General features: G+C 53.5%; 78 protein-coding genes, 5 tRNA genes and 1 pseudogene (2 of these 84 running past the window's edge). 36 read left to right on the top strand and 48 right to left on the bottom strand.

Going from position 1 to position 115,343, the window contains the following annotated elements; genetic code table 11:
• Positions 1-314: the 3' portion of a glutathione peroxidase gene (locus IPJ96_06725; GenBank protein ID MBK7910042.1), read on the top strand. The gene continues 205 nt to the left of window position 1, outside the view; the window shows 314 of its 519 coding nt (coding positions 206-519); its start codon lies beyond the left edge, outside the window; it ends in the stop codon at positions 312-314.
• A gap of 56 nt (positions 315-370) precedes the next feature.
• Positions 371-730 carry a hypothetical protein gene (locus IPJ96_06720; protein MBK7910041.1) on the top strand — a complete coding sequence of 120 codons (360 nt, stop codon included), beginning with the start codon at positions 371-373 and terminating at the stop codon, positions 728-730.
• Between the two features lie 5 nt (positions 731-735).
• Here IPJ96_06720 and IPJ96_06715 read toward each other — a convergent pair whose 3' ends face one another.
• The 18 genes from IPJ96_06715 to IPJ96_06630 all read right to left on the bottom strand — a co-directional run bounded on the left by IPJ96_06715 (position 736) and on the right by IPJ96_06630 (position 18,244).
• Entirely contained in the window at positions 736-1,041 is a 306-nt protein-coding gene (locus IPJ96_06715; GenBank protein MBK7910040.1) for a DUF3467 domain-containing protein, read from the bottom strand.
• A 108-nt stretch (positions 1,042-1,149) separates the two neighbouring features.
• A complete protein-coding gene (rpoC, locus tag IPJ96_06710) occupies positions 1,150-5,445 on the bottom strand; it encodes a DNA-directed RNA polymerase subunit beta' (GenBank protein ID MBK7910039.1) in 4,296 nt (1,431 codons plus the stop codon).
• A 32-nt stretch (positions 5,446-5,477) separates the two neighbouring features.
• On the bottom strand, positions 5,478-9,332 hold the full coding sequence (gene rpoB / locus IPJ96_06705) for a DNA-directed RNA polymerase subunit beta (protein MBK7910038.1): 3,855 nt from the start codon (positions 9,330-9,332) through the stop codon (positions 5,478-5,480).
• A 100-nt stretch (positions 9,333-9,432) separates the two neighbouring features.
• Positions 9,433-9,813, bottom strand: a complete 381-nt coding sequence (rplL, locus tag IPJ96_06700; protein ID MBK7910037.1) for a 50S ribosomal protein L7/L12 — start codon at positions 9,811-9,813, stop codon at positions 9,433-9,435.
• A 71-nt stretch (positions 9,814-9,884) separates the two neighbouring features.
• On the bottom strand, positions 9,885-10,409 hold the full coding sequence (locus tag IPJ96_06695) for a 50S ribosomal protein L10 (protein MBK7910036.1): 525 nt from the start codon (positions 10,407-10,409) through the stop codon (positions 9,885-9,887).
• A 36-nt stretch (positions 10,410-10,445) separates the two neighbouring features.
• Positions 10,446-11,138: a 50S ribosomal protein L1 gene (locus tag IPJ96_06690; protein MBK7910035.1), complete on the bottom strand. Its 693-nt coding sequence runs from the start codon at positions 11,136-11,138 to the stop codon at positions 10,446-10,448.
• Between the two features lie 107 nt (positions 11,139-11,245).
• On the bottom strand, positions 11,246-11,683 hold the full coding sequence (gene rplK / locus IPJ96_06685; protein ID MBK7910034.1) for a 50S ribosomal protein L11: 438 nt from the start codon (positions 11,681-11,683) through the stop codon (positions 11,246-11,248).
• Between the two features lie 76 nt (positions 11,684-11,759).
• Positions 11,760-12,344 carry a transcription termination/antitermination factor NusG gene (gene nusG / locus IPJ96_06680; GenBank protein ID MBK7910033.1) on the bottom strand — a complete coding sequence of 195 codons (585 nt, stop codon included), beginning with the start codon at positions 12,342-12,344 and terminating at the stop codon, positions 11,760-11,762.
• Between the two features lie 13 nt (positions 12,345-12,357).
• Entirely contained in the window at positions 12,358-12,552 is a 195-nt protein-coding gene (gene secE, locus IPJ96_06675; protein ID MBK7910032.1) for a preprotein translocase subunit SecE, read from the bottom strand.
• A gap of 51 nt (positions 12,553-12,603) precedes the next feature.
• Positions 12,604-12,676 (bottom strand) — tRNA-Trp (locus tag IPJ96_06670).
• Positions 12,677-13,143: 467 nt separating this feature from the next.
• A complete protein-coding gene (gene tuf, locus IPJ96_06665) occupies positions 13,144-14,331 on the bottom strand; it encodes an elongation factor Tu (GenBank protein ID MBK7910031.1) in 1,188 nt (395 codons plus the stop codon).
• A 99-nt stretch (positions 14,332-14,430) separates the two neighbouring features.
• A tRNA-Thr gene (locus IPJ96_06660) sits at positions 14,431-14,506 on the bottom strand.
• 44 nt (positions 14,507-14,550) lie between these two features.
• Positions 14,551-14,626: transfer RNA gene (locus IPJ96_06655), tRNA-Gly, on the bottom strand.
• Between the two features lie 79 nt (positions 14,627-14,705).
• Positions 14,706-14,788: transfer RNA gene (locus IPJ96_06650), tRNA-Tyr, on the bottom strand.
• Between the two features lie 27 nt (positions 14,789-14,815).
• Positions 14,816-14,888 (bottom strand) — tRNA-Thr (locus IPJ96_06645).
• A 691-nt stretch (positions 14,889-15,579) separates the two neighbouring features.
• Entirely contained in the window at positions 15,580-16,575 is a 996-nt protein-coding gene (gene gap, locus IPJ96_06640) for a type I glyceraldehyde-3-phosphate dehydrogenase (protein MBK7910030.1), read from the bottom strand.
• A 28-nt stretch (positions 16,576-16,603) separates the two neighbouring features.
• Positions 16,604-17,482, bottom strand: coding sequence for a lipoyl synthase (lipA, locus tag IPJ96_06635; GenBank protein MBK7910029.1), 879 nt, complete (start codon positions 17,480-17,482; stop codon positions 16,604-16,606).
• Between the two features lie 33 nt (positions 17,483-17,515).
• Complete coding sequence (locus IPJ96_06630; GenBank protein MBK7910028.1) at positions 17,516-18,244, bottom strand: hypothetical protein; 729 nt, start codon at positions 18,242-18,244, stop codon at positions 17,516-17,518.
• A 102-nt stretch (positions 18,245-18,346) separates the two neighbouring features.
• On the opposite strand from IPJ96_06630, the gene IPJ96_06625 reads away from it, so the two are divergent.
• The 7 genes from IPJ96_06625 to IPJ96_06595 all read left to right on the top strand — a co-directional run bounded on the left by IPJ96_06625 (position 18,347) and on the right by IPJ96_06595 (position 25,869).
• On the top strand, positions 18,347-18,754 hold the full coding sequence (locus IPJ96_06625) for an OsmC family protein (GenBank protein MBK7910027.1): 408 nt from the start codon (positions 18,347-18,349) through the stop codon (positions 18,752-18,754).
• 363 nt (positions 18,755-19,117) lie between these two features.
• Positions 19,118-19,801, top strand: a complete 684-nt coding sequence (gene ung / locus IPJ96_06620) for a uracil-DNA glycosylase (GenBank protein ID MBK7910026.1) — start codon at positions 19,118-19,120, stop codon at positions 19,799-19,801.
• 58 nt (positions 19,802-19,859) lie between these two features.
• Entirely contained in the window at positions 19,860-21,644 is a 1,785-nt protein-coding gene (locus IPJ96_06615; protein MBK7910025.1) for a BamA/TamA family outer membrane protein, read from the top strand.
• Between the two features lie 95 nt (positions 21,645-21,739).
• On the top strand, positions 21,740-22,771 hold the full coding sequence (gene hemE / locus IPJ96_06610; protein ID MBK7910024.1) for a uroporphyrinogen decarboxylase: 1,032 nt from the start codon (positions 21,740-21,742) through the stop codon (positions 22,769-22,771).
• An 11-nt stretch (positions 22,772-22,782) separates the two neighbouring features.
• Positions 22,783-23,760, top strand: coding sequence for a DUF3667 domain-containing protein (locus IPJ96_06605; protein ID MBK7910023.1), 978 nt, complete (start codon positions 22,783-22,785; stop codon positions 23,758-23,760).
• Between the two features lies 1 nt (position 23,761).
• Positions 23,762-25,084 carry an MFS transporter gene (locus IPJ96_06600; GenBank protein MBK7910022.1) on the top strand — a complete coding sequence of 441 codons (1,323 nt, stop codon included), beginning with the start codon at positions 23,762-23,764 and terminating at the stop codon, positions 25,082-25,084.
• A 65-nt stretch (positions 25,085-25,149) separates the two neighbouring features.
• Positions 25,150-25,869 carry a (Fe-S)-binding protein gene (locus IPJ96_06595; GenBank protein ID MBK7910021.1) on the top strand — a complete coding sequence of 240 codons (720 nt, stop codon included), beginning with the start codon at positions 25,150-25,152 and terminating at the stop codon, positions 25,867-25,869.
• Between the two features lie 183 nt (positions 25,870-26,052).
• Here the strand turns inward: IPJ96_06595 and IPJ96_06590 are convergent, their stop codons facing one another.
• Together IPJ96_06590 and purB are read right to left on the bottom strand one after the other, a co-directional pair.
• The gene (locus IPJ96_06590) at positions 26,053-26,925 is read right to left on the bottom strand and encodes a glycosyltransferase family 2 protein (GenBank protein ID MBK7910020.1); all 873 of its coding nucleotides are present in this window, start codon (positions 26,923-26,925) and stop codon (positions 26,053-26,055) included.
• 2 nt (positions 26,926-26,927) lie between these two features.
• Positions 26,928-28,271 carry an adenylosuccinate lyase gene (gene purB, locus IPJ96_06585; protein MBK7910019.1) on the bottom strand — a complete coding sequence of 448 codons (1,344 nt, stop codon included), beginning with the start codon at positions 28,269-28,271 and terminating at the stop codon, positions 26,928-26,930.
• A 228-nt stretch (positions 28,272-28,499) separates the two neighbouring features.
• On the opposite strand from purB, the gene IPJ96_06580 reads away from it, so the two are divergent.
• Genes IPJ96_06580 through IPJ96_06545 form a run of 8 tightly spaced genes read left to right on the top strand, consistent with a single transcriptional unit; the run spans position 28,500 to position 38,973 of the window.
• Positions 28,500-29,126: a TetR/AcrR family transcriptional regulator gene (locus IPJ96_06580; GenBank protein ID MBK7910018.1), complete on the top strand. Its 627-nt coding sequence runs from the start codon at positions 28,500-28,502 to the stop codon at positions 29,124-29,126.
• A 28-nt stretch (positions 29,127-29,154) separates the two neighbouring features.
• Positions 29,155-30,498: a TolC family protein gene (locus IPJ96_06575; protein ID MBK7910017.1), complete on the top strand. Its 1,344-nt coding sequence runs from the start codon at positions 29,155-29,157 to the stop codon at positions 30,496-30,498.
• 21 nt (positions 30,499-30,519) lie between these two features.
• On the top strand, positions 30,520-31,650 hold the full coding sequence (locus IPJ96_06570) for an efflux RND transporter periplasmic adaptor subunit (protein ID MBK7910016.1): 1,131 nt from the start codon (positions 30,520-30,522) through the stop codon (positions 31,648-31,650).
• Positions 31,651-31,695: 45 nt separating this feature from the next.
• Complete coding sequence (locus IPJ96_06565; GenBank protein MBK7910015.1) at positions 31,696-35,106, top strand: efflux RND transporter permease subunit; 3,411 nt, start codon at positions 31,696-31,698, stop codon at positions 35,104-35,106.
• 54 nt (positions 35,107-35,160) lie between these two features.
• Positions 35,161-36,243: an efflux RND transporter periplasmic adaptor subunit gene (locus IPJ96_06560; GenBank protein MBK7910014.1), complete on the top strand. Its 1,083-nt coding sequence runs from the start codon at positions 35,161-35,163 to the stop codon at positions 36,241-36,243.
• Between the two features lie 14 nt (positions 36,244-36,257).
• A complete protein-coding gene (locus IPJ96_06555; protein MBK7910013.1) occupies positions 36,258-37,517 on the top strand; it encodes an ABC transporter permease in 1,260 nt (419 codons plus the stop codon).
• Complete coding sequence (locus IPJ96_06550; protein MBK7910012.1) at positions 37,517-38,218, top strand: ABC transporter ATP-binding protein; 702 nt, start codon at positions 37,517-37,519, stop codon at positions 38,216-38,218. Before IPJ96_06555 ends, IPJ96_06550 begins: the two co-directional genes overlap by 1 nt.
• A complete protein-coding gene (locus IPJ96_06545) occupies positions 38,215-38,973 on the top strand; it encodes a menaquinone biosynthesis protein (protein MBK7910011.1) in 759 nt (252 codons plus the stop codon). Before IPJ96_06550 ends, IPJ96_06545 begins: the two co-directional genes overlap by 4 nt.
• 62 nt (positions 38,974-39,035) lie before the next feature.
• On the opposite strand, the gene IPJ96_06540 is transcribed toward IPJ96_06545, so the two are convergent.
• Together IPJ96_06540 and IPJ96_06535 are read right to left on the bottom strand one after the other, a co-directional pair.
• A complete protein-coding gene (locus tag IPJ96_06540) occupies positions 39,036-40,325 on the bottom strand; it encodes a T9SS type A sorting domain-containing protein (protein MBK7910010.1) in 1,290 nt (429 codons plus the stop codon).
• 84 nt (positions 40,326-40,409) lie between these two features.
• Positions 40,410-41,015, bottom strand: a complete 606-nt coding sequence (locus tag IPJ96_06535) for a pseudouridine synthase (GenBank protein ID MBK7910009.1) — start codon at positions 41,013-41,015, stop codon at positions 40,410-40,412.
• Between the two features lie 150 nt (positions 41,016-41,165).
• On the opposite strand from IPJ96_06535, the gene IPJ96_06530 reads away from it, so the two are divergent.
• The 3 genes from IPJ96_06530 to IPJ96_06520 are packed head-to-tail and all read left to right on the top strand — an operon-like array spanning position 41,166 to position 43,470.
• On the top strand, positions 41,166-41,582 hold the full coding sequence (locus IPJ96_06530; GenBank protein ID MBK7910008.1) for a hypothetical protein: 417 nt from the start codon (positions 41,166-41,168) through the stop codon (positions 41,580-41,582).
• Between the two features lie 9 nt (positions 41,583-41,591).
• A complete protein-coding gene (locus IPJ96_06525) occupies positions 41,592-41,990 on the top strand; it encodes a hypothetical protein (GenBank protein MBK7910007.1) in 399 nt (132 codons plus the stop codon).
• A gap of 34 nt (positions 41,991-42,024) precedes the next feature.
• Complete coding sequence (locus IPJ96_06520; GenBank protein ID MBK7910006.1) at positions 42,025-43,470, top strand: hypothetical protein; 1,446 nt, start codon at positions 42,025-42,027, stop codon at positions 43,468-43,470.
• A 5-nt stretch (positions 43,471-43,475) separates the two neighbouring features.
• Here IPJ96_06520 and IPJ96_06515 read toward each other — a convergent pair whose 3' ends face one another.
• Both IPJ96_06515 and mdh read right to left on the bottom strand, forming a co-directional pair.
• The gene (locus IPJ96_06515; protein ID MBK7910005.1) at positions 43,476-43,928 is read right to left on the bottom strand and encodes a clan AA aspartic protease; all 453 of its coding nucleotides are present in this window, start codon (positions 43,926-43,928) and stop codon (positions 43,476-43,478) included.
• Between the two features lie 77 nt (positions 43,929-44,005).
• Positions 44,006-44,950 carry a malate dehydrogenase gene (gene mdh / locus IPJ96_06510; GenBank protein ID MBK7910004.1) on the bottom strand — a complete coding sequence of 315 codons (945 nt, stop codon included), beginning with the start codon at positions 44,948-44,950 and terminating at the stop codon, positions 44,006-44,008.
• A gap of 410 nt (positions 44,951-45,360) precedes the next feature.
• On the opposite strand from mdh, the gene IPJ96_06505 reads away from it, so the two are divergent.
• Both IPJ96_06505 and IPJ96_06500 read left to right on the top strand, forming a co-directional pair.
• Positions 45,361-46,542 carry a CUB domain-containing protein gene (locus IPJ96_06505; GenBank protein ID MBK7910003.1) on the top strand — a complete coding sequence of 394 codons (1,182 nt, stop codon included), beginning with the start codon at positions 45,361-45,363 and terminating at the stop codon, positions 46,540-46,542.
• A 45-nt stretch (positions 46,543-46,587) separates the two neighbouring features.
• Positions 46,588-57,678 carry a gliding motility-associated C-terminal domain-containing protein gene (locus IPJ96_06500; GenBank protein ID MBK7910002.1) on the top strand — a complete coding sequence of 3,697 codons (11,091 nt, stop codon included), beginning with the start codon at positions 46,588-46,590 and terminating at the stop codon, positions 57,676-57,678.
• A 70-nt stretch (positions 57,679-57,748) separates the two neighbouring features.
• Here the strand turns inward: IPJ96_06500 and recQ are convergent, their stop codons facing one another.
• Positions 57,749-59,938, bottom strand: a complete 2,190-nt coding sequence (gene recQ / locus IPJ96_06495) for a DNA helicase RecQ (protein ID MBK7910001.1) — start codon at positions 59,936-59,938, stop codon at positions 57,749-57,751.
• 132 nt (positions 59,939-60,070) lie between these two features.
• On the opposite strand from recQ, the gene IPJ96_06490 reads away from it, so the two are divergent.
• From IPJ96_06490 to lptB, 5 genes are read left to right on the top strand one after another with little or no spacing between them, the layout of a single operon-like run.
• On the top strand, positions 60,071-61,036 hold the full coding sequence (locus IPJ96_06490; GenBank protein MBK7910000.1) for a KpsF/GutQ family sugar-phosphate isomerase: 966 nt from the start codon (positions 60,071-60,073) through the stop codon (positions 61,034-61,036).
• Positions 61,037-61,086: 50 nt separating this feature from the next.
• Positions 61,087-61,920, top strand: a complete 834-nt coding sequence (gene tatC, locus IPJ96_06485) for a twin-arginine translocase subunit TatC (GenBank protein MBK7909999.1) — start codon at positions 61,087-61,089, stop codon at positions 61,918-61,920.
• A gap of 6 nt (positions 61,921-61,926) precedes the next feature.
• Positions 61,927-62,271, top strand: a complete 345-nt coding sequence (locus IPJ96_06480; protein MBK7909998.1) for a carboxymuconolactone decarboxylase family protein — start codon at positions 61,927-61,929, stop codon at positions 62,269-62,271.
• Between the two features lie 26 nt (positions 62,272-62,297).
• Entirely contained in the window at positions 62,298-64,793 is a 2,496-nt protein-coding gene (locus tag IPJ96_06475; protein ID MBK7909997.1) for a carboxypeptidase-like regulatory domain-containing protein, read from the top strand.
• Between the two features lie 45 nt (positions 64,794-64,838).
• Complete coding sequence (lptB, locus tag IPJ96_06470; GenBank protein ID MBK7909996.1) at positions 64,839-65,564, top strand: LPS export ABC transporter ATP-binding protein; 726 nt, start codon at positions 64,839-64,841, stop codon at positions 65,562-65,564.
• Positions 65,565-65,594: 30 nt separating this feature from the next.
• On the opposite strand, the gene purS is transcribed toward lptB, so the two are convergent.
• Both purS and IPJ96_06460 read right to left on the bottom strand, forming a co-directional pair.
• Complete coding sequence (purS, locus tag IPJ96_06465; GenBank protein ID MBK7909995.1) at positions 65,595-65,849, bottom strand: phosphoribosylformylglycinamidine synthase subunit PurS; 255 nt, start codon at positions 65,847-65,849, stop codon at positions 65,595-65,597.
• Positions 65,846-66,631, bottom strand: coding sequence for a CDP-alcohol phosphatidyltransferase family protein (locus tag IPJ96_06460; protein ID MBK7909994.1), 786 nt, complete (start codon positions 66,629-66,631; stop codon positions 65,846-65,848). The genes purS and IPJ96_06460 overlap by 4 nt, the downstream gene beginning before the upstream one ends.
• Before the next feature lie 212 nt (positions 66,632-66,843).
• Here IPJ96_06460 and IPJ96_06455 point away from each other — a divergent pair, with 212 nt between their 5' ends.
• Positions 66,844-67,914, top strand: coding sequence for a PorV/PorQ family protein (locus IPJ96_06455; GenBank protein MBK7909993.1), 1,071 nt, complete (start codon positions 66,844-66,846; stop codon positions 67,912-67,914).
• 45 nt (positions 67,915-67,959) lie between these two features.
• Entirely contained in the window at positions 67,960-73,029 is a 5,070-nt protein-coding gene (locus IPJ96_06450; GenBank protein ID MBK7909992.1) for a hypothetical protein, read from the top strand.
• A 275-nt stretch (positions 73,030-73,304) separates the two neighbouring features.
• Here IPJ96_06450 and IPJ96_06445 read toward each other — a convergent pair.
• The 5 genes and pseudogenes from IPJ96_06445 to bstA all read right to left on the bottom strand — a co-directional run bounded on the left by IPJ96_06445 (position 73,305) and on the right by bstA (position 78,142).
• Positions 73,305-74,350: pseudogene (locus IPJ96_06445) on the bottom strand (IS481 family transposase).
• Positions 74,351-74,514: 164 nt separating this feature from the next.
• Positions 74,515-75,225, bottom strand: coding sequence for a YebC/PmpR family DNA-binding transcriptional regulator (locus tag IPJ96_06440; GenBank protein MBK7909991.1), 711 nt, complete (start codon positions 75,223-75,225; stop codon positions 74,515-74,517).
• 107 nt (positions 75,226-75,332) lie between these two features.
• Positions 75,333-77,096 (bottom strand): S41 family peptidase, encoded by a 1,764-nt coding sequence (locus tag IPJ96_06435; GenBank protein ID MBK7909990.1) that lies wholly within the window; start codon positions 77,094-77,096, stop codon positions 75,333-75,335.
• 99 nt (positions 77,097-77,195) lie between these two features.
• Entirely contained in the window at positions 77,196-77,612 is a 417-nt protein-coding gene (locus IPJ96_06430; GenBank protein ID MBK7909989.1) for a hypothetical protein, read from the bottom strand.
• A complete protein-coding gene (bstA, locus tag IPJ96_06425; protein MBK7909988.1) occupies positions 77,603-78,142 on the bottom strand; it encodes a bacillithiol transferase BstA in 540 nt (179 codons plus the stop codon). The genes IPJ96_06430 and bstA overlap by 10 nt, the downstream gene beginning before the upstream one ends.
• A 60-nt stretch (positions 78,143-78,202) precedes the next feature.
• Between bstA and IPJ96_06420 the strand changes: the two genes are divergently transcribed.
• Complete coding sequence (locus tag IPJ96_06420; protein MBK7909987.1) at positions 78,203-79,843, top strand: amidohydrolase; 1,641 nt, start codon at positions 78,203-78,205, stop codon at positions 79,841-79,843.
• On the opposite strand, the gene IPJ96_06415 is transcribed toward IPJ96_06420, so the two are convergent.
• The 9 genes from IPJ96_06415 to IPJ96_06375 form a co-directional block, all read right to left on the bottom strand.
• On the bottom strand, positions 79,844-80,194 hold the full coding sequence (locus tag IPJ96_06415; protein ID MBK7909986.1) for a heavy-metal-associated domain-containing protein: 351 nt from the start codon (positions 80,192-80,194) through the stop codon (positions 79,844-79,846). It lies immediately after the preceding gene.
• A 54-nt stretch (positions 80,195-80,248) separates the two neighbouring features.
• On the bottom strand, positions 80,249-82,510 hold the full coding sequence (locus tag IPJ96_06410) for a TonB-dependent receptor (protein MBK7909985.1): 2,262 nt from the start codon (positions 82,508-82,510) through the stop codon (positions 80,249-80,251).
• 68 nt (positions 82,511-82,578) lie between these two features.
• Positions 82,579-82,998: a hypothetical protein gene (locus IPJ96_06405; GenBank protein ID MBK7909984.1), complete on the bottom strand. Its 420-nt coding sequence runs from the start codon at positions 82,996-82,998 to the stop codon at positions 82,579-82,581.
• 49 nt (positions 82,999-83,047) lie between these two features.
• Positions 83,048-85,609, bottom strand: a complete 2,562-nt coding sequence (locus IPJ96_06400) for a hypothetical protein (protein ID MBK7909983.1) — start codon at positions 85,607-85,609, stop codon at positions 83,048-83,050.
• A 175-nt stretch (positions 85,610-85,784) separates the two neighbouring features.
• A complete protein-coding gene (locus IPJ96_06395; protein ID MBK7909982.1) occupies positions 85,785-87,575 on the bottom strand; it encodes an acyl-CoA dehydrogenase family protein in 1,791 nt (596 codons plus the stop codon).
• Between the two features lie 135 nt (positions 87,576-87,710).
• Positions 87,711-88,889, bottom strand: coding sequence for an acetyl-CoA C-acyltransferase (locus tag IPJ96_06390; GenBank protein ID MBK7909981.1), 1,179 nt, complete (start codon positions 88,887-88,889; stop codon positions 87,711-87,713).
• Positions 88,890-89,089: 200 nt separating this feature from the next.
• The gene (locus IPJ96_06385; protein MBK7909980.1) at positions 89,090-90,526 is read right to left on the bottom strand and encodes a hypothetical protein; all 1,437 of its coding nucleotides are present in this window, start codon (positions 90,524-90,526) and stop codon (positions 89,090-89,092) included.
• The gene (locus tag IPJ96_06380) at positions 90,523-91,113 is read right to left on the bottom strand and encodes an RNA polymerase sigma factor (protein ID MBK7909979.1); all 591 of its coding nucleotides are present in this window, start codon (positions 91,111-91,113) and stop codon (positions 90,523-90,525) included. Before IPJ96_06380 ends, IPJ96_06385 begins: the two co-directional genes overlap by 4 nt.
• Positions 91,114-91,178: 65 nt before the next feature.
• The gene (locus IPJ96_06375) at positions 91,179-93,773 is read right to left on the bottom strand and encodes a PKD domain-containing protein (GenBank protein MBK7909978.1); all 2,595 of its coding nucleotides are present in this window, start codon (positions 93,771-93,773) and stop codon (positions 91,179-91,181) included.
• 288 nt (positions 93,774-94,061) lie between these two features.
• Between IPJ96_06375 and IPJ96_06370 the strand changes: the two genes are divergently transcribed.
• Complete coding sequence (locus IPJ96_06370; protein MBK7909977.1) at positions 94,062-94,343, top strand: hypothetical protein; 282 nt, start codon at positions 94,062-94,064, stop codon at positions 94,341-94,343.
• A gap of 53 nt (positions 94,344-94,396) precedes the next feature.
• Here IPJ96_06370 and nudK read toward each other — a convergent pair whose 3' ends face one another.
• The 4 genes from nudK to IPJ96_06350 form a co-directional block, all read right to left on the bottom strand.
• Positions 94,397-94,975 (bottom strand): GDP-mannose pyrophosphatase NudK, encoded by a 579-nt coding sequence (nudK, locus tag IPJ96_06365; protein ID MBK7909976.1) that lies wholly within the window; start codon positions 94,973-94,975, stop codon positions 94,397-94,399.
• A 161-nt stretch (positions 94,976-95,136) separates the two neighbouring features.
• On the bottom strand, positions 95,137-95,799 hold the full coding sequence (locus IPJ96_06360) for a toxin-antitoxin system YwqK family antitoxin (protein ID MBK7909975.1): 663 nt from the start codon (positions 95,797-95,799) through the stop codon (positions 95,137-95,139).
• An 18-nt stretch (positions 95,800-95,817) separates the two neighbouring features.
• Complete coding sequence (locus IPJ96_06355; GenBank protein ID MBK7909974.1) at positions 95,818-98,223, bottom strand: enoyl-CoA hydratase/isomerase family protein; 2,406 nt, start codon at positions 98,221-98,223, stop codon at positions 95,818-95,820.
• 13 nt (positions 98,224-98,236) lie between these two features.
• Positions 98,237-100,006 (bottom strand): long-chain fatty acid--CoA ligase, encoded by a 1,770-nt coding sequence (locus tag IPJ96_06350; GenBank protein MBK7909973.1) that lies wholly within the window; start codon positions 100,004-100,006, stop codon positions 98,237-98,239.
• A 235-nt stretch (positions 100,007-100,241) separates the two neighbouring features.
• Here IPJ96_06350 and IPJ96_06345 point away from each other — a divergent pair, with 235 nt between their 5' ends.
• Positions 100,242-101,255, top strand: a complete 1,014-nt coding sequence (locus tag IPJ96_06345) for a nitronate monooxygenase (protein MBK7909972.1) — start codon at positions 100,242-100,244, stop codon at positions 101,253-101,255.
• Between the two features lie 3 nt (positions 101,256-101,258).
• Positions 101,259-101,768 carry a YiiD C-terminal domain-containing protein gene (locus IPJ96_06340; GenBank protein MBK7909971.1) on the top strand — a complete coding sequence of 170 codons (510 nt, stop codon included), beginning with the start codon at positions 101,259-101,261 and terminating at the stop codon, positions 101,766-101,768.
• 68 nt (positions 101,769-101,836) lie between these two features.
• Here the strand turns inward: IPJ96_06340 and IPJ96_06335 are convergent, their stop codons facing one another.
• Complete coding sequence (locus tag IPJ96_06335) at positions 101,837-105,433, bottom strand: S8 family serine peptidase (GenBank protein MBK7909970.1); 3,597 nt, start codon at positions 105,431-105,433, stop codon at positions 101,837-101,839.
• Positions 105,434-105,540: 107 nt separating this feature from the next.
• Here IPJ96_06335 and IPJ96_06330 point away from each other — a divergent pair, with 107 nt between their 5' ends.
• The 3 genes from IPJ96_06330 (at position 105,541) to IPJ96_06320 (ending at position 111,895) form a co-directional block, all read left to right on the top strand.
• On the top strand, positions 105,541-106,296 hold the full coding sequence (locus IPJ96_06330) for a 1-acyl-sn-glycerol-3-phosphate acyltransferase (protein ID MBK7909969.1): 756 nt from the start codon (positions 105,541-105,543) through the stop codon (positions 106,294-106,296).
• Positions 106,297-106,391: 95 nt separating this feature from the next.
• Positions 106,392-109,931 carry a T9SS type A sorting domain-containing protein gene (locus IPJ96_06325; protein MBK7909968.1) on the top strand — a complete coding sequence of 1,180 codons (3,540 nt, stop codon included), beginning with the start codon at positions 106,392-106,394 and terminating at the stop codon, positions 109,929-109,931.
• 59 nt (positions 109,932-109,990) lie between these two features.
• Complete coding sequence (locus tag IPJ96_06320; protein ID MBK7909967.1) at positions 109,991-111,895, top strand: menaquinone biosynthesis decarboxylase; 1,905 nt, start codon at positions 109,991-109,993, stop codon at positions 111,893-111,895.
• 8 nt (positions 111,896-111,903) lie between these two features.
• Here IPJ96_06320 and IPJ96_06315 read toward each other — a convergent pair whose 3' ends face one another.
• Together IPJ96_06315 and IPJ96_06310 are read right to left on the bottom strand one after the other, a co-directional pair.
• The gene (locus tag IPJ96_06315; GenBank protein MBK7909966.1) at positions 111,904-113,529 is read right to left on the bottom strand and encodes a formate--tetrahydrofolate ligase; all 1,626 of its coding nucleotides are present in this window, start codon (positions 113,527-113,529) and stop codon (positions 111,904-111,906) included.
• Between the two features lie 65 nt (positions 113,530-113,594).
• Positions 113,595-115,343, bottom strand: partial view of a glycosyltransferase family 39 protein gene (locus tag IPJ96_06310; GenBank protein MBK7909965.1) — the 3' portion only. The gene runs 162 nt beyond the window's last position; 1,749 of the gene's 1,911 nt are visible here — the last part of the coding sequence; its start codon lies off the right edge, out of view — the gene reads right to left on this strand; the stop codon is at positions 113,595-113,597.

The following is a 115,343-nucleotide window of genomic DNA, read 5'->3' as shown; positions in this document are numbered from 1 at the left end:
GTAAACTGGTCGTGATCGGCTTTCCGGCCAACGAGTTCGGCGCTCAGGAGCCCGGCAGCAATACGGAGATCCGGGATTTCTGCAGTAAAAACTACGGGGTCACTTTTCAAATGATGGAAAAGGTAGTGGTGAAAGGCGAATCCATTCATCCCTTGTTTCAATGGCTTACCACAGAGGCAAATCCGGATTTTACGGGTGATATCAACTGGAATTTCGAAAAGTTCCTCTTGGATGAACAGGGCAAATTGATTCACCGGTACCGCAGCAAGGTCAACCCGATGGGTGATGAAATACGTGCTGCATTAGGACAATAAAGCGAATAGTCCGATCATCCTCGAAAGTTAATCGAACAATCGATTAACTTTCGGACATGCACTCCAACGCCCAAATTCGTAAGTACGAGAATTTCCACATCTTCCTCTGGCTGATCAAAGACCTGTGTTGGGTTACCGTTTCCCGACTTGCGGGCATGTTCATGATCCTGCCGACCCTGAGTCTGGCGATCTATATTACCTGGAAAAATCGCGCGGAAAGAGCGGAGCTATTCCACAACCTGGCGGTTTGCTTTTGGATATCCGCCAATTCCATCTGGATGTATGGCGAGTTTTACCTGGATGACACAACCCGACATCCGGCGGTTATTTTCTTCGTCGCCGGATTGCTGTCGATGGGCTATTATTACCTGATCGAGATACTGGGGACTTCACGTAGCAAAGTCCGGAAAGAGTAAAGCACTTAAGCTTGCGCGGCCGGCCCACCGAAATTCATCGGCATCCCGAAGCCTTCCGTTTGTTTGATCGGGCCGTGAACAGCTTCATACTTGGCGATATTATCCTGCATGGCTGCCAGGAGTCGCTTGGCATGCTGCGGAGTCAGCAGAATACGCGATTTCACCTTTGCCTTAGGAACGCCCGGCATCACTTTTACAAAATCCAGAACGAATTCTGAATTGCTGTGCGTAATGATCGCGAGATTGGAATATATGCCTTCTGCGATCTCTTCCGATAACTCGATGTTGAGTTGGTTTTGCTGGTCTTCCATTGTATGGCGCTTGTACGTATGATACAAATATCCTAAAAAACCGTCGTTCCCCTTCAAAAAAAACGCCCCGGGTCTTCCGGGGCGTTTCGTTCAATTATTCGTCAGGAATCAGCGGGTACCGACTTCTTCCTCGTCCTTGGATGCCATGAGGAGATCATACTCCTCCTGGGAACCGACGATAAGTTTATCGTACTCGCGCAATCCGGTACCGGCCGGGATGAGGTGGCCGACGATCACGTTTTCCTTCAGGCCGAGCAGGTCATCGATCTTGCCGTTGACGGCAGCCTCGTTGAGCACCTTGGTGGTTTCCTGGAAGGAAGCCGCCGAGATCCAGCTCTTCGTATGTAAGGAAGCCTGGGTGATACCCTGCAGTACCGGTGAGGAGGTTGCCGGGATGGCGTCGCGGGCTTCTACCTGGCGCAAATCCTTACGCTTGAGGATCGAATTCTCCTCCCGCAGCTTGCGGAGCGTTGTGATCTGTCCTGCTTTGATTTCGGTAGAGTCGCCGGGCTCCAATACCACAACCTTGTCACGGATGGCTTCGTTCTCTTTCATGAAATCGATCCGGTCAACGTATTCACGCTCGAGGAACATGGTATCGCCCGGATCTTCGATGACGACTTTACGCATCATCTGACGGACGATCACTTCGAAGTGCTTGTCGTTGATCTTCACACCCTGCATACGGTATACTTCCTGTACCTCATTGACGAGATACTCCTGAACCTGCGAAGGTCCTTTGATCGAAAGGATATCGCCCGGGCTGATGCTGCCATCCGACAACGGATCGCCTGCACGAACGAAGTCATTATCCTGCACAAGGATGTGCTTGGACAGCGCTACGAGGTACTTCTTGACTTCCCCGTCACGCGAGGTGATGATGATCTCGCGATTACCGCGCTTGATGCCACCGTAAGAAACGACACCGTCGATCTCCGACACGGTTGCCGGGTTGCTGGGGTTACGCGCTTCGAAGAGTTCCGTAACGCGCGGCAGACCGCCGGTGATATCACCCATGCGTCCGGTTGAACGCGGAATCTTGACAAGGATCTCACCAGCCTGGATCTTCTGGCCTACGTTCACCATGATGTGAGCGCCTACCGGAATGTTGTACGACTTGATGCCTTCCTTCTTCTCGTCAAGGATCTTGATTGCCGGGTTTTTAGTCTTATCGCGGGTCTCGATGATCACTTTCTCACGATAGCCCGTTTGTTCGTCGGACTCTTCGCGGAAGGTGACGCCTTCCTCGATGTGTTCGAAGTCGATCTTACCGGGGAACTCCGAGAGAATGACAGCGTTGTACGGGTCCCAATCGCAGATGAGGGTGCCCTTCTCCGCTACCGTCTTGTCCTTGACATACAGTTTGGAACCGTACGGAATGTTATTCGTGGTAAGGACGGTGCCGGTATTGGTATCGACAATCCGTACTTCTCCGGAACGACCGATGACTACTTCGTAGCTCTTCGAACCATCCTTATAGGTAACGGTCTTGATGTCTTCGAATTCCAGTCGGCCTGCGTACTTGGCTTTCAATTCGGAATCGGAAGCACCCTTCTGAGCGACACCACCCACGTGGAAGGTACGCAGGGTGAGCTGGGTACCCGGTTCACCGATGGACTGCGCAGCGATAACGCCGACTGCTTCGCCTTTCTGTACCATGCGACCGGTGGCGAGGTTTCGGCCGTAACACTTGGCACAAACACCACGATCGGATTCGCAGGTAAGCACCGAACGGATCTCGACGGTCTCGACCGGCGATTCTTCGATGATGGCGGCGATCACTTCGTTGATCTCCGTACCGGCGGTCATGATCAGCTCGCCCGTATGCGGATGATACACGTCGTGAACCGATACGCGACCCAGGATTCGGTCATACAGCGACTCAACCACTTCCTCGTTATTCTTGAGGGCGGTCATCGGAAGTCCGCGGAGCGTACCGCAGTCTTCGTCGGTGATGATGACATCCTGCGCCACGTCAACCAGACGACGGGTCAGGTAGCCGGCGTCAGCGGTCTTCAACGCGGTATCGGCAAGACCCTTACGGGCACCGTGCGTGGAGATGAAGTACTCGAGAATCGACAGTCCTTCCTTGAAGTTGGAAAGAATCGGGTTCTCGATGATCTCTCCGCCGGTTGCGCCGCTTTTTTGCGGCTTGGCCATAAGACCGCGCATACCGCCGAGCTGACGGATCTGTTCTTTGGAACCGCGGGCTCCGGAATCGAGCATCATGTAGATCGAGTTGAAACCCTGACGATCGGTCGTCAATTGCTTCATCAACGTATCGGTGATGCGGGAGCTGGTGCGGGTCCAGATATCGATGATCTGATTGTATCGTTCGTTGTAGGTGATGAAACCCATGTTGTAGTTGTTCATCACCTCTTCCACTTCGGCGTGCGCCTTGTCGATCAGCGTATGCTTGACGTCCGGAATCTTGACGTCGGCCAGGTTGAAGGACAAACCGCCACGGAAGGCCATCTGGAATCCGAGGTCCTTCATATCATCGAGGAACTTCGCCGATTTGGCAGTTCCGCACACCTTCAGGATGTTTCCGATGATGTCGCGAAGCGCTTTCTTCGTGAGCAGTTGGTTGATGTAGCCCATTTCCTCGGGCACGACCTGGTTGAACAGGACACGACCGACCGTGGTTGGGGTCATTTCCATTGCCAGGGTATCATCCTCCTTGCGGACACGGACCTTCACATGGATCGAGGCATGGAGTTCCACTCGGCCTTCGTTATAGGCCATGATTACCTCTTCGGGCGAATAGAACTTCATTCCCTCCCCTTTCACGGTATAGCTGGCATCCGTCTTCCTTTCCTTGGTCGTATAATACAGACCAAGTACCATGTCCTGAGAAGGAACGGCGATAGGAGCTCCGTTCGCAGGGTTGAGGATGTTATGCGACGCCAGCATCAGCATCTGCGCTTCGAGGATGGCGGCATTTCCGAGCGGAACGTGCACGGCCATCTGGTCACCGTCGAAGTCAGCGTTGAAGGCGGTACAAACAAGCGGATGCAACTGGATAGCCTTTCCCTCGATCAGTTTCGGCTGGAAGGCCTGGATACCCAAGCGGTGCAGGGTAGGTGCGCGGTTGAGGAGCACCGGATGCCCTTTGAGGACGTTTTCCAGAATGTCCCATACCAACGGGTCCTTACGATCGACGATTTTCTTGGCCGACTTAACCGTCTTCACCACACCGCGCTCGATCATCTTACGGATGATGAACGGCTTGAAGAGTTCGGCAGCCATGTCTTTCGGAAGACCGCACTCGTGCAGCTTCATTTCAGGACCTACGACAATAACCGAACGGGCGGAATAATCGACGCGTTTACCGAGGAGATTCTGACGGAATCGGCCTTGTTTACCCTTGAGCGAGTCCGAAAGCGACTTGAGGGCGCGGTTCGATTCGGTCTTGACCGCATTCACCTTACGGGAATTGTCAAAGAGCGAGTCAACGGCCTCCTGCAGCATGCGTTTCTCGTTACGCAGGATCACGTCCGGAGCTTTGATCTCGATGAGGCGCTTCAGACGGTTGTTACGGATGATGACACGACGATAAAGGTCGTTGAGGTCAGAGGTGGCGAAACGACCACCGTCCAGCGGAACGAGTGGGCGCAATTCCGGAGGAATCACCGGCACGACTTTCACGATCATCCACTCGGGACGGTTCTCGATGTGATTGTTCGCTTCGCGGAACGCTTCCACCACATTCAGGCGCTTGAGAGCTTCGTTCTTCCGTTGCTGGGAAGTTTCGGTGCTGGCCTGGTGACGGAGCGAATACGAAAGGCCATCCAGATCGAGTCGGCTGAGCAGGTCGTACAAGGCTTCAGCGCCCATCTTGGCGATGAATTTGTTCGGATCCTTCTCGTCGAGGTGCTGATTCTCTTTCGGCAAGGTCTCCAGGTGCTGGAGGTATTCTTCTTCCGTGAGGAAGTCGAGATAATTCAATCCTTCCTGAGCCTTGACACCGGCCTGGATCACCACGTAACGTTCGTAGTAGATGATCATGTCGAGCTTCTTGGTCGGAAGCCCGAGCAGGTAACCGATTTTATTCGGCAGGGAACGGAAATACCAGATATGGGCAACCGGCACCGTGAGGGTGATGTGGCCCATGCGCTCGCGGCGCACTTTCTTTTCCGTAACCTCGACACCGCAGCGGTCGCAAACGATCCCCTTGTAGCGGATACGCTTGTACTTGCCGCAGTGACATTCCCAGTCCTTTACCGGACCGAAGATTCGCTCACAGAAGAGTCCGTCACGCTCCGGCTTGTAGGTCCGGTAGTTGATGGTCTCCGGCTTGAGCACCTCACCGCTCGACTGCTCCAGGATGTGTTCCGGAGAAGCAAGGCTGATGATGATCTTGCTGAAATTCGATTTGATCTTTATTTCTTTTCTGGTCGCCATGTTCGTTTCTTGAGAGGTTAATGACGGCCTGATCAGTCAAGTGTGACTTTCAGGCAAAGGCCGCGGAGTTCGTGCAACAATACGTTGAACGATTCCGGAATACCCGGCGTCGGGAGGTTGTCGCCCTTCACGATGGCTTCGTAGGTCTTCGCCCGGCCGATTACATCGTCGGACTTGACCGTCAGAATCTCCTGAAGGATGTTGGCCGCGCCGAAAGCTTCCAGCGCCCAAACTTCCATTTCCCCGAAACGCTGGCCACCGAACTGCGCCTTACCACCCAGCGGCTGCTGCGTGATGAGCGAGTACGGACCGATCGAGCGGGCGTGCATCTTGTCGTCGACCATGTGACCCAGCTTCATCATGTAGATGACGCCAACAGTCGCAGGCTGATCGAACTGTACGCCGGAGAGACCATCGATCAGGCGGGTACTTCCGAATTTCGGCAGGCCGGCTTTCGAAACGTACTCGTCGATCTGTTCGATCGTAGCACCGTCGAAGATCGGAGTACCGAACTTCATGCCCAGCTTCTCCCCTGCCCATCCGAGAATGGTTTCGTAGATCTGACCGAGGTTCATACGCGACGGTACGCCCAGCGGGTTGAGTACGATGTCGACCGGTGTTCCGTCTTCCAGGAACGGCATGTCTTCGTCGCGAACGATCTTGGCAACGATACCCTTGTTACCGTGACGTCCGGCCATCTTATCACCGACCTTCAGCTTACGCTTCTTGGCGATGTAAACTTTGGCCAACTGCACGATTCCGGGAGGCAATTCGTCACCGACCGTGAGCGCGAACTTCTTGCGCTTATACAGGCCGGTCACTTCATTGAACTTGATCTTAAAGTTGTGGAGCAACTGCTTGATCAGGTCGTTGCGGTCCTTATCGGTGGTCCACTTATCCGGATCAACCGTATCGTAGTTGATCTCGGACAACATCTTCTGGGTGAACTTGGCGCCTTTCGGAATCACGACTTCTTTGAAGATGTCGGTCACACCCTGGGCGGTCTTTCCGCTCACCAGCACGAAGAGCTTGTCAACAAGCTTTTCCTGCAATTCGGCGATCTGCTGGTTGTATTCCTTGTCGAGTTTCTCGACCTGGACTTTCTCGTCGTTCTTAGCGGCCTTGTCCTTCGTGATCACACGGGAGAACAAACGCTTGTCAATGACGACACCTTTGACAGACGGCGGAACTTTCAGTGAAGCATCCTTCACATCACCGGCCTTATCGCCGAAGATTGCGCGCAGGAGTTTCTCTTCCGGAGACGGATCCGTCTCCCCTTTCGGTGTGATTTTACCGATGAGAATATCCCCTTCGTTCACCTCCGCGCCGATGCGGATGATACCGTTTTCGTCGAGCTCGCGGGTGGCTTCTTCACTCACGTTCGGGATATCGGCTGTGAGTTCTTCCATACCGCGCTTGGTGTCGCGGACTTCCAGGCTATACTCGTCGATGTGCAAGGAGGTAAAGATGTCCTCGCGGATGACGCGCTCGGAGATCACGATGGCATCCTCGAAGTTGTAACCTTTCCACGGCATGAACGCCACTTTCAGGTTACGACCCAGGCCGAGTTCACCATTCTGGGTAGCATATCCCTCACACAGGACCTGACCCTTCTTCACCTTCTGTCCTTTGAGGACGATCGGCTTCAGGTTGATACAGGTGCTCTGGTTGGTCTTCATGAACTTGGTGAGCTTGTAGGACTTCACATCGTCTTCGAAGCTGACCATTTTCTCATGCTCTTTCCGCGTGTAGCGAATGACAATCTCGTTCGCATCCACATACTCGACGGTACCGTCGCCTTCGGCGTTGATCAGTACGCGCGAGTCGCGTGCCACCAGTCCTTCGAGGCCGGTACCCACGACCGGAGCTTCCGGACGCAGCAGCGGCACAGCCTGACGTTGCATGTTCGATCCCATGAGCGCGCGGTTCGCGTCATCGTGTTCGAGGAACGGGATCAGCGAAGCGGCAATGGAAGCGATCTGGTTCGGCGCGATATCGATCAGGTCGAGGCGCTCTTTCTCGAGAACGGGGAAGTCACCCTGGTAACGCGCTTTGATACGGGTTTCCAGGAAGTCGCCTTTCTCGTCGATCTCGGTGTTCGCGTTTGCGATCACTTTATCGTCCTCTTCCTCGGCGGTGAGGTAGAGTACCGGTTTCTCGACATCTACCTTACCACTGGAAACAGTGCGATACGGAGTTTCGATGAAACCGAGGTTATTGATTTTTGCGTGTACGCAGAGCGAGGAGATAAGACCGATGTTCGGTCCTTCCGGCGTCTCGATCGTACAGAGGCGTCCATAGTGCGTATAGTGTACGTCACGGACCTCGAAACCGGCACGCTCACGCGACAGACCGCCGGGTCCGAGTGCGGACAGGCGTCGTTTGTGCGTGATTTCGGCCAGCGGATTTGTCTGGTCCATGAACTGCGAAAGCTGGTTCGTACCGAAGAACGAATTGATCACCGAAGAGAGTGTCTTCGCATTGATCAGGTCGGCAGGTGTGAACACTTCGTTGTCGCGTACGTTCATCCGCTCGCGGATGGTACGGGCCATACGGGCCAGACCTACTCCGAACTGGGAATACAACTGTTCGCCAACGGTCCGGACACGGCGGTTCGAAAGGTGATCGATATCGTCGACTTCCGCCTTCGAGTTGATCAGCTGGATAAGGTGCTTGATGATCTCGATGATATCGGCCTTGGTCAGCACCTTCGTGTCCTCGGGGATCTCCAGCCCGAGTTTCTTGTTGATCCGGTAACGGCCGACGTCTCCCAGGTCGTAGCGTTTGTCGGAGAAGAAGAGTTTATCGATGATGCCGCGTGCCGTTTCCTCATCGGGTGGCTCCGCGTTCCGAAGCTGGCGGTAGATGTGTTCCACCGCTTCCTTCTCGGAATTGGAGGTATCTTTTTGCAGGGTATTGTAGATGATCGAATAGTCGTTCGCGTTCGAATCCTCCTTATGGAGAATAATCGACTTCACGCCGGACTCGATGATCTGATCGAGGTGGTGTTCTTCGAGAACCGTTTCGCGCTCGATGATCACTTCGTTCCGCTCGATGGACACCACTTCACCGGTATCCTCGTCGACGAAGTCTTCCACCCAGGACTTTAGTACCCGGGCAGCCAGACGGCGGTTGAGGACACTCTTGATGCCAGATTTGGTCACCTTGAATTCGTCGGCCAGGCCGAAGATCTCGAGGATTTCCTTATCAGTCTGGTACCCGATCGCACGCAACAGGGTGGTAACCGGGAATTTCTTCTTCCGGTCGATGTAGGCGTACATCACGTTGTTGATGTCCGTGGCGAATTCGATCCACGAACCCTTGAACGGAATAACGCGTGCGGAGTAGAGTTTCGTTCCGTTGGCGTGACGGCTTTGGCCGAAGAAAACGCCCGGAGAACGGTGCAGCTGCGACACGATGACGCGCTCGGCGCCGTTGATCACGAACGTCCCTTTGGGGGTCATGTACGGGATCTGGCCGAGATACACATCCTGCACGATGGTTTCGAAATCCTCGTGCTCGGGGTCGGTGCAGTAGAGTTTAAGTTTTGCCTTCAGCGGTACGCTGTAGGTGAGACCACGCTCGATACACTCGTCGATCGAGTAACGTGGCGGGTCTACGAAGTAATCAAGGAACTCGAGAACGAAGTTGTTCCGCGAATCCGTGATTGGGAAGTTCTCGTTGAATACTTTGAAGAGACCTTCCTTCTGGCGGTTGTCCGCCGTGGTTTCAAGCTGGAAAAAGTCCTGGAATGACTTCAGCTGGATTTCAAGAAAATCCGGATAGTCGACCGGGTGCTTGCTGCGCGCGAAGCTGATCCGCTTCGTTGGGGTGATGGGGGTGTTGGACACGATGCTGGGAGTTTGATCAGGTAAGGAATTCAACATTTCAACCGGTGTCTGGAGCTCACCGGCTAAAAATGGTTATAGACCTCTCCCCGGAAATGCCGGGGAGAGGTCTATCCAGAGGCGCGGGCAGGCCGAGTCCTTACTTGATCTCAATCTCTGCTCCTGCCTCTTCCAATTGTGCCTTGATCTGGTTGGCTTCTTCTTTCGAAACGCCTTCTTTGAGGGGCTTCGGGGCGCCATCAACGAGGTCCTTCGCTTCTTTCAGGCCGAGGCCGGTGATCTCTTTTACGAGTTTCACCACGTTCAGCTTAGCGCCGCCCGGGCTCTTCAGGATCACATCGAAGGAGGTCTTCTCAGCGGCACCGCCTGCATCACCACCACCGGCTCCGGGAGCGGCAATAGCTACTGCTGCAGCGGCCGGTTCAATACCGTACTCATCCTTCAGGATCTTTGCGAGTTCGTTAACTTCTTTTACCGACAGGTTTACGAGCTGTTCGGCAAATGCTTTCAGGTCTGCCATGACTATTAGGTTTTGATTGTTTTAGATTTCGTTAGTTAGGTAATGGGATATTTGGATTGGAAGCATTCGGATTAAGCGGCGCGCTCGGAGAGCGTCTTGACGATACCGGCCAGTTTGCCGCCGGAGCTTTGCAGCGCGGACACCACGTTGCTTGCCGGAGACTGGAGGAGGCCGATGATCTCGCCGATGAGTTCGTTCTTCGACTTGATAGCTGCGAGCGTATCGAGTTGGTTATCGCCAAGGAAAACGGCGGTATCGATCCAGGCACCTTTGAGTGCAGGACGGTCGGCCGCTTTACGGAATTCCTTGATGACCTTTGCCGGAACATTGCCCGTCTCACAGAACATCAGGGCGCTGGTGCCTTTTAAAGCAGCGAACAACTCCTGATAGGCCTCCTGGTTCTTTTTCTCCATGGCCTTGCGGATCAGGGTATTCTTCGCCACCAGCATCTTGACGCCTTTGTTGAAACAAATACGGCGCAGTTGGTTGGTCTTGTCGACGGTCAGCGTGGACGTATCGGCCACGTAAACGTTCGGGTATTTATCGAGCAGTTCCGTGATCTCGGAGATGATCACGTCTTTTTCTTCGCGTTTCATTGGATTGTTCGTTTTTGAAACCGGTTAATGAATGGATCAGGCGAGGGTCTTCGTATCGATCTGAACGGAAGGACTCATCGTGCTGGAGATGTACACCGACTTCATGTAGGTGCCTTTGGCCGCGGACGGCTTCAGCTTGATGATCGTCTGAAGGATCTCGTTTGCGTTCTCTTCGATCTTCTTAGCGTCGAACGAAGCCTTGCCAACGGAGGTATGGATGATGCCCTGCTTGTCGACTTTGAAGTCGATCTTACCGGCTTTTACTTCTTTCACGGCCTTGCCGATATCGTTGGTAACGGTACCGGTCTTCGGGTTCGGCATGAGGTTACGCGGACCCAGCACCTTACCGAGTTTACCGACTTTACCCATCGCGCTCGGCATGGTGATGACCACGTCGATGTCGGTCCAGCCCTGCTCGATCTTCTGGATGTATTCATCCAGTCCTACGAAGTCTGCGCCCGCCTCTTTCGCTTCTGCCTCCTTGTCGGGAGTGCAGAGCACGAGTACGCGCTTGGTCTTACCGGTTCCATGCGGAAGGGTCACGACGCCCCGCACCATCTGGTTGGCTTTGCGGGGATCGACCCCGAGGCGGATGCTCAGGTCGACGGATGCGTCGAATTTGGTGGTAGTAACTTCCTTGACCAGCTTGGATGCTTCGGCCAGGGTGTACGACTTGCTCTGGTCCACTTTGGACATAGCAAGTTTTCTCTTTTTGCTGAGACGAGCCATGAATGAACGTTTTTGAAGTACAAGCGGGGTTGAGATGATCGCACCCTCCTTCGGTTATTGAATAAATTGACCGGATCAGATCCGGGTAAACTCCTTGTCTGCAGGAATCAGAACGGGCGATCCCCTTCTACCGTGACCCCCATGGAGCGGGCCGTGCCGGCCACCATGCTCATGGCAGATTCAATGGTGAAGCAGTTCAGGTCGGGCATCTTGATCTCGGCGATCTTGCGGACCTGTTCCCAGTTGATGGTGCCGACTTTGGACCGGTTCGGTTCTTTGGAACCGCCTTTGATCTTGGCTGCTTCCATGATCTGAACGGCCGCGGGAGGAGTCTTGATGACGAAGTCGAACGACTTGTCGGTATACACCGTGATGATCACGGGGAGCACCTTACCCGGCTGGTCCTGCGTGCGCGCGTTGAACTGCTTGCAGAACTCCATGATGTTTACGCCCTTCGCACCGAGTGCGGGACCGATCGGAGGTGCCGGGTTAGCGGCTCCGCCTTTCACCTGGAGCTTGATATATGTTGCGATTTCTTTTGCCATCGTTGTATGCATTGTGCAGGAGCACTCCTGACACCGTTATCCTGGAAGCGGGGAACGGTATCGGCTCACCTGCGGTTTACTCTTTCTCTACTTGCATATAATTCAACTCAAGCGGGGTCTTACGTCCGAAGATCTTGACCATCACTTTGAGTTTCTTCTTTTCTTCATTGATCTCTTCGATGATGCCGCTGAAACTGTTGAACGGACCATCGATGACTTTCACACTCTCGCCAACCACGAACGGTACGGTGATCACCGCTTCGGAATCGGACATCTCGTCCATTTTTCCCAGGATCCGGTTCACTTCCGACTGACGCAGCGGAACCGGGGCTTCGCCTTTGGGACCCAGGAAAGAGATCACACCGTTGATATTCTCAATGATGTGTGGAATCTCCCCCACCAGTGCGGCTTCGAGCAATACATATCCCGGAAGGATGTTCCGTTCCTTGCTGACCTTCTTACCATTCTTGATCTGGTAAAACTTCTCGGTCGGAATCAGTACCTGAGCGACATAGTCACCCAGTTTCAAACGGGAGACTTCCGACTCGATATACTGTTTCACCTTCTTCTCCTTGCCGCTGATGGCACGGACGACGTACCACTTCCGGGCGATCTCCTTGCCGGCTGCGTTGTCCGCGGCTTTTTGCTTGGTCTCGGTCATGGTACGTGTTTACTTATCCGGTGATCTTATAGAACAGGTTCATGATGCCAGCGAAGCCAAGGTCCATCAGGAAGATGACCAGGCCAATAATGGCTGTTGCGACCATCACCACGATGACGCTGCTCTGGAGTTCTTCCCAGGTAGGCCAACTGACTTTCTCTACGAGTTCGCGGTAGCTGTCCTTGATATATCCGGTGATCTTACTCATGCTTCAGGTACTATAATGGGATGAACCCTTTCGTGGTGGTGGATGTAGTTGCACGGGTGGAGAGACTCGAACTCCCAGCCAACGGTTTTGGAGACCGCTACTCTACCAATTGAGCTACACCCGTATTCCTTTACTCATTTTATTCAGTGCTACTCTACCTCCCGATAGCTATCGGGAGAGCTACACCCGTATTCCTTTACTCATTTTATTCAGTGCTACTCTACCTCCCGATAGCTATCGGGAGAGCTACACCCGTATTCCTTTACTCATTTTATTCAGTGCTACTCTGCCTCCCGATAGCTATCGGGAGAGCTACACCCGTATTCCTTTAATCAGTTCATTCAGTGCTACTCTACCTCCCGATAGCTATCGGGAGAGCTACACCCGTATTCCTATAATCAGTTCATTCAGTGCTACTCTACCTCCCGATAGCTATCGGGAGAGCTACACCCATATTCCTTTAATCAGTTCATTCAGTGCTACTCTACCTCCCGATAGCTATCGGGAGAGCTACACCCGTTTATGGCACGATAGACAGCAGGGTATTTCTGCTGTCTATCGTTGCCGAAACGTGATCCTGAAGAATCAGGATTACTTGATGATCTCGGTCACCTGACCAGCGCCTACGGTACGGCCACCTTCGCGGATAGCGAAGCGAAGACCTTTGTCCATAGCAACCGGCTGGATGAGTTCGACCGTGATGGTTACGTTGTCACCCGGCATGACCATCTCGCGGCCTTCCGGAAGGGTGATTTCACCCGTCACGTCGGTGGTGCGGAGGTAGAACTGAGGACGGTATTTGTTGTGGAAAGGAGTGTGGCGACCGCCTTCTTCTTTCTTCAATACGTAGATCTCAGCTTTGAACTGGGTGTGCGGGGTGATAGAGCCCGGCTTGGCGATAACCATTCCACGGCGGATATCCGTCTTTTCAATACCGCGGAGCAGCAGACCAACGTTGTCGCCGGCTTCACCACGATCCAGGATCTTACGGAACATTTCCACACCGGTCACGGTCGACTTCAGCGTCTTCTCCTGCATTCCGATGATTTCCACGTCGTCGCCGGAGTTGATGACACCGCGCTCGATACGACCGGTAGCTACGGTACCACGACCGGTGATGGAGAACACGTCTTCCACCGGCATGAGGAACGGCTTGTCGACTTCACGCGGAGGAACCGGGATGTAAGAGTCAACTGCAGCCATCAATTGCATGATGGTCTCTACCCACTTCGCGTCTTTATTCAGACCGCCGAGAGCGGAACCACGGATGATCGGGGTATTGGCACCGTCGAATTCGTAGAAGCTGAGGAGTTCGCGAACTTCCATCTCAACGAGATCGAGCAGTTCGGGATCGTCCACCATGTCCACTTTATTCAGGAACACAACGATCTTCGGAACGCCTACCTGACGAGCGAGCAGGATGTGCTCACGGGTCTGCGGCATCGGACCGTCGGTGGCAGCTACCACGAGGATAGCACCGTCCATCTGAGCGGCACCCGTTACCATGTTCTTCACATAGTCGGCGTGGCCCGGACAGTCAACGTGCGCGTAGTGACGGTTTTCCGTCTGGTATTCTACGTGTGCGGTGTTAATGGTAATACCGCGCTCTTTTTCCTCAGGAGCGTTGTCGATCGAGTCGAAGGAGCGGGTTTCAGCAAGACCTTTATCAGCCAATACGGTGGTGATCGCTGCAGTCAGCGTCGTTTTACCGTGGTCCACGTGACCGATCGTACCGATGTTCACGTGCGGCTTATTCCGTTCAAATTTCTCTTTTGCCATTGCTTAGCGAATGATTAGTTGTTAATGATCGGTTGGTACAAACAATTAAGACCGACTGACTCGCACCGGAAGCTGGTGATCAGACAGACGATCAACTATTGGAGCCAATGACCAGGATCGAACTGGTGACCTCATCCTTACCATGGATGTGCTCTACCAACTGAGCTACATTGGCGTTGGTATTCACTATTACTGCGAACCCGGATCCGGATCCGTACTTGGAGCGGAAGACGGGGCTCGAACCCGCCACCCTCAGCTTGGAAGGCTGATGCTCTACCAAATGAGCTACTTCCGCTTGTGGTTTTGGGGCGTCGAAGATCGGCTTTTTGCTTGATTCTCACAAGCTAAAACCCTCCGAAGTCCAAGAATTTTCGTGGGGAGAGGAGGATTCGAACCTCCGAAGTCGTAAGACAACAGATTTACAGTCTGCCCCATTTGGCCGCTCTGGAATCTCCCCAACTTTGGTAATCATTATCTATTCGCGAGCCGGTGAAGGGACTCGAACCCCCGACCTACTGATTACAAATCAGTAGCTCTACCAACTGAGCTACACCGGCGAAATTGCGCGATTTTCAAAGAACACTTCCCCCTCGAAAAAGGGACTGCAAAGGTAGAAATCGCAATTTAAATTTCAAATTCAGCTGAAAATATTTTAGTTAGGTCGCTTCAACAGTTGCCGGAATACAAAAAAGACGCCCCGGCTTTGGCAGCCAGGGCGTCTTTCGGGATGTTAAATACCTGAATTTCAGGCGATAACTTTCGCCAAGGGGTAACGCTTCTTCCACATTTTGAAGGCGGCCATACTATGTACCACCATGGTGGTTTTATGGTCGAGTTGAACCTTGATTCGCGGTCCAGTCGTCGTTACAGGGGCCTTGATTACTTTTCCCTTGCTTTTCGAGCGATTCATCACGGTTAGGGAATTAGGATTGATTATTCGTTTAACAATTAACAACCGAAAGATGTTCTTTAGCTGAAGTTCAAGAATCATGCCTTAAAAAAGGCTGTCCGAATCACTTAAAAAGAACCTTCGAGGCCAAATAAACGCCTATTTCCTCTAACTTATTGGTTAATTTTTATTAAAGTTTCGCGCCAGACTGTCAGTGCCCAATTTTTTACTAAAAATCAAGAATAATAGCTTCGAACGGTCATTTTGTCGCTAAAATCCCGCGCGCAACTTGGTAAATGGAATCCGGTGGTATCGGCGACGATTGCGAATCAGGGTCCTGATGGACGATTATCCGACAATCAGACCCCTACCCGCCTTGCCAGTTCGGCTAAACGGTTGCTGTAGCCGATCTCATTATCATACCAGCCCACCACTTTTACCATACTCCCGAGTACGGTGGTCAGTTGCGCATCAAAAATGCAACTGTTCGGGTTGCCTACTATATCAATCGACACGATCGGGTCTTCCGTGTATTCCAGGATACCTTTCAGTTCGCCTTCCGCCTTCGACTTGAACAGGCCGTTGATCTCTTCAACGGTGGTCTGCTTTCGGAGAATGCAGGTGATGTCGGTAAGTGAACCATCCGGCGCGGGCACCCGAACTCCGGCACCACCCAGCTTTCCATTCAGATGCGGCAACACATCACCGAGCGCTTTCGCCGCTCCGGTCGTAGTTGGAATGATACTAACCGCTGCCGCCCTTGCCCGCCTCAGATCCTTGTGGGGAGCGTCGTGGATGTTCTGGTCGCCCGTGTAACTATGCACCGTGGTCACGAATGCGGATTCAATGCCGAAATGATCGTCGAGAATCTTGAGCATGGGAGCCGCGTTGTTCGTCGTACAGCTTGCATTGGAAATGATCGCGTCATCCGGCTGTAAATCTCCGTCATTCACCCCCAACACGATCGTCTTGACCGACTCTTTTCCTTTGGACGGAGCAGAAAGTAACACCTTGCGTGCTCCGGCGGCCAGGTGCATTTCTCCACCCGCACGATCGGTGAACTTGCCGGTACATTCCAGCACGACATCCACACCCATCGACTTCCAGGGCAACTTGGAAGGATCCTTCTCGGCCAGCGCGGCGATCTTTCGGCCATTCAGGATCAAATGATTTTCATCCGATTCAACCGTACCATTGAAACGGCGATGAATGGAATCGTACTTAAACAGATGTGCAAGCGTAGCGTTATCGGTCAGGTCGTTGATGGCGACGATTTCAACGCCTGTCATATTCAACAACACGCGGGTGGTCATTCGACCAATTCGGCCGAAGCCGTTGATGGCAATCTTGATCATTTGAAATTGTATCCGTGAAGCGGGAGCATTAGAGAATATGCTTCTCCGCATGATAACTTGATCGAACGAGCGGACCGCTTTCTACATACCGGAAACCCATCCGAAGGCCCTCCTCTTTCAGGGAGGCAAACGTGTCGGGGTGAATGAACTCCGTCACCGGAAGGTGTTCGCGTGTCGGCTGAAGGTATTGCCCCAGCGTCAGGATGGAAACGCCGGAAGTCCGAAGGTCCATCATGGACTCGATTACCTCCTCGCGGCTTTCCCCGAGGCCGAGCATGATCCCCGATTTGGCGGCTATGCCTGCTTCGGCAATACGCCGTAACACTTCCAGGCTGCGATCATATTTCGCCTGCACCCGCACGAGTTTGGTCAAGCGTCTGACAGTTTCCAGGTTATGAGAAATCACTTCCGGACGAACGTCTATCACTTGTTGGAGATTTTCCCAGTTACCCTGAAAATCCGGGATGAGGGTCTCCAGAGTTGTTTCCAGATTGAGTTCACGAATCTTCCGGATCGTTTCGGCCCAGATGGTAGCGCCCCCGTCTTTCAAGTCGTCCCGATCCACCGAGGTAATGACACAATGCCTGACGCCCATGAGCTTCACGGACTTCGCTACGCGAAGCGGCTCAAAAGGATCTACCGCCTCGGGCCGACCGGTCGCTACGTTGCAGAATCCGCAGGAGCGGGTACATACATTTCCCAGGATCATGAAGGTCGCGGTTCCTGCTCCCCAGCATTCACCCATATTCGGACAATTACCGCTCTGACAGATCGTGTGCAGCTTGTGTTCGCTCACGATTTCCCGGACCTTCTGGTATTCTTCTCCGATCGGTAGTTTCACCCGCAGCCAATTGGGCTTTGCGGTTCGAACGGGTTGATCGTCGTGCGTCTCTGTTTCTGCTTTCATAATCCTGTCTCGCTCGAATCCGCAGCTGGTGCTTCACCATTTCCCTCCCCAATGCAGGCAGATGTAGAAGTTGACATACAGGTTTTCATTCTTGTTATAAGCCATGATGGGAACGGCTTTGGGGAAGTAATCCACAACCACGCCTGTTTCCAGCGCTGTGATCTTTTGTTGCCACCCGCCATACTCAAATGAAATGGCGAATTTTCCATAGACTCCCGGATAAGGCTTCAATTGATCGAACCCTTTGAAGAACGGTCCGGGTCCATAAATGTTTTCCACGGATTGTTGGTCGGGATCGTTGGGGTCATAGCGGCGGGTTTCAATCACCCGGTAAAGCGTATCAAACGGGTTATCGACCAGGACATCCAGGTAAACCGGCTTGGTGAGCGCAAGACTTGCTCCGGCATAATAATTATACCGAACCTCTACTCCGCTCCGTTCTCCTTTGCTGAACAGGATTTGTTGGCGACCATAACCGCCACGCAGAAGATAGACGAAGTTCAGCTTGCCGAAAAAGAAAGGACGCGAATCCTGATAATACGGATTAGGCTGCTTGTATTGCTTCGGGTGACGGAGCGAGACAAAATCGATGTCGAGCATTTGTTTGCGGTAACCCGTCAAATGCCAGCCGCGGCGGAAAGAGATACCCAGGCCGCTGCTGTGGAAGGTGACTCCACCGGAAGCTTCGTTCTTAAAAAGGATGTTGGTTTCGTCATCCGCCACGCGCAACGAATCTTGTGCCGAAGCCGCAGGAACGGCCATCAACATAGAAACGACAAGCAAAACGAGCAGACGGGAAATCATCACTACAAAACTACGGAATTCCGGCTACGGGAATCAAGGCGGCCGCCTTAACTTTGACAAATGGAAACGATACACACCCGCTATCTCGGAGAACTGCGAACCGAAGCCCGTCACCGATTGTCGGGGACTACCCTCCTCACGGACGCCCCTCCGGACAATCAGGGGAAAGGCGAGTCCTTCTCTCCAACCGATCTCCTGGCGGGGGCACTGGGAAGTTGTATGCTCACCATCATGGGTATTGCCGCACGAACCCATAACATTCCGATCGAGGGTACCGAAATCGCCATAACAAAAATCATGGCCTCCAATCCCAGGCGGGTAAGTGAAGTGGTCGTGGAATTCCAGATGCCGAAGCGGGCATACACGGAAAAGGATCGTGCCATCCTCGAACACGCCTCTCGTACGTGCCCGGTGGCCTTAAGCCTGCACCCTGATCTGATTCAAACTGTGAAATTCAATTACCCCTGAAAAAAGAAAAGGCGGACCGAAACCGATCCGCCGCCTGAAACGGGGTCAGACAAGATCAACCGCGGATATCGCTGGTTGCCTTGGGTTTCGTCTGCTGACCGTAAGCCGGGCATTTTTCGTGGGCTTTGCACGAAGCGAAGAGCACGGCGATAGCGGCGATGAACAGGGAGAAACGGAGGACTTTTTTCATGTCGGCGTTGGTATCGTTTTATGAACGCAGATTCTTGAATTTTGTTGTCGTAAACCTACGATCAAAAGATCGGCAAATATAACAGATTGCTAAATGCATGCTACCCGAGTTATCAACATGGGAATCATCATTTTGAGCAGATTCCATGTTAAAATCGGTAATTTTAACAGCCTATGTCCCAGATAGACCCCAAAATTGAAGCTGGTTGGAAATTCGCGTTAAAGGACGCCTTTACTGCCGACTCTTTCAGCGAGCTGAGATCCTTTCTGGTAAAGGAGAAAAAATCGGGCGAAGTGATATTTCCGCCAGGGCCTCAAATCTTTGCCGCTTTCGAACACACTCCCTTTGACCGTATCAAAGTCGTGATCCTGGGTCAGGACCCGTATCATGGACCCGGACAGGCGCACGGGCTGAGTTTTTCCGTAACGCCCGGAACAGCATTCCCTCCTTCATTGTTGAACATCTTCAAGGAGGTTCGATCCGATCTGGGCTATCCGATTCCATCAACGGGTAGTCTGATCCCCTGGGCCGATCAAGGAGTACTCCTCCTCAACGCTACGCTTACGGTGCGGGCCGGGCAAGCCGGATCCCACCAGGGCAAAGGCTGGGAAACCTTCACCGATTCGGTTATCCGAACCATTTCTGAAAAGAAATCCGGCATCGTCTTTATCCTTTGGGGGAAATTTGCACAGGCAAAAGAAGTGCTCATCGACACCACCAAGCACTACATACTGAAATCGCCGCACCCCTCGCCGTTCTCGGCGGACCGGGGGTTCTTCGGCAGCAAGCCATTTTCGAGAACGAACGAAATATTGATCCGGGACGGGAAAACTCCTATCAACTGGCAGTTACCCTGAAGCCCGGGTCAATTAATTTCACCGTCGGACGTTCATCGTTGATAGCGCGTCATAGAACTTGTTTTCGCTTCACATTTACCAACGGCTCATCCGGCTGATCTTACTGGCAACCGGCGTTCTTCTTTCCGCGGCAACATGCGCACAGAAGAAAAGTCAGTTCGCGTTATCCATCGTATGGCATTCACTACCGGAAGGACGAACCGAAGCGGACTTGCGGAAGAGCTATGTTCCGGAGCGTGTCATTTCCGACTCCGCTTCCGGTGTCAACATCCTGCATCGGGCCATCCGGCAATTGCGCACCGACGGTTATTTGTGTGCCGGTCTTGACGGATTCAGCCGTACCGACGAGGGTTACATGGGCGAGCTCTACGTGGGCTCATCGTATACCTGGCTGCAACTTCACCGCGGGGATGCCGAAGAATCGTACTTGCGCGGAACCGGATATCGCAACCGATGGCTGAAGGAACAGGTCTACAGTCCGGAAAAGCTTGACCGCATCCTGGAAAACATCATCCGCAATTGTGAAAACGCGGGGTATCCGTTCGCGACTGTACGACTCGACAGCCTGTCGTTGTCCGGTGACTTATTGGAAGCCGCGTTGCGATTGGAGAAGGGTCCCTTTGTCAGGATCGACAGCATCCGCATCCAGGGTACCGCCCGGATCGCGCCGGTGTACATTCATAACTACATCGGGATCCAGCCCGGTGATCCCTATGACGAACGGTTGGTCCGCCGGATCAGCAACCGGATGAAGGAGTTGCCGTTCCTTACGGAAGCCAGGGGATCGCAAGTTGTGTTCGCTGAAAAGATCACCCGGCTTGACCTTTACCTGAATGAGAAGAAGGCAAGCCAGTTCGATGCAGTGATCGGTTTTCTTCCGGACGAATCCCGCCCGGGGAAACTGAACCTCACCGGCGAAGCGCATTTGCGATTACAGAATTCGTTTCAACGCGGAGAGGTCGTGGAGCTGAATTGGAAACAACTACCGCCCCGGTCACAGGACCTGAAATTGCATCTTCAATATCCATTCCTCTTCAACACGGCGTTGGGAGTTGACGGCAACCTAAACCTCTTCAAGCGTGATACCGTCTTCACCGACGTAGTGAAGAACATCGGGGTATTCTACAGCTTTACAGGTAATAATTTCATCAAAGCGTTCCTCAACGACAAGCAGAGCAATCTTCAATCCACCAGCGGGCTGGAGAACATCACCGTATTGCCTCCTTACGCTGATATCAGCCTGCTCAGCTATGGGCTGACCGGACATTTCGAACGACTGGATTACCGCCTGAATCCACGAACCGGATTCGCTATCGAAGCAAGCGTCAGTACCGGCAACCGAAACATTCGCAAGAACGCCGACATCAATCCGCTGGTATACGACAGTTTGAAACTCCGCACCGTGCAGTATATCGGCGAAATGAAGCTGGATGTATATCTGCCGGTGAGCGGAAGACTGGTATTGAATCTTGGTAGTATCGGAGCCTACCAATACAATCCGGAAGCCTTCACGAACGAATTGTTCCGTATCGGAGGCTTGCGCTCACTACGCGGCTTCGATGAAGAGTCGATCTTCGCCTCTGCCTTTGTGATCGGGAAAACAGAGCTGCGTTACCTGCTTGAACAGAACTCCTTTCTCTTCGTGTTCGGCAACACCGCCTGGTATGAGCGCAGGCGCAAGCAGGAATACCGAAACGATTGGCCTATCGGGTTCGGAACCGGAATCAATTTCGAAACCCGGCTGGGTATCCTGTCCGTTTCGTACGCGCTCGGAAGACAAGCAGAAAACCCTTTCCAGATTCGTAACGGGAAAGTGCACTTCGGCATCGTCAACTACTTTTAAAGAAAGCCCGATAGATGCGGAAAGATGGGAATCTGATGACAGAAGCAGCGCCATCTGAAGAGTCCATTCCCGCAATTGGCTAACTTTGCGGCCCTATGTCATTGAAAAACGATCTTCTGCTACGGGCTGCGCGCGGTCAGGCCACTGAACGCACCCCCGTTTGGCTGATGCGCCAGGCAGGCCGTATCCTGAAAGAATACCGGGAAGTCCGGCAACGCGTGGGTGGTTTTAAGGAGTTGGTCGAACACCCCGAATTCGCCGCGGAAGTCACGATTCAACCTGTCGACTTGCTGGGTGTTGACGCGGCGATCATCTTTTCCGATATCCTGGTCATTCCCGAAGCGATGGGCTTATCGTATCAGGTCATTGAAGCGAAGGGGCCGACCTTTGAACAGACGGTCAGGAGCAAATCCGATATCGAAAAGTTACGTGTGGCGGGGCCGGAACATCTTTCCTATGTTCTGGAAGCCATCCGAATCACCAAACGGGAGCTCCATGATCGAGTACCCCTGATCGGTTTTGCCGGCGCACCCTGGACCATTCTCGCCTATATGGTCGAGGGAAAGGGAAGCAAGACATTTTCCGTTGCTAAGAAATTCCTTTACACTGAACCGGCGCTTGCCCATGCATTGCTGGAGAAGATCACGGAAAGCACGATTCAGTATCTCAAGGCACAGATCGCGGCCGGGGCCAATCTTGTTCAACTGTTTGATTCCTGGGCCGGGCTCTTGTCACCGGACCAATACCGGGAATTCTCCCTGCGTTATCTTGAGGCGATTGCAGCGGCTATCACCGAAGTACCCGTTACGATCTTTGCCAAGGGGGCATTTTTTGCCCGGAAAGAAATCGCCGCGACCAACTGTTCGGTCATCGGGCTTGACTGGAACATGGATATTCAGGAATCCAGGGCGCTGATCGGTGATGCCAAAACGCTTCAAGGGAATATGGATCCGTGTCTGCTCTACGCGGAAGACTCCGTGATCGTACACGAAACCCACCGTATGCTCGAAGCATTCGGGCCCTTCCGCCACATTGCCAATCTCGGGCACGGTCTTTATCCGGACACGGATCCGCGGAAGGTGAAACTATTCATCGACACCGTTAAGAATTTCCGGTTCAAGGTGTAACTTGAGCCCGCATGGGCGACCTGCTACGATCCGAGAAGAACTGTCTCAACTGCGGGGCGGAAGTATCCGACAAGTATTGCAGCCACTGCGGACAGAAAAATGTCCGAACGGAAGTCAATGCATTTTCAGCACTCGGCCATCTGGTCGCCGATTACTTCCACGCCGACGGGAAGTTCTTTTCCACGATTCCTCCCCTGCTCTTCCGTCCGGGACGCCTGACCCGGGAGTTCATGGCCGGCAGGCGGAAGACTTATGTTGATCCGTTCCGGCTCTATATTTTCTGCTCCATCCTCTACTTTCTGCTGGGCGCTCTTGTGTCGAGTCTGCGACACCCGGTTGTCCGGCAGGACGATCCGTCCGTTCATCGCCAAACGGAACCCCTGCATGCGGACTCGCTAACTACGTATTCCCTTGCCAGGACCGAAGAGGAGGATGACGGCATCAATCTGAACTTCACCTTACCGGGCAATGAACTACCGGCTTCGATCGAAGCCTATGACGACTCCCTCGCAAAACTTTCGCCCGATGACCGACCCGGTTTTTTCTTCGACCAGGTCTTACGGCAGATGATCCGGATCAATTCGAAGAACGGCGATTGGGAAAAGGAGTTCAACCACAAACTCCTGAACAGCATTCCGAAGATGATGTTCTTTCTGATTCCGGTAGCTGCGCTGATTCTCAAATTTCTATACTGGAGAAAACGAAAATACTATCTCGAGCACCTGGTGTTTCAACTCCACCTTCACTCCTTCTTCTTCCTATTCATGTTGTTCGGCCTCTTGTTGGACACCATTCTCCCATTGGTGTGGGCGGTGGAACTGCTGTTTCTTGTCTGGATTCTGTTATACCCGCTCCTTGCATTCAAGAGAAATTACGGGCAGAACTGGTTTTGGACGGCTTTCAAGTATGTCTTCTTTCTCGTCCTTTATGGATTTAGCATCGTTGCCGGACTGGCGATAACCGCGATCATCACCTCATACACTACCTGATATGCTGAAAAAAGGCGACCGTAAGATCATCCGTGCCTGGGCGATGTACGACTGGGCCAATTCGGCCTATTCGCTGGTCATTACTTCCGCACTATTTCCCATTTATTTTCACGCGATCACCACCGAAGGCGGGGGCAATACGGTTCGGTTCCTGGGCCGCACCTTCAACAGCGACTCGCTGCAAACGTATGCGCTTTCAGCCGCCTTTCTGATCATTGCCTTCATCAACCCCCTGCTCTCTTCCATCGCCGATTACAGCGGACGGAAAAAGCGGTTCATGTATTTCTTCTGCACACTCGGTTCCTTAGCCTGTGCTTCCCTCTATTTCTTCGACTCCATCGAGGTCCTGTGGATCGGTATCCTGGGATCGGTCTTTGCGGCGATCGGGTACGCGGGCAGTATCGTTTTTTACAACGCTTATTTACCGGAGATCGCGGAACCCCAAGACCAGGACCGCGTGAGTGCGAAGGGCTTTGCACTGGGATACATCGGCAGTTCCCTCTTGCTCATCTTCTCACTTTCCATGGTACTGTTTCCCGACGTATATGGAGGTATTGAAAAAGGAACCGCTATCCGGTTGGCTTTTCTCCTGGTGGGTGTCTGGTGGTTCGGCTTTGCCCAAATCACTTTTTACCGATTACCCGACAACGTTTATGGAAGACCCAGCAGCGGGCATTATCTGTTCAACGGTTATCAGGAATTACGAAAAGTATGGAACGAATTACGACATACGGCCCGGCTACGTACATTTCTGATCTCTTTTTTCTTTTATAATATGGGCGTACAGACGGTCATGTATGTCGCTACCCTCTTCGGGGATGGAGAACTGCATTTGCCTTCCGAGATTTTGATCGCCATTATTCTGATCATCCAATTCGTCGCGATTGGTGGCGCCTATCTGTTTTCACGGCTTTCCAAAAAATTCGGTAACCTGAAAGCGCTGGCCATCTCGATTGTTACCTGGATCGGCATCTGCATTGGCGCCTGGTTTTGCGACAAGCGATTCGGCGTTAACGAGCAGAACATGTTCATCGGTCTGGCAGCCGTGGTTGGCCTGGTGATGGGCGGCATCCAATCGTTATCGCGATCAACCTACTCGAAACTCCTACCTGAAACGATCGATCACGCCTCTTACTTCAGTTTCTACGACCTCTGCGACAAATTCGGAACCGTACTGGGGACATTCGCTTTCGGATATATCAATGAGCTGACGGGCAGTATGCGCAACAGCATCATCGTGCTGGCCGCCTTCTTCGTATTGGGCATTCTCCTGTTGCTGCGCGTCGGGCCGCAGCGTCAACTGGCTGCAGAACCTGTCGGCTAATTGTTGAAAGCGGACCCTTGCAAGGCGTTGATGAAACCGAGGGTTCCTGTATCTTTGGCGGGCCTATGGTGGTAGATATTTTCATTCCCTGCTTTATCGATCAGATCTTTCCGGAGACAGCCTGGAACATGATCAAGGTGCTTGAAAAGGCCGGCTGTACGGTCAACTACAATCCGGAGCAAACTTGTTGCGGACAACCAGCCTTCAACGCCGGGCATTGGGATGAATGCAAGGCCGTTGGGGAGAAATTCATCCACGACTTCCGTACCGACCGTTACATCGTTTCGCCTTCCGCTTCTTGTGTCGGCATGGTCAAGAATTATTATCCCGAAATGTTCCATAACTCGGTGCTTCACAACGAGTACAAAGGGATTCAACGCCACATTTTTGAATTGAGTGACTTTTTGGTCAACGTCTTGAAAGTGACGAATCTCGGATCCAAACTCGAAGGCGTCGCTACCTACCATGATTCCTGCAGCGGACTGCGGGAAGTTGGCATCCGGCAGGAGCCACGGGAATTGCTTAAAAACGTAGCCGGATTGGAGTTACGGGAAATGGCCGACACGGAAACCTGTTGTGGGTTCGGTGGGACCTTCTCGGTCAAATACGAACCCATTGCGGTGGGGATGGCCGAACAAAAAATCCTGAATGCGAATGCGACGGGAGCCAACATCCTCATTTCAACGGATGCTTCCTGTTTGATGCACCTGGGAAGCTATTTACAAAAGCAGGGTAAAAACATACGCGTTATGCATTTGGCGGATGTGTTGGCGAGTGGGTTGTGAGGGGTGGTAATTAGTAATTTGTAATTAGTGATTAGTAATTAGAGACTGGGGGTTAGAAATTAAGAGGTTGAAAAAGATGGCGTGAATTGAGGTGAAGGATGCGATATATAATCTATTGATTTTTAAGTCTTTATTCTCATTTGAAAAAGTTATTTCCTGGCTCAGTTTCAGCTCTTCTGCATATTAGCGAAGTAGTCGGTAATTGCGGTATTCGCCGGGAAGCCAGCCGGTGAGGTGTTCTACCCACAATTTGAATTTTGATTTGATCGATAGCCGGCGACGGCTGGGATCGAAATCGAACGTCCAGTTTTGGCGTTGGATACGTTCGCGGATAACCGCCGGATGGCTCCCTTTGAACGGTGCCAGGGAATCGATCCCGGAGTAATCGAACGTGCTATTGGTACCCACCCGATCGCGTACCCATTCGTCGGAATGCCAAAGGGCATGGAAACTCCGCTGCTTAGCCTGTTGTTGTTCCGGTGGCTTCACCCAGCCGTAATGATGCACTACGGCATCGACCGGTTTCACCCATAACGGCCGGCCGGATTTCCGAAAACCCTGTGCGTCGCGAAACGAAACGATCGCAGGGTCACGGCGGACGATCCTGACTTCGCGACGATACCAACGCGTAGAATCGCCTACATAGTCGTAGCTCCCATAAAAGTGAAAGTACCGGAAAAGCAATCCTTCCACGCGTGGATCGTCCTTCCACTGCAACATCGCCTGCCGGATCGCCGGATGGTCCCGCTCGTGGATCACTTCATCACCCTGGATATAGAAACACCAATCGGCCTTCGGATTGACGGCAGCAAAAGCCTTGTTGGTCTCCTCGGCGAGTACCCGACCTCCTTCGCGGAGAGCATCATCCCAAACGGTATCCAGGATACGGATCTTATCCGAACCGATCTGTTCGATCAATTCACGCGTATTGTCGTCGGAGCGACCGACTGCCACTACCACCTCGTCACAGAGAGGAAGGATGGACCGGATCGCCTCCACGATCGGGTAGTCGAAGCGGACCGCGTTGCGGATGAACGTGAAACCGCTGACAAACATGGTCAGACTCCCGTATAGTTAAAGGGGGTCACCGCTTTGAGTTCCTTTCGGATGTTATCGCTTACCGGTAACTGGTCGATGAAAGCATGCAACTGCTCCTTTCCGATGCGCTCATTCTTGCGGGTCAGGTCGCGCAACTGTTCGTACGGGTTGGCTACTCCTTCACGGCGCAGTACGGTCTGAATCGCCTCGGCTACCACGGCCCAGTTGTTTTCCAGGTCCGCTTTCAGGGCAGCTTCATTGACCAGCAATTTATCAAGCCCGCGGAGCAGGGACTTGAATGCGATGAGGGAATGCGCAAAGGGAACGCCGACGTTGCGCAACACCGTGGAATCGGTGAGGTCGCGTTGCAGTCGGGAAATCGGGAGCTTAGCTGAGAGATGCTCGAACACCGCATTGGCCATGCCCAGGTTCCCTTCCGAATTTTCAAAATCGATCGGGTTCACCTTATGCGGCATAGCCGACGAGCCCACTTCCCCTTCCTTGATTCGCTGCTTGAAATAATCGAGGGAGATATAGGTCCAGACATCCCGGTTCAGATCGATCAGGATGTTGTTGATCCGCTTCATGCCGTCAAAGAGCGCGCACAGATTATCGTAGTGCTCGATCTGGGTGGTGTATTGCTGACGCTCCAGACCGAGGCGATTCTTGAGGAACGCGTTCGCGAATACCCGCCAGTCGATCTCCGGATAGGCGACGCAATGCGCGTTGAAATTGCCGGTAGCTCCGCCGAACTTGGCCGAAGGCGGGATGGCGAACAGTTGTTCACGCTGGTTCTGCAATCGCTCTACGAATACGCGGATCTCTTTTCCCAGGCGGGTCGGCGATGCGGGTTGCCCGTGGGTACGGGAAAGCATGGGAAGTTCCGCCCAATCGGACGAAAGATCGGCCAGTCGTTGGATGATCTTGTCCAGTGCCGGCTGATAGACCTGGAGCTGCGCATCCCGGATGGACATCGGGAAGGCGGTATTGTTCACGTCCTGGGAGGTCAGTCCGAAGTGAACGAACTCGAGAAAGGGTGTGAATCCCCGTTTGTCAAGCTGATCCTTCAGATAATATTCCAGGGCTTTAACATCGTGATTCGTGATCGCTTCCTTTTCCTTGATGATCCGCGCTCCGGCTTCATCAAAGTCCCGATAAATGGAACGGAGTCCGTCCAAATCGAGTTTAGCGGCCGCGGTCAACTGTGGCAAACCGCATTCCACCAATGCGATGAAATACTCAACCTCCACTTGCAGCCGGTAGCGCATCAGCGCCTGCTCAGAGAAAAAAGGGAACAGTTCGTCTACCTGTTTACGGTACCGACCATCGATCGGCGAGATCGCGTTCAGGGGGTTGATTTCCATATGGATGGTAAAGCGCGAAGGTACAAAACGGCCTATCGACGGACAATTCAGGTTTCAACTTACGCTTCAACCCCGATTAATGACGGATCGGGGTTTCCAATGATCGTTTCCACCGGAATTACCGCAGAAACGCCGGGAACGATCCTAGTTTCGCGCTGGTTTTCAAGCCTAAAAAAACTTGCAGGAAACTTTAGGACTGAAAATAGTTTCCATAGTTTTGCCCCGCAAATGGAACAACTGACTGAACCACAGGAATCACGGATCATGGAGGTCTCGCGTGAGCTGTTCTTCCGTCACGGGTTGAAGAGCATTACGATGGACGACATAGCCCAGCAACTGGGCATGTCAAAAAAGACCATTTACCAGCATTATTCCGATAAGGATGCACTAATCATGGCGATGGTTCGTCTACAAACGAACTGCCATGAAAAGGACCTGCTGGATATCCGGAAATCGAGCGAGAATCCGATCCACGAAATTCTCACCGGCATGAATACGTTTGCCGCAACGTTTGCCCGGATCAATCCCACCTTTTTCTTCGATCTGCAGAAGTATCATCCTGCTTGTTGGAAGATGTTCAAGGAATTCAAAGACAAGCAGATGATCGGATTCCTGGAGGATAATTTACGGCGGGGTATTCGGCAGGAGCTCTATCGTAAAGACATCAATGTCAAGATACTTTCCCGCTTGTGCATGAGTGAAGTCGAAATCGGTTTTAACCCGCAGATTTTTCCTCCCGACCTGTTCACCATGCCGGAAGTCCAAGTCAAGATCATGGAACATTTCCTTTATGGAATTGTCAGTCTCAAAGGCTACAAGCTCATCAACCGTTATAAGCAAATCAACGAAGACTAATCCCCCTCCCTCCTTCACTCCCAACCTTATGCAACGCTATTATTCAACCTTCTTTCTGCTGCTGTTGGCCTTCGGCCTTCGGGCGGCAACACCCGACAGTTCATCCGCTTTCTCGGTGAGCCAGGCGATCGAGTACGCCCTCACGCATCAAAAAGATGTACTCAACGCCCAGCTTGACGCTTCCATCGCGAAACAGCAGGTCAACGAGACGATCGGCATCGGTCTTCCGCAGATCAACGGCAAGTTCGATGTGCAAGACTTCGTCAAGATCCCGACCAGCGTGATCCCCGGCGAATTCTTCGGCGAACCAGCCGGCACCTACATTCCGGTACAATTCGGCACACAATGGCAAGCCAATGCCGGCATTTCGGCCAGCCAGCTGCTGTTTGAACCTTCCTATATCATCGGAGTCCAGGCCAGCCGGACCATCAGCGAACTTTCACAAAAGAACGTCAAACGATCACGGATCGAGACCGCCGTCGCCGTTTACAAGGCCTACTACAACCATCTGCTCATGCTTGAGCGCAAGAAGGTGATCGATGCCAATGTTGAACGCGTGCGTACCCTGCGGGACAATACCAAGGCGCTCTATGACAACGGCTTTGTAGAGAAAACGGATGCCGATCGGATCGAAGTAACGTACAACAACCTCACCAGTGAGCAGGAAAAATTCAACCGGCTGCTGGTGGTGACGGAGCAGGTCCTCAAGTTTCAAATGGGGATGGACATCCAGCAACCCGTCACGCTGACCGACCGTCTGGATATTGAAGAAGTCAAGAAGCAGGGCGCAGTCAATGATAATGTCGACCCGGCAAAGCGTATCGAATACGGCATCCTGCAAACCCAGATGCGCCTGCAGGAATACAATGTGAAACGCTACCAGTCCGGCTATCTGCCCAGCCTTGTAGCGTACGGATCCCTGAGTGCAGCCGCGCTACGGACCGAGTTCACCATCTTCAATCCGGATTACCGGTGGTATCCTACCGGTATCATCGGCGCAACGCTGAACGTTCCGATTTTCGACGGACTCCAAAAGCGAGCTAAGATCAGGCAGGAGAAATACAGCCTGCAAAAGATCCAGAACGAGATCAAAACCTTCGATCAGGCGGTACGCCTTGAATCGAACAGCAACCGGGCCGCTCTCCTCGACGCACAAAATGCATTGTCGGTACAGGAAAAGAACCTTCAATTGGCAAACGATGTAGTACGCTCGACGCGTCTGAAGTACGAACAAGGCGTCGGTTCCAACCTGGAGGTCATTGACGCGGAAACAACGCTCAAGGAAGCACAGGCCAACTATTACAATGCGATCTATGACGCCATTGTCGCCAAGATCAATCTTGACAAAGCTCTCGGAAATCTTCAATACTAATCCCTCTCACCTATTCCCTATATGAAAAAGTCCTCCCTCCATTCAACTGTCATCCTGACGACCCTCACCATCGTGCTCTATGCCTGTGGTAGCGGTAGCGATAAGCATGCCGAGCTGGAAAAGCTCAAAAAAGAACAGGCTACCCTTAAGGAAAAGATCACCGCACTGGAAGCGGAGATCGCGCAATCAGACACCAGCAAGAACGATGAAAAGTCGAAGCTGGTGGCGATCAAGGAAATGAAGCCCGAAACGTTCAAGCACTACATTGAGATCCAGGCCAAGGTAGACGGCGATGAAGACGTAATCGTCTCGCCCGAAAGCATGGGGAATATCACCAGCCTTCAGGTACAAGCAGGTGATCGTGTTGTAAAGGGTCAGCTACTCGCTACCATCGATGATCGCATGATCCGCCAGGGAGTTGCCGAAGCCCAGACGCAACTGGACCTGGCCACCCAGGTTTTCAATCGCCAGAAAAACCTTTGGGACCAGAAGATCGGATCCGAGATCCAGTTCCTGCAAGCCAAGACAAATAAAGAAGCGCTTGAAAAGCGAGTCGCCAGTCTTCAGGAACAACTCGAGATGACGCGGATCAAGTCGCCCATCAACGGTACAGTCGACCAGGTCGATATCAAGATCGGGCAGGCAGTTGCGCCCGGCATGCCGGCTTTCCGGGTCGTCAATCTGAATGCACTCAAAGTCACGGGTGAAGTTGCCGAATCCTTTATCAGCAAGGTGAATCGGGGTAATGAAACCATTATTTCGATTCCGGACATGGGCAAAGAGATCAATACCAAACTCGATTATGCCGGACGCGCGATCAATACACTGAACAGAACCTTCAACGTAGAAGTCCGCCTGAGTCCGAAGGACGGGGAACTCCATCCGAACATGGTTGCCGTCATGAAGATCGTCGATTACACCGCCTCCTCCACGTTTGTCGTTCCCATAGCGGCCATCCAGAAGTCGAGCGATGGCGAATATGTATTCGTTGCCGTACAAGAAGGCGGAAGGTTAATAGCCAAACGCAAGAAAGTATCCGCCGGCATGATCTATAACGGCATGATCGAAGTACGTGAAGGTCTTGCGGAAGGCGACCAGGTTGTCACCGCGGGTTTCCAAAGCATCATCGAAGGCGATCCGATCCGACTCTGATCGTACTAATTCCTACTTCCTCCCCACCCTTTTACCCCTTCGACAATGAAAGAAGAAATCCAAAAGGAATTCAAGCCCTCCAGTTGGGCCATCAATAACAGGGTCGCGACCTTCATCATCACGCTGATCCTGGCCATCTCGGGCCTCGTCGCCTATCAGAACCTTCCAAAGGAAAGTTTCCCGGACATCACGCTACCCAACATCTATGTCAGCGTGATCTATCCCGGCACTTCTCCCAAGGACATGGAAAACCTGATCGTCCGCCCGATCGAGAAAGAATGCAAGAGTATAGCCGGTGTAAAGAAAGTAAAGAGCAACTCGCTGCAGGACTATTGCAACGTCATCATCGAGTTCAACTCCGACGTTAACACCGACGATGCCAAGCAAAAGGTCAAGGACGCTGTAGATCGCGCCAAAAAGGACCTTCCAAAGGATCTCAAGAACGATCCGGAGATCATGGACATCAACTTCGCGGACCTCCCGGTCATGCAGGTGAACATCAGCGGCGACTACGACCTTGCCAAATTGAAGCGTTTTGCCGACGACGCGAAGGACCGGCTCGAAAGCCTGAAAGAGATCAAGAAAGTGGATATCATCGGCGCACTGGAACGCGAGATCCAGATCAACGTCGACATGATGAAGATGCAAGCCAATGGGCTTACGATGGGCGATATCGCGCGTGCTGTTCAAACGGAGAACCTGACGATCCCCGGCGGTTCAGCCAGGATCGGCAGTACCCGCCGATCGATCAGCGTTTCAGGTGAATTCAAGAATGTCGATCAGCTCAACAACCTGGTCATCAACTCCATTCAGGGAAAGTCCGTTTACCTCAAGGACGTAGCCCATGTAGTGGACAGTTATAAGGAGCAACAAAGCTACGCGCGCCTGGACCACCAGAACGTGATCACGTTGAATATCGTCAAGCGAAAGGGTGAAAACCTGATCGAGACGTCCGACAAGATCGTCGCTCTGATGGATGAGATGCGCGCGAACGAGTGGCCGAAGGACCTCAAAGTCACCCTGACGGGTGACCAAAGCGAACAGACCCGCCTGACGCTGCACGATCTGATCAACACCATCATCATCGGATTCGTGCTGGTGTTCCTCATCCTGATGTTCTTCATGGGGACCACCAACGCGTTCTTCGTAGCGCTTTCGGTTCCCCTATCCATGGCGCTGGCCTTCCTGGTCATGCCGACCATAGGGTTTACCCTGAACATGATCGTGCTCTTCTCGTTCCTACTGGCGCTGGGAATCGTAGTGGACGACGCCATTGTGGTGATTGAAAACACCCACCGGATCTTTGCCAACGGCAAGCGACCGATCGTGGAAGCAGCGAAGCTCGCGGCCGGCGAGGTATTCCTACCCGTGTTATCGGGTACGCTGACCACCCTGGCCCCCTTCTTCCCGTTGCTTTTCTGGAAAGGAGTGATCGGAAAATTCATGTTCTTCCTACCCGTCACCCTGATCGTAACCCTGACGGCCTCGCTGCTGGTAGCGTATATAATCAACCCCGTGTTTGCGGTACAATTCATGAAGCCGCATAAGGAACACGATGCCGAACGTGACAAGAAGAGCATGCGGTCTTCCTTGCTGCTTTTAGGCGCCGCCATTCTGATCGGATACATGATCGACTTCGGCACCGGCAACTTCGCGGTGCTTGCACTCATCCTTTGGCTGGTCAACCACTACTGGTTACGACACGTTATCCGCCGGTTCCAGGAAAATACCTGGCCACGCTTCCAGATGCGTTACCGCCGGTTCCTGACCTGGTGCCTCCACCGCCCGTGGCAGATGATGTTCTCCACGCTGGGTCTCTTTATCCTGTCCATCGTTTTCCTGACCGTACGCAACGGCGGTGTCAGTTTCTTCCCGGTAGCCGATCCGAACTTCGTGTATGTCTACACCAGTCTTCCGGTCTGTACCGACCAGGCATATACAGACTCAGTCACGCGTGTCCTTGAAGAAAAGGTGTACAAAGCGATCGACTGGCCGAACCCGATGGTGAAGTCGGTCATCAGTAACGTGACCGTCGCCGTCACCGACCCGCAGGATGAAGATCAGGGAGATTACCCGAACAAGAGCAAGATCTCCGTCGCGTTTGTCGAGTTTGGAAAACGCGATGGAAAATCGACCCGAGATTATCTTGACAAGATCCGGGAGGCCATCAAAGGATTTCCTGGTGCAGAAATCACCGTTGCCCAGGAACAAGGCGGCCCTCCGGTCGGAAAACCGATCAACATTGAAGTCAGCGGCGACAATTACGAGGATCTCGTAACCTCCAGCAAATCGCTGAAGCGCTACCTGGATTCGTTGAAGATCGAAGGCGTGGAAGAACTGCGCAGCGACCTGCAGGACCAGAAGCCGCAATTGGTCTTCAGCATCGACCGGGAACGGGCGAACCGTGAAGGCATTTCCACCTATGCGATCGGAAACGAGATCTATCTTGGCGTACTCGGAACCGACATCTCGAAGTACCGGGACAACAACGACGACTACAACATCGTCATCAAGTACCAGGACAATCAACGCTACAACATCGACATGTTGCGTAACCTGAAGATCCTGTATCGGGACATGAACATGGGCGGTATGATCCGCAATGTTCCGGTATCGGCGTTCGCGGATGTGAAATACTCGGATACCTACGGCGTGATCAAGCGGAAGAATCAAAAACGCGTAGTGACCATCGCATCGAATGTCCTGACCGGATACAACGAAAACGCGGTCGTCCAGGATGTCCAAAAGGCCATGCGCGACTTTTCCGCTCCGGAAGGGGTCAGTATCCAGATGACCGGCTCCCAGGAGGAGCAAGCCGAAACCTCCGCCTTCCTGGGATGGGCGATGATGACCGCGATGTTGCTCATCATCCTGATCCTGGTGTTGCAGTTCAACTCGATCAGCAAGCCGGTGATCATCCTCATCGAGATCCTCTTCAGTATCATCGGGGTCTTTCTCGGATTTTCCATCTTCAAGATGGAATTCTCGATCGTCATGAGCGGTGTGGGGATCATCGCACTGGCTGGTATTGTGGTCCGAAACGGCATCCTGCTGGTCGAATTCACCGACCTGCTCCGGTCGATGGGAGTTCCGACCTTTGATGCCATCGTGGAAGCCGGCAAAACCCGTATGACACCGGTTATCCTGACCGCTTTCGCCACGATTCTCGGATTGATCCCATTGGCAGTCGGTTTGAACATCGACTTCTCCCGGATGTTCTCCGAATTCAATCCTCACATCTACTTCGGAGGCGATAACACCGCTTTCTGGGGCCCGCTGTCGTGGACGATGATCTTCGGACTCGGTTTTGGCACCTTCCTGACCCTGATCATGGTACCGGTCATGTACCTGCTCAGCATCCGGATGAAAAACCAGTTACGCAAATGGAGAAAACAGCCGATCGACAACGGTGTAGCGCCGAAGCCGGTTGAAGAGCTGATCGAAGCACATATCTGATGAAAACCTACACGGCCGGTCGCGACACGCGTCCGGCCGTTTCTTCAACATCCCATGAAACAACTGCTCAATCTGACACTGATCATTCTGCTGGCAGGGTGTAATCGAAGCGGACAGGAGACACAACCGGTTCGGAAGGAAATCACCCAGGCGGTTTATGCTTCGGGGAAGCTCTACCCGATCGGTCACTACACAGTCTTCAGCAAAATACCGGGATATGTTGAACGCGTATTTGTCACAGCCGGCCAATCGGTGCATCGCGGAGATCCATTGGTCTCGGTTCGTAACGAAACCAATGAGATGAACCTGGAGAGCGCCCGCAACCTGGTGGAGCTTGCAAAGTTGCAGGCCAGCCAGCATGGCCCGGTGCTTTCAGGACTGGACCAGGAGGTACGTGCGGCAAAGGCACGCTATCTGCTCGACAGTACGAATGCCACACGCACAGCATCCTTGTGGCAACAACAAGCCACGAGTCGGCAGCAACTGGACCAGGCACAGACACAATTCGAGCTCTCAAAAAGCCAGTTCCAACGCGCAAAGGAGAATTATACGAGCAACCGGGAGCGACTGGAAGTCGAATACCGAAACGCCGTGAATCAGCTGGAGGCGCTGACCGCGAATCGATCGGAGTACCGCATCCTGTCGGTCCTTGACGGGAAGGTATATGATGTCATTCCGGAGGTCGGCGACCTGGTCAATGCCCAGACGCCCCTGGTGGAGATCGGCGACTCTTCGCGCTTCGAAGTCGAACTTGCCGTTGATGAAACCGATATCGCGTTATTGCATACCGGGCAACCGGTTGCATATGCCATTGACGCCTATCGGGATTCCGTATTCCACGGTGTCATCTCTGAAATCATTCCGCGGGTCAACGTGCTGACGAAGAGCAGCCGTGTTAAAGCGACTTTCAATCTTTCACCGGGGGTCCAATTATATACGGGCATGTCGGCGGAAGCCAACATCCTCATTTCCGAAAAGAAGAATGCACTGGTCATACCTAAAGAATTCGTACGCAACGGAAACCAGATTCGGCTGAAAGGCGAAGACCAACCCAGGACCATCCGCAAGGGGATTGAAGACCTGCAATTCATCGAAGTCCTCGAGGGTCTTTCGGAGCAAGATATCCTGGTCAAATAACGATCCTGACTCACATGCGAAATCCCATCTGGAAGATCGCTACCACGCACCTGCTTGCGAAAAAGCGCCAAACGTTGGTCGCAACACTTGGCGTGACCTTCGGGATCATGATCTTCATTTTTCAGGCGGGGCTGATCACCGGCTTTCAAGCGGTATTCATCGAAGAGACGGTCAACTCGACCGCCAACATTCACATATTCAATGAACCAGATAAGGACCGACCGAGCATCATCCAGCGGGTGCACGGAACCGATCCGGAACGATGGATCGTCGTCCGAAACCAGAAGCCCAAGGACGAACTCAACAAGATCCGGAATGGGTTTCAGATCATCGAAGCATTGGAGCGACATCCCGACGTATCCGGGGTCTCCCCCTTCCTCGGCGCGCAAGCCATCCTACGTGCGGGCATCGTGCAGTACGGCGGCAGGCTTGCCGGAGTCGACATTGAAAAAGAGGATATCAACTTCCGGGTCAGCGATTATATGATCCAGGGCGATGTAAGTCGCTTGAAATCGACCAACAACGGCATCATCCTCGGAGACGGTCTGGCCGACAAGCTTGGCGTAAAGATGAACGACAACCTGACCGTGTTGACGCCGAATGGGAATTCCCTGGAGATGAAAGTCGTTGGCATCAACCACACCGGACTCACGGAAGTCGACAAGAACCGGGCATATATCAGCATCCGGAATGCACAACGGTTGCTGGAAGTCGACAATTCCTATATCACGGACATCAACATCAAATTAAAGAACATCGATAAAGCGGAAGCGCTTGCCCGGGAATTCGAACGCAAGTTCGGCTACAAGGCGGAAGACTGGAAAACCGCGAATGCCAGCATCTTCTCGGTATTCAAGATCCAGAACATGGTCACTTTCCTGATCATCGCCTCCATTCTGATCGTATCGGGTTTCGGCATCTTTAATATCTTGATGATGATCATTTACGAGAAGATGCCGGACATCGCGATCCTGAAAGCCATCGGTTACAAGGACCGGGACATACGCCGATTGTTCCTGATCGAATCACTGGTGATTGGCGTCATCGGCGGCTTGATGGGATTGATCATGGGCTTCCTGCTCTCCCGTTTCGTCGGCAGCATCCGGATGGATGTCAAGGGATTCGTCTCGATGGAATACCTCCGGTTCAACGATTCCCCCGGATTCTATGTATTCGCGTTCATCTTCGCGCTGATCGCCACTTCACTCGCCGGTTATTTTCCCGCCCGGAAAGCGTCGAAAGTAGACCCGATCGATATCATACGTTCCAAATGATGTTGGCTGTAACTCCCTATATTCTCGAGACCCGGCGACTCTGCAAATCGTACCACGATCCGGTAGAGTTTCAGGCCTTGAAAAATATCGACCTGGGCATCCGCCCTGGCGAATTCATTTCAATCGTGGGAGCCAGTGGGAGTGGAAAGTCGACCTTGCTGTACGTCATCAGCACACTGGATACCGACTACAGCGGCGAGATCCTGCTCGACGGCGTTCACCTGGACAAGCTGACTCCCAATCAGCAGGCGGAAATCCGGAACGAGAAGATCGGATTCGTATTCCAGTTTCATTACCTGCTTCCCGAATTTACGGTACTGGAAAACGTCATGCTTCCCGCATTGAAGCTGAACAGGAAATCCCTGGAACAAATCGAAGCGGATGCGATGAAAAAGCTGGATATGCTGGGGTTGGCGGACCAGGCGCTCAAACGTGCCAATAAGCTATCGGGTGGACAGCAGCAGCGTGCCGCTATCGCACGGGCGCTGATCAACGATCCGGCGATCGTATTTGGCGACGAGCCCACGGGCAACCTGGACTCGAAGAACTCGCAACTTGTCATTGACATCTTTAAAGACCTCAAACGGTCCTTGAACCAGACCATCTGCATTGTGACACACGACATGCAGCTTGCCGCTCAGACGGATCGCACCATTACCCTGCATGACGGAGAGATCGTACCTTCGCCGGTAACCGCATGAACAAACCGGTCCGCATATCGCTGGTATCCTACCTGAATAGTCGCCCGTTCCTCTATGGTTTGCGCCATTCCGACCTTGCGCGCTCCATCGAACTTCAACTGGACAATCCGGCCGTCTGCGCCGACAAACTTATTCAGGGAAGCGTGGACATCGGATTGGTTCCGGCAGCCATTTTGCCAAAGCTACCGGATTATCAGATCGTCAGTGAATATTGCATTGGAGCTTTTGGGCCGGTTGAATCGGTACTCCTGGTTTCCGACGTTCCGCTGGAATCCATTTCCTCCGTCATGCTGGATTACCAATCGCGCACCTCCGTATCGCTCGTGAGGATCCTTGCGGAACAGTTGTGGCACATTACCCCTGAGTGGCAGCCAGCCACGCCCGGCTTCGAAGAGAAAATAGCCGGCAGCCAGGCCGCCGTCATCATTGGAGACCGCGCTTTCAAAGCTGCAAGATCACATCCATACGTTTACGATCTGGCGGAAGCATGGACTGAATTAACCGGGAAGCCCTTTGTCTTTGCCGTATGGGCCAGTCGCACCCGGCTGGATGCAGAGTTCACTTCCGCATTCAACGCTGCATTATCCTTCGGCTTATCCCATCTGGATCAGGTAGTGCTTGCCGAAACCGAAACGGCACTATCTCCTGAGGCGCTGCGGAAGTATCTGACTCATTCCATCCGGTTCAATTTCGATTCAGCCGCCCAGGAGGGCCTGGCTGAATTTCTACATCGACAATCGGTTTCGCTCGTCTGATTTCTTAAATAAGAAAGGCCGCTCAGAGGAGCGGCCTTTCTTATTTACGGTAATTCAGAAAATCAACGGGAGACGCTAACGCGTACCGTTTTTGAAAACTCGGCATTACCGACATTCATCAGGTAAATTCCGTTTGGAAGGCTGCTAAGGTCAAGCGAATGCACCTGGCCGGAAGGTTGGTTGAGCACTTGTGTATAGACGATCTTTCCCAGCGCATCCACGACCCGTACAACAGCCTGATCTCCGATCGGGCGCGTAAGGAACATGTCGAGGTTGATCACACCATTCGTAGGATTGGGGTAAACGCTGAACGAGAAGTTCTCCGGACCGTCCTGTATGGAATTAGCGGATTCACAACGCGTAGAAACCAGCAAGGAGCTGTAGAACGTGTTCATGGCGGTCGTCATGCGGGTTACCTGACCTGTGGTGAACATATTGAGACAATCGTCATCGGAATAATCCATATAGTTCATGAACATAACCCCGTTTCCGCTCGGGGTGCAGGCGTCCGTGTGCGGGAAGGTGCGGCAACCATAGGTTTCCCCAGCCTGGTTGGGAGTATCGGCAACGTAATCGGTACCGCCGCAGCTACCACCGTCGTCGCCCCAGATGTGGTTCAGACGAAAAGCGTGACCAACTTCATGGGTACAGGTACGTCCCTGATCGTACGGAGCGGCAACCAAGCCAACCCGTCCGAAAGCAGAATACGTAATCACGACGCCATAGGTATCGGTATGTGAAGCAGCCGGAAATTCCGCATAACCGAGGATACCACCACCGAGGCTACAAACCCAGATGTTGAAATACACATCCGTGTCCCAAGCATCCATTCCGCCGGTCGAGTATGCCTTTACCAGGTCATTCGTGGAGAAGGTATTGACCGTTGTCTGACGGCGCTCGATGCCGGTAGTTGGATTACCGTTAGGATCGGTTTGAGCGAGACAAAAGCGAAACTGGGAACCCGATGCAGCCGCCCGGAAAGGAGCCGGAGTGACATTCGTATCGGCGTTGAGACGGGCGAAGTCTTCGTTCAACACATCAATCTGGGATTCAACCTGCGCATCGGAAATATTCTGTCCGACGGTGCGATAAACAACGTGCACGACGCAAGGAATCGTCACAATCGAGTTGGAAGAAGACGATCGATTGTTAGCCAGGTTGGCAATCGCGCGTTGCAATGTCTGCTCGTCCATTTCGAATTGGCGCGCATAAGCCGGATCAGCGGCCATCTTGGCATTCATATAGTCCGTTGTGTTGCAGCGGATGGGGTGCGCATTTCCGGTTTGTCCGTTTGACGAACCGACATAAAGAGTGCCTGCCAGCAGCAGGCCTGCGAGTACAAGATTTTTCATGTAATAGTTGATGGTTGGCAAGTATTTAACAAATATACGGAATCGGCTTGTAAGGTGGGTGAAGCTAGCCGTAAGCTCTAAGAATCAGGCCTTCTTTATACCCGTTTTTTCAAAGAAATCAGAAGATGACCATTCGGTGACCGAACCGGGTTTCCATTCCGGCAATGCCAACTTACCCACGGCTACCCGAATCAGGCGAAGGGTCGGGAATCCGACTGCTGCCGTCATCTTTCGAACCTGTCTGTTCTTTCCCTCCGTTAACGTCAGCGAGATCCAGGATGTCGGAATGGATTTACGAAAACGCACCGGCGGTGTCCGATCAGGAAGATTGGCTGGCGGGTCGATCAACTCGACCAGTGCCGGGCGTGTTCGAAATTCCTTCCCATCAATACTGATGATAACGCCATTGGAGAACTTTTCGCAGTCTGACACACCCATGCTGCCTTCCACTTGCAACCAATAGGTCCGGGGGTGTGCGTTCCGTGGGTCGAGCAGGCTTTGATTCACAGCGGCATCGTTGGTCAGCAGTAACAAGCCTTCGCTGTCGCGATCCAGCCTACCCAGGGGGTAGCAATCCGACGGAAAACGGAAATCCAGGTGCGCCAAACCCGGGTTGCCTCCCTCATCGGTGAACTGCGACAACATCCCGTAAGGCTTGTAAATGCTGAAATACCGCCAGCGTTGTGTCATTTGTTTGAAAGAACGTCAGGAATAGGCAAGGGTTGCATTCAGGGTTGAAGAAATTGTGGTTAACTTTAGGGTGCGAATCATTGTTAAGCAGATCTGCGTATCAACTGTTGGAGCATTTCTTTGCTTCAGTTTAAATCTACTTAAGTTCAAATGCGATCAATCTCCCCCTTCGTTGCGAGTGTAATTGCAGTAATTTTTGTGCTTTCTTCCTCTTCATGTAAAAAGGAAGACAAGTGCATTGCGGGTACCGGTGGCAACCTGACCATTGTCGCCAAGCTTCGCCACCATGGGACGCTGATCCCGAATGATTCATTGAAACCGGATACCGTCTGGATAAAATTCAACGCAAAGGATTGGGGCGGTGCGCCAAGCGGATATGACATGCGGGTCATCGGTGAATTTCCCGAAGACCATGTCCATCTATCCGGTTTGAAGTGTGGAGACTACTATTTTTACGCCTCCGGTTGGGACACCTCGATCGTTCAGTTGGTGAAGGGCGGCATCCCCTTCTCCACCGATCAGGAAAGCGGCGAAATTGTTTTGGATATTCCTGTAACGGAAGATTAAACCGAGGTTGTGCGGTCCACTCTCGCTATCGCTATACTTTTCCTGCTCCTGTTTCAAACCGGTTGCAGAAAGGAAGCGGTCAACCCCGACGGAAAAGTGATTGTCGAGGGAACGATCCGGCTTCAGGTTTCAGCAGTGCACCATAGTTGGGGCGTTCCCGGTATTCGCATCTATCTCAAGAAAGGCGCGACGGAATTTCCGGGTTATGATCCCGCGCTGTACGAGTATGCAATCCAGGCCGACAATGAAGGCTTGGGAGCATTCGAAAAGTTGTATCCTGGCAAGTACTTCGTATATGCCAAAGGATGGGATTATTACTGGGGCGATACGGTCATCGGATATGCCCCGGTCGTGCTCACGGACCCTACTCGACTCGATAATGCCATGACCCTCTATGTCAGTGAATAATTCGCATCGCTTCCTAATCTTATTGGGTTTAGTAATGGTGTTCAGCACGCATGCCTGCCGGTACGATGAACTTCCCTCACCAATGGCGGAAACCGGCTTCCCGGAGTCGGTAGACAAAATCATTACAGGAAAATGCGCAACAGCCGGTTGCCACAATGATATCAGTTATCAGAATGCCGGAGGTCTGGATTTTTCAACCTGGGATGTCACCTTCCGTGGCGGCCGCAATGGCTCCAGTATCATTCCTTACAGCACCTTATACAGCTATTGTCTTTATTTCGTCAACACCGATAGTACGCGTGGGCCTGTCCTGGAGCCGACCATGCCCTATCAAGCTGCACCGCTGAGTACCGCCGAATACCAGACCTTGTACGATTGGATCGCGAACGGTGCTCCGAACAAGGATGGCTTCGTGAAATATTCGGATGATCCGGATCGGGAAAAAGTCTACATCTGCATGCAGGGTTGCGACCAGGTAGCGGTCTTCGATGCAGCATCGCAGAATATCATGCGTTACATACCGGTCGGTAATGATCCCGGTCAGATCGAGGCGCCCCACCAGGTGCGTGTTTCTCCAGACGGAGAGTACTGGTATGTGGTGTTCTACGCGGGAAGTGTCTTGCAGAAATTTCGAACAAGTGACGACTCCCTCGTTGCGACCTTTAACATCGGGTTTGGCGACTGGAATACGATCATTTTTACACCCGACGGATCAAGGGGCTTCGTGAATGGAACGAACATCAACACGACGGCCGTTGTCGATCTCGTCAACAATACGGTGATCACTCAAATTTCACCGGAACTGCCCCATGGCGGATTCGTCACACCCGACGGGCATTGGCTTTACCTCACATCGCAAGTATCAAACTTCATCAACAAAGTTGACATCACGGATCCGGGCTTCTCCTTCGACCCGGTCATCCTGCAACCCGGCGAGCCCAAACTGACGACTTCGCGCTATGACCCGCACGAGGCCATCCTTTCGCCGGATGGAACCAAGTATTTTGTCAGTTGCCAGGCCAGTGACGAGATACGCGTCTTTCGTCTTTCGGGTGACAGTCTGTTGAAGATCATTCCGGTCGGCACCAAGCCGCAGGAATTCGCCGAATCCACCAACCAACCTTACCTTTTTGTCACCTGTACGGAAGAAGTCGTGGATGCCAACCGAAAGGGGTTGGTGTATGTGATCAATTACAACACCCTCGACCTGGTCGATTCCATCTATACCGGATATCAACCACATGGAATTGATTTCGATCCGGTTCGCAAGCTGGTGTATGTCGCCAATCTAAATGTGGACAATACGGGTCCAGCCCCGCATCACGTGTCGGATTGTGGCGGGAGGAACGGCTACATTACGATCATTGACGAACAGACGCTTGAACTATATCGCAGATCGTTTCCCGACGGGTCCACCAGCTCTTACAAAAACGAAGTGTTGCGGGCGCCGTATTTTGTCGCTTACCGTAAACGCCCCTGAGGCGCTTACTTCCCAATCCTTCTCTTTATGATCAATTGCCGCTTCCGGTAGTCGATCTGCGCTTCCAACAGTACGAGCAGTTCACTCCCGATGACCCCATCCAGTTGGGGTAAGCCCAGCCGTTCATAGGAACTGTTGACATGACTCATGTCGAGCAGGATCGTCTCAAAGCCGGGTATCGAACATTCACCGATCCGCAGCTCTGTCAGCGTCACCTTCATGGTTTGCATGGAACTGGTGCCCAGGCCGGCGGATAGTTTCTCATCCGGCCGAAACTCGTGTGCTTCGACAAATCGGCTGAAGCGGTTCGTATCGAATACCGAACGGGAAGCGCCGGTATCGATCAGCAACCTTGCCGGTTGCTTGTTGATGACGGCGTCGACGAGGATATGATACCCTTCTTCCTCGATGGATTGCAAATGAAAAGGGACACGAACACGATCAAATAAGTTCATCATCTTTTCTTTGGTTCAGCAGTCTTGGAAAATAAAAAAGAGCACCCGTTCACGGATGCTCTTTCGTTGATGTCGAAGGATCACTTTACGGCAGGTTGCTGCATGTTATCGAGCACGTCCATGACCTCTTTCACGGCCTTGGCCGATGCGCTCACGAGCGATTTTTCTTCTTCGGTGAGTTTGAGTTCGATGATCTCCTCAATACCGTTCCGTCCCAGTTTAACCGGAACTCCCAGGTATACGCCCTTCAGGCCGTACTCGCCATTCAGCCATGCGCAGCAAGGGAAGATCCGCTTCTGATCCTTGATGACCGCCTCCACCATTTGGGCAGCGGCTGCACCCGGGGCATACCAGGCGGAAGTACCCATGAGGTTGACCAATTCGCCTCCGCCCTTCTTGGTGCGTTCGACGATGGCGTCGAGTTTATCCTTTGCAATAAGTTCCGTCACGGGAATCCCTGCAACGGTTGTATAGCGCGGCAGCGGAACCATCGTATCGCCATGGCCGCCCATCAATACCGCCTGGATGTCTTTGGGCGAAGTGTTCAACGCTTCGGCCAGGAACGCACGGTAGCGGGCTGTATCCAAAATACCTGCCATCCCGAAAACGCGACGAGAGTCGATCTTGGCCGTCAGGTAAGCGCAATACGTCATCACATCGAGCGGATTCGACACTACGATGATGATGGTGTTGGGGCTATACTTGATGATGTTCTCCGTTACGGAACGAACGATGCCGGCATTGGTCGCGATCAGATCGTCGCGGCTCATACCGGGCTTGCGGGGCAGACCGGAGGTGATGACGACAACATCCGAGTCGGCCGTCTTTGAATAATCGTTGGTGGAGCCGATCAGACGCGTATCGTACAGGTTGATGGGACTTGTTTGCCACATATCAAGCGACTTCCCTTCTGACACGCCTTCTTTGATATCAAGCAGAACGACTTCATGCACGAAATCTTTCTGCGCAATCACATCAGCACAAGTGGCACCCACGTTACCGGCGCCTACGACAGTTACTTTCATGGATTATGGGGTTTTCCGAATTGGTTGTTTCTGAGATTAACGGAGCCCAAAAGTACGAACTCCGGGAGGATACCGAAATGGCAAAAATCATCCGCTATCGATGGGTGGTTGTGGAATTTGAGCGAAAAGGGCTGTGTTTAGACTTGCGGGGAATTTTGTGAACTGTTGATAAGTGGGGACTAAAAAATTGCTTTTTTCGAAGGATTTCACTAAATTTCGTTTTAACAACCCTCTGCCACTAAAAGTTACATTTTATTGAAAATTCCAGCATTGTTTGATTGTCTTTGCCCAAAAGACGATTCTCTGAGCCGCCCAAGTATCGGGCACTCAACTTGCTGGCCATTTTACCTCGAAGACGATTCCGATCTTCTTCGAAACCTTAACTCTTAGCACGTAACCACACACGACGCATGAGGATACTTTTACGCTCCACACTCGTACTTCTGCTCTTCTTTTCCGGTAAAGCCTACGCCCAGAACTATAACATGGGCAATTCTTCGATTTCCACCTGTAGTGGAAATTTCTATGACAGCGGTGGCAATGGCGCCGGGGCAGGCGCGAATTACAATAACAACGAGAACTACACGATGACTTTTTGCTCGAGCACACCCGGGCAATGTGTGCGACTGACGTTTACCGCGTTCAACATCGAGTCAGGATTTGATTACCTGAGAATATACAATGGATCAACCACCGGCGCTCCCCTACTCGGCACCTATACCGGAACAACCAGCCCTGGAACCGTAACTGCAACCAGCGGTTGTTTAACACTTCAGTTTACCTCGGATGGTTCGATCAATTATGCAGGATGGGCCGCAACCGTTTCGTGCGTGACCTGCCCCGGCGGACCTTGTGGTTCGACCTGCAGTGGCGGACCTGCCCCTGCCAACGACGCATGCAGTGGAGCGCAGAACCTTGGCCTACTGCCGGTTCCGGCTTCGTGTCCCAGCGGAGTCGGCACGCCACTTTCCCTGAATACCACCAACCTGTGCGCTACGGCGGAAATGCCTTACACCTCCATGCTTGGCTGTCAGCCTACCGGCAATATGGCCAGTCCTGCCTCCGATGTCTGGTATCAATTCAGCATCACAGGACCGACGCTGAACATCAACCTTACGGGGCTACAAACACCGGAGGTTGGTTTGTATTCCGGCAGCAACTGCAACAACCTCGTACCGCGTGGTTGCGCGATTGGCGCGAGCGGAACGTTGAATACATCTTTCGGCGGACTTGCGCCCGGTACCTACTGGTTGCAAGTATCCGGTGGAAACCTCAACGATCAGTGCAATTTCAATCTTCAACTACAGAATAATTTCGACTGCGCGGGTTGCGTCATGGTCAGCAACCTGACCGTCAACCCACCACCGGTAAATGGAACTTATCAGGCTGGACAACTCGTCAATTTCTGCTACACGATATCCGACTATAATCAGACTTCCGTCAACTGGCTGCACGCCGTTATTCCTAGCTTTTCAGCCGGCTGGGACCTCAGTACCCTGACGACTACCATGCCGGCCAACTGTTCCGGTGCCGGTGCCTGGACCTGGAACAACGGCCTTGTGACCAGTTCCGCTACAGGACTTGTCGTATGACCGGGGTTCTTCTACGAATCTGCACTCGGAAGTCCTGGCGGTGTCATGGATGGTAATCCGGGGAACAACTTTGGCGATAACAATGCACTGAATACCTGCGACTGGACCTTTTGCTTTTCCATTCGGACCTTACCACCAGGACAATGTATACCCGGACTTCCACTCAACATTGCCATCGACACTTACGGTGATGGTGAAACCGGCTCCTGGACTTCCTTTGCTTGCAGCGGCGATCCGATCACGCAGTTCTTTGCACAGCTTGCGTGTTGTACGCCTCCCGTTGTCAATGATTTTCAACCTCCTTGTCCCGGCTCGACGGGTTCAGCCGTCGCTACCGGCCAGGGTGTCGCACCATGGAATTATATCTGGCGAAATGGCGGCGGCACCGTTATTCAGACGGCAAATAATATCAACGGATCAAATACGCTGAGCAATCTGTCTCCCGGTACTTATTCCGTTACCGTAACAGATGATGCCGGGTGCACCTCAACGGCAACCTTTACGATCAATAACGCGACTCCTGTCACAGCAGCGGGCAACATCACCAACCTATCCTGCAGCGGAGCAAACAATGGCGCGATTGCCGTAACACCTTCCGGCGGTACGGGGCCGTACACGTATGCCTGGAACCCGAATGTCGGCACTACTGCAAACCCTACCGGCCTGGCCGCCGGTACATACACCGTAACAGTAACAGATGCCAATGGCTGCACAGGCACACAAACATTCACCGTTACACAAGCTCCTCCGGTAACCGCTTCCATCGCTCCGACAGCCGTCAGTTGCTATAACGGAACGAATGGATCCGCGACCGTCACACCCGGTGGCGGAACCGGACCGTATACCTACAGTTGGTCTCCAACCGGCGGTTCAGGGGCTACCGCTTCGGGTCTCGCTCCGGGTTCATACGTAGTCACAGTAACGGATAGTCGGGGCTGCACAACGACCGCCTCAACGACGATCACACAACCAACGCAGATTACTGCCCAAATCAACAGCAGCACCAATGTAACCTGTAACGGCGGTAGCAACGGTACCGCCACGGCAGCAGGCAACGGAGGAACTCCCGGTTACACCTATGCCTGGGCACCTTCGGGCGGAAGCGGAGCAACAGGAACAGGACTGGCTGCCGGTAATTATACGGTCACGATCACCGACACGCGTGGTTGTACCGCTACGGCGAACATCACGATCACACAACCGCCCGTCATCACAGCTACCATTCAAAATGTAACCAACGTCACTTGCAATGGTGCTGCTGATGGTTCGGCCGGCGTGAATGCCGGTGGCGGCAACCCTGGTTATACGTATGCATGGACCCCTTCCGGTGGTAACAGTTCGACTGCCAGCGGACTCGGCGCAGGCACGTATACCGTTACGGTCACGGATGCCAGTGGTTGTACCCGCACAGCTACCGCAAACATTACACAACCGCCGGCGCTTACCGCATCGGTCACCCCGACTCCTGCCGACTGTAATGGAGCAACTGATGGAAGCGTGAGTGCAAATGCCGGAGGTGGAACGGGGCCCTATTCCTACAACTGGTTACCGGCCGGTGGAACCGCTGCTACGGCAACCGGACTTGGAGCCGGCACTTATACTGTTACCATTACAGACGCTAATGGCTGTACGCGTAGCGCGACAGGAGCAGTCACGGAACCTTCTGCGATCACCTATACCAGCAACACGACCCCGGCCACTTGTGGTGCCGCGGACGGATCGGCTACCATCACACCTGCCGGAGGAACGGGCCCGTATAGTTATTCCTGGACACCATCCGGTGGTAGCGGATCAACGGCTACCAACATTCCGGCCGGCGCCTATAATGTAACCATCACCGATGCCAATGGTTGTACTGTTACGGCTGCGGTTGGCGTCTCCAACACCAACTCCGCCACAGTCGCCATCAATGCCTCGACCGATGTTTCGTGTAACGGTGGAAGTGATGGAACAGCTACGGCGACCATATCCGGTGGAAGCGCCCCATTCACCTATGCCTGGTCTCCTTCCGGAGGAGCCGGTGCTACCGCCAACGGATTGCAGGCCGGGAACTATACGGTCACGGTCACCGATGTGAACGGATGCAGTGCAACCGCTAACATCGCTATCAATGAACCACCCTTACTCACCTCCGCTATCTCCGCGTTTGCGGATGTAGTGTGTGCCGGAGACGCCACCGGTACCGCCACTGTCCTGGCTAACGGAGGATCCCCCGGCTACAGCTATGCCTGGACTCCGGCAGGAGGCAGTGGGACTACGGCCAGCAATCTGGCCGGAGGAACGTATACTGTTACCGTCACCGACGCAGCCGGTTGCACTTCTTCCACCACGGTTTCCATTAACGAACCGACGCCGGTCACCGCCGCTGTCACTCCAACCAATATCACCTGCAACGGCGCCGCTAACGGCAGTGCAAACGCTACCCCGGGTGGCGGCACTGGCCCTTACACTTATACATGGTCGCCATCCGGCGGTAGCGGGGCTTCCGCAAGCGGACTGGGCGCAGGATCGTATACCGTTACAATTACCGATGCGGCAGGTTGTACGGCTACCGCATCCGCCAACATCGCAGAACCTGCCGCTCTGATCGCCAATCTTACACCTGCCGACGTGAGTTGCTTCGGAGCAAGTGATGGTAGTGTAGCCGCGACTATCGCGGGCGGCACTGCGCCGCTTGCCTATAGTTGGTCCCCGTCTGGGGGCAGTGGGGCTACGGCCAGCGGCCTTGGACAAGGCAGTTATACGGTAACCGTGACCGACGCGAGCGGATGTACGGTTTCCGCCACCGCTGCGATCACCGAACCTCCACAAATCAATGCACTCATCACCAATAGCACCTCTCTGCTTTGCAACGGGGATGGAAGCGGATCGGCCACCGTCTCTGCGAATGGAGGATCCGGCGCATTGTCCTATACCTGGTCCCCAACCGGCGGAAACGGAACTACTGCAAGCGGGCTGGATGCCGGCAACTACACCGTTACGGTAACCGATGCAAACGGTTGTACGATAACGGCCGCCGTCACCATCAATGAACCCCCTGTCCTCACCTCCGCGATAACTGCCTCAACGGATCTGCTTTGCAATGCGGGTGCCGATGGTTCAGCTACCGTAACGGCCAACGGCGGCACTGCTCCGTACGCTTACACTTGGTCTCCTTCAGGAGGAGCCGGTACCACCGCCACAGGATTATCGGGTGGCAATTACAGCGTGCTGGTTACAGATGGTAACGGCTGCACCAGTTCATCGAATATCACCATCAACGAACCGCCGGCCATTCAGTTAAATGTAAATGGCACGGATGCGACCTGCGGAATGCTGAATGGCTCCGCGACTGTTTCCGTCAATGGTGGTACACCGACCTACAGCTACAATTGGACACCTGTCGGCGGAACCGCCATCACCGCAACCGGCCTGGATGCCGGAAACTACACCATCGAAGTGACGGATGCCAATGGTTGCATCCAACGGGCCAATGTGTCGCTGACGAATTCACTTCCTCCGGTTACCAGTTCCTCCGTTACGAGCAATGTCAATTGCAACGGAGGCAGCAACGGTGCCGCCACGGTAAGTGTGAGCCAGGGAACTGCGCCGATCAATTATTCCTGGAGCCCTTCCGGCGGCTCCGGAAGTTCCGCGTCCAACTTGCAGGCAGGATTTTACACAGTGACCGTAACGGACGCTCTCGGCTGTACCGCTACGGAGAATCTTACCATAACCGAACCGCCACTACTCACAAGTTCAATCACCGGAGGTGATGTTGTCTGTGGCGGTCTACCGACGGGTTATGCCGCGGTTGATGCCAGCGGCGGTACACCCGGATATTCATACTCCTGGGCACCGGGAGGAGCCGCGACCGACAGTATCGCTTCCCTTACCGGCGGCAATTATACTGTCACGGTTACAGATGCAAACGGCTGTACAAGTTCGGCCGCAATTACGGTAGCCGAACCTCCAGTACTGACCACTTCGACTGCTTCCAGCGATGTCTCCTGTTTAGGTATCTCCGATGGTTCAGCTACCACCACTGCCAACGGAGGAACCGGTGCCTATACCTACAACTGGGCACCGTCCGGTGGTAGCGGCGCTGCAGCTTCAGGACTTGGCGCCGGAACGTATACGGTTACAGTTACCGACGCAAATGGCTGTACGGTCACCAATAGTGTCACGGTCGCAGAACCAACCCAACTGAACGCGGCCCTTACGACCAGCAGTATGGTGAGTTGCAACGGCGGCAATGATGCCACTGCCGCTATAACTGCGGCTGGTGGAACCGTCAACTATTCCTACAACTGGGCTCCCTCGGGCGGAACTGCCGCCAACGCGACAGGCCTTTCGGCAGGCAACTATACCGTAACCGTAACCGATGCCAATGGTTGTACTGTCACGGTGACTGTACCGATCACCGAGCCGACTCTTCTAACCAGCAACATTCCCGCCAGCACCAACATCTTGTGCAACGGTGGCAACAATGGAGATGCAACGGTCAATGCAAATGGCGGAACACCGGGTTATAGCTATTCCTGGTCGCCTGTCGGCGGAACCGGTACGCTTGCGTCCGGACTCCAGGCCGGTAATTATACCGTCACAGTTACGGATGCCAATGGTTGTACCAGTACGGCGGCCGTGACCATCACAGAACCGCCTCTCCTGACCTTCTCACCTAACCCCGTAACCGACGTTGCCTGCAACGGTGGAAACGATGGCGCCGCCAGTGTGACCATCGCCGGCGGAAGTCCGGGGTATACTTATGCCTGGAGTCCTTCCGGCGGTACCGGTGCGAATGCTACAAGTCTCACCGCTGGTAATTATACAGTCACCGCAACGGATGCCAATGGCTGCACCGTCAGCAGCACGTTCTTGATCAGCGAACCGACGCTCTTGTCACCGCTGGCAAGCAGCACCGATGCCTTATGCAGTGGCGCAAACAACGGAACTGCCAGTGTCGCTACCAATGGCGGCACTCCCGGATATACCTATTCCTGGACTCCATCAGGCGGAACGGGGGCGAACGCGACCGGGCTTGGAGCAGGTGTTTATCAGGTCGTGGTAACGGATGCAAACGGTTGTACTGCTTCCGCCACAGCCATCATCAGCGAACCGTCCGTCCTGGTTTTAAATGTCGCAGGGACCTCGGATGTGAGTTGTTTCAATGGAGCTGACGGAACCGGATCGGTGACGCCCACCGGCGGAACCGCCAACTATAGTTATGCCTGGTCACCGTCTGGTGGCACGGGAAGTTCGGCGAACGGACTTTCAGCCGGTAGTTACACGGTAACGGTCACCGATCAAAACGGATGCACCGCGCAGGTTCCGCTCACGATCAATCAACCCACGCAACTGACCGTACAAGCCAGCGCCATCGATGCACGCTGTAACGGATCCACGGATGGCAGTATCAGTGCGATTGCCAATGGAGGAACCGGACCTTATGGTTATACCTGGAGTCCTGGTGGAGCTGTTACGGCGGGTGTTAACAATGTTGGAGCCGGGAACTATTCCGTTACGATTACCGATGCCAATGGTTGTACAACTACCGGCTCAGCGACCGTTGCACAACCGGCCGCGCTTAGCGCTTCTGCCACACCTGTGGCGGTTACCTGCAATGGAGGGTCGAATGGCACGGTTACCGTGAATGTGAACGGTGGTACAACAGGTTATTCCTATTCGTGGTTCCCGGGAGGTGCCACCACGGCGAATGCATCGGGCCTTTCGGCAGGAGCCTACAGTGTCACGATCACGGATGCCAACGGCTGTACCACGACTGCAGCCGCAACGGTCACCGAACCGTTAGCGATGCAACTCTCCTTATCTTCCACTCCATCGGTTTGTGGTGGAACGAACGGTTCGGCATCTGTTTCAGTAGCCGGCGGAACCGGCCCCTACTCATATTCCTGGTCGCCCGGTGGCGGCGCCGGCAGCACGATCAACAATGTCGGTGCCGGAGCATATTCCGTGTTAGTCACGGATGCAAATGGTTGTACACAAAGTGATATCGCGAACGTTGGCAATACCGGCGGCCCGACTGTCAGCGCCAGCGTCAATCAACAAGTCAGTTGTGCAGGTGGAAATGATGGTCGTGCTACGGTTACCGTTTCGAGTGGCACGGCTCCTTATTCTTACGCCTGGTCGCCTTCCGGCGGAAACGGTGCTACCGCCAACAGCTTACCAGCGGGTAATTATAGTGTCACCGTCACGGACGCCAACGGTTGCATTTCATCGGATAACATTGTCATTACCGAACCTTCTGCGGTAGCAGCTCAGGTTAGTTCAACACCTACGCTTTGTGCCGGCTCCTCAGACGGCAGTATGACTGCCCAGGCTGCGGGCGGAACCGGCGCTTACACCTTCTCCTGGTCACCGGGTGGAGCAGTTGGCGCAACCGCAAGTGGTCTGGCAGCGGGAACATACACCGTTACTGCAACGGATGCCAATGGTTGTACTTCGAGTGCAAGCGGAACAGTTACCTCTCCGGGTGCGCTAACCGCCTCGGCTTCCTCCACTCCTACTTTGTGTAACGGCGGGAATGACGGCACCGCAACAGCTAATGTCAATGGCGGCACGGCAGGATATACTTATTCCTGGTTCCCATCCGGAGCATCCGGCGGCACGGCCGCTGGACTGAGCCCCGGCAATTATACGGTAACCGTGACAGATGCGAACGGATGCACGACCACAGCCTCAGCTACGGTCGGTCAGCCTGCTGCGATGAACCTGTCGACCAACTCCACCCCGGCACAGTGCGGCTCTTCGAATGGAAGCGCCTCGGTGAATGCATCCGGTGGTTCCGCACCCTACAATTACCTCTGGAATCCATCCGGTGCTACCACCCAAAATGCGACCGGACTTTCAGCCGGGGCCTACTCCGTCGTAGTGACCGATGCCAATGGTTGTACGCAGAGCGACGTCGCCAATGTGGGTAACATCGGCGGCCCGACGGTCAGCGCCAGCACCGTGCAACAGGTTTCCTGCAATGGTGGGTCCGATGGATCGGCAACTGTTTCCGTTTCCTCCGGTAACGCTCCATTTGCATATACCTGGGCACCAGCCGGCGGAACCCTGGCGACAGCCACCGGCTTGCCTGCCGGAAGTTATTCGGTTACCGTAATGGATGCCAATGGTTGTATCTCGACCGACAACGTGACCATTACGGAACCCTCACCGGTACAGGCTCAGGCCAGTGCGACAGCAGCATTGTGTCGCAGCACAGCAACCGGCGCGGTCAGCGCGCAAGCTGCCGGCGGAACCGGACCCTATACCTATCTCTGGATGCCGGGCAGTATTGCGGGCGCCTCCGCTTCCAATCTGAATGCAGGAACTTATACGGTTACAGTATCCGACCAAAACGGCTGTACGTCAACTGCCACTGCTTCTGTCACTCAGCCGACCGCCGTCACCGCTTCGACCTCGACACAAGCCACACAATGTAACGGCAGCGCCGATGGTAGCGCCACGGTTTCCGCGAATGGCGGGACACCGGGCTACACGTATAGCTGGTTCCCGACAGGCGGCAACAATAGTACGACGATTGGCGTCGCTGCAGGAACCTATACCGTAACCGTAACCGATGATAACGGTTGTTCCATCACGTCAACCGCCGTCGTTGGCCAACCGGCCGCGATCAATGTCAGCACTTCTTCAACTCCGGCATCCTGCGGATCGGCTAACGGATCGGCAACTGCCAGCGTAAGCGGCGGCGCTGGCTCTTATTCTTACGCCTGGAGCCCTGGCGGTGCAACCGGAGCAAATGCAAGCGGACTTGTAGCAGGCAGCTACACCGTCATCGTCACCGACGCCAACGGGTGTACCCAGACTGCGAATGCCAGCGTTTCCAATATCGGCGGCCCGACCATTGCAACTGCTGTTGTGCAACAAGTCTCCTGCTTCGGCGGAAACGACGGTAGCGCGACCGTGAATGTCAGCACCGGCACAGCGCCATTCAGCTTTGCATGGTCCCCTGCCGGGGGTTCGGGCGCAACTGCAACGGGACTTTCTGCCGGCAATTTCAGTGTTACCGTAACGGATGCGAATGGTTGCATTTCCAATGACCAGGTAACGATCACCGAACCGACCGCCCTAGCGCTGCAGACTACAACGCAACCCACCTTATGCTTCGGATCGCCATCCGGATCAGCGGATGTCGTAGTTGCCGGTGGAACCGGACCCTATAGTTATGCCTGGGCTCCAGGTGGTGCTTCCTCCGCTTCCGCCATCAATCTCAGCGCCGGAAATTATACAGTGACCATTACCGATGCCAACGGCTGTACCGCTGGCGCGAGTGCTACGGTTGCTCAACCCGTGGCCCTGGCGGCTAATGCGACCGCCACCGCTACCGATTGCAATGGCGGAAGCGATGGAACAGCCAGCGTAAGCGTAAGCGGTGGGACCGCAGGATATTCCTACGCCTGGTTCCCTTCGGGTTCTTCGGGCAGTACCGCCACCGGACTATCGGCCGGCAACTATACGGTGACGGTAACCGATGCAAACGGTTGCACGACCTCCGCAACGGCCACTGTTACACAACCCGTCGCCATTCAACTGACCACCTCTTCCACGCCTTCGGCCTGCAGCGCTTCGAATGGCTCTGCAACAGTGAATGTCAACGGAGGATCTGCCCCTTACACCTATAGCTGGTCGTCGGGTGGTTCCGTAAATGCGACTGCCAACAATTTACCTGCAGGTTCCTATACGGTAATTGTGACGGATGCCAATGGTTGCACCAACTCCGCCTCCGCCGTTGTGGCCAACCAGGGAGGTCCGACCGTTTCGCTCGCCGCCACCTCGAATGTGAGTTGCAACGGAGCATCCGATGGAAGTGCCAGCATCAATGTGAATGGCGGAACAGGACCATTCACCTACCAGTGGTCACCCTATGGCGGCAACTCGACGAGTGCCAGCGGGTTGGGCGGTGGCAATTATGTAGTCAGCGTAACGGATGCGAATGGTTGTCTCAATTTCGTGAACGTTTCAATTCAGGAACCGGATGCCATCCAACTTCAGACCAATTCAACTCCTACCACTTGCGGAGGATCAAACGGGACAGCCAGTGTATTGGCTGCAGGCGGCACGGGCTCGTTCACTTATGCGTGGACACCGGGCTCCGGCAACAACGCCAACCTTACCAACCTCGCGTCCGGCAACTACTCCGTGGTTGTAACCGATGGAAACGGCTGCACCCAGTCTGCGAACGTGACGGTCAGCAGCATTGGCGGCGCCACGGCCACCTTGCAATCATACACCGACGTAAGTTGTAATGGCGGTGCCAACGGTAGTGCAACGATCAGCGCAACGGGCGGGACAGCACCGTATACCTATTCCTGGTCTCCCACAGGCGGGACCCTGGCTTCAGCAAGCGGTCTTGCCGCCGGAAGCTACCAGGTCCAAATCACCGACGCAACAGGATGTGTATCCACCGTTCAAGTGTTGATCGAAGAACCTGATCCGATCAGCATACTGACCAGTTCAACACCGGCCTCTTGTAATGGCGGAACGGATGGCAGCGCAACCGTCGCACCATCGGGTGGAACGCCACCGTGGCAATATCAATGGTCGCCGGGCGGAGCGTCCACTCCTACTGCCGGAGGACTTGCCGCCGGCCTCTATACCGTTGTGATTACCGATGCCGGCGGATGCAATGAGAGTGAAAGCGTTGCTGTCAACTCCAATACCTCGATGGTGCTTACGCCGACTTCAACAAACGTCGGTTGTAACGGTATGGCAAACGGCTCGGCCGCGGTAAGCGTTAGTGGCGGAGCCGCTCCCTATTCGTATTCCTGGTTGCCTGCCGTTGGTTCAGGCGCGACAGCCAGCGGACTGAGCGGGGGCAATTACACCGTTACCGTATCGGATGCCAATGGTTGTGTGAACCTCAACCAATTTGAAATCGAAGAACCAGCTCCTCTGCTGGCTGCTCTACCGGCTGATCAGGCGCTGTGTCCTGGCTTTGTTTTGGTGTTGGCGACTTCCGTTTCCGGAGGTACCCAACCGTACGCTTATCTCTGGACCGATGGCAGCACGGACTCTTCACAAACCGTTTCGCCCGTCGGTACCACGCAATACGGCGTTACGGTCACCGATGCGAACGGATGCTCCTCTGGACCCTTGTCGGTCACCATCAGTGTCCCCGACCCGCTGACGGTGGTAGCAACCGGAGATGCCACCTTATGCGATGGCAGCGCAACCACCATCGGATCACAGGCTAGCGGTGGTGCGGGAACCTATACGTATAGTTGGAATAGCGGTCAGATTTTGACCCCCGGCAGTACAGTTTACCCAGCTCAGGACACCACCTTCACCGTTACCGTAACCGATGCCTGTGGCACTACGGCTACCGATCAGGTTACCGTGCTGGTCAGACCGGCTCCCGAAGTCGCTTTCACCCCTCAGGAAATTGCGGGTTGCAGCCCGGTGGTGGTAAACTTCCTGGATGGATCCACGACCCCTGCAGGATCAACCTATGCCTGGAACCTGGGCGATGGATCCACGAGCAGCGAAACGTCACCGATTCATACCTATACCGAACCAGGAACCTACAGCGTAAGTCTGCTGATAGAAACACCGGATGGTTGTATCGATTATCTGAACGTCAGTAATCTGGTCACCGTGCATCCCTATCCGGTAGCCGGCTTCTCCGCCTCCGCTGATACGGTATCACTCGTGAATGCCAACGTATCGTTCGAGAACACCAGTAGCGGAGCAAGCTGGTACGCCTGGGATTTCGGCGACGGGTCACCGGTTGAACACGGATCATCGGCGGCGCACAATTACGCGGACACCGGCACCTATCAGATCCAACTGATCGTCATGAATCCGGCCGGTTGCCTGGACACCATTTTCGGCACCATCCGGGTAGAACAGGATTTCGCGATCTATATTCCGAACGCCTTCACGCCGAATAAAGATGGTGTGAACGACGGCTTCCTGCCACTGGGTGTAGGATGGACAGATTTCGAAATGTGGATCATGGACCGCTGGGGGCTGGTCATCTACCATTCCACCAGTCCGGAAACACCCTGGAACGGTTCTTACCAAAACAACGAACAGCCTTGCCAGCAGGATGTATATGAATACATCGTCAGTGTGAAGGACTTCCGGGGTAAAGGACACCGCTACGTTGGGCATGTAACCCTGGTGCGCTGATAGCGGAACACATAAATAAAAATGGCTGCCGGTGGGCAGCCATTTTTATTTAAGGTAATCCGGTCGGGAATCAGTTGCCGAGTTCCGAGAGAAACTTGATACGCATCAAACGGATATCGTTGATGGAATAATCATTTTCACCGAGTTCCCGCAGCGCTTCTTCGGCGGAGTCGGAATCAGCCGACTTGAAGTATTCGAACACTTCAGCCTGGCGGTCAATGTCGACGACCTCGTTGATGTAATAATTGATGTCGATCCGGGTTCCCGAAGAGACGATCGTTTCAAGCTCAGTCAACAGGTTTTCCAGGGTCATGCCCTTAGCCGTTGCCATATCATTGAGTGAAATCTTCCGGTCGATGTTTTGGATCAGGTAGACTTTCAAGCCCGACTTGTTCACAATCGATTTGACCACGAGATCCATTGGACGATCGATCTCATTCTCCTCCACATACTTCTTGATCAGTTCGACGAATGGCTTCCCGAATTTGGTCGCCTTCCCTGCTCCGACGCCGGAAATGTTCTTCAGTTCATCCATGGTGATCGGATACTGAATGGCCATTTCCTCCAGCGAAGGGTCCTGAAAGACCACAAAGGGCGGAACGCTTTTCTGCTTGGCAATCTGCTTGCGCAGGTCTTTTAATTGCGCGAACAGGACCGGGTCGGCAGCGGCAGCATTACTTCCGCTGAACTCCTCTTCCTCATCACTTTCCGTGTTGCTGTAGTCCTTGTCTTCGACCACCATGATCTTGACAGGCTTCTTGAGAAAGGCCTTGCCCTTATCCGTCAACCGAAGCGTTCCGTAGGTCTCAATATCCTTCGACAACAGCCCGGCCAGCAACGATTGCCGGATGATGGCTGTCCAGAACCTCGGCTCATGGTCCGACCCCTCGCCGAATATCTCGAGCTGGTCGTGCCCGTGGAGCTTCACATTGTTCTCCGCTTTTCCACAAACAACATTCACGATGTGCTCCATCGGGAATTTCTCCTTCACCGCCTGAACGGTCTCAAGCACAGTGCTTACTTCTTCCTTACCGTCGAAGCTTTTCTTCGGGTGGAGGCAGTTATCACAATTGCCGCAATTCTCCTCGACATATTGTTCGCCGAAATAATTGAGCAACACTTTTCTTCTGCAAACGGACGTTTCCGCATAGCCGACGGTTTCAAGCAGCAACTGTTTACCCACTTCCTGCTCGGCCACCGGTTTTCCCTTCATGAACTTCTCCAGCTTCTCGATATCCTTGTAACTGTAGAAGGTAACGCATTTCCCTTCGCGACCATCCCTGCCGGAACGTCCGGTCTCCTGGTAATACCCTTCCAGGCTCTTGGGTATATCGTGGTGGATGACAAAACGGACGTCCGGTTTATCGATACCCATTCCAAAGGCGATCGTAGCCACGATGACCTCTATTTCTTCCATGAGGAATTTATCCTGGGTATCGGCACGAACGCCGGCGTCGAGGCCGGCATGATACGGTAATGCACGAATGCCATTGACGGAAAGCGTGGACGCTACCTCTTCCACTTTCTTCCTGCTAAGACAATAGATGATTCCGGATTTGCCGGTGTTCTGCTTTACGAATTTGATGATCTCTTTGATGACGTCAACCTTCGGGCGAACCTCATAGTACAGGTTTCCGCGATTGAAGGACGCTTTATAGACCGTCGCATCGGTCATACCCAGGTTCTTTTGAATGTCCAATTGGACCTTGGGCGTTGCCGTGGCTGTAAGAGCAATGATGGGAACTTTACCGATCGCGTCAATAATCGGGCGAAGCCGGCGGTATTCGGGTCGGAAGTCATGCCCCCATTCCGAAATACAGTGCGCCTCATCGATCGCGAAAAACGAGATGGGTACACTGCGCAGGAACTCTACGTTTTCCTCTTTTGTCAGTGATTCCGGGGCAACGTACAGGAGCTTGGTTCGACCCTCCTTGATGTCCTTGCGGACCGTCGCGATCTCTGATTTATTAAGTGAGGAGTTCAGAAAATGCGCGATCCCCTCTTCGTTACTGAATCCCCGCATGGCATCGACCTGGTTCTTCATCAGGGCGATGAGGGGTGAAACGACAATCGCAGTTCCCTCCATGATCATGGAAGGAAGCTGATAGCACATGGATTTCCCACCACCTGTCGGCATGATGACGAAGGTGTCCTTCCCCGACAGCACATTTCGAATGATGCTCTCCTGTTCCCCCTTAAATTTGTCAAAACCGAAGTACTTTCTGAGGTAAGTCTTCAACGGTTTTTCCGCCACTAGCATTATAGTATTCTGTTTTTCAGCTTTTTACAAAACAATTACGCGTGAGCAAGGCATCACGCGTTCCTGCTTTAAAATTAAATAATTTTGTCCCAATAAACGGCTATTCCCGCGCGATATTTTTAAGCTAGATCATTGAAAAATCAATCCAACATCCGCAAACTGGCCGTAAGGACGCTCCAAATCGAAGCCGGAGCTGTGGCCAATCTCACGCAACACATTGACGATCAGTTTGTGGCCTGCGTTGAGGCAATTCTAAAAAGCAAAGGACGCGTGATTGTCAGCGGTATCGGCAAGAGTGCGATTATCGCTCAAAAGATCGTCGCGACGCTTAATTCGACCGGAACACCTTCCATTTTCATGCATGCCGCCGACGCTATCCACGGCGACCTTGGCATCATTCAAAAGCACGATGTGATCATCTGCATCTCCAAAAGTGGTGATACTCCTGAGATCAAAGTGCTGGTGCCCTTGCTCCGTTCCTGGGGAAACATCCTGATCGGGATGGTCGGTAATCCCGAATCGTACCTGGCCAAACAGGCCGACCTCGTCCTGAATACCTATGTGGCCAAGGAGGCCTGTCCTAACAACCTGGCTCCAACCAGCAGTTCCACCGCGCAGATGGCTATGGGGGACGCGCTGGCAGTCTGTCTGCTCGAGCAACGGGGCTTCACCAGCCGCGACTTTGCCAAATACCATCCCGGAGGCGCCTTGGGGAAAAAGCTTTACCTGAAAGTCAAGGACATATTCCCCGGCAATGCGAAACCCGCCGTTTCCTCCAATACGGACATCAAGGATGTGATTCTCGAGATCTCATCGAACCGTTTAGGCGCGACGGCTGTGCTTGAAAAGGGCAAATTGGTTGGGGTGATAACGGACGGCGACCTTCGCCGGATGCTCATCAACCGAAAATCCATTGAAGGCATCAAGGCCCGCGATGTGATGAATACGAATCCCAAGCAAGTTGCCAAGGACACCATGGCAGTGGACGCGCTCAACCTGATGAAGCAGTACAATATTTCACAACTGTTGGTGACCGATAAGGGTCGATTCGCGGGCTTCGTGCACCTGCATGATCTCGTCAAGGAAGGCATCCTGTGATAACACAGTCCTCCGGGCGATTTGAATTCACTGGCTATCTTTGACCCTTCATGGCTCTTTTCGATCGCAGTAACATCAATCCGCAGGCGGAGATGTCTTTTCTCGGGCATCTGGAGGCCTTACGCTGGCACCTGGTACGCGCGGTCGGTGTCGTCATGGTGCTGGCGCTGACCTGGTTTTTCCTGAAGGAGCTCCTCTTTGACGGAATACTGCTTGCCCCCAAGAACCCTCAGTTCCTTACCTACCGTGTCCTGTGCCATCTGTCAGACCGTTTGCAGTTGGGGGAAGATCTGTGCATCCGCGAGATCCCCTTCCGGCTGATCGCAACCGATATTTCTTCGCAGTTCACGACCCATATGTGGGTCGCTTTCGTGGCGGGCCTGGTCACGGGCTTTCCCTATGTGGTATGGGAACTCTGGCGCTTCATCAAACCCGCGCTGCATGAGAAGGAAAGACGGTACGCCAACGGGATCGTGTTTTACACCTCCTTTCTCTTCATTACAGGTGTATTGTTCGGCTATTACATCATCACGCCGATGACTGTCAATTTTCTGGGTAATTACCAGGTCAGTACGGAAGTCCAGAATATGATCAGCCTCGACTCGTTCATTTCCACCGTAACCACGATGACCCTGATTACCGGCATCGTGTTCGAACTCCCGATCGTGGTCTATTTCCTTTCCAAGGTGGGCATCCTGAGTCCTAAATTCATGCGCGACTACCGGAAACATGCCATCGTGGTGATCCTGATCCTGTCGGCCGTGATCACGCCAACCTCGGACGCCACGACGCTGATCATGGTCGCCATCCCCCTCTACATCCTTTACGAAGTTTCCATCTTCGTCAGCGCCTACGTGGTTCGGGGCAAACAAGCTGTTCAGTAAAACACCATGAAAGACCAGGTCCAGGAATTCAACGCGTACCGAAGCCGGATGAACGAGCGCATCCTTTCGCAGGATAATCTTGTTCTGAAACGGCTGTTCAACCTTGACACGAACACCTACGCCGAAGGTGCCTTATCTGTAAAGACCAAGGAATTGCTCGGTCTCGTTGCCAGCATGGTGCTCCGCTGTGACGACTGCATTCGCTATCACCTTGGCCGCTGTCATGAAGAGGGAGTAACAACGGAGGAACTCTTTGAAACCTTTGCTGTCGCCAATATTGTCGGCGGCACCATTGTCATTCCGCATTTACGCCGGGCTGTTGAATACTGGGACCAACTGCAATCAGCCTGATCCTTTTCAACACGTATTTTTCGGGCATGATTCCCACTTTTCCGGGCTTACGATCGATTGTACGGCTGCTGCTCTCCCAGTTTTTGATCCTGGGGAGCATTCCTTCCACCGCGCAAATCACCCGCGTCAACGGACGGGTCTATGACCCGCTCACGAACGAACCCATTCCTTTTGCCAGCATCCTCTTCGTCGGGACAACCGTAGGTAAGAATGCCGACCTCGACGGCAACTTCTCGATCGAGACCACGCAGCCGGTAGACAGCATTCGAGCCACTTTCGTAGGCTATCTGCCCGCTACGATCCATGTGAAGCGAGGCCAGACCCAGAAGATCGATTTCGCGCTACGGGCCAACAAGTTCGACCTTCCGGAAGTCACCATCGTCGCCGGAGAGAATCCCGCCATCATCCTGCTTCGAAAGGTCATCGACAACAAGCCCAAGAACGACCCCGACCGTTTTTCCGCGCTACAGTATGAAACGTACAACAAGCTGGAATTCGACATCAACAATATCACTGACAAATTCAAACGTCGCAGGCTGTTCAAACCCTTCTCATTCGTGTTCGACAACATCGACACGACCTCAACCAACAAGAAGCCCTATTTACCCGTCTTCCTGACCGAATCGGTCTCCGATGTGTATCAGCGCAAGAATCCGAAACTGAAAAAGGAGATCATTCGTGCCAGCAAGATTTCCGGGGTGGAGAACGCAACGGTCTCCCAGTACCTGGGCGACCTCTACGCCAAGATCAATGTGTACGACGCGTACCTCTACCTTTTTGGAAAAGGATTCGTCAGCCCCATCAGCGGGATTTCCCAGCTTTATTACAAGTACATGCTGGTCGACAGCGCCTACCTGGACAACAAGTGGTGTTACAAGATCACTTTTCATCCCCGGCGAAAGCAGGAACTAACGTTCAACGGTGAATTCTGGGTGCATGATACCACCTTTGCCATCCGGAAGCTGAACATGCGCATCAGCGGGGACGCGAACATCAACTTCATCGAGGACCTGGCAATCGTTCACGACTACACCTTTGTCGCCGACCAGACCTGGTTGTTGGCAAAGGAAGTCCTCGTAGTCAACCTGGCGCCAACGGAAACCAAATCAAAAGAAACCACCGGCTTCATCGGACGTAAGACCACCTTTTACCGGAATTTCAAGCTGAATGACCCGCAACCGGAGAGTTTCTTTGCCGAAGGACACGAGGTGATCGTAAAGGATGACGCGTACAAGCAAAGCGCCGCCTTTTGGGATTCCACCCGAGGGGAAAGCCTGAGTGAAAGCGAACGGAAGATCTACGCGATGATCGATACAATCAAAACGATCCCGGCTTACAAACGCTGGGCAGACCTTGTTCGCGTAGCCGCCACCGGATACAAGGAAGTCGGGCTCTTCGAGATCGGCCCTATCTACAAATTCATTTCCTCCAATCCGATCGAAGGGTTTCGCCTCCGCTTCGGCGGCCAGACCAGCAATAAATTCAGCACCCGCCTCGTGTTGAGCGGATATTCCGCTTACGGCTTCAAGGACGAACGATTCAAATACGGCGGCACCTTGCGGTACTTCACCTCCAAGGACCCTCGCCAGTACTTCGGCGTGGAATACACGAAGGATGTTGAACAGCTCGGCGTGAGCGCCAACGCGTTTGCAAACGACAACGTCTTCGCGACACTGCTCAGAAGGCAGCAAGCTTTACTGCTGAACGATGTCGAAATGGAAAAAGTCTATTTCGAACACGAATGGAAACCCGGCTTCTCCAACCGCGTCAGCATCACCCATACCGAATACGCTCCGCTGGGCAAACTCAACTTCACTTACTTCGCCAATGACGCGAAGACGGACAGCAGCAGCCGGATCAACAACACCGACCTTTCCTTCTACATCCGCTTCGCCAACCACGAACGTTTCGTATCGGGGGAAGTGGACCGCATCTCCCTTGGCACCAACTGGCCGATCTTTCACTTGCAGTATCAGACCGGACTCAAGGACTTCCTGGAAAGCGATTTCACTTACCACAAGCTTCGGTTCAAAGTAGAAGACTATCTGTATCCCGGAAACTTCGGCACCTTCTACTTCACCGCTGAAGCCGGAAAGATCTGGGGCACCCTGCCCTATCCGCTCCTGTACATTCATCCCGGAAACAATTCATTCGTGTACGACCGGTCCGCATTTAACCTGATGAACTTCTACGAGTTCGTCAGCGATGAATACATCAGCTTCAAGGCCGAGCACAACTTCGGCGGCTTCTTCCTCGACCGAATTCCGGCATTGCGTAAACTGAAATGGCGGGAGATGGCAACCTTCAGCGCAGTCACCGGAAAAGTTTCGGACAGAAACCGGGACATTCTTTCGCGTCCTGACGCCTTTTATTCGCTGGGGAAACCCTACATCGAAGCCGGAGTCGGCATCTCGAACATCTTCCGCATCCTGCGCATCGACAACATCTGGCGTCTTTCTTACCTGGACCATCCCGACATTGCCAAGGTCGCGATCCTGGGTACCATTCACATCAGCTTTTGAGGTTGGGCATCCGCAACGGATTCCCCATCTTTGCGACTGTCCAGCATGATCCTACGCGCCGACCAACTCATCAAGCGGTATAAACAACGCACTGTCGTTGACCGCGTTTCCATTCAGGTCGAACAGGGCGAAATCGTCGGTTTGCTCGGGCCCAATGGCGCCGGGAAAACGACTACTTTTTACATGACAGTTGGTCTGATCCAGCCCAACGAAGGGCGGATCTTCCTGGATCAGACGGAGATCACCGGCTTGCCCATGTACCGGCGCGCCCAACTGGGTATCGGCTACCTGGCTCAGGAAGCCTCCGTTTTCCGGAAACTGAGTGTGGAGGACAACATCAAAGCCGTGCTCGAAATGACCCGGCTGAGCAAGGAAGAACAATCCAGAAAGCTTGAATCCCTGCTCGACGAATTCGGGCTGCAGCGTATCCGCGGGAACCGAGGCGATCTGTTATCGGGTGGCGAGCGGCGCCGAACCGAGATCGCACGCGCCCTGGCGGTCGACCCGAAATTCATCCTGCTCGATGAACCCTTCGCTGGCGTGGACCCGATCGCCGTGGAAGACATCCAGGGAATCGTCGCTCACCTGAAAGACCGGAACATCGGCGTGTTGATCACGGACCACAACGTTCACGAAACACTTTCGATCACCGATCGGGCTTACCTCTTGTTTGAGGGAAGAATTCTAAAAGCAGGTACAGCGGAAGAACTGGCAGCCGACGAACAGGTCCGCCGGGTTTACCTCGGTCAGAATTTTGTCCTGCGAAAATAGGTAACGGCTATTTCGGCAGCATGCCGTTTATCACTTCGCCTCGTTGAGGACGAAATGAAAACTCTCCATGATCGGATTCGCCAGCAGTTTTTTACACGCCTCTTCCACCTGCTGATTGGCCGCTTCGCGGGAATCCGCATCGATCTCCAGCGAAATGTGTTTGCCGACGCGCACATTCTCCATGGTCGCGTAGCCCATATTTTGAAGGCCGTGCGTCACCGCTTTTCCCTGCGGATCCAATAAGGCTTTCAATGGCATAACGTCGATTTCGGCAATAAACTTCATGGTGCGGTGCGTTGTGTGAGGTTTCGTACGAGCGACAAAAGTACGTATGTGGCGACGATCATGGGCAATGCCGCGAAGGAAAAAAAGAGGGCCAGCGGCAAAGCGATCAGGATCAGGATGTACGGATATTCATTTCCCTTCCAGCCAAAATGCTTGAACTTGAGTGAGAACAGCGGCAACTCAGCAACCAGGAGTCCGGCAGACAGGATGGACAACAGAAGAATGACCCAATGGGATCGCAGGAACTCGTACTGGCCGGGATACCAGGTCAGGATGATCGGAAGCGAAATGATCCAAAGTGTATTGGCCGGAGTCGGGAGCCCGATGAAGGAAGTCGATTGCCGGGTATCGATGTTGAATTTCGCCAGGCGGAGACCGGAGAAGACGGTTACGACGAACGGTAGAAACTGAATCACACGACGGAGGTCAGGATCAGGGAAAGCCAGGGCAAGGTCGGAGGCTTGCAGGAGTTGAAAGAGGATCGCTCCCGGGACGAACCCGAAGGTCACCATATCGGCCAGGGAGTCCAGTTCCCTTCCGAAGGGTCCGCTAACACCGAGTTTTCGCGCCAGAAAACCATCGAAGAGATCAAATACGGCCGCAAGCAGGACGACATAACCCACCCACTCTACCTTGCCTCGGAAAACCAATACGGAGGCGATGCAACCACAAAAAAGGTTGAGGGAAGTCAGGAGGTTGGGCAAGTGCTTTTTCAAGGGACAAAGCCGGCGGGGCGTGTAAAAGTAATGATTGAATAAAAAGGGATAAATCCATGCGGCCATCTTACAGTTTTAATGTGTCAGATTGTCGAAGGAATTCCGTCAACCCCTTTGTTGGAAACCCGGTATAACAGTATTGATAAATGCTTGAAATCTTCCAAAAAACCGACTTCATCTGCTTGCATAAATCGTAACTTTACTATAGGTAACCTGTTGATTATCTATAATAAAACCTTACCAAAAGGCGTTTTGCCCGGATGAACTTGCTCCGCTCCATGAATCGTACGCTTCTGACCGCTTATTGCCTGCTTGGCCTCTTCGGGATAGTCAATTCCCAGACTCCGAAGTACAGTAATGAATTCCTGTCCATCGGCGTAGGTGCACGGCCCATGGGCATGTCCGGTGCCGTGGCTGCCAGCACCGACGACGCCACCTCGGCTGCATGGAATCCGGCCGGCCTGAACGGGATCGGCAGCGACATTCAGATCGCGGCCATGCACGCCGAGCTCTTCGCGGGTATTTCAAAATTCGATTACGGCACTGTCGCTACACGCATCGACACGAATCGAGTCATTGGCTTTTCCGTGATCCGATTCGGAACGGATGACATCCCCAACACCCTGGACCTCATGGATGCATCCGGTGTGATCGATTATTCCAAATTGAAATCCTTCTCGATCGCCGACTACGCGTTTCTATTCAGTTATGCCAAGACCTCCAGGATCGAAGGGCTCCGTTACGGCGGTAGCGCGAAGATCATCCACCGTAAGGCAGGAGATTTCGGAAAAGCATGGGGCTTCGGTATCGACCTCGGTGCGCAATACCTGAAAGGCAATTGGCAGTTCGGTTTGATGGCCAAAGACATCACGAGCACCTACAACGCCTGGAGTTACAACACCGAGTTGTTCGAAGAAGCCTTCAGTGCAACCGGAAACGAGATTCCGAAGAATTCCACAGAGATCACCCTGCCCAAATTGATCTACGGCGCCGGTTACCGGAAAGATATTACGGCCAAGATCAGTTTGCTGGCGGAAATCAATGCCGACATGACCTTTGACGGACAGCGGAACACGCTCATCAGTTCCAAACCCATCAGTGTTGATCCGCACATGGGACTGGAAGTCGGTTACAACCGTTTCATCTTCCTGCGCGCGGGTCTGTTGAATATTCAGAAGGTAAAGAATTTCGATAAGACCGAAACGACCATCGTACAACCCAACCTCGGACTCGGTGTGAAACTGGGCCGACTTGCACTCGACTACGCCCTGGCCAACATCGGCGGTAACGAAACCCCATACTCGAACATCTTCTCGCTTCGACTCGACGTCAACAAGCGACCCAAATAAGTTCCTTCCAACGGCAGCCCACGACCGAGGCAACGAACGATCACAATGAAAAAAACTTTACTCCTTCTTCTGCTCCTGCTGGCGCTCCGGCCAATGGTGTCGAAGTCCCAGACTTACGAAAACGACTGGATCAACTACGGCCAGCAGTATTTCAAAGTGAAGGTCTGGCAAAACGGCATTTACCGTATTTCCGGAACTGACCTGCAATTCTCCGGCGTACCGATCGGCAGTATCGATCCGCGCAAGGTCCAGGTTTTCCACAATGGTCAGGAAGAATACATCCACCTTGAAGGGGAATCGGACGGCGTTTTTAACGGAAGCGACTTCATCGAATTCTTCGGCAGCATGAACGACGGCTCCATGGATACCCGTCTTTACAGCGACTCCACCTGGCAGCCTCAACCTCAATACAGCCTCTATACCGACACGGCCGTTTACTTCATTACCTGGAGCTCCACCACCAACGGGCGGCGCCTGACGGCGGTGAACGATAACAATTATCCCGCTTACACACCGGCTTCGTATTTCATCCGGGAGAGTTACGTCATGCAGAACTACGGCTATAACCGTGGCATGAACCAAAACTCGATCGATTATACCGAGAGCGAAGGTTGGTGCGGGGTATTCGGCAACTACCAGGGCACCAATTTCGTGAACAACGTTGCGGTCAACACCGCCAATGTATATGCCAGCGGGCCCAACGTCGAAGTGAATACCTGCGTTGGCGGCGTCAATAACAACCCGCACAACATGACCCTGGTGTTTCCCGGAACCAATTTTTCCGACACCTACTACATGCAGTCGATACGCCGATACAATTTCTCGCTATCGCCTGCGCTCTTTACCAGTTCCAGTACCACCTTCACCTATAACGTCAGCACCCCGCTCTCGATTACGGAATATTCGGCCTTTTACTGGCTGTCGGTACGCTACCCGCACACCTTCGACCTTGAAGCTGCTTCCACGTTCGAACTGTTTGTACCGGATGATGCCGGCCAGACCAATACCCGAATGGACATCAGCAATTTCAACGCCGGCACCGGCAGTCCGATCCTATACGACCTGACGAATCATCGCCGGATCCTGGTAAGCCCGAATGGCCCGGGCTGGCAAGCACTGGTCCCGAACGATGGCAGCGCGACCCCCAAACGCTGCTTCCTGTCGGCAGCCGGTTCCATCCAGAACATCACTTCGATCAAAGGGATCAATTATGTTCAAAGCGCCTTCGGCCAGTTCAACAACCTCCTGAACGCCGCTGTGGATTCCGCTTACATCATCATTACCCATCGTGCGCTCTGGAACCAGGCATTAGCTTATAAGAACTATCGGGATATCACCACCGGAAACCGGGTCGTGATGGTCGATATCGACGAATTGTACGACCAATTCTCCTACGGTATCCAGAAACATCCCTTGTCGATCCGCAACTTCGTTCGCTTTGCACTGGAACGCTGGACCGGAGTGGGGAAACCGCAGCACATCCTGTTACTGGGTAAGTCGATGAGTCCTGCCGACTTCCGCCAGAACCCGACACTCTTCGAATTGTGCCTGGTCCCCTCCTATGGAGTACCCACGTCCGACATGCTACTCGTGACCGGACTTGACGGCACCTTGTATGAACCATCGGTTCCGATCGGCCGGATTTGCGCCCGAACCGGAAATGAGATCCTCGATTACCTTGCCAAGGTCCAGGAATTCGAACAAGTACAAACCGGCCCGCCGCAAACCTGGATGAAAGAGATCCTGCATTTCGGTGGCGGCAACAATCAGGGGCAACAGGACCAGCTTGCTGGCTACCTGAGCACCTACGAGCAGATCATGGAGGACAGCCTCTATGGAGGACATGTCACCACCTATCTCAAGAACAGCAACGACCCCATCGTCATCAATCAATCCGATACCCTGCAGGCACAGATTGACAATGGGGTCTCGATCATGACCTTCTTCGGACACGCTTCGGGCTCCGGATTCGACCAGAGTACGGACGAACCCTCCGAGTACAACAACCAGGGCAAGTACCCGTTGATCGTCGCCAACTCCTGCTTTGCCGGCGATATCCATACGTATCAAAAGAGCGTTTCCGAAAAATTCGTCCTCGAACCCAGCAAAGCCGCCATCGCGTTCATTGCAAGTGTCGGCCAGGGTATTCCGGAAGACCTGTATGCCTATTCGACGGCCTTGTTCCAGAATACGAGCCGCAACCACTATGGCGCTACGATCGGACAACTGATGAAATACTCCATCCAGGACATCCAGGCGCCGGGCATGGAGAACATCAAGATTGTCTGCAACGAGATGTCGCTGAATGGCGACCCGGCACTGCGGCTGAATGTCTGGACAAAACCCGATTACATGGTTGACGGCAGTTCGCTGCGTTTCAATCCTGCCGCCGTCACGACCGATTTGGATACGTTCTCCGTCATCGTAAACGTCCGCAACCTCGCCAAGGCGGTCTCTGATTCCTTCACGGTTCGTGTCACCCGTACCTATCCGGACGGTTCGGATTCCGTTTACACCTTCCAACGCGGCAATTGCTTCTACAACGATGAGTTTTCGATCACCATGACCACCGGCGGGTTCAGTTCAGCCGGACTGAATCTTTTCCGTGTGGAAGTCGATCTGCCCGACAGTGTCGACGAATATGACAACCTCACCAACAATAGCGCGACCACGCAGTTGTTCATCAACTCCAACGACATCATTCCGGTCTACCCTGCCCGATTCGCCATTCACCCGTACAATAGTGTAACCCTCAAGGCCAGCACAGCCAATCCGTTGGCCGATGTGCGCACGTACCGTTTCGAGATCGACACGATCGACATGAATCTCAAAGATTCGATCCCGGGCATGCAGAACAGTCCTTTGTACCGTTTCACGGCTATCACCGACAGCGGCGGCGTGCTGAGCTGGTCACCTCCCTCCTACATTCTCCAGGACAGCGTGGTCTATTACTGGCGCGTCACCAACGACTCGATCGATTACGATCCGGTCAAATACCGCTGGCAGCAGAGTTCCTTCCAGTACATTCCCGGTAAATCCGGCTGGTCACAATCGCATTTCCATCAGTTCATGGCGGACGGCTACCAAAACGTCCGCTACGACACCCTCGACCGGTATTACGACTTCATTCAAAACAACAAAACACTCCGTGTCCTCACCAAGGGTCAACCCGGCCTGACGCAAACCGAATTGAATGAGATCGGCTACTCCCTCAACAACGTTCCGATGGAGTACAACGGTTGCCAGGTATTCCCCGCGGTCATGGTTGCCGTGCTTGACTCTATCACACTGGACCCCTGGACCACCTGCGCCTACAACGTTGGACAATACAACACCTTTACCCTGACCAGCGGCTCGTGTGACGACCCGGTCAATGCGCAGGGATTTGGAAACTGCCGTCAGCGTGCCGAGAACTATTTCATTTTCCAATATGGCAATGCCGGCCAGATGACCAGCCTGAACAACTTCCTGGCTTCGGTTCCGGATGGAAACTACATCATCGCCTACTCCTGGTTCAACACCACCTATTCGACTGTCGATCCGAACTTCCACAATGCGTTTGCGTCCCTGAACTTCAATACGGCCGCGTTACGCGACAACGCTCCCTTCATTTATTTCACGAGGAAAGGCTACAGCGGCAGCAACCAGGAAGTACTGGGCGTCAATCAAACCGACACCATCACCTTCTCCACCCTGCTGTCGACAGTCTGGAACCGCGGTTATGTGAACTCTTCCCTTTTGGGCCCTGCCCGAAGCTGGGAATCCCTGCACTGGAATCAAAGTCCGGTTGAAACCGGCAGCTCAGAGGATATTGTCTATCTGAACGTACTGGGTTTGAACAGCATTACGGACGCATGGGATACCCTCGTCAACCAATTACTGTATACGCCGACCGGAAAAGACACGGTGATGAACTGGATCTCCGCAACGACCTATCCGTACCTCAAGTTGCAGACTTATCTTCAGGATGACTCTCTTCGGACACCTCCCCAAATGGATTACTGGCGCGTGTACTACGAGCCGGTGCCCGAATGCGCCTTGAACCCGAATCGCCTGTACACCTTCTACAACAACCCGTTGCAGGAAGGCGATACGATCCGGTTACAGATGGCGATCGATAACCTATCCAACGTGGACATGGACAGCCTATCCGTCGCTTTCTACCGTTACGGAGCCAATCGCTCGAGAACGGACATCGCTACGGTCAAGCTCGACTCGCTGCGCGAGAATCAATACCTGACCGCCTCCATCGTTGTCGACAGCACCTTCGGACTGGCAGGCAACAACAGCCTCTGGATCGAAGCCAACCCCTACAATGCGGACCACCAGGCGGAGCAATACCACTTCAACAACATCGCGGAAGTGAAGTTCAATGTCGAGCGCGACCGCGTGAATCCGATTCTCGACGTGACGTTCGATGGTGTGCACATCCTCGACGGCGACATTGTCTCGGGCAAGCCGAACATCATCGTCAGGCTCCACGACGAGAACAGGTTCCTTGCGCTGAACGACACTTCGAAATTCAAGGTCTACCTCCGCGCTCCCGGCGCAGTCAGCAACCAATTGTTGTCGTTTACCCTGCCGAACTACGGCCAGGCCATGCGCTTTACACCGGCCGTGCTGCCTTTGAACAGCGCCCGGATCGACTGGAATCCGGTTTTCGAAACCGATGGAATCTACGAACTGGAAGTCGAGGCGGCCGATCGATCCAACAACGAATCGGGTCGGTATAACTACAAGATCTCGTTCGAGGTTATCAACCGCTCAACGATCACCGAAGTCCTGAACTACCCGAACCCGTTCTCCACTTCGACCCGGTTCGTGTTCACCCTCACCGGCAGCGAGATACCTACCAACATGAAGATCCAGATCATGACCATCAGTGGTAAGATCGTACGGGAGATCATGAAAGAAGAGTTGGGCAATATCCACATCGGTCGAAACATCACTGACTATGCCTGGGACGGCAAGGACGAATTCGGCGACCAACTCGCCAACGGCCTCTACCTCTACCGCGTCATCACCAACCTGAACGGTGAAACGATCGAAAAACGCGCCACGGATGCAGACAAGTACTTTAAGAAGGGTTGGGGGAAGATGTATTTGATGAGGTGATGGGAGTGAACAGTGAACAGTGAACAGTGAATAGCGTATAGCGAATAGCGAATAGCGAATAGTATAAAAAGGGAGGCCGCTTCGTACGAAGCGGCCTCCCTTTTTTAGTATCAATCACCAATTAGTAATTAGTAATTAGTAATTAGTAATTAGTAATTAGTAATTAGTAATTAGTAATTAGTTGTAATAGTTAGAACTTCACCTGACAGACAGGGTTGGTTAAAAGTTATTTCCGGTCTGACGGATTTTTAAGGATCCGTCGCCCGGAATAACTTTTAACCGGTTGCTAATTTATCGAGCATTTTACTTTGCGCCAAGGGTATGCTGTCCAGGAATGTCTCCATTGGTGTTTTACCAAAGCAGTATTTTCCGGTGTGTGTCCTTTCACAGTTGTACTCTTCTATCCACTGATCCAGATCCTTCTGTAATTCCTCCAGCGATCCAAAGACCTTTTTCGGAAGGCAACCGCATAAAACTCGTTCTGGATTGTCCGATGGAAGCGTTCGCAGATGCCGTTGGTTTGAGGATGCCGGGCCTTGGTACGGCTATGATCGATATCCTCCAGTGTCAGATAAAGACTGTACTCATGACTCTCCCGCTTGCCGTTGTACTCTGTACCCCGGTCTGTGAGTACCCGAAGCAGCGGCAAGCCATGCTCCTCAAAGAATGGTAGCACCTTGTCGTTGAGCATATCGGCTGCCGTCAAGGCGTTCTTACGGTCATACAATTTGGCAAAGGCTACTTTGCTGTAGGTGTCGATGAAGGTTTGCTGGTAAATCCGGCCTACACCCTTGATATTGCCCACATAATACGTGTCCTGGGCTCCAAGGTAACCGGGGTGTTCGGTTTCAATCTCGCCAATGGCTTCCTGCTGTTCCCGTTTCTTTTCCATGGCAACCAGTTGCGCTTCGGTGAGAATCAGTCCGTCTTGAGCCACTTTCGCCTCCAAAGCGCTCAGACGCTTGGCAAAGGTCTCCAGATCATGCCGCATCCAGATATACCGTACCCCGGCCGGTGAAACAGAAATCCCCTTCTTACGCAACTCGTTCGATGCACGAAGCTGACCGTAGGCCGGATAGTCGGTGGCCATCTGTACGATGGCGTTCTCCCAGGCTATATCCATCCGATTGGCCAGTATCGGCTTCTTCCGACTGATCTCCTGCAGAGCCGTCTCCCCACCGGTATCGTACAACTCTTTGATCCGATAGAAACTATCCCGTGAATAGCCCATCACTTTGCACGCCTGGGATACATTACCCAATTGTTCGGCTAACTTCAACAAGCCTAACTTGGTTTTGATTAACTTAGCTTCTGTATTCATTGTCTGACAGTTTAGGGGTTATTGTTATGTTTCGTATCCTAAAGATAACCCTTATCTGTCAGATTAAATACTAACTAGTACAAATTAGTAATTAGTAATTAGTAATTAGTAATTAGTAATTAGTAATTAGTGAACTGTTCACTATTCACTATTCACTCCCCTCCTCAGCGCAGGTTATGATACACCGCCTGCACATCGTCGTCCTCTTCCATGGTTTCCACCAGTTCCAGGATCTCGTCGGCCTGCTCTTCGGATATCTCCGAAAAAGTCGTTGGTATGCGTTCGAGGGCTGATTTCTTGACGACCACCTTACGGTCTTCCAGGGCTTTCGCCATCTTTCCGTAGTCTTCGAAGGCCGTGTAGATTACGATTTCCTGGTCGTCCACTTCCATGGAATCAAGGCCGAAATCGATGAGTTCCAACTCCAGATCCTCCGGGTTCATGGAACCGGATTTCTCGATGCGAAAAACTCCTTTTCGCTGGAACATGAAATCCAGGGACCCGGTCTTCCCGAGAGAGCCTTCCGCACGGTTGAAATACATCCGGACATTGGCAACAGTACGGGTCGGGTTATCGGTTGCAGTTTCCACCACGATGGCCACCCCATACGGACCGTAACCTTCGTACACGATCTCGTCAAAGTTGCCTTCTTCTTTGGAACTGGCACGTTTGATCGCGTTATCGATCCGGTCCTTGGGCATATTAACGCCCTTTGCATTCTGAATGGCCACGCGCAGCCTTGGATTATATTCTGGGTCAGGGCCGCCGTTCCGGACGGCGATGGCGATCTCCCGGCCGATCTTGGTGAAGGCTTTCGCCATCTTATCGTATCGTGCAAACATCTTGTGCTTGCGCTTTTCAAAAATACGTCCCATAAAGGAGCTGCTTAAGAGGCGCAAATTTACCGGAAAAAAGGAACCCGGCAACCGGCAGGGTCACTGTCCAATGCCGGGTTTCCGGAAATTTTGCAGCCTACAGGGGCTTAGTTATCACCTTCTTCGTTCTCCTGTCGTTCCTGAACGGCTTTGGCGTAGGCTTCCGAACCGGGTTTACCAATGACTTTATAAGGCCCGTCACCACGCAGTATGGAGGCCACCTGTACCGGATTCATCAACACCTCGATCGCCTTCTTCATTTCCTGATCGTACTTGAAGTCCGCTTCCGTCCGGCCACGTTGGTAGTAGTAGCGCGCCGCGATCTCCTCCTCCAGGATCTCCTTGATCTCAGTCCTGTGGTTATTCAGATCGTTCTTCTTGTAATCCGCCAGTTGCCGTTTCAGTTGATCGTAGGCTCCCTGAACGGCATCCAGGTGCTTGTCGTGCTCTAAAGCCTTGGCGAGTTCCTCCAGCTTTCGTTCGCTCTTGTCGGTATAGTCGTATTTCCGGGTCTGTACGAATCGAACAAAGTCCTCGTACTCCGAATCGGTCAGACGAAATTCCTTCGCGGGAGCAATCGACGCGTGCTCGCGGAAGTATTTGTTCGCGTAGTCGAAGAAAACGAAATTGTTGATCAGGGCTACGGCGAGCGGACTGTAATAGGTAGGATCCGTATAGACGTCCGGATAAACACCGCTGCCGTCGAAGACCGAACGACCATTCCGCGTACGGAATTCGTTGATGAGCGTATCCGCCACCTTGTTCACGACGCCCTCCGCGCTTCGATGACTATAGTCGAGTGCCTGGATGCAACGTCCGGATGGCGTGTAGTATTTCGCGATGGTGACTTTCAACAACGAATTGTAGGAAAGCGGATACGTTTGCTGTACCAATCCCTTACCGAAGCTTCGTTGCCCGATGACCACTCCCCGATCGAGTTCCTGAATGGCGCCGGTCACGATCTCCGAAGCCGATGCGGAACCGCGGTCAACGAGTACCGCCACGCGGATGACTGTATCGACAGCAGTCTTGTTGGCCGTATACTCGATGTTCATCTCCCGGACTTTTCCCTTCTGGGAAACGATCTTTTGTCCTTTGTCAACGAACAAGTTGACGATGTCCACCGCCTCTTTCAGCAATCCGCCGCCATTGCCGCGCAGGTCAAGTACCACTGCCTGCAAACCCGAGTCTTGTTTAAGCGTGACCAGGGCTTCGCGCACCTCGGCAGCGGAATTTTCAAGGAACTGGGTCAGCCGGATGTAACCGACTTTATCACTGATCTTGCCGAAATAAGGCACGTTCTTGAACTTGATCTCGTCGCGCACAATGACTTTCTCGAACGGCTGCGCCACGCCTTCGCGTTGCAGTGAAAGCCTGACCGATGTGCCTTTCTGGCCCTTCATCACTTCGGTCACATCGTCCACCTTCCGACCGGTAGTCGACATGCCATTGACGGAGAGGATATGATCGCCCACCTGTATGCCGGCTTTTTGCGCCGGGAAACCTTCATACACCTCACTGACTTCGATGGCACCGTCGCGTTCATGTACCAGCGCACCGATCCCGCCGTATTCAGCCGAGATGTGGGTCATTCGATAATCTTCCACATCGCTTTCCGGGATGAAAACCGTATAGGGATCGAGTGTACGCAACATCGCGTCGATCCCCTTTTTCATCAAATCCCCGGGTTGTACACTATCCACGTAATACGTATTCACGTCGCGAAAGAGCGTGGTGAAAATGTCGAGGTTCTTGCTGACCTCGAAATAGTAGTCTTCGGCTGCGCGGAAGGAAAGGAAGCCGGCAGAAACAACGACCAGGATGAGGGTGATCCGCTTCCAGCGCATGGTGACGATTTTCCAGATAGGCATAAGAAAGGAATTGTCGGGCCGGTCGGCGGCCGACTGGTTTTCTACTGCAAGAACGGGAAAAAGTTGGCCTCCCGTTCTTAAAAAAGGTTAAGGGAAATCCTACCGCAAGACCGCGCCCTTCATGGACATCCAGGGATGAATCAGGTAACTCAGCCTGCCGGCCTGGATCATGGGGTCCAGTTCCAGTTCTTTCCTGACCGCCTCCTCTGAATCCATATTGAAGATCAGGATTCCGCGCCAGTCGATGTCCGTGGCAAAGGGACCTGCGATATCGAGTTTACCCTCTTTGGCCATGCGATCCATGTTCTCGAGGTGACCGCGTTGCATTTGCACCACTGTTGCCGAATCCTGGGTCCTGTTCGGGCCCTTGACCAGCATGACGAAAAAATACGTCTTCAACTGCTCGCCGGCCTTATCCGGGTCTACCTGATTGAGTTGCGCGTTCGCTTCAGAAACGAGTAAGCACGCGACGAACAATGTAACAATCAGTTGCGCGTTCCGAATGATCATGCCCATTGTAAACGCTGTTTCAGTTGCCGTATATGCGCGAGATGGTGTTCGCAATGCCAGGCATACATCGCCAATGCCTCCTCCAGATCAAAATCGCGTTTCGATTCCGGATGATAGTACTTGCGCTTCCAATCATCCTCAGCCATCGTCTTGAGGAAATACACCCATCGCCGATGAAGCGCTTCCAACAAAGGAAGCGAAACCTCGATCGGAGCCTGCTTACCATCACCCAATTCCGCCCATCGCTCTTCCTGGTATGGCTTGATCGTAGGGTGATCTTCCGTGATCGTCAGTTTGAACCTGATGTAACTGTTGATATGACTGTCGACCAGGTGATGCACCACCTGCCGGACTGTCCAACCGCCGTCACGATAAGGGGTATCCAATTGCTGATCGGTCAGGCCTTCCACCAGTAGTCGCAACCGTTCCGGCGTCACCGAGATGATCCGGATCCATTCTTTACGCAATTCCGGCGTACACTCCGAAGGAGTTGAAAATCGCCCGATGGGAAAGCGCATGATTTCAATTGTTTCCATTGGCAAAGCGAGTTTACTGCGAAGATATTGGTTTACTTTGCAGCTACAACCCCCTCCTGAATGGCTCGTATTATCGCTCTTGCATTCGTTCTCCTGTTGGCCCTGCTAAGTTCCTGCGGAAAACGCAAAGCCGATGTTCTTTATTTCAACGGGACCATCTATTCCGGCGAAAGCAGTTCCTCGAATCTTCAGGCCTTTGCAGTGCGTGACGGCCGAATCGTCAGTACCGGGTCGGATGATGACATTCTCGACGGCTTTGATGCCCCTAAAAAAGTCGATTTGAAAGGGCGTACCGTCCTTCCGGGGTTCATCGACGCTCACTGCCACTTTTTCGGGTATGCAAGTGATCTATTGAAGTGCGATCTGACAGGCTCGCGCTCGTATGAAGCTGCATTGGAACTTTTGAATGCATTTTCTAAGACGAATAAATTCAGTTGGCTCCTGGGCCGAGGCTGGGATCAGAACGACTGGGAAGATCACTCCTTCCCTACCCGGGAACGGCTTGACAGCCTTTACCCGACTGTCCCGGTTTTCCTGATGCGCATTGATGGTCATGCGGCGCTCTGCAATGCTGTCGCGCTTCAACTGGCAGGTATTAACGGGGATACGCGGGTTGCCGGCGGCGAGGTATTGCTCAATCAATCCGGTGAGCCTACCGGACTATTGATCGACAATGCAGTCGACCTGGTCAAGGCCAAGATCCCACCTTTCCCCGATTCTCTCAACGCCGAAGCGCTCCTGAAAGCACAGCAGCACTGCTTTTCCGTCGGGCTTACTACGGTTGACGATGCCGGCCTGGGTAAAGACAGTATCTTCCTGATCGATCGCCTGCAGCAGGAAGGGAAACTCAAACTGCGTGTCTACGCGATGATCTCGGATTCGAAGGAGACGCGCGATTACTTTTTTTCCAAAGGTCCCTATAAGACCGATCGCCTGAACGTACGAGCCGTTAAAGTGTACGCCGACGGTGCGTTGGGGTCCCGGGGTGCCTGCCTGAAACGTCCGTATGCCGACCAACCCGGGCATTATGGATTCCTGTTGCATGACCTTGCATACATGAACGACATCATGGACGAAGCCCACGAGAACGGTTTCCAGGTTTGCACCCACGCCATCGGAGATTCCGCAGTAAAAACGATCCTGATGCTGTATCGGGAGAATTTATCGGGAGAAAATCCACGACGCTGGAGGATCGAGCATTGCCAGGTAGTAGATCCCGCCGACATGGATTACTTCAGCCGATACTCGATCATTCCGTCCGTACAGCCGACTCATGCTACGAGTGATATGTACTGGGCCGAAGAACGTTTGGGCAAAGACCGAATGACCGGAGCGTACGCTTATCGCTCACTCGAGCGGGAAGCTGAAACCATCGCTTTTGGAACCGACTTTCCCGTCGAACGCATCAACCCCCTTCTCACCTTTTATGCCGCCGTGTCACGAAAGGACCTTGAAGGCAATCCACCGGATGGTTTTCGAGCGGAAGAAGCGATGAAGCGTAAAGATGTCCTGAAAGCCATGACCACCTGGGCGGCCTATGCTAATTTTGAAGAGGAGGAAAAAGGCTTGATCGACAACGGTTACTTTGCGGACTTCATCGTGCTTGACCGTAACATCATGGAGATCGACGAAGAGCAGATACCACAGACCCGTGTACTGAGTACGTATGTAAACGGGGAACTGGTTTATGGAGCTGAATGATCAGTGCGGATGTTCCGCATCGTGATTACGGCAACATTCCGGAAGTCGTTTGTACGCTTTCTGATCCGCTTTCAAGGAATCAGCGTCATAACCGATGCGGGTGATGGCCAGCCGGATCTTATCCGGGTCCGTCTTTTGGGGGTTGTAAACGACACTCACCCGCTTCGTGTCAAGGTCCATGGTTACTTTTCGAACTCCGGCTTCGAAGCTCAGGTCGTTTTCTATTCGATTCTTGCACGATGAACAGATCGCCGTCGTCAAAACGCTGACGGTATCGGATGTTTGTTGGGCAACCGTTTCGGCGGTTATGACGAGAAGAAGCAGGAACGCAGCCAGCGTGAACTTATACATGGGAAGGTTTTTATATATCAACAGTATCAAGAATTATACCCTAATGCCGGGTCATCAGAGCCATTTAAACCGGAATCCGGCGTAGATCCTCCGCCCAAGAATCGGCCCCCAGACATTCGCTGCATCAAATCGATCGGAATAAGGGTCATCGCGATTGATGATCGGAGCGGGTTGGCGGAAGTCGAACAGGTTTTCAGAACCGGCATACAATTCCAATCGCCGAAAAGCGCGGGTCAATTGGATATTGGTCGTGAAGAAGGAAGGTGATTCCTTGTCCTGGATTCCCGTCACCGGATCGGTGAACGTCACCGGTAGCGCTTTCATACCAGTCCAGACCATGGTATAGTCGGCCTTCCAGCGCCGATCCGTCGATTCATAGTGAAGTGTACCCAAGGCACGCTGATACGGAACCAGTGGTTTCCGGGCCAAGCCGTTCAGGTAATCGGTACGGACATCATCGATCTTGAGCGCCAGTCGGATCTCCAACTGTGACAGGATCTCCTGGTTGACAGTAAACTGCGCACTGTTCGAGTAGCTCCTTCCCTTCAGGTTGAAAAACACCACGCGGGAAGAGTCTGCATATCGGTCCACAACAAGCTGGTCGATAAAATCGGTATGAAACAGATCCAGCAGGACTGAACCATCCTTGCCAAAGAGCCGGTATCGTTTTAGGAGGTTAAATCCATAGCTCCAGGCCTGCTCCGGACGAAGCTCATCCTGAAAATCAAACCGCTTGCTGGATACCAGCAACGACAGGTTTTCGGCGATCCGGTATGGTACCCGGTAGCTTTTTCCGGCACTCGCCCGGAGGACCAGGTCTTCGCTGATATCGTATTTCAAATGAACCCTGGGCGTCGAAAAAACGCCAAACAGATTGTGGTAATCCAGTCGGTATCCCGCTACGATCGTCAGTTGGTCGAAATAATGCCAGGAGTATTCGAGAAATCCGCCCGGGACTAGCTCCTCCAGTGTATCCGGGCTACCTGACAGGGATTCTTCCAGCAAGTCGTAGCGCAGGTTCAGACCGATCTTGTACTGATGCTGCCCGGCATTAATCGCATTTTGGTAGATCGACTGAACGAAAAAGCTGGTTTGATCCGCATTGTAGGAACGGAAGCCGAATGAAGAGCGCAGCCGATGAAGGCTGACTTGGGCAATATTGCCGATGCTCTTCAGGGGTTTTTCAGGAAAGACGATCCCGAGTTTTCCGAATACTTCCGTTCGGGCATTCTGCACAGAAGTCATATAGTCTCCGCCATGGTGATTCCCACTCCCTTCCCCTGCCACTTGTCCGCCATCGCGATCATCAAGCATGAACCGGAATCCGAACTGGGCTTCCAACTTTTTTCTACTATGATATTGCCAGCGATTGGAAAGATTGACCTGCTGACCCATGGGAATATCCATCCAGCCGTCTTTGTTGCGGTCCTGACTTCCGAACATCTTGTCTCCATGAACCATCAGGAGCGTGCTCCAATGGTCATTCAACCGGAACCGACGAAAGGCATTGAGGTCCGAGTACCCCATCGGCTCAGCAAATGCGTTGAGGAAAAAACGTGGCTGATCGTCGTTGTCGGGTTTGATGTACTCGATGTTGATCTGACCCGAAGTCCCCTCGAATCCGTTGACGATAGCACCGGCTCCTTTCGTTACCTGGATGGACTCCATCCAGGGGCCGGGAACAAAGGTGAGCCCGTAGGGAGCGGCAAGTCCTCTGAACGCGGGAATGTTTTCTATCGTAAGCTGGCTGTAGATACCGGAAAGTCCGAGCAATTGCACTTCTCGGGCTCCAGTGACCGCATCCGTATAGGCAACACTTACGGTAGGATTGGTTTCAAAGGCTTCCGAGAGATTGCAACAGGCGGCCCGCAGTAATTCTTTCTGGTTGATCTTTTCAACCTGAATGGTACTGAGACTGGAAATGCTGATCGCATCCTGCTTGCCGGTCACTTCCACTTCCTTCAATTGGGCGGAAGATTTCAGGCTGATTTCCAGGAATTGCGATTGCTCTACGTTCACGGTATCCGATAAGAACCCAACATAGGAGACGACTAACCGGGCAGGGAACCCGGCAGGCGGACGGATTTCGAAATTTCCATTGGCGTCGGTCGTGGTAGCGTCTATGGTACCGAGCCATAAAACAGTAGCTCCCGGAAGTGGTGCTGGCGTCTGACCAGCGGACGAGGCCGTACTTCTTACCGTACCACGAAGATTGCCAGACTGGCCGTAAACAGTGGCGGAGCAAAGTAGCAGGACTATGCTTGTCAGAATCCGCCGACAAGAACGCAGTAGTTGCTGGATGATATTCGTATTCATGGATGAATGCCGTTAAGGATGAAACAACTTCCGTTTACCAAACGGAAACCGATTGCACGAACGGCAAATCAAATCCTGAAGACACCCAAATCAGTCAACCCGAATGTCAGGTAGGACTTATCAAGATCCGGAGGATCCGATATTGAATTTACTGAAAAAACAGCCAAAGGGTTGGCTAAAGAAGGCGAAAAACTTGCAAAAAACGCGGAAAAAAACGCTTTGGGTGATAAGTCAGTCTTGGAATCAAGTAAAATCGTCTCGACATGTGCTGCGATCCAGGTGGTCGTGACATCGCAACATTCGATCGCCTTCATGCGATCCGATGATCCGGATTTACACGAATTCGTTTTTTTACTGCAGCAGCCTTTATCCTGAAAAACGGACAGATCTTTTTTGCCTTCCGAATGGCATTCATGAACGGTCACTATCATTCCTGAAGTGATCAGGAAGATAATAGAGGCCAATCCGATGGCGAGAATCCGTCGCATGTTTTGCAAAGGTAGAAAACCGGAATTATCGAAAGATGAAGAACTTATACTACTGAACGGTTAGCCGGCGGGTTGCCGAAATCCTCCCATTCTTTGAAAAAACAAGGTAATACACCCCGGTACTCAGACGTGGCAATCTGATTAACCCGGGCGGGGCAACCATTTCCAAATCGAGGATCCATTTGCCGTCCTGACTGAAGAGACTCAGTAGTCCGCCTATTACATCAGCGTCAGCGAATTCGACACGGACCGCATCCCATCCCGTCGGAACAGGGTTGGGGAAGACTTGTAAAACTTCCGGCAACGCCGTGCTATTGATTCCGTCACAGATGGTCATGATCACGCGTACGGTGTCTCCGTTTGAACAATAGTTCGTATCGGTGACGTAAGCGGCGATGTAAAGGGTATCGTCCGGTGAAGTGAATGGCAACGAGAAATACTGGTCCGACGATCCATCCGACCATTGATAAAACAGGAAGCCGCTTCCCGCATCGAGCATCAGCGTGTCAGCGGTACATAATACCGTATCGGCGCCCAGGTTGATCACCGGCAGGTCGAGGATAGTGACCTGCAGGGTATCGGAACTTTTCGGACATCCGGCCGGACTGATGCAGGTGTAACTGTACAGACCAGTGGTACTGACGGTTATTGTCTGAACCGAATCCAGGGACGACCATGCATATTCACTCCCGGCCCCAGCCGTCAACTGCACCTGGCCACCGGCACAAAAACTAATCGGACCATTGGCATTCACGAAGTAAAGCTCTTGATCCAGCTCGACCCAGTAGGGGTCCGACAGAACACTACAGGAATTGTTGTCGGTTACGCGAACTCCGTATCCCTGATTTTCAAAGGCGAATAAGCTGGTATCCGTCGCACCGACGATAAAGTCAATTACGCTTCCGTCGAATTGATACCACGCTTGCGTTCCGCTTCCGGAAGGAATAAACAACTGAACACTGTCGCCCGGACAGATCGGATTGGCTCGACTCGCGGTAACCAACGGTATGGCCGGTAATTCGTAGAGCGAGTCGATAACGACGCGATCCGTATCCAAGCTACAATAATTGCTGACGATAAGGGTGTACGTCCCGCTGAATTCCGGCGTAAACGATGGCGCGGTCTCGCCATCGATGAGGGTATCGTTCCGGTACCATGCGTAAGTATAGGTCGGATCGGTGGTTCCGGATAGTTCCAATGGCGTTTTCCGACACAAGGCGACGGTATCCTGCAAACCCAGATCGGCAGAAGGCAATGGTGCAATGTAGACCGGAAAGCTATTGGTCATGGCTGGATCACTACCGGACACGTAAATGGTAGCCTGGAAAATACCCGACACCACGACCTGAACAGATTCGGTAGTATCGCCGTTCGACCACTCTATGTGTGCCCCCGTCGGCGGTGATGGTTGAATGGCCAGTTGGATGGTATCGCCTGCGCAGGCGAAGGAAGTATCGCCTGTGATCCGATAGGGAGTCTGGACAATTCCGTTGGCATCGGTACGGACAAAATAGGTTCGACCAATTCCAGCGTCTTCATAGGTGCCCAGGAAGGCAAATCCCCCATCGGGAAGACTCATCAGTTGTCGGCCAAGGTCATTCGCAGGACCGCCGAACCTCCGCGACCATAGACTATCCCCAGACGCATTGAACCTGCAGAGTAAAAGATCCTGCCGGCCCGGGAATTGAGGAGAAGCGGTTTCCGCGAGGATCGCCCAGCCACTATCAGGAAGAGCAATGATCTGAACAGGGTTTTCATACGCGTCACTTCCCCAAGTACGACGCAGTAACTGCATGCCAACGGAATCGAGCAGAACGGTGCATCCATCGCCATTACCGGTGGAGTCGGTTCTTCCGGACAGCAGGGTCCGCTTCCCGGGTCCGCAGGCAATTGATCGGCTCTCCATTCCAAAGGAGTAGATGGAATCCGTTCGTTGCGATCCGTTCTCGTTGATCGTGCGCCATTCAGTAGCATAGAGAATATCCGGCCACGAATACCAGTAATCCTGGAAATAAGCAGTCGATAAAAAAGTTCCATCCTCACACTGCACCGCGGAATGTTCGTTGAATGCACCTCCATCGTATGCAAGAAAGGCGGTCCAGCGTACACCGAGATCATCTTCCAAGTTGAGCATGGAAAAGAAATTGGAGGACAAAAAACCATCTGTGAAATGCGTCACGCAAATACTGCTGTCGCGGGCGGTGAATATTCCCACGCCGGATGTTCCCCAACCGTCGAACGGCGGGAACGTCTGGGCATTCAGGGGGCGTGCCGAAGCGTCCAACAGATGAACCTCGGTTACCGCATCGTAGAAAAATCCGATGCGTGTACCTACCATGGCAAATCCACCGTTGGGCAAGGCCGTCACCGATTGCGCCAGGGTTTGAAAGGAGGTGGAGAAGGTTGTGTCGAATAAAGGCGTCCCGGTGGAGTCAAGATGCAACAAGTAGTACCGGTTGGCGGCCAGGAGTGAATCCCAGGAACTACCTACAATCAGAAAACTACCGTCGATCCCCTGTGTAAAATGAACCCCCTGATCCGGAGTTCCCGAGCCATAGTAGCGTTCAAAAAATGAACCGGCCTTAGCGACAGAAGCCGCAAGCAGGCCCAAGAACAAAATGATGAATCGGGTAAAAGAATTCACTCGTTACGCGGATACGGGCGAAATTAGCAACTAATTGCGAGCCTGAACATTAAGCCATCAGGAAGATTCCATGAATTCTCTACCGGATATCAACAAAAAGGGCCCGTAAAAGGGCCCTTCATTTATCGCACAAGAACTTCGTTTAGAAGCAATACTTGTTTTCCGAGAGCAATTTCGCGGCAATACGGCGTCGGGCTTCCTTCACATTCAAGGGCGAAGTTTTGGTAAATCGCTTCAAACCCATTAACAATAATCGCTGCTCATCACCTTCGGAGAAGGAACCAATGGCATCCTTGCCGGCTTTGTTGATGCGATCCGATGCATCGTACAACCAGACCCGCAAGATGTCGATCGCTTCGGCACAGGCCGCTTCGCCACGGAGGGAGACCATTTTCTCCACCCGCAATTGAAGCGATTCTCCGATATACACGTCGATCATCATATCGGCGATGTTCATCAGCACTTCCTGCTCCTTGGCCAGTTCCATCATCAGCTTCTGAACAGCGGAGCCAGCCACCATCAGGACGGCCTTTTTGAAATTCGCCAGCAACTTCTTTTCCGCGTCGAAGAGCTGTTCTTCGCCACCACTGAAATCGGGGATCGACATTAGTTCATTCGCCACTGCGGTTGCGGGACCCATCAGGTCCAACTCGCCTTTCATGGCGCGCTTGAGCATCATATCGACCGTCAGCATACGGTTGATCTCGTTGGTCCCTTCGAAAATGCGGTTGATGCGGGAATCCCGGTACGCCCGTTCCATGGGCGCATCGGCACTGTAGCCCATTCCACCATACACCTGTACGCCCTCGTCGACGACGTAGTCCAGGACCTCGCTTCCGTGCACTTTCAGGATAGCCGCTTCTACGGCAAACTGCTCAACCGCTTTGAGTTTAGCTTTAGCGGGATCCATGCCACCGGCGATGAGGGCTTCGATGGCATCCTCGATATTCTGACTGCAACGGTAGATCGCCGATTCACAAGCGAAGATTCGGATCGCCTGTTCGGCGAGTTTATGCCGAATGGCGCCATACTTGGCGATCGGACGTCCGAATTGCGTACGCTCGTTGGCGTACTGGATCGATTTTGTGCTGGTCAGTTTGCAACCGCCGATGGCGGCTCCGGCCAACTTGATACGACCAAGATTCAGGATATTCACCGCGATCTTGAAACCGATACCGCGTTCTCCGAGCTGGTTTTGGACCGGCACCTGGCAGTCGGAAAAGAACACCTGACGGGTCGAACTGCCCTTGATGCCCATCTTGTGTTCTTCCGGATTAAGCGACAAACCGGGAGTGCCTTTTTCAACGATGAACGCGCTCAGGTTCTCATCGTTATCGATCTTGGCGAAGACGATATAGACATCGGCGAAGCCGCCGTTGGTGATCCACATCTTCTGACCGTTGATGATCCAGTGTTTGCCGTCGGGCGAGAGTGTTGCTTTCGTTTTACCGGAGTTGGCATCGGATCCGGATCCCGGCTCGGTCAGGCAATAGGCTGCTTTCCACTCGCCGGAGGTCAACTTTGGCAGGTAGTGTTTTTTCTGCGCGTCGTTTCCATAGAACAGGATCGGCAAAGTACCGATGCCCGTATGCGCGGCGTAAGCCACTGAAAAGGAATGTCCCGCGCCGAGAAATTCCGTTGCGATCATACCGGTGGTAAAGTCTTTACCAAAGCCGCCGTATTCTTCCGGGATGGAAATGCCCAACAGTCCCAACTCGCCGGCCTTGTCCAGGATCTTCTGCATCAATCCTTCCTCCTGGGCATCGATTCGATCCAGGTTCGGGTACACTTCCGCGACCAGGAAGTCGTGGCAAGTCTGCGCGATCATCTTCTGCTCTTCCGACCACTCTTCGGGGATGAATACCTGTTCGGCCGGGGTTGTCTTGATGAGGAACTCTCCTCCTTTGATCGCTTGCTTGCTTACTGTTTCCATGATTTAAAAAATGAGTCTGTTCTGTCCTCTGTTCTAACGAATAAACCTCCCGGAGTGTTCTGCTGATGGCAACTGTGAAGCCCGGTAAATAGTCGAAATACCGAACAAAACAGCGGTATTTCTTACATCCCGGCCTTAGTTGAGCAACTCGAAAATCCCAGCAGCACCCTGACCGGTCCCGACACACATGGTAACCATGCCATAGCGTTGTTTCCTGCGCCTGAGCTCATTCAAGACCTGGACGGTGAGTTTCGAACCGGTACAGCCCAGCGGATGTCCCAGCGCGATAGCTCCGCCGTTTACATTGACCTTTGCCGGATCCAGATCCAGAGTCCGCATTACCGCCAGGGATTGCGAGGCGAAAGCTTCGTTGAGTTCAATGAGGTCAATGTCCGATTGCTTCAATCCGCTTTTCCGGAGTACGGAAGGGATGGCTTCCACCGGTCCAATGCCCATGACACGCGGTTCGACGCCCGAGACTGCGTAGCTGACAAAACGCGCGATGGGCAGAACCCCCAGTTGTTTCAGCATCCGCTCGCTGACCACGAGCACGAAGGCAGCACCGTCGCTGGTCTGGGAGGAATTGCCGGCTGTTACGGTTCCTTTTGCATCAAACACCGGCTTCAATTGTGCCATCTTGGAAACGTCCGCATCGGCCCGCGGTCCTTCGTCGGTGTCGACGACAAAACTCCGGGTCTTTCGCTTTTCATTTTCATCGAGGTAGGTCTCTTCCACGGTTACCGGAACAATGTCATCCTTGAACCGGCCCTCCTTGATGGCTGCCACGGCTTTCCTGTTCGACTCAAAGCCGAAAAGGTCCTGGTCTTCTCTCGACACCTTGAAATCACGCGCGACCGCTTCGGCCGTAAGGCCCATACCCCAATAGTAATCGGGGTTCGACTGTACATACTTGTAGTTGGGCACGATCTTCCAGCCTCCGAAGGGAATCGGGGACATACACTCCACTCCACCGGCCACGATGCAATCTGCCAGCCCGGCCTTGATCTTGGCAGCTGCGATGGCAATGGTTTCCAAACCCGAAGCGCAATAGCGATTGACGGTCATGCCCGGCACCTTGACGGTGTCGAGTCCCATCAGGGAAATCATACGACCCATGTTCAAACCCTGCTCGGCCTCCGGTGTTGCGTTGCCGACGATCACATCCTCGATCAGTTCCTTATCCAATTGCGGAACCGACGCAACCAGATGACGCAAGATGGCTACGCCCAGGTCGTCGGGACGCATGGTTCTGAATTTACCCCTGGGCGCCTTCCCAACGGCGGATCGATAAGCGGCGATGATGTAAGCTTCCATAGTCGACAATGATTTGAAATGATGAAAGATCCGACCGGTCAGCCGGGCATCATTTTCAGGATAGTAAATTTAAGTACAGGACCTGCTAAGTTTTCATTGAATTCCACAAAACATTACACAGCAGAATCGGCAATTCGTTGAAAAAATGAAGCGGGAGCCCCCATACGGAGCCCCCCACTTCTACACACACCTAAAACACACTAACGAAAACGGTAACGAACTCCTGCCTGCACACCGGCAGCCTGATATCGCTGGGAAATGCCGGATCCCTCCTTGAATACCGACCCGAATTGCTGCCGGTACTGTGGACGGACCAGCAGGGTAACGTTCGGATGCATCCGATATTCCGCCTCAAGCCCAAAACGGGCATTGAGCAGGAACTGACGAAGTTCACCAAGCTCCTGCATGGACTCCGAACCACGCAGCGAGCGCGAAATGTAACGGCCGCGGGAGGAGGACAACCATGCAGGTGCAAAACCGGCAGTTATACCGAATCCCCATCGGTTGCTGAAAAGCCGCCAGGTAAAATCAAGAGGGAATTCGATATACCGGATGCTCGTCCTGGTACGGGCTGCATCAATGGAAGGGTCATAGGAAAGCTGATTCACCGTATCATAGGAGGCCACCCAGTTGCTGTCGGTCATTTGTACATCCGTGTTCATCATCCACGGATTGCCCATGATGTAGGCGGTGTCCGTATCCACCGACCAATACGTATAGGCTTGCCAGTAGCTGTCATCGATATATTGGTCCTGATAACTGCGTGGCACATACTCGTTCCGCTCACCGTATTGCGTCAACTCGACGCCGATGGTAGCATCCCAGGATCGTTTCCCAACTCCAACCGCTACTCCAACTTGTCCTGTGACGATCTCCTGTTCCCGCTTGTTTCGAATGTCATCCCAAGACTTCCAATCCGACTCGACGTTCTTGAATACCTGGAAAGCGCCTGTGGTGGCCGTGAGGTGCCAGGAAAACTCCTGCTTCGGCTGGCGGTTAACAATTTGCCGTTCCTGCAAGAGCGGCTGACCAGAAGCATACAATGCCCGTTGATGGTTGGGTAAAAGGGCCATGGGTTCGCCTCTTGGCGTCCAAAACGCTGTAGCAACGCCTGACTCCGTCTCCATTTCGGAATAACCACCTGCCGGCGAATTGATCGTAGGATCTGCCGCTTGTTCGATTATTACAGGCTTTACATTGGATTTACTTGGTTCAACACCCGTCAGGAGGATGGCTCCAACAGACTTGGATCGTTTTGATAGTGCGATGCCCGGACGCGTTTCCGCGATCGTGGTCGAAGGGGAAGGCGGCACCACGGTCGTTAAAGGGTCTGCAGCCGGTTGCCTGACTTGAACTTCCGCCGATAAGGCATTGGTCGAGGGTTTGGTGTTGCTTTCCGATACTCCGGAAGACATAGTGGTCGAGGCCACCGGCTGTTGCGCAACCCGGCCGGTCTGCCAAATGGATTGTTGCGGTTCCAGTAGTTGGATGGTCACCAGCGTCGTAACGCCTGCGATCAGCAGGATGAGCAGCACCATTCCCCACCGTTTCCTGCGGAAGTGCCGGTCGAGCAATTGCTCGGCCTTACCCCAGGATGCTTCGGGATCCAGGTTGAAATCTTCTCTCTCGTCTTTCATGGCAAGAGTGCTTTGTTGACGTTCGGTTGTTGCCAGCCGACTTGTTCAGGGTCTATCAATTCGCGCAAGCGTTTTTTTGCGCGATGCAAGTGCGCCTTGGAAGTTCCTGTCGTGATGTTGAGCATCGCCGCGATCTCCTCGTGTTTATAACCATCGACCACGTGCAGGTTGAAAACCGTCCGGTTCATATCGGATAACTGCTGCAAAGCGCTCCGAATGGCCTCCAGTTGCTCTGCCTCGAGGTGAGGCTCGACGGTCGGGTGGTCGGCTTCTGCTTCGTGAATCTCGCGCAGGTCGAAGTGCTCGCGATACCGCTTGTTCTTTCTAAACTCGTCCACCACGTAGTTGACCGCGATCTTCCGCAGCCAGAGTTCAAACGGCAGGTTCTCCGCTCTTTTCAGGTAGCGATCCAGGTTGATGATCGTTTTGAGAAAGATCTGGTTGATGGCCGCTTCAGTATCCTCCCGGTTCACATAATACCGCCGACACACGGACACCAGGAAAGGGAAACAGATCCGGTAGAGCTCATAATGCGCTCTCCGGTCGTCCCGCTTACAGCGTTCCAGCAGTTCAGTGGCAGGTTTCATCGTTTGCAACAACAGGACGGAGGATTTCTCCTCCGCCCTGAAGCATCAAAAAACCGAAACAGGAACTATTCTTTGATGACCTTCCGGAAAGAGCGATAACCATCTCCTTCGGTCAGTTCAATCAGGTAAATACCGGGCGACCATTGATCCGCCGGCACTCGTACTTCACCGGTGCTAAAGCGCTCCGTGAAGAGGACTGCACCACGAAGATCGAGTACCCGCACGACCGCTTCACCTTTCGCCGATGCGGCACGTTGTAGCGTACATGCCGCATTAAACGGATTCGGGTAAACCGCGAACGATGGTGAAGCGGTCATATCAGGTACTGCCGTCAGGCTGGCCGGTGACATGATATTCAGCATGAAACCCGGCATACCACGGAATACGTTTCCAAGTGAATCGACAGAAAGCGTATCGCAATAGGTACTGGTACAGCCTGTCCCCGGCTCGGTGACGGTAAGACAGAGGGGGTAGTCGCCGACGGCATTATAGAGATGGGACGGGTAGGGATCGGTAGAGAATGTACCGTCTCCGAAGTCCCAGTTGAAGCCCAGATTCACTCCGCTGCTCAGGTTGACCACCGCGACCTGGTAGGGGGCCATTTGCAGGATCACGTAGTATGCCTGACAGGTGGTCGGGAACACGATGGCTGTATCGACCCGGATCTGGCTGCAAAACTGCGAGCTGCAGGCGGTGTCGGTGATGGTCAGACAGGCATTGTACAGGCCGGGAGCCGGGTAGGTATGTTGCGGGAATCGCGTCGTGGAAGTAGTGCCGTCACCGAAATCCCAGAGATAGTTCGTCGCCGGGGATGTTCCAGCCGACAGGTCGATGAAGTAAGCATCCAGGCCCAAGGTGCTTGACGTGTAAAATGCGTTGCAGGCAGGGAAAGGTCCGGTGGTAACCGACACCGTCATGCACCAACTACACAAGACAATACCCTGCAGATCGGTTTCATTCATACATACGGTATAAGCACCGGGTGCAGCATACGTGTGGTTGACAGGATTTCCGAAACCGGTGGCACCGTCACCAAAATCCCAGTTCAACACCGAGATCAGGGAGGAAGGAATCCCCGTGAACTGGATCTGGTTAGGTTGCAACGGGTCGGGGTCGGCAACGAAGGTGCAGCGGAAACCGGTCCCGATCACGGTAACCGCGGTCGTGCTGCTGCACAAGGGTAATCCGGTCGCGGAATCAATCTCGCTGACCGTCACCGTATACGTTCCGGGCGCCAGGTATACATGAGTTGCCAAAGCTCCGGAACCCGTTGAACCGTCGCCGAAATTCCAGGTAACGATACTCGTTGGTGATGATACATTGCAGGTAAAATATACCAGTGCATCGTTCAGGCTGTCCTGAAAGAAACTGATATTACAAGTAGCACTGTTGGACACGACCGGAATGAGCATGCATGCCTGACATACGGGCAGTGAGAGCGAATCGGCTTCAACCGCGCATACATTGTAGAAACCACTGGCCGGGAACGTATGAAGCACGATTGCCCCGGTATCCGTCGTTCCGTCGCCAAAGTCCCAATGCACGGTAGTAGCTGGCGCCGTGGTGGTATAAGCAAACGTATAGTTGAATGTATTGGCGGAGTCGACGAGGTAAGTATAGCTGCAACCACCGCCGGTTTGCTGAACAACGATCGTATCACAATATGTGCAGACCGTTCCCATCGGGTTGACCGCAGTCATGCATACATTGAACTGACCCGCGAACGGGAAGACGTGATTCACCTGAGAACCACTATCCTGCGTACCGTCGCCGAAATCCCACTGGATGGTGGAACCCGAATCTGCCGTAGCGAAGAACTGGAACGCGCCGGTTGTGAACGGATCCTGAATCGCTGAATAAGAACACGAAGAAGTAACGGGAACGACCGAGACCGGCATACAGGCTGTGCAAGTTTGGGCTCCGGTAACCGAATCGGTGTATTGAACACAAACCAGGTAGCTGCCGGCCGGGAAATAGGATTGAGCAACCATGGGACCGGATCCAACCATTCCGTTACCAAAATCCCATTCTACATGGGTTCCGGGTGGCGGGTTGGTGACAAAATGCAGGGTCAAGGGATCAGTAAGGTCCGGATACCACATGAAGCCGCAGGTGACCGGACTCGGGAATACCTGGATCGTCTGGCAGGAGTTGCAGATGAGTACACCTGTCAGTGAATCGTACAGACTAACACAAGGGGTATATGTACCTGAATCCGTATAGGTATGTTGAGCTATAAGGCCGTATCCCGAAGCACCGTCACCGAAATCCCAGGTCGCGACCTGCCCGGAAGAAGCATTCAGGAGTTCGAAGTTGATCGTCTGCGGCTGGATCCAATCCTGTTGTGCTGTGAACGAGCAAGGTGTCGGCGCCACGGATAGCGGGCCGCAGTAAATACACAACTGCTGGCCTGTCGAGTCGAATACTTCATGACAAACGTTAAACGTGCCGGCCGTAAATAAATGAACCGGTATCGGATCTACGGAATTGGTACCGTCACCGAAGTCCCAGGTATGCCGGTAACCCATTCCGAGCGTTATCGGATCAGGGTTGAAAGTGTAAAGACCGTTGCCGTTATCAATTGGCGCGAACAGGCAATTCTGGGCGCCGGCGACTGTACTTAGCAACCAGAGGAGGAATACGAGGAGATATCTTTTCATGGGATGGTTGTCAAGGTTGAGATAGAAGGGCCTTCATAGGATAACACGCAGGCGGTGGTCAAATGGTTGACAGCAACTAAAAAAATATGGATTGAATTTCGGGAAAATACGCGGAACACCGGATCGAGGGTCGTCAGCCTGGCCCTCAACTCCGGGACTTCATCTCAGATTCAGCCATTATTCAGGCAGGGCTCATTTATCAGATGACACTTTTGACCCGTCCGAACGATTCGGATCCCGTTAACAAGCAAGGGCAGCCGGGTGCCCGTCACTGCAATCCAAACAAACATGAAAAAAGTAATGGTAGCAGCGGCCGTCCTCTTTACGAGCGCCGCTGTCATGGCCCAATCTCCCGCGCCGAAACCCGCGACACAAGCTGTTCAGGCGAAAGCGGCCACGGCTCCGGCCGCCAAAGAAGCCCATCATGACATGAAAGCGGCGAAGCACGATGCTAAGGACGCGAAACAGGAGACGAAGGAAGCCAGGCATATGCAACATGTGGTTGCGAAGCCGGCTCCTAAGTCCAAAGCTGCCGGCGAGGCGAAGCCGGCAGGAATGGAAAAGAAGTAATGGTTTGAATGGATGGTTGACGGCCGGATCCGCCTTGGATTCGGCCGTCTTTATTACCGAAAGAGTCCCTTTATCAACGCCTGTTGCAACAGGATGATGGTCTTCGCATCGCGGATACGGCCGTCGTCTATCATCGCCAAGGCCCGTTCAAACGACATTTCGAGCACTTCGATATCTTCCTGTTCGTCCGGGTGACCTCCCCCCTTGCCCACTTTTCTTTCCGGGTGGTATTCGGCGAAATAAAAATGCAGGATCTCGGTAACGACGCCGGGCGACATGTACACTTCCATGAGCTTTTGTACATCCCGGACCTGGTAGCCGGTCTCCTCCTCCACTTCACGTCGCACACAATCGTCGGGGTGCTCGTCCTCCAGGAGTCCGGCACAGGCTTCGATGAGTCTGCCATCGGGGTTACCGTTGAGTGAAGTCGGCAGGCGGAATTGCCTGGTCAGGACAACGGTGCGTTGTTCCCGATTGTACAGCAGCACGACCACGCCATTGCCGCGATCGTAGACTTCCCGCTTCTGCACTTCGACTTTGCCGTCGCTTCGGGTGTATTCGAGGGTATAATTCCGGAGGAGGTACCAATTATCGGACAGTACATCGGACCGGAGAATGCGAATGTTCGCCATGGGCAGGCTCAGGGGAAACGTGTTGTAGAACCGAAGCGTTGCAAGCCAGCCCAGGGTGAGCTCGTCACGCTTCGGTCATCGAACAAGGCCCAGGCGTTGTAATGACGAGCGAACACGGGAGCGCATCCGAGCGAAGCCATCCGGTTCCGCTCCATATTACTTTACTTCTTCGGTTGTGGAGGCTTCGTTGCCGGCGGAGGCGTTGTCGGAGCGGGTTGTTTTCCCTTCTCGCCTTCCTTCTTCTTCTCGGCGGCTTTCTTGGCTTCGTCTTCCTTCTTTTTGTTCTCTTCGATGACCTTCAGGTCGATTCCGTTCTTGTAGGCGGATTCGCTGATGACGTTGCCCTTGCGGTTGTAGGTTTTCCAGACGCCGTCACGGAGACCGACTTTGTAACTGCCTTCCTGGCGGATGGAGCCGTCTTCGAAGTACTTGGTCCATTTCCCGTCTTTCTTTCCGTCCTTGTAGGTTCCTTCGAGCTGCACCTGTCCGGAGAAATAATAACGGTTGTACTCCCCTTCTTTCACTCCACCGAGGTACTCGGTCTCTTCGCGCACTTTGTCGTAGCTGTAGAATTTGCGGTCGATCCCTTCTTTGATGTCGTTGACGAATTCCGTTTCGGCGATCTTCTCCCCGAAGGTGTTGTAGAACATCCAGAGCCCCTGCTTGCGGCCGATCTCGTCGGTCTTGTTGCGGTGCTTCTCTTTTCCCGGTGCATACTTGGGTTTCTCTTCTTTCACCTGCGCGAAGGCGCTGCCACAGGCGCCTGCGGCGAGCCAGAAGAGCAAGACGCAGAAGAAAAAGAAGTTGCGGGTTAGTCGGTTCATGCGGATGGAAATGGGTCGTTAGTTGCGCAAGGGTTTGCCGGAGGTCAGGATGCTTTGGATGCGCTCGAGCGTTTTGCGTTCTCCGCAGAGGGAGAGGAATGCTTCGCGCTCCAGGTCGAGGAGGTACTTTTCGGAGACAAGGGTCGGGGCTGAAAGATCGCCACCGGAGAGAACCCAGGCGAGTTTTTGCGAGATCTTCCGATCGTGTTCGCTGATGAAATGTCCCGACTCCATGGCATTGGCACCGGCATAGATCATGCCGAGCGCGGAACGACCGAGCACTTTGATGTCGGTTCGCTCCACCGGACGGGTATAGCCATCATCGGCCAGTTCGAGTACGGCCCGCTTGGCTTCCCCGATGACGCGGTCCGGATTGACGACGACCTCATCACGGCCATCGACCAGTATGCGGAGATCGAAAGCCTCGTGGGCGGACGTGGACACTTTCGCCATTCCGATCGTGAGGAAATACTCGCGGAGCATCTGCTCATCAATCGTGTTCTCGCGGTAGGCATCCGAGGCGCGCAGGGCGAATTCCTTGGACCCGCCGCCGCCGGGAATCAGTCCGACTCCGAACTCGACGAGTCCGATGTAGGATTCCGCAGAAGCAACGACCTTATCGGCATGCAAGGTCATCTCACAACCTCCGCCCAGCGTAAGGGCGTGCGGCGCTACGACCACGGGGACCGAGCTGTAGCGAACGCGCATGTTCATGTTCTGAAAAGCACGAATGGCCATGTCGATCTCGTCCCAGTCTTGCTCGGTAGCCAGCATGAAGATCATGGCGATGTTGGCGCCGGCACTGAAGTTCTGTCCTTCGTTGCCGATGACCAAACCGCGATAATCCTTCTCGGCGATCTCGATGGCCTTGTTGACACCGGCGATCACTTCTCCGCCGATGGAATTCATCTTGGTGTGGAACTCCATGTTGAGGACACCATCGCCGATATCGAGTAGCGAGCAACCGGTATTCTTCCAAACAAGATTGGAGCGGTGCGCATCGAGCAGAACCAGGCCTGCTCCGCCGTCTTCCCGGCGGTAGGTTCCGGAAGCGACATCGTAACATTCACGACGGCCGGACGCATAGCGATAAAAAGTCTCATTCCCGGAGGCGATGAATTTCTCCACCCAGGGAGCCGGCGCATGGCCGAGCGACTTCATCACATCGGTGAATGCTTTCACACCGAGCAGTTCCCAGATGGCAAAAGGTCCCATCTCCCAGCCAAATCCGGCAGCGACGGCCTGATCGATCCGATAGATCTCGTCGGACACTTCCGGAATGCGGTAGGAGATGTACTGGAAGAGCGACGCGAACGAGCGACGGTAGAACTCTCCCGCCTTATCGGTCCCTTTGAGCAAGACCGGAATACGGTCGCGGAGGTTGTCGATAGACTTGGTCTGGTCCAGCGTCGCGAACTTGACTTTGGCTTTGGGAATATACTCGAGCGTCTTGAGGTCGAGTGATAGAATCTCGCTCTTTCCTCCGGCACCTTTGACTTTCTTATAGAAACCCTGTACGGTCTTGTCACCGAACCATTTGTTTTCGACCAGCTTGCTTACATAGGCAGGCAGTTGAAACGCGTCGCGTGCAGCGTCCTCGGGGCAACGGTCGTACACGTCCTTCGCGACCTTGACCAGGGTATCGATGCCCACGACATCACAGGTCCGGAAGGTGGCCGACTTCGGGCGTCCGAGTACCGGGCCGGTGAGTTTATCCACCTCATCCACCGAAAGCCCCATTTGTTCGACCAGGTGAAAGAGCGACATGATCGAGAAGACGCCGATGCGGTTGGCGATGAATGCCGGAGTATCCTTACAAAGCACGGTCGTTTTGCCGAGGAAACGGTCGCCGTATTCCATCAGGAAATCAACGATGACCGGATCGGTGTCCGGAGTCGGAATGATCTCCAGCAGGCGCAGGTAGCGGGGCGGGTTAAAGAAGTGCGTTCCGCAGAAGTGTTTTCGGAAATCCTCGCTACGCCCCTGAGCCATCAGGTGGATGGGAATGCCGGAGGTGTTGGAGGTAATCAGTGTACCGGGTTTCCGGTAGCGCTCCACCTGTTCGAAGAGCGAGCGTTTGATATCGATATTCTCGATAACAGCCTCCAGCACCCAGTCGCAGGTCGCGATATCCTTGAGATGATCGGTAAAGTTGCCTGTCCGGATGCGCCCAGCGAACGACTTGCGGTAGAGCGGTGCCGGATTCGCCTTGAGTGTGTTCTGGAAACTGGTGTTCACGATGCGATTCCGAACGGCGGGATCCTCCAGTGACTTGCCGGCCTTGGCTTCCTCATCGGTGAGTTTATCGGGGGCGATATCCAACAAGAGGACCTTGAGTCCGATGTTGGCGAAGTGACAGGCGATGCGGGAACCCATGATTCCGCTGCCGAGTACGGCCACCTGTTTGATCGATCGTTTGCTCATATCGAACGTCGCCTCAGGCGACGGAGTAAATGCGTTCTATCTGTTCCTTGTACTTCTCCGCGATGATCTTGCGGCGGAGCTTGAGGGTAGCGGTGAGTTCACCGGAGTCCATGGTCCATTCTTTTGCCAGCAGTTCAAATTTCTTGACCTGCTCGTACTGCGCGAAGCTGGCGTTCAGTTCTGCCACTTCTTTACCAAGCCGATCTATCACCTGCGGGTTGCGGATCATGGTGGCCGGGTCGGTCCAGGGAATCTCGTGCAACTCGCACCATTTCTGAAGGTGAGCGAATGCCGGAACGATCAGCGCGGAGGGGAAATTCCGGTTCTCGCCGATGACCATGATCTGCTCGATGAACTGCGATTCCTTGAACTTATTCTCGAGTGCCTGGGGCGCGATGTACTTTCCTCCGGAAGTCTTGAAGATCTCTTTCTTGCGATCGGTGATCTTGAGGTGCTTTCCGTCCTGCATCATGCCGATATCGCCGGTATGGAACCAGCCGTCTGCATCGATCACTTCCGCGGTCAGATCGGGGCGATTGTAATAGCCGAGCATGACGTTGGGGCCTTTACACAGTATCTCGCCATCTTCCGCGAACTTGACTTCACAATTGAAAATGACCGGACCGACCGTACCGATAGCGGCGCCATCGGGCTCAAAATTGTTTACGGCGATAACGGGACTCGTTTCGGTCAGACCATATCCTTCGAGTACCGGAATACCTGCCGCCCAGAAAACGCGGGCGAGGCGGGGTTGGAGGGCGGCCCCGCCGCTGACAATCGCTTTGACATTACCACCGAGCGCTTCTCGCCATTTGGAGAACACCAGCTTCCGGGCAAGCGACAATTGGGATTCATACCACGTTCCATTCTTGCCACCGAACTCAAACCGGAGTCCAAGGTTGAGGGCCCAGAAAAACAGGGCGCGCTTGACGGCCGGGGCCTCTTTCCCTTTGGCCAATATGCGGTCATAGACTTTCTCCAGGAGGCGTGGCACGGTGGAAAACACATCCGGCTTCACCTCTTTCAGATTGTCGGCGATCTTATCCATGCTTTCGGCATAGTAGATCGACACGCCCAGGTACATGTACAGGTAGGTCAGCATCCGCTCGTAACTGTGGCAGAGCGGAAGGAAGCTCAGCGCACGGTGGCGGTGATCGACCGGCGGAAGGTGTTCCGTCGCTTCGACGTTGCTGATGATGTTGGCGTGCGATAACATCACGCCTTTCGGAGTACCGGTCGTTCCTGAAGTGTACAGGATGGTGGCGAGGTCGCCGGAAGCAATGGAAGCACGAACGCTATCGAGGCGCGAAGCATCGGTATGCTGGTCGCCCAGTTTCACCAACTCGGTCCAGTGATCGGCACCGGTGACCGGTGAAAAGGTATAGACCTGTTTGAGGGTCGGAACCTCGTTTCGGATGGCCGCGATCTTTTGATAGAGATCCGCGTCGCCGGCAAAGACCATTTTTGCGCCGCAGTCGTTCAGAATAAACTTGATCTCCGGTTCGCTAAGCGTCGTATAGATCGGGACGTTGACCGCGGCGATCTGCATCATGCCGTGGTCGACAAAATTCCATTCAGGCCGGTTGGCCGAGATGATGGCGATCTTATCGCCTTTACCGATTCCGGATGCGAGTAAACCGTAGCTCACCCGGTCGATCATATCAACGAAATACCGGGTAGAATACGGAGTCCACTTCCCGTTTTCCTTGGCCGTCAGGGCGTCCTCCTTGGGAAAACGATCCAATTGACGGCGTGGAATATCGAACAGACGTTTAATTTCCATGCAAAATGCGCGTTACGAATTTACATATTCAAGAGGGGGTAAAAGCGCGTAAAAAACGCAGGATTGTCCCGATTATTAACAAGTAATTCTGTCAACTGTTGAGGGCTGGAAAGGAGATTTCGGGATTCCATCAGGCACTTTGCACTGTGATGAACGGTCATGCAGCCGAAATCGTTGAAAATTACCCAGCAGTATCCCATTCCTCAAGGCTTCAATAGCCGAAATTTGAACGACTATGAGAATTGAAAACGATCTGACCCGGATGCTCAACCTGCGACTTCCGTTGGTCATGGCACCCATGTTTCTGGTTAGTAACGAGGCGATGATCCGGGAGGCCATCGGGGCGGGTATTCTGGGCTGCTTTCCCAGCCTGAATTTCCGAAAGGAAGGCGAACTGGAAGGAGTACTCGAACGCTTGAACCAATTCCTGCAAACGCGCCAGGGTCAGCCGGGTACTTATGGAGTCAACCTGATCGTTCAGCGGAGCAACTTCCTCTTTGAACGTCACCTCAAAGTTTGTGTCGACCGGAAAGTTCCGGTATACATCACCTCGCTGGGTAATCCGACAGAAACCATCCAGGCGGCACATGCTTATGGCGCCAAAGTATTTTGCGACGTCACCAACCTGACCCACGCGGAAAAGTGTGCCCGAAACGGATGCGACGGGTTCATTGCCGTCGGTCAGGGTGCCGGCGGACATGCCGGCCCCTACCCGCTTTCGCTCCTGGTGCGCACGCTGAAGTCGCACTTTCCCGACATTCCGGTACTGGCAGCCGGTGGCATTGCAGACGGTAGCGGCATCCTGAGCGCCCTCGCATCGGGCGCTTCCCTGGCCTATTGCGGAACCCGTTTCATTGCCACATCCGAAGCTCCGGTCGGACAGCCCTACAAAGATGCAGTGATCCAATCCGGCATGGATCAGATCGTTCTTACGGAGCGCATCAGCGGGACACCCTGTACGGTGATTCGCACGCCCTTCGTCGAGAAGATCGGACTGAAACAAAACCGGTTCGAACGATGGCTGGGCAAGAATCCACGGACACGCAAATACTTCAAGATGCTGGTCCAAAAACGCGGTTTCAACTGGCTCGAAGAAGCGGTCAAGCCCGGCAACTACAACAATCTGTGGTGTGCCGGCCAAAGCGTCGAGCTGATCCACGATATCGTTCCGGTCAGGACCATTGTGGACCGGTATGAATCCGAATTGAACGAAGCCTGGCAGGCCCTTTCCGCTACCATCCGTCCCTGATCCATGAAAAGGCTGTTGCAACTTCTCCAAGACGCGGAACGCTCACCGATCCGGTTGTGGCTGCTCAACCGCATCGTTGCACGCGCCATCCCATTCAACGCGCCACACGGCATCCGTATCCAGCGTATTACACCCTTCGGAATTCAGGCGACGCTTCCGTACCGGCGCAAGAACCTCAATCACCTGAAAGGATTACATGCCTGCTCACTGGCGACATTGGGCGAATTCACCGCGGGCATGTCGTTGCTGCATGCGCTTCGATCAATGGACTACCGGTTGATCATGAAAGAAATCAAGGTAACCTATCACCGTCAGGGCAAATCGGACGCGCGGGCGGAATGCAGGCTTGACGAAACCTGGTTGCGTCAGCACGTGAAGGAACCGCTTCACTCATCTGACGCGGTGTTCGTACCCATCCAGGTACCCGTAACCGATGAAAGCGGCGAATCACTTTGCACGGTCGAAGTACACTGGCAGGTCAAGCGCTGGGATAAGGTCCGGACTCAGTCCTAATGGCGTAAACAGCAAGGCCCGGCAGCGCTCTTCGCTCCTGCCGGGCCTTGCAGTATGAATAGCCAGGATCAGATTTTCGTCAGGCGCATGCTGTAGACCTTTTCAGCCGTACGAACCTGCAGGATGTAGACGCCGACGGGCTCGTTTAGCAAATTCAATTGCTCCGTTACCCTGCCGTTATTCATCAGGTTGCGCGACTCGATCAGTCGACCGCTAACATCGGTAAGGGTCAGTTGTACCGAACCAAGCGGCAGATCGCGGAGATCGACGGTGTACACTCCGGTTCCGGGGTTCGGGAAAATCGCGAGTGCCGGAATACGGACCGGAACTCCCGAAGAAAGCACATTGTTATTCTGGAGATTGATGTTGTCGATGTAAAGGTTATTGCCAAAATCGTTGATGTTGACAAAGCGTATCAGCGCCAGTTCTCCGGCCAGGGAAGTCAGTTCAACCGTGTCATTTCTCCAATCGTTCCCGGAGGAAGGCGACCAGTCGGTATTGCTCGAAGGCACGGAAGCCAGTGCTGCACCGATCTTCTCATAACCGGTAGCCGTCCAGGTAGCGCCGCAATCGGCGGATTGCTCAATCCGCAAGCCATCTTCGTAACCGGAGAATTGGGCATAGGCGACATCGAACAGCAACTGCGGATAAGCGACCGCCGCGAAGTCCACCAGGATGGTCACCAGGTAATCGAGTGCGCCGGAATTGTTGTAACTGTAATTATCGAACCAGGCAGCATCGGTATTCGAACCGTCAGATCCGGTGATATTGGTTTTGACCGACCATTCATAATCAGGTCCGGATGCGATCACGTCCCAACCGGCTGGCGGGAATGCTGGAGCAAACGCTTCCTGCAAAGGCGCCGCGGCTCCGGCTGCTACTACCTGGAGGTTGATGTCCAGTTCGTTGTTGGCGAGGTTCAGATCCGGGGTGGCGTTAACCGTCACGACCAGATTGAATGCTCCGCCCGCGGAGAAATCGGCCGGGACCGCAAACGTAAAGTTCGTAGTAGCGCCATGAATCAGTGAACCCGTGTACGTCTCGGTAACAGGCGAGCCGCCGTTGATCGTATATGACAACTGGAAGCCTGAGGCAGTATTCAAGCCATCGTTGCGTATTTCGACCGTAACCGGAACACTGTTGAGCGGGAAACAAGGATAGAGGTTCCCTTCCACCGGGAAGATCATCGTGCTAAGGCCGATATCGTCGGCAAGGCTGCAACTGACCAGCCCGGGAGCCTTCTGAACGGCATTGGCTCTGCGTCCCTTGCCATTTCCGACAAGTGCTCTTACACTGAACCAAACTTCATTGGTAGCAGGAATGGCAAGTTGGGCGGTAGTGCCGGTAACGGTCATTACGGAGTCCATGTAGCGCGAACCCAGCACACTGACTTCATACGCCGTTGCGCCTGTTACGGCATTCCATCCGATCTGCATGGTATCCGGGCAGGCAAAATCCACGTGAAGGTTTTGGGGTATACCACTTACCGTGAACGTCTCATCCGACAGGTCTGAATCCGAACCACGTGTAATCCGAACCAATGCTTCGCCGCTACGCTGGGAAGCGATGGGTGTCCATGCATATTGACGAATATCTGGGCCAACGGTAGCGATCGGTTGCCAGTTCGCGCCATTGTCCGGCGAAAACTCGAGTGTGAACGGTGTCGAAACGCCATAGGCATCCCAGCGCAGCAATTCTTCCGAGCCGATAGCAAAGCCTTCACCACCGGTCGGGTACGTTAACACGATCTCATCCGTTCGGAATTCCCATACCACATAAAACTTTTGCATTCCGGACGGGACAGCGTTACCTGACACGCTTGCGGTGAAGGTTCCGGTCGAGGGGTTGTCGAGCGTTACCTGTTCTACGTTATTGAGGTGATCGGCTCCGCGTACAGCCGGCAGACCAATGGTTGAAGCATTCGGCGTCGGATCGAGTATCCAGGGTTGCAAAATGCCAATGGACGCATGGCTCAGGGTCAGATCCAGGTCATTCACCAGTTGAAACGCCGCGGAAGGATCTCCAGCCGGATCCAACCAGTACAGTAACACGCGAAGCTGGCGGACACCGGAAGGCACCGTAATGGAGATGTTGCGTGAAGAGCCCTGGCCAACCGAATCGAGTACATACGTCCGGTTCGCCAACGTCTGTAACGCCCTACGTGCATTGATACGGCCATATCCGTAACTGTAATCAGGTCCGTCATTGCCGATATCTTCCGCAGTGTTCAAGAGGGTAGCCTTGATAAGCGGAGACTCGGGGTCACTTCCACTGTTCAGCTCACGATAGGCCTGGTACAGTTGAGCGGTTGTTCCGGCAACGGAAGGACAGGCAGCGCTGGTGCCTCCTCCGACCTGGTAGGTATTGTTCTCGTCGGTGGAAAGCTGGTCGCGACCATTGGCGCAGATGTCCGGTTTGACACGACCATCGTCGGCCGGGCCGTGGGAACTGCTGGGATCGATCACCTCGTAGGCATCGAGGTTGCCAACAGCGATCACGTTCTTGCCGATCTTGAAGCCGCCGGTGATCGTACCCCAGGGAGTACCGGCGCCGTAGCCGCAATCGCCCTGGGCATTGTTCCCGGCGGAAAAGACCAGTGTGAGGGATGGATTATCGTTTACGATCTGATCACCCGTCTGAGAAATGGCATTGTAATCATTGCAACCCTGGCTGTAGCTAGTGGACGTGATGATCGCGCCGAGGGAATCGAGATAGTGCGGCGCCTGGTAGATGTGGTCGTATCCAACCGAACCGGCTCCGATATCGTGAATGTAGATCCGGGCACCATCGGCCATACCGCGAATGGTGGGGTCCAGGTTTCCGGCGCCGACCGCGATTCCCGAGGTCATGTCGCCGTGTGTTCCGCCGGCACCGCTGTTCATCAATTGCGTGATGCGGCCCTGGAAGTCGATGTGAGGACCGACCTCGCCATCGTCGGCGAGTGAGATGGCGACACCGTTGCCATTATAATGTAAGCCCGACGGAATGTCGCTGTTGATATAATTGCTCCGGTGCAGTGAACGGCCCCGGCTATCTTCAGGATAAGAAGCGGGAGCAACCGGCTCAATGTATCGCACGAAAGGAAGTCGTACCAGACGATTGATATCCTCCTTTGGAAATTCCACGTTCACCAGACCGAAACCCGATTGAGCAGCGGTTATCCTGGCGCCGTTTTGTTGCAGTACCGCGGTCGCGTGTTCGAATGAAACATCCGGGAAAAAGCTCAACTGCAATTCCACGCGTCCGCCGGTACGGATAGCATGATCCGGAAAACTGCCTTCCGCGACCCGTCGGTTCAATTTGTAGCGTTCATCGACCGGGAGTACAGTACGAACGTTCGTCCTGGTCAGCAAGCGGCTGTCCACTGAACGCGGCAGCGAGACCAGCCAGGCATTGGCAGGCAGATAGGAGACGAAGCGAAGACCCGCGGTTTCAAGTTGACGCTTTTGTATCGGATCGGGAATACTGTTGAACTGTATGATCCGATAATAACGATCGTCGAACAGATCCTGCGATGAAATACGGCTAAGGGATTCATCACTGAAATCCTGCACCGTGGTAATGGTTCCGGAAGCAAGTCGGATCTCGTTACCGGGAACGACGGGATGTCCCGCAAAGCAAGGAATAGCCAGCGCGAGGGCTGCAATCAGTACAGATAAACGCATGGGAAAGTTGATGGTTGGCAGATCAAATAAACGAAAAAAAAGGGATAAGGATGATTGTCGAAAACAGCGGAGTTCAAAAGAGCGTATGTTTGTGCAGATTCTACGAAATGGGCCGGATCTTTCGCAACCTTTTTGGCATTTACGCGCTGATCGTTTTTACGCTTTCAGTACTTGTTGTACTTCCCGGCTATTTCCTGGTATTTCTATTGGCCAGCAAGGAACGAGCGCCTCGATTGGCCCACAGGCTCATCTCCCGCTCCTGGGCGTCTGTGCTCTTCCTCCTCTTTGGCATTCGGGTCAAAGTAAGAAACAGCCAGGTACTTGATCCCGAAAAAACTTACGTCTTCGTAGCCAATCATCGCTCCTTGTTGGATATACCTTCGTATGCAATCGCCTGCCACAACACGTTCCGCTTTTTATCGAAGGAAGAATTGACCAAAATCCCCGGCATGGGGTGGATTATCCGAAAGCTCTACATCACCGTGGACCGCAAGGACAAGGCTGCCCGATTACGCAGCATGGACCGGATGGTTCAATCCCTGCGAGACGGAGTCTCCGTATTTCTTTGTCCGGAAGGGACCCGAAATAAAACCAACCGACCCCTGCTCGATTTTCATGACGGAGCATTTCGCGTAGCCATTGAAGCCCAGGTGCCCTTGGCAGTCATGACGATCATCCATTCCGACACGCTGCTTTCTCCACTCCACCCGATTGCACTGATGCCTGGCAGGATCGAATGTATCTGGGAGCACCCGATCGAGACCAGTGGGATGACTGGACAAGACGTCCCCCGGTTGCGGGAAACTGTTAAAAAACTTATGCTAAAACAACTGGAAGAAGTTGCTCGCCTACGGCAGAAATGAATTTGCCCATCAAGTCGGCACATTGACCACATTTCTGAATATGACACGAACCGCTAAGGTCAATTCGCTACATTTCATTTTCTTTTGACGTTGCAATGCGGACACTAACTACCAGCTTCCTTCTTTTTTTTCTTTGCACATCGGCACTTGCTCAATTCAGTCCGGAACACGACCCACATCGAGGCATGTATGTGGATCGCTTTTGGAAACAGAAGTGGAACAGCAATACTGAAGTTGATCCAACATTTTCCATCCTCACGGTTGACGAGGACCATGACGGTATTTTTGAGAAAGAAGACGCATTACTCCGGTATGCCGCTGAGAATCATATCACCTACCTGGCGCTGTATGACATTTACCGAATCCTGGGGCGTTCCTATACCGCGTGGAACGGTTCCACGCGTCGAATGGAGAACCTTGAAGACCACTTATGCCGGTTCATTAAAAAAGCGAAGGAGCAATACGGAATCACTCAGATTGGCCTGATCGGCGGATCGGATGTTTTCTTCGACAGCCTCGACACCTATATGGATCGATTCCCGCCGACTGCTCCACTCCGACTACCGGGGTCATTGAAAAACCGCCCCGGACTTCCGGCCATTCTAAAAAAATTGGAAGAGCCTTTGGTTGAAGGAGATCCCACAACACCCTTGGCGGAGCATCTTAAACTGATGCTGCGGGTTCAGCAATTCAACGAGTCCAATCCCTGCGGGGTTGATCTTGATGTTGTGAACATGGAGTATGAATTCTGGGGAAATTGCGCCACCGAGCTTCCCATCTTTACGGAGTACATCCAGGCAATGGATGCTTTCCGGGACCAATACGACTCCCTTCATACCGAACATCCGCTCATCACAGAAGCGTATGTAGCCTTTCTGACATATTGCAATTTCCCCAATGTCGTCGCCATCATGGACGGCTGTTCCAATTGCAGCCCGTGTCCGACTTGCAACAACCCGCATGAACCCCTGATCGATCGTGTACTCTATTCACAACAGATCATGCAGCCAAACTACTTCCTGCTCGCTGATCAAAGTCATTTTGAGGCCCCTACCAGTCAGGATAGCACCGACTTCCATCCACTCCTGTATGCGGAAAGCATTCAGACCGGTGGTGGCGCGGATTACCTCGGCGCCTGGTTTCCGCAATCCCCTTCCTTTACCATCTTCACCGCAGAATCCCGATACTACTCCGCCTGGCGGAATTATACTACAACGCCTTTTGGGCAACCACGACAGAACGATGTACAACGCGGCGGCGCCATGTGGTTCGCTTCATCACACATGATGGACTGGCTCGACCATCCAGTGATCCTTCAAAACCTCGGACCCTTTTGCACGCAAAGTGATACTCAGCAAGTGGAAATGAAATATTTCGGCCCAACCGAACCGGGTATCGGATACCGTTTCCACATCTTCCGAGACAGCGATAGCACAATCGTTTATCCTACCAATGGCAACCCGTTGGCGGGAATCACCCAACCCTACGAACCCTCAGTGGGAGGAAGTCGCGAGATCATGGCGGTTGATTTCTCAGACACGTTTCTCTTTCCTCGCATTCGTCTTGCACATGGCACATATACCAGTGTGCTGGAATTGGACTACGACTCTGCCTCGAATGCCGGATACACAGCCCGATATCCGGTAGTCGTATCCGATCAACCACAAATCGTCCTGATGAACGAACCTGAATTCTGCGCAGGTGGCTACTGCTACCTGGTCACCAATTCCGGTGGTAGTCAATACACCTGGACACGTGACAATATCGTCGTGAAATCAGGAACCGAATGGTGGGTGAAAGCCACAGAAGACGGTTATTATAAATGCGTCATCTCAGGGGCGCCAGGAAGTTGTTCCGGCACCACGGACTCGGTACGCATACAGGTCATGCCAATGCCGGTTGTTGTAGTGAATGCGCTTTGCAATGGAGATGGCACCGTTACACTTAAAACCGATATGCGTCCCGCCAACCCCAACTCTACCACCACGAGCGGACCCGGCGGAGTAACCTACAAATGGAATACGGGCGCGACCACCGATCAAATCACCATTACGCCCACATCCAGCAACACCTATCGGGTCCTGGTGACCGACCCTTACTCCGGTTGCAGTACTTATCGGGACTGCTACGTTGCAGCCCCTCCAAGCAATTCGTTTACACCGAATATCGTTGTGAACAGCGTGCCAACATCAGCTTGCTCATCCAATGGCTCGCTGACCGCAACCTTGTCGCCCGGAAGCTATCTAGGACAAACCGCCTATCTATGGAATACCGGACAAACCACACAAACCATCACGAATCTACCGCCCGGGACGTACATCGTTTCGATGAGTTACTGGAAAAGCGCCTGCACGTATTACGACACCGTTCAACTTGGAACACCTACGACTGGCGGGCCATCCATTAGCGAGGTGATTATTCCATCCGGTTGTTCGAATACTGCCAGTGGAAGTGTACAACTCATGTTGACCGGCGGCCAACCACCCTTCAGTTTCTTTTGGTTTGGGATACCTGCGGATGGAATCCACCACCCCGCCAACCAAGACCAATCGAACCTGTTTCCGGGTATTTATACAATTCGAGTCCGCGATGTCAATGGTTGTGAATTCTGGCATGAAGTAACGGTACCTTCCGGCAATTCAATAATCCGCGTTCAACCGGTTTCCATTCTTCCCAGTAGCAATTGCTTTAACAGCCCGAATGGGTCGGCGACTGTCAGTGCAAGCGGCGGCACCGGTCCATATCAATTCGACTGGAATGACCCACTGGGGCAACAAGGCGCTACGGCCGACAGCCTGGTAGCAGGAAGTTATTGGGTCACGGTTACGGATGCCAATGGCTGCACATCTTCTACCTTCATCGATATCCCCGCCACCTCCCTTCCGATCAACTTGACAGAACTTGCATCGGAATCCCTCCCCGCTACGTGTCAACCCGGAAACGATGGCGTGGCAGCGCTCGTTGTTCAAGGTGGCGTCGTGCCATATACTGTTAATAGTCCCTGGACGCTTGACACACTTGGAACCGCACGACTTACCGGTACGCCGGGAAACTATCCGATCCTTGTCACCGATGCCAATGGTTGTCAATTCACAGATACGATCACTATCCACACTACCGAACCACCCTCGTTCTCGCTGTCGGCGCTCGGTACCAGTTGTAGTGGGTGTACGGATGGCGCGGTCGCTATCAACAATATAGTTACAAACAGTAACTGGAATGTTCAATGGACTCCACAGCTTGGCACCCTTTCCGGAGACAGTCTCATTCAAATGCCCGGTGGAACCTATACGATTTGCCTGACAGATACTGCAGGTTGTATCCGGTGCGACACTATCACGGTACCGGAAGACCCCACGGCTATCCTTCTGCTTCAAGGCCGGGCATACGACTGGACCTTGCATCCAAACCCAGCCGTGGATATCATATCCATTGAATCGGACTTGGGCACACCGCTACCGCAACTTGAGGCAAGAATCCACTCCCTCACCGGTCAGGAACTTGATCACCAGGCACTCGAACGGTCAAAGGCTACCGATATGGATATACGAAAACTGACGGCTGGAATCTATTTCGTTTCAATTTTTACATCCGGACGCTTGATCTCCACGAAACGGCTAGTCATCATCAAGTAAGACAGGATACGGAACAATTGCGGTTCGATCTTGTTACCTTTGCGGTAATCATTTTTCCTATGTACCGCGACACTCAGCACTGGATCGAGACCCTTGAAAAGGCGAACGAGCTCGTCCGCATCAAGACCCCGGTCAGCCCTTCGCTGGAAATCACCGAGATCACTGACCGCGTTTCGAAGGTGTACGGCCCTGCCCTGCTTTTCGAGAACACCGGTACAGACTTTCCTCTCCTGATCAATTCCATGGGCACCGAGGACCGGATGGCCAAAGCGCTCGGCGTTGACCGGCTGGACGACATCGGGCACGACATGGAAGTACTCTTCAAGCAACTGCTCTCGCCCAAAGAGTCGTTGCTCGACAAATTGAAGTTGCTTCCAAAACTCGGTTCCATTGCATCCTGGATGCCTAAAGTTATTGGCGGCAGAGGCGCCTGTCAGGAAGTGGTGATGCAAGATCCCGACCTGACCAAACTTCCGATCCTCAAATGCTGGCCGGAAGACGGTGGTCCGTTCATCACCCTGCCGGTGATCCACACGAAGGATCCGGTAACGGGCATTCGCAATGTCGGCATGTACCGGATGCAGGTATTCGGACCCAAACTGACCGGTATGCATTGGCACCGGCATAAGGTCAGCGCCCGCCATATGCAGGAATACAAGAAACGCGGCGAAAAGATGCCGGTGGCCGTAGCCCTGGGTGGCGACCCGGCTTATACCTACTGTGCGACCGCGCCGCTGCCGGATGGGGTCGATGAATACATGCTTGCCGGTTTTTTGCGAAAGAAAAAAGTTGAGTTGGTACAATGCCTCACCCAGGACATACAAGTTCCCGCCGACGCCGATATCATCATTGAAGGTTATGTGGATCCGAACGAGGACTACATTCTGGAAGGACCTTTCGGAGACCATACCGGCTATTATTCGCTGCCGGATTACTACCCGAAGTTCCATGTGACCGCCATTACCCATCGCAAGCATGCCGTCTATCCCGCCACCATTGTCGGTATCCCCCCGCAGGAAGACGCCTGGATCGGGAAAGCGACCGAACGGATCTTCCTGGTTCCGATCAAGATGACCATGGTTCCCGAGATCGTGGATATGGTGCTGCCGGTAGAGGGTGTATTCCATAATCTCGTCGTGGTGAAGATCCGGAAAGAGTATCCGGGTCAGGCCTCCAAAGTGATGCATTCGCTATGGGGCGCGGGACAAATGATGTTCACAAAGAGGATGGTGATCGTCGACGGGGATGTGAACATCCATGATCCGGTCGAGCTGGCCCGTTACGTATCCGCGAATTTCGACCCGCTGCACGACACCTACTTCACCGCCGGTCCGGTTGACGTGCTCGACCATAGTTGTTCTGTCATGGCCTTCGGAGGCAAAATGGGACTCGACGCGACCAGTAAGAGCCCGGAAGAGCTTAGCATGCGCAAGACCGTTACCGGAACAAATGACACCACACCGATTGATCTTCCAGCTCTCAAGGTAAAGTACCCGGAGATCCGCGATCTTAATATCAGCTTATTGGAAAAGGGGATTTCCCTTGCGTTTCTGAGTATCGAAAAAAACAAGCCCGGTCATGTGAAGGAACTGACGCGTGCGCTCTTCGCCTTACCGGAGTTTCGTCGGATCAAAGGCCTGATCGTTTTGGAACACTCCGTCGATGTGCAGGACATCGCCGACAGCGTCTGGCGCTTTTCCAATAATGTCGATCCGAAACGGGATTGCCTGACCATCGAATCAACAGACGACGGCGCGTTCAACCACCTGGTACTCGACGGTACACGCAAGACACTTGCACATGACGGTTTCCAGCGCGACTGGCCGAACATCCTGACTTCCGATGAAGCTACGATCGCGTTGGTTGACCAGAAATGGCAAGAATACGGGCTGGGTACATTCCTGCCCTCGCCTTCCAACAAATACCGGAAGCAGTTGTATGCCGGAGGAGCCGTTGCCGAATAAGCTATCCTTCAGACCAGGCCGACGATCACACCGTCTTTCACGTCGATACCCAACGCATTGGGGTTCTCCGGCAGACCGGGCATGCGCATGATCTCTCCGCAAACGGCCACGATAAACCCGGCCCCGCTGTTGATGATTAACTCGTCCACGTTGATGTAAAATCCACCCTCGGCTTTAGCGTCTTCGGGGCGATCGCTGAACGAATATTGTGTCTTCGCGATACAGACGGGATACTTATCCATCTGAAGCTGTCCGATCCGCTTCAAGGCGCGCTCAGCCTTCTTGGACATCTTGATTCCCTTTGCACCATAAACCTGCATGGCGACCTTCTCGAGCTTTTTCGGAATGCTGTCTTCGAGATCATAGACCGGCTTCAATTGAGCCGATGATTTCTCGGTTACTTCCACCACCACCCGGGCAAGATCGGCGGAGCCGGCACTTCCGCGTGCGAAGGCTTCATTCACGGCCGCCGGAACGTTGCGTGATGCGCAGGCTTCGAGCATATCCTGCATCTCTTCGCTGCTGTCGGAATCGAATCGGTTCAGCGCGACCACGACCGGAATGCCCATGCCCCGTAAGATATCGAGGTGATGATCCATGTTCTTCATGCCGGCCAGGAGCGCGGTACGGTTCGGCTTCTTGATGTCGACCTGCGCGACTCCTCCGTGTAACTTGAGCGACTGGGCCGTCACCACGACCACTGCAACAGCAGGAGTCAGTCCTCCCACGCGGCATTTGATATCAACGAATTTCTCCGCGCCGAGATCGGAACCGAATCCGGCTTCCGTTACCGCGAACTCGCCGAATTGCAACGCGGCCCGCGTGGCCAACAAGGAATTGCAGCCGTGCGCGATGTTGGCAAAGGGTCCGCCGTGTACGAAGGCAGGTGTACCTTCGAGCGTTTGCACGAGGTTCGGACTGAGGGCGTCCTTGAGGATCGCCGTAATGGCGCCGGCAACTCCCAGTTCGTGCACAGTAAAGGGGGTTCCGTCTTCGCGATAGCCAAGCAGGATGTGCTCGATACGATTCTTCAAGTCATCCAAACTTGTCGACAAGCAAAGGATCGCCATCAATTCCGAAGCCGGAGTAATATCGAAACCGGTCTCACCCGGGATACCGTTGGCGCTTCCCCGTAAACCGGTGATCACATGGCGCAGGCTGCGGTCGTTGACATCCAGCACGCGCTTCCAGGTGATCTCACTGAGTTGTTGACCGGTTCCCTGCTTGTTGTAATTGTAATTGTCCAACAAGGCCGACAAGGTATTGTTCGCTGCGCTGATCGCGTGAAAGTCGCCGTTGAAGTGCAGGTTGATATCCTCCGAAGGCACCACACTCGATTTCCCGCCACCAGTCGCTCCACCTTTCATCCCGAACACCGGGCCCAGGGAAGGCTCGCGTAAGGCCAGCACGGCTCGCTTACCGATGGAGCGAAGTCCGTCCGCCAGGCCAATGCTCGTAGTAGTTTTACCATTGCCGGCCCGTGTGGGTGTGATGGAAGTCACCAATACCAACTTTCCCGTCGGCTGGGACGGATCCAACGCGGCATGATCGAGCTTTGCTTTGAAGTTTCCGTACTGGATGAGTCGATCAGTCGGAATGCCTGCGGCGCGGGCGATATCCTGAATAGGTTTCATGCGGTGCTTGGGTAAAATGCGGTTGCGAAGGTCGTAAAAGTTAAGACACGGAAGGACCTTGAAAATCAGGGTTTCTCATAGGGATAAGGCGCCGGTGTCAGGGCCAGCGCGAGATCATCGAGCCACCACTCCCCTGCTCCCTTGTTCCAAACATAAGCCTTCACCTTGCCACCCGTACAACCTTCCGGGATGACACCTGAAATAATCGCCTCCTGCCATTTGCCGGTCTTGATCGTCCAATCGCTTAACGTGGCGCTGAAGTAGGCCAGATTGTTCTTTTCCTTTTCTATTGATACAACCAGCAGCGCATCCGGTGGAACGGCGCCGGAAAAAAAGCGACAACGGGCGTGCAGCACATCGTACCCGGACGGGTGAAGGCTATCGAGATCGCATTCCAGCGTATGGGAGAATTCACGGCCACTGATCATTCGTTCGACCTTCCCTTTTGCAAAGCAGGAATCAGGAAGGTAAACGGCCTGTTCGTCCTGTTCGAAATCCCACACCAAGGCCCGGGAACCCGGCTCTGGCCAGATGTCCTTGCTCTTACGAAACCGGGAAATTCGTGCGTTGAAAAAAGCTTCGTCCTGATCCATGATCGGCCATCGCTCGCGCAGGAGGAAGTAAAGTTCTTCGGGATGAAAGCTATTGGTCCAGCCGTAGATCACAGATTGGGGTTGAAGGCTGTCCAGTGTCACCATCAGGCGCGCAAGCTCTCCGGCGGTTTCCGGTCGATAGATCACCCGTTCCGGTTTCCAATCAGCCTGGTCGAAATAATAGTCGAGATAATCCGGATTGATCACATTCAAGACGACCACTGCAGGTTTTGGCGCATCAACCGACCAGACCCGGGTCCGATCCGCCAACTCTTTGAAGACACCATATGCAGGCATTCGGAAGAACTTTTTCTCCAGGGCCGTACTTACCCCACCACCCAGCAGCACCAAGACGACGACCAACACCAAGCCTGTTCCCTGCCGAAAGACGTTCGGGGTGAAAGAAAAGAAGAACAACAGGAGCAGCGGAAAAACAAAAAAGAGCGTGGAGTATTGAATGATCGGGTGTCGCAAGAGGGAATATCCGAAGGCCAGTCCAAACGAGAACAGGAACAGAAACGCGACCGCATTGTGAAACCGGTTCCACACCGGTCGGGATCGCTGCACGTACCAACCGGTGAAGAAGCAGACGATCAATGAATCAATCAGCAACCAGGAAGCATTGAATACATTGAAGAAAAAAGAGAACAGCCAGGTGGGCTCCGGTTTACCCAGCCAACCGCCGAGGTCGCCGGTTTTCAGTTGCTCCTGAAAGATGGTCCATTCCGGGAGCGCCAGGAGCACGATGACCAAACCGGTCAGTGCATAGATCGGCCTCCAGCTTCCTTTGATGAAAGTAAAACCCCAAAGTCCCAGTGCTGCTGCATAGACCAGCGAAAAATAATGGAGGTGCGTACAAACCGCCATGGAGAGCGTCCATCCGATCCAGGTTTGTCGCCGGATCCTCCCTGCTAAGGACTCTTCATACAGATTGGTCCAGTACCAGGTCGACAATAAGCAGAAGAACAAACCCGGTGCGTAAGGTCGCGCCAACTGAGAATAAATGATACTGTACTCCAAGACACTGAACATGGCCGCCGCCAATAAACCTGCCGCGGCATGAAACCATCGGCTTCCCAATCGGTAAATCAACCAGGTTGAACCAAGGCCGAACATGATGAAAGGAAGACGGAGGAGGAATGCATTTTCTCCGAGCAAGTTCGTCCAGCAGTACAGGAACGACTGAACACCTGCAGGGTGAAAATCGGAATAAACACCTCC

It is taken from the genome of Bacteroidota bacterium, assembly GCA_016713765.1.
Classification (GTDB): Bacteria; Bacteroidota; Bacteroidia; order AKYH767-A; family 2013-40CM-41-45; genus Pollutiaquabacter; species Pollutiaquabacter aromativorans.
This window is presented reverse-complemented; position numbering and strand designations above follow the sequence as displayed.

Coding starts and splice junctions, on each gene's coding strand:
- IPJ96_06590 (MBK7910020.1), bottom strand. CDS start 26,925: ATGTTTGTCAGCGGTTTCACGTTCATCCGCAACGCGGTCCGCTTCGAC.
- IPJ96_06695 (MBK7910036.1), bottom strand. CDS start 10,409: ATGAAACGCGAAGAAAAAGACGTGATCATCTCCGAGATCACGGAACTG.
- IPJ96_06420 (MBK7909987.1), top strand. CDS start 78,203: ATGGCTCGTATTATCGCTCTTGCATTCGTTCTCCTGTTGGCCCTGCTA.
- IPJ96_06320 (MBK7909967.1), top strand. CDS start 109,991: ATGTACCGCGACACTCAGCACTGGATCGAGACCCTTGAAAAGGCGAAC.
- IPJ96_06340 (MBK7909971.1), top strand. CDS start 101,259: ATGAAAAGGCTGTTGCAACTTCTCCAAGACGCGGAACGCTCACCGATC.
- IPJ96_06390 (MBK7909981.1), bottom strand. CDS start 88,889: ATGGAAGCTTACATCATCGCCGCTTATCGATCCGCCGTTGGGAAGGCG.
- rplL (MBK7910037.1), bottom strand. CDS start 9,813: ATGGCAGACCTGAAAGCATTTGCCGAACAGCTCGTAAACCTGTCGGTA.
- IPJ96_06530 (MBK7910008.1), top strand. CDS start 41,166: ATGCGATCAATCTCCCCCTTCGTTGCGAGTGTAATTGCAGTAATTTTT.
- bstA (MBK7909988.1), bottom strand. CDS start 78,142: ATGGAAACAATTGAAATCATGCGCTTTCCCATCGGGCGATTTTCAACT.
- IPJ96_06370 (MBK7909977.1), top strand. CDS start 94,062: ATGAAAAAAGTAATGGTAGCAGCGGCCGTCCTCTTTACGAGCGCCGCT.
- IPJ96_06350 (MBK7909973.1), bottom strand. CDS start 100,006: ATGGAAATTAAACGTCTGTTCGATATTCCACGCCGTCAATTGGATCGT.
- IPJ96_06360 (MBK7909975.1), bottom strand. CDS start 95,799: ATGAACCGACTAACCCGCAACTTCTTTTTCTTCTGCGTCTTGCTCTTC.
- IPJ96_06475 (MBK7909997.1), top strand. CDS start 62,298: ATGATTCCCACTTTTCCGGGCTTACGATCGATTGTACGGCTGCTGCTC.
- IPJ96_06605 (MBK7910023.1), top strand. CDS start 22,783: ATGGGCGACCTGCTACGATCCGAGAAGAACTGTCTCAACTGCGGGGCG.
- rpoC (MBK7910039.1), bottom strand. CDS start 5,445: ATGGCGACCAGAAAAGAAATAAAGATCAAATCGAATTTCAGCAAGATC.
- IPJ96_06625 (MBK7910027.1), top strand. CDS start 18,347: ATGGAAACGATACACACCCGCTATCTCGGAGAACTGCGAACCGAAGCC.
- IPJ96_06395 (MBK7909982.1), bottom strand. CDS start 87,575: ATGGAAACAGTAAGCAAGCAAGCGATCAAAGGAGGAGAGTTCCTCATC.
- IPJ96_06460 (MBK7909994.1), bottom strand. CDS start 66,631: ATGGCCGCATGGATTTATCCCTTTTTATTCAATCATTACTTTTACACG.
- IPJ96_06505 (MBK7910003.1), top strand. CDS start 45,361: ATGAGGATACTTTTACGCTCCACACTCGTACTTCTGCTCTTCTTTTCC.
- IPJ96_06720 (MBK7910041.1), top strand. CDS start 371: ATGCACTCCAACGCCCAAATTCGTAAGTACGAGAATTTCCACATCTTC.
- purB (MBK7910019.1), bottom strand. CDS start 28,271: ATGGAAATCAACCCCCTGAACGCGATCTCGCCGATCGATGGTCGGTAC.
- IPJ96_06325 (MBK7909968.1), top strand. CDS start 106,392: ATGCGGACACTAACTACCAGCTTCCTTCTTTTTTTTCTTTGCACATCG.
- IPJ96_06540 (MBK7910010.1), bottom strand. CDS start 40,325: ATGAAAAATCTTGTACTCGCAGGCCTGCTGCTGGCAGGCACTCTTTAT.
- IPJ96_06550 (MBK7910012.1), top strand. CDS start 37,517: ATGTTGGCTGTAACTCCCTATATTCTCGAGACCCGGCGACTCTGCAAA.
- secE (MBK7910032.1), bottom strand. CDS start 12,552: ATGAGTAAGATCACCGGATATATCAAGGACAGCTACCGCGAACTCGTA.
- IPJ96_06455 (MBK7909993.1), top strand. CDS start 66,844: ATGAATCGTACGCTTCTGACCGCTTATTGCCTGCTTGGCCTCTTCGGG.
- rplK (MBK7910034.1), bottom strand. CDS start 11,683: ATGGCAAAAGAAATCGCAACATATATCAAGCTCCAGGTGAAAGGCGGA.
- IPJ96_06500 (MBK7910002.1), top strand. CDS start 46,588: ATGGATGGTAATCCGGGGAACAACTTTGGCGATAACAATGCACTGAAT.
- IPJ96_06480 (MBK7909998.1), top strand. CDS start 61,927: ATGAAAGACCAGGTCCAGGAATTCAACGCGTACCGAAGCCGGATGAAC.
- IPJ96_06690 (MBK7910035.1), bottom strand. CDS start 11,138: ATGGCTCGTCTCAGCAAAAAGAGAAAACTTGCTATGTCCAAAGTGGAC.
- lptB (MBK7909996.1), top strand. CDS start 64,839: ATGATCCTACGCGCCGACCAACTCATCAAGCGGTATAAACAACGCACT.
- tuf (MBK7910031.1), bottom strand. CDS start 14,331: ATGGCAAAAGAGAAATTTGAACGGAATAAGCCGCACGTGAACATCGGT.
- nudK (MBK7909976.1), bottom strand. CDS start 94,975: ATGGCGAACATTCGCATTCTCCGGTCCGATGTACTGTCCGATAATTGG.
- IPJ96_06355 (MBK7909974.1), bottom strand. CDS start 98,223: ATGAGCAAACGATCGATCAAACAGGTGGCCGTACTCGGCAGCGGAATC.
- IPJ96_06380 (MBK7909979.1), bottom strand. CDS start 91,113: ATGAAACCTGCCACTGAACTGCTGGAACGCTGTAAGCGGGACGACCGG.
- IPJ96_06715 (MBK7910040.1), bottom strand. CDS start 1,041: ATGGAAGACCAGCAAAACCAACTCAACATCGAGTTATCGGAAGAGATC.
- IPJ96_06345 (MBK7909972.1), top strand. CDS start 100,242: ATGAGAATTGAAAACGATCTGACCCGGATGCTCAACCTGCGACTTCCG.
- recQ (MBK7910001.1), bottom strand. CDS start 59,938: ATGCTAGTGGCGGAAAAACCGTTGAAGACTTACCTCAGAAAGTACTTC.
- IPJ96_06600 (MBK7910022.1), top strand. CDS start 23,762: ATGCTGAAAAAAGGCGACCGTAAGATCATCCGTGCCTGGGCGATGTAC.
- IPJ96_06560 (MBK7910014.1), top strand. CDS start 35,161: ATGAAACAACTGCTCAATCTGACACTGATCATTCTGCTGGCAGGGTGT.
- tatC (MBK7909999.1), top strand. CDS start 61,087: ATGGCTCTTTTCGATCGCAGTAACATCAATCCGCAGGCGGAGATGTCT.
- IPJ96_06405 (MBK7909984.1), bottom strand. CDS start 82,998: ATGCGACGGATTCTCGCCATCGGATTGGCCTCTATTATCTTCCTGATC.
- lipA (MBK7910029.1), bottom strand. CDS start 17,482: ATGAAAGCAGAAACAGAGACGCACGACGATCAACCCGTTCGAACCGCA.
- IPJ96_06410 (MBK7909985.1), bottom strand. CDS start 82,510: ATGAATACGAATATCATCCAGCAACTACTGCGTTCTTGTCGGCGGATT.
- IPJ96_06375 (MBK7909978.1), bottom strand. CDS start 93,773: ATGAAAAGATATCTCCTCGTATTCCTCCTCTGGTTGCTAAGTACAGTC.
- IPJ96_06330 (MBK7909969.1), top strand. CDS start 105,541: ATGGGCCGGATCTTTCGCAACCTTTTTGGCATTTACGCGCTGATCGTT.
- IPJ96_06535 (MBK7910009.1), bottom strand. CDS start 41,015: ATGACACAACGCTGGCGGTATTTCAGCATTTACAAGCCTTACGGGATG.
- IPJ96_06570 (MBK7910016.1), top strand. CDS start 30,520: ATGAAAAAGTCCTCCCTCCATTCAACTGTCATCCTGACGACCCTCACC.
- IPJ96_06450 (MBK7909992.1), top strand. CDS start 67,960: ATGAAAAAAACTTTACTCCTTCTTCTGCTCCTGCTGGCGCTCCGGCCA.
- IPJ96_06545 (MBK7910011.1), top strand. CDS start 38,215: ATGAACAAACCGGTCCGCATATCGCTGGTATCCTACCTGAATAGTCGC.
- IPJ96_06440 (MBK7909991.1), bottom strand. CDS start 75,225: ATGGGACGTATTTTTGAAAAGCGCAAGCACAAGATGTTTGCACGATAC.
- purS (MBK7909995.1), bottom strand. CDS start 65,849: ATGAAGTTTATTGCCGAAATCGACGTTATGCCATTGAAAGCCTTATTG.
- IPJ96_06565 (MBK7910015.1), top strand. CDS start 31,696: ATGAAAGAAGAAATCCAAAAGGAATTCAAGCCCTCCAGTTGGGCCATC.
- hemE (MBK7910024.1), top strand. CDS start 21,740: ATGTCATTGAAAAACGATCTTCTGCTACGGGCTGCGCGCGGTCAGGCC.
- IPJ96_06430 (MBK7909989.1), bottom strand. CDS start 77,612: ATGGGCATGATCATTCGGAACGCGCAACTGATTGTTACATTGTTCGTC.
- IPJ96_06580 (MBK7910018.1), top strand. CDS start 28,500: ATGGAACAACTGACTGAACCACAGGAATCACGGATCATGGAGGTCTCG.
- nusG (MBK7910033.1), bottom strand. CDS start 12,344: ATGACCGAGACCAAGCAAAAAGCCGCGGACAACGCAGCCGGCAAGGAG.
- IPJ96_06415 (MBK7909986.1), bottom strand. CDS start 80,194: ATGTATAAGTTCACGCTGGCTGCGTTCCTGCTTCTTCTCGTCATAACC.
- IPJ96_06520 (MBK7910006.1), top strand. CDS start 42,025: ATGGTGTTCAGCACGCATGCCTGCCGGTACGATGAACTTCCCTCACCA.
- IPJ96_06575 (MBK7910017.1), top strand. CDS start 29,155: ATGCAACGCTATTATTCAACCTTCTTTCTGCTGCTGTTGGCCTTCGGC.
- IPJ96_06515 (MBK7910005.1), bottom strand. CDS start 43,928: ATGATGAACTTATTTGATCGTGTTCGTGTCCCTTTTCATTTGCAATCC.
- IPJ96_06555 (MBK7910013.1), top strand. CDS start 36,258: ATGCGAAATCCCATCTGGAAGATCGCTACCACGCACCTGCTTGCGAAA.
- IPJ96_06315 (MBK7909966.1), bottom strand. CDS start 113,529: ATGAAACCTATTCAGGATATCGCCCGCGCCGCAGGCATTCCGACTGAT.
- IPJ96_06630 (MBK7910028.1), bottom strand. CDS start 18,244: ATGGCCGTTCCTGCGGCTTCGGCACAAGATTCGTTGCGCGTGGCGGAT.
- IPJ96_06335 (MBK7909970.1), bottom strand. CDS start 105,433: ATGCGTTTATCTGTACTGATTGCAGCCCTCGCGCTGGCTATTCCTTGC.
- mdh (MBK7910004.1), bottom strand. CDS start 44,950: ATGAAAGTAACTGTCGTAGGCGCCGGTAACGTGGGTGCCACTTGTGCT.
- IPJ96_06595 (MBK7910021.1), top strand. CDS start 25,150: ATGGTGGTAGATATTTTCATTCCCTGCTTTATCGATCAGATCTTTCCG.
- IPJ96_06435 (MBK7909990.1), bottom strand. CDS start 77,096: ATGCCTATCTGGAAAATCGTCACCATGCGCTGGAAGCGGATCACCCTC.
- gap (MBK7910030.1), bottom strand. CDS start 16,575: ATGATCAAGATTGCCATCAACGGCTTCGGCCGAATTGGTCGAATGACC.
- IPJ96_06385 (MBK7909980.1), bottom strand. CDS start 90,526: ATGAAAGACGAGAGAGAAGATTTCAACCTGGATCCCGAAGCATCCTGG.
- ung (MBK7910026.1), top strand. CDS start 19,118: ATGTCCCAGATAGACCCCAAAATTGAAGCTGGTTGGAAATTCGCGTTA.
- rpoB (MBK7910038.1), bottom strand. CDS start 9,332: ATGTTGAATTCCTTACCTGATCAAACTCCCAGCATCGTGTCCAACACC.